The sequence below is a fragment of the Ancylobacter tetraedralis genome, from assembly GCF_014195655.1.
Lineage (GTDB): Bacteria > Pseudomonadota > Alphaproteobacteria > Rhizobiales > Xanthobacteraceae > Ancylobacter > Ancylobacter tetraedralis.
The window spans coordinates 338,541-449,393 of record NZ_JACICD010000003.1; the positions used below are offsets into that span (position 1 = coordinate 338,541).

General features: G+C 67.2%; 116 protein-coding genes, 4 tRNA genes and 2 pseudogenes (2 of these 122 running past the window's edge). 62 read left to right on the forward strand and 60 right to left on the reverse strand.

The features are described 5' to 3' along the window. The 9 genes from putA to FHS55_RS09945 all read left to right on the forward strand — a co-directional run. Positions 1-103, forward strand: partial view of a trifunctional transcriptional regulator/proline dehydrogenase/L-glutamate gamma-semialdehyde dehydrogenase gene (putA, locus tag FHS55_RS09905; protein WP_183189557.1) — the final stretch only. It extends 3,722 nt beyond the left edge of the window; only the last 103 of its 3,825 coding nucleotides appear in the window; its start codon lies off the left edge, out of view; the stop codon is at positions 101-103. Positions 104-764: 661 nt separating this feature from the next. Beyond that, positions 765-1,538, forward strand: coding sequence for a glycosyltransferase family 2 protein (locus FHS55_RS09910; protein WP_246340016.1), 774 nt, complete (start codon positions 765-767; stop codon positions 1,536-1,538). After that, complete coding sequence (locus tag FHS55_RS09915; RefSeq protein ID WP_183189559.1) at positions 1,535-1,816, forward strand: lipid-A-disaccharide synthase N-terminal domain-containing protein; 282 nt, start codon at positions 1,535-1,537, stop codon at positions 1,814-1,816. The genes FHS55_RS09910 and FHS55_RS09915 overlap by 4 nt, the downstream gene beginning before the upstream one ends. Positions 1,817-1,973: 157 nt before the next feature. After that, complete coding sequence (locus FHS55_RS09920; protein WP_183189560.1) at positions 1,974-2,648, forward strand: response regulator; 675 nt, start codon at positions 1,974-1,976, stop codon at positions 2,646-2,648. Next, positions 2,645-4,000, forward strand: a complete 1,356-nt coding sequence (locus tag FHS55_RS23800) for an ATP-binding protein (RefSeq protein ID WP_183189561.1) — start codon at positions 2,645-2,647, stop codon at positions 3,998-4,000. Before FHS55_RS09920 ends, FHS55_RS23800 begins: the two co-directional genes overlap by 4 nt. 266 nt (positions 4,001-4,266) lie before the next feature. After that, positions 4,267-5,376: an ABC transporter substrate-binding protein gene (locus FHS55_RS09930; RefSeq protein WP_183189562.1), complete on the forward strand. Its 1,110-nt coding sequence runs from the start codon at positions 4,267-4,269 to the stop codon at positions 5,374-5,376. Positions 5,377-5,435: 59 nt separating this feature from the next. Beyond that, a complete protein-coding gene (locus FHS55_RS09935; RefSeq protein WP_183189563.1) occupies positions 5,436-6,233 on the forward strand; it encodes an ABC transporter ATP-binding protein in 798 nt (265 codons plus the stop codon). Position 6,234: 1 nt separating this feature from the next. Continuing rightward, entirely contained in the window at positions 6,235-7,011 is a 777-nt protein-coding gene (locus FHS55_RS09940) for an ABC transporter permease (RefSeq protein WP_183189564.1), read from the forward strand. A gap of 126 nt (positions 7,012-7,137) precedes the next feature. Then, positions 7,138-8,361 (forward strand): lipase family protein, encoded by a 1,224-nt coding sequence (locus FHS55_RS09945; RefSeq protein WP_183189565.1) that lies wholly within the window; start codon positions 7,138-7,140, stop codon positions 8,359-8,361. A gap of 22 nt (positions 8,362-8,383) precedes the next feature. On the opposite strand, the gene FHS55_RS09950 is transcribed toward FHS55_RS09945, so the two are convergent. Next, entirely contained in the window at positions 8,384-9,163 is a 780-nt protein-coding gene (locus tag FHS55_RS09950) for an N-formylglutamate amidohydrolase (protein ID WP_343056104.1), read from the reverse strand. Positions 9,164-9,189: 26 nt separating this feature from the next. After that, entirely contained in the window at positions 9,190-10,083 is an 894-nt protein-coding gene (locus tag FHS55_RS09955) for a MurR/RpiR family transcriptional regulator (protein WP_183189566.1), read from the reverse strand. Between the two features lie 121 nt (positions 10,084-10,204). On the opposite strand from FHS55_RS09955, the gene FHS55_RS09960 reads away from it, so the two are divergent. The 6 genes from FHS55_RS09960 to FHS55_RS09985 all read left to right on the forward strand — a co-directional run bounded on the left by FHS55_RS09960 (position 10,205) and on the right by FHS55_RS09985 (position 17,356). Further along, positions 10,205-12,034 (forward strand): branched-chain amino acid ABC transporter ATP-binding protein/permease, encoded by a 1,830-nt coding sequence (locus FHS55_RS09960; RefSeq protein ID WP_246340018.1) that lies wholly within the window; start codon positions 10,205-10,207, stop codon positions 12,032-12,034. Between the two features lie 21 nt (positions 12,035-12,055). Beyond that, entirely contained in the window at positions 12,056-13,228 is a 1,173-nt protein-coding gene (locus FHS55_RS09965; RefSeq protein ID WP_183189567.1) for an ABC transporter substrate-binding protein, read from the forward strand. Position 13,229: 1 nt separating this feature from the next. Further along, positions 13,230-13,934: an ABC transporter ATP-binding protein gene (locus tag FHS55_RS09970; RefSeq protein ID WP_183189568.1), complete on the forward strand. Its 705-nt coding sequence runs from the start codon at positions 13,230-13,232 to the stop codon at positions 13,932-13,934. A 3-nt stretch (positions 13,935-13,937) separates the two neighbouring features. Then, complete coding sequence (locus FHS55_RS09975) at positions 13,938-14,819, forward strand: branched-chain amino acid ABC transporter permease (RefSeq protein ID WP_183189569.1); 882 nt, start codon at positions 13,938-13,940, stop codon at positions 14,817-14,819. 79 nt (positions 14,820-14,898) lie between these two features. Next, a complete protein-coding gene (locus tag FHS55_RS09980; RefSeq protein WP_183189570.1) occupies positions 14,899-16,209 on the forward strand; it encodes a type I glutamate--ammonia ligase in 1,311 nt (436 codons plus the stop codon). A 13-nt stretch (positions 16,210-16,222) separates the two neighbouring features. After that, positions 16,223-17,356: an amidohydrolase family protein gene (locus FHS55_RS09985; RefSeq protein ID WP_183189571.1), complete on the forward strand. Its 1,134-nt coding sequence runs from the start codon at positions 16,223-16,225 to the stop codon at positions 17,354-17,356. Between the two features lie 81 nt (positions 17,357-17,437). Here FHS55_RS09985 and FHS55_RS09990 read toward each other — a convergent pair. From FHS55_RS09990 to FHS55_RS10015, 6 genes are all read right to left on the reverse strand, one after another. Continuing rightward, positions 17,438-17,524, reverse strand: a tRNA-Leu gene (locus FHS55_RS09990). A 99-nt stretch (positions 17,525-17,623) separates the two neighbouring features. Further along, a complete protein-coding gene (locus FHS55_RS09995; protein WP_183189572.1) occupies positions 17,624-19,318 on the reverse strand; it encodes a formate--tetrahydrofolate ligase in 1,695 nt (564 codons plus the stop codon). 25 nt (positions 19,319-19,343) lie between these two features. Next, positions 19,344-19,754 (reverse strand): DoxX family protein, encoded by a 411-nt coding sequence (locus FHS55_RS10000; RefSeq protein WP_183189573.1) that lies wholly within the window; start codon positions 19,752-19,754, stop codon positions 19,344-19,346. An 83-nt stretch (positions 19,755-19,837) separates the two neighbouring features. Next, the gene (locus tag FHS55_RS10005) at positions 19,838-20,230 is read right to left on the reverse strand and encodes a hypothetical protein (RefSeq protein WP_183189574.1); all 393 of its coding nucleotides are present in this window, start codon (positions 20,228-20,230) and stop codon (positions 19,838-19,840) included. Positions 20,231-20,265: 35 nt separating this feature from the next. Beyond that, positions 20,266-20,772 carry a xanthine phosphoribosyltransferase gene (gene gpt / locus FHS55_RS10010; protein WP_183189575.1) on the reverse strand — a complete coding sequence of 169 codons (507 nt, stop codon included), beginning with the start codon at positions 20,770-20,772 and terminating at the stop codon, positions 20,266-20,268. A 235-nt stretch (positions 20,773-21,007) separates the two neighbouring features. Beyond that, entirely contained in the window at positions 21,008-21,751 is a 744-nt protein-coding gene (locus FHS55_RS10015; protein ID WP_183189576.1) for a competence/damage-inducible protein A, read from the reverse strand. Between the two features lie 211 nt (positions 21,752-21,962). Here FHS55_RS10015 and FHS55_RS10020 point away from each other — a divergent pair, with 211 nt between their 5' ends. From FHS55_RS10020 to FHS55_RS10045, 6 genes are all read left to right on the forward strand, one after another. After that, a complete protein-coding gene (locus FHS55_RS10020; RefSeq protein WP_183189577.1) occupies positions 21,963-23,384 on the forward strand; it encodes a circularly permuted type 2 ATP-grasp protein in 1,422 nt (473 codons plus the stop codon). A 48-nt stretch (positions 23,385-23,432) separates the two neighbouring features. Further along, positions 23,433-24,056, forward strand: a complete 624-nt coding sequence (locus tag FHS55_RS10025; RefSeq protein ID WP_183189578.1) for a LysE family translocator — start codon at positions 23,433-23,435, stop codon at positions 24,054-24,056. 16 nt (positions 24,057-24,072) lie between these two features. After that, complete coding sequence (locus tag FHS55_RS10030; protein ID WP_183189579.1) at positions 24,073-25,017, forward strand: alpha-E domain-containing protein; 945 nt, start codon at positions 24,073-24,075, stop codon at positions 25,015-25,017. A 76-nt stretch (positions 25,018-25,093) separates the two neighbouring features. Further along, positions 25,094-25,930 carry a transglutaminase family protein gene (locus FHS55_RS10035; RefSeq protein ID WP_183189580.1) on the forward strand — a complete coding sequence of 279 codons (837 nt, stop codon included), beginning with the start codon at positions 25,094-25,096 and terminating at the stop codon, positions 25,928-25,930. 92 nt (positions 25,931-26,022) lie between these two features. Continuing rightward, positions 26,023-26,769, forward strand: a complete 747-nt coding sequence (locus tag FHS55_RS10040; protein ID WP_183189581.1) for a proteasome-type protease — start codon at positions 26,023-26,025, stop codon at positions 26,767-26,769. A 325-nt stretch (positions 26,770-27,094) separates the two neighbouring features. After that, positions 27,095-27,844, forward strand: a complete 750-nt coding sequence (locus FHS55_RS10045) for an SDR family oxidoreductase (RefSeq protein ID WP_183189582.1) — start codon at positions 27,095-27,097, stop codon at positions 27,842-27,844. A 27-nt stretch (positions 27,845-27,871) separates the two neighbouring features. Here the strand turns inward: FHS55_RS10045 and FHS55_RS10050 are convergent, their stop codons facing one another. Beyond that, complete coding sequence (locus tag FHS55_RS10050; RefSeq protein WP_343056105.1) at positions 27,872-28,474, reverse strand: exopolysaccharide biosynthesis protein; 603 nt, start codon at positions 28,472-28,474, stop codon at positions 27,872-27,874. Between the two features lie 135 nt (positions 28,475-28,609). Continuing rightward, on the reverse strand, positions 28,610-28,921 hold the full coding sequence (locus tag FHS55_RS10055) for an usg protein (RefSeq protein WP_183189583.1): 312 nt from the start codon (positions 28,919-28,921) through the stop codon (positions 28,610-28,612). Between the two features lie 297 nt (positions 28,922-29,218). On the opposite strand from FHS55_RS10055, the gene groES reads away from it, so the two are divergent. The 3 genes from groES to FHS55_RS10070 all read left to right on the forward strand — a co-directional run bounded on the left by groES (position 29,219) and on the right by FHS55_RS10070 (position 31,695). Further along, on the forward strand, positions 29,219-29,533 hold the full coding sequence (gene groES, locus FHS55_RS10060; RefSeq protein ID WP_183189584.1) for a co-chaperone GroES: 315 nt from the start codon (positions 29,219-29,221) through the stop codon (positions 29,531-29,533). A gap of 87 nt (positions 29,534-29,620) precedes the next feature. After that, positions 29,621-31,261 (forward strand): chaperonin GroEL, encoded by a 1,641-nt coding sequence (groL, locus tag FHS55_RS10065; protein WP_183189585.1) that lies wholly within the window; start codon positions 29,621-29,623, stop codon positions 31,259-31,261. Between the two features lie 167 nt (positions 31,262-31,428). Then, positions 31,429-31,695 carry a DUF3892 domain-containing protein gene (locus FHS55_RS10070; protein ID WP_183189586.1) on the forward strand — a complete coding sequence of 89 codons (267 nt, stop codon included), beginning with the start codon at positions 31,429-31,431 and terminating at the stop codon, positions 31,693-31,695. 16 nt (positions 31,696-31,711) lie between these two features. Here the strand turns inward: FHS55_RS10070 and FHS55_RS10075 are convergent, their stop codons facing one another. From FHS55_RS10075 to FHS55_RS10095, 5 genes are all read right to left on the reverse strand, one after another. Continuing rightward, positions 31,712-32,857, reverse strand: a complete 1,146-nt coding sequence (locus FHS55_RS10075; RefSeq protein ID WP_183189587.1) for an ABC transporter permease — start codon at positions 32,855-32,857, stop codon at positions 31,712-31,714. Continuing rightward, positions 32,854-33,819 (reverse strand): ATP-binding cassette domain-containing protein, encoded by a 966-nt coding sequence (locus FHS55_RS10080; RefSeq protein WP_183189588.1) that lies wholly within the window; start codon positions 33,817-33,819, stop codon positions 32,854-32,856. The genes FHS55_RS10075 and FHS55_RS10080 overlap by 4 nt, the downstream gene beginning before the upstream one ends. Next, on the reverse strand, positions 33,816-34,775 hold the full coding sequence (locus FHS55_RS10085; RefSeq protein ID WP_246340019.1) for an HlyD family secretion protein: 960 nt from the start codon (positions 34,773-34,775) through the stop codon (positions 33,816-33,818). Before FHS55_RS10085 ends, FHS55_RS10080 begins: the two co-directional genes overlap by 4 nt. Then, positions 34,772-35,464: a TetR/AcrR family transcriptional regulator gene (locus tag FHS55_RS10090; protein ID WP_343056106.1), complete on the reverse strand. Its 693-nt coding sequence runs from the start codon at positions 35,462-35,464 to the stop codon at positions 34,772-34,774. The genes FHS55_RS10085 and FHS55_RS10090 overlap by 4 nt, the downstream gene beginning before the upstream one ends. A gap of 150 nt (positions 35,465-35,614) precedes the next feature. Further along, the gene (locus tag FHS55_RS10095; protein ID WP_183189590.1) at positions 35,615-37,855 is read right to left on the reverse strand and encodes an esterase-like activity of phytase family protein; all 2,241 of its coding nucleotides are present in this window, start codon (positions 37,853-37,855) and stop codon (positions 35,615-35,617) included. 288 nt (positions 37,856-38,143) lie between these two features. Here FHS55_RS10095 and FHS55_RS10100 point away from each other — a divergent pair, with 288 nt between their 5' ends. The 3 genes from FHS55_RS10100 to FHS55_RS10110 all read left to right on the forward strand — a co-directional run bounded on the left by FHS55_RS10100 (position 38,144) and on the right by FHS55_RS10110 (position 41,745). After that, positions 38,144-39,283: a TRAP transporter substrate-binding protein gene (locus FHS55_RS10100; protein WP_183189591.1), complete on the forward strand. Its 1,140-nt coding sequence runs from the start codon at positions 38,144-38,146 to the stop codon at positions 39,281-39,283. Between the two features lie 495 nt (positions 39,284-39,778). Continuing rightward, positions 39,779-40,417, forward strand: a complete 639-nt coding sequence (locus tag FHS55_RS10105; RefSeq protein ID WP_183189592.1) for a TRAP transporter small permease subunit — start codon at positions 39,779-39,781, stop codon at positions 40,415-40,417. Beyond that, positions 40,417-41,745, forward strand: coding sequence for a TRAP transporter large permease (locus FHS55_RS10110; RefSeq protein WP_183189593.1), 1,329 nt, complete (start codon positions 40,417-40,419; stop codon positions 41,743-41,745). Before FHS55_RS10105 ends, FHS55_RS10110 begins: the two co-directional genes overlap by 1 nt. A 78-nt stretch (positions 41,746-41,823) precedes the next feature. Here FHS55_RS10110 and FHS55_RS10115 read toward each other — a convergent pair whose 3' ends face one another. Beyond that, complete coding sequence (locus FHS55_RS10115) at positions 41,824-43,305, reverse strand: helicase HerA domain-containing protein (protein ID WP_183189594.1); 1,482 nt, start codon at positions 43,303-43,305, stop codon at positions 41,824-41,826. A gap of 239 nt (positions 43,306-43,544) precedes the next feature. Between FHS55_RS10115 and FHS55_RS10120 the strand changes: the two genes are divergently transcribed. Both FHS55_RS10120 and bcsS read left to right on the forward strand, forming a co-directional pair. Continuing rightward, positions 43,545-44,000 carry a DUF488 domain-containing protein gene (locus FHS55_RS10120; RefSeq protein WP_183189595.1) on the forward strand — a complete coding sequence of 152 codons (456 nt, stop codon included), beginning with the start codon at positions 43,545-43,547 and terminating at the stop codon, positions 43,998-44,000. 150 nt (positions 44,001-44,150) lie between these two features. After that, positions 44,151-45,011 carry a cellulose biosynthesis protein BcsS gene (gene bcsS, locus FHS55_RS10125; protein ID WP_183189596.1) on the forward strand — a complete coding sequence of 287 codons (861 nt, stop codon included), beginning with the start codon at positions 44,151-44,153 and terminating at the stop codon, positions 45,009-45,011. Between the two features lie 12 nt (positions 45,012-45,023). Here bcsS and FHS55_RS10130 read toward each other — a convergent pair whose 3' ends face one another. From FHS55_RS10130 to FHS55_RS10140, 3 genes are read right to left on the reverse strand one after another with little or no spacing between them, the layout of a single operon-like run. After that, positions 45,024-46,703 (reverse strand): NTP transferase domain-containing protein, encoded by a 1,680-nt coding sequence (locus FHS55_RS10130; protein ID WP_343056107.1) that lies wholly within the window; start codon positions 46,701-46,703, stop codon positions 45,024-45,026. Further along, positions 46,700-47,401, reverse strand: a complete 702-nt coding sequence (locus FHS55_RS10135; RefSeq protein WP_183189597.1) for an XdhC family protein — start codon at positions 47,399-47,401, stop codon at positions 46,700-46,702. The genes FHS55_RS10130 and FHS55_RS10135 overlap by 4 nt, the downstream gene beginning before the upstream one ends. Next, positions 47,401-47,724, reverse strand: coding sequence for an XdhC family protein (locus FHS55_RS10140; protein WP_183189598.1), 324 nt, complete (start codon positions 47,722-47,724; stop codon positions 47,401-47,403). Before FHS55_RS10140 ends, FHS55_RS10135 begins: the two co-directional genes overlap by 1 nt. 89 nt (positions 47,725-47,813) lie before the next feature. Between FHS55_RS10140 and FHS55_RS10145 the strand changes: the two genes are divergently transcribed. Both FHS55_RS10145 and FHS55_RS10150 read left to right on the forward strand, forming a co-directional pair. Beyond that, positions 47,814-48,932, forward strand: coding sequence for a lysine-2,3-aminomutase-like protein (locus FHS55_RS10145; protein ID WP_183189599.1), 1,119 nt, complete (start codon positions 47,814-47,816; stop codon positions 48,930-48,932). Then, positions 48,929-50,116, forward strand: a complete 1,188-nt coding sequence (locus FHS55_RS10150; protein ID WP_343056109.1) for a BaiN/RdsA family NAD(P)/FAD-dependent oxidoreductase — start codon at positions 48,929-48,931, stop codon at positions 50,114-50,116. The genes FHS55_RS10145 and FHS55_RS10150 overlap by 4 nt, the downstream gene beginning before the upstream one ends. 47 nt (positions 50,117-50,163) lie before the next feature. Here the strand turns inward: FHS55_RS10150 and FHS55_RS10155 are convergent, their stop codons facing one another. Beyond that, positions 50,164-50,712 carry a flavin reductase gene (locus FHS55_RS10155; RefSeq protein ID WP_343056110.1) on the reverse strand — a complete coding sequence of 183 codons (549 nt, stop codon included), beginning with the start codon at positions 50,710-50,712 and terminating at the stop codon, positions 50,164-50,166. A 402-nt stretch (positions 50,713-51,114) separates the two neighbouring features. Here FHS55_RS10155 and FHS55_RS10160 point away from each other — a divergent pair, with 402 nt between their 5' ends. The 6 genes from FHS55_RS10160 to FHS55_RS10185 all read left to right on the forward strand — a co-directional run bounded on the left by FHS55_RS10160 (position 51,115) and on the right by FHS55_RS10185 (position 56,943). Then, a complete protein-coding gene (locus FHS55_RS10160; RefSeq protein ID WP_183189601.1) occupies positions 51,115-52,032 on the forward strand; it encodes an ABC transporter permease subunit in 918 nt (305 codons plus the stop codon). A 12-nt stretch (positions 52,033-52,044) separates the two neighbouring features. Further along, on the forward strand, positions 52,045-53,490 hold the full coding sequence (gene livM, locus FHS55_RS10165; RefSeq protein ID WP_183189602.1) for a high-affinity branched-chain amino acid ABC transporter permease LivM: 1,446 nt from the start codon (positions 52,045-52,047) through the stop codon (positions 53,488-53,490). After that, complete coding sequence (locus tag FHS55_RS10170) at positions 53,490-54,461, forward strand: ABC transporter ATP-binding protein (RefSeq protein WP_183189603.1); 972 nt, start codon at positions 53,490-53,492, stop codon at positions 54,459-54,461. Before livM ends, FHS55_RS10170 begins: the two co-directional genes overlap by 1 nt. Next, positions 54,458-55,234: an ABC transporter ATP-binding protein gene (locus FHS55_RS10175; RefSeq protein ID WP_425485800.1), complete on the forward strand. Its 777-nt coding sequence runs from the start codon at positions 54,458-54,460 to the stop codon at positions 55,232-55,234. Before FHS55_RS10170 ends, FHS55_RS10175 begins: the two co-directional genes overlap by 4 nt. 118 nt (positions 55,235-55,352) lie before the next feature. Next, entirely contained in the window at positions 55,353-55,712 is a 360-nt protein-coding gene (locus FHS55_RS10180) for a DUF6867 family protein (protein ID WP_183189815.1), read from the forward strand. 130 nt (positions 55,713-55,842) lie between these two features. Next, on the forward strand, positions 55,843-56,943 hold the full coding sequence (locus FHS55_RS10185) for a branched-chain amino acid ABC transporter substrate-binding protein (protein WP_183189604.1): 1,101 nt from the start codon (positions 55,843-55,845) through the stop codon (positions 56,941-56,943). 229 nt (positions 56,944-57,172) lie between these two features. On the opposite strand, the gene FHS55_RS10190 is transcribed toward FHS55_RS10185, so the two are convergent. Continuing rightward, a complete protein-coding gene (locus FHS55_RS10190; protein WP_183189605.1) occupies positions 57,173-57,904 on the reverse strand; it encodes a cytochrome c biogenesis CcdA family protein in 732 nt (243 codons plus the stop codon). Positions 57,905-58,025: 121 nt separating this feature from the next. On the opposite strand from FHS55_RS10190, the gene FHS55_RS10195 reads away from it, so the two are divergent. Continuing rightward, entirely contained in the window at positions 58,026-59,030 is a 1,005-nt protein-coding gene (locus FHS55_RS10195; protein ID WP_183189606.1) for a P1 family peptidase, read from the forward strand. 124 nt (positions 59,031-59,154) lie between these two features. Here the strand turns inward: FHS55_RS10195 and FHS55_RS10200 are convergent, their stop codons facing one another. Then, entirely contained in the window at positions 59,155-59,553 is a 399-nt protein-coding gene (locus FHS55_RS10200) for a hypothetical protein (RefSeq protein ID WP_183189607.1), read from the reverse strand. Positions 59,554-59,829: 276 nt separating this feature from the next. Here FHS55_RS10200 and rpe point away from each other — a divergent pair, with 276 nt between their 5' ends. From rpe to purB, 3 genes are all read left to right on the forward strand, one after another. After that, complete coding sequence (rpe, locus tag FHS55_RS10205; RefSeq protein ID WP_183189608.1) at positions 59,830-60,516, forward strand: ribulose-phosphate 3-epimerase; 687 nt, start codon at positions 59,830-59,832, stop codon at positions 60,514-60,516. Positions 60,517-60,560: 44 nt separating this feature from the next. Next, on the forward strand, positions 60,561-60,785 hold the full coding sequence (locus FHS55_RS10210; RefSeq protein ID WP_183189609.1) for a hypothetical protein: 225 nt from the start codon (positions 60,561-60,563) through the stop codon (positions 60,783-60,785). Between the two features lie 75 nt (positions 60,786-60,860). Beyond that, a complete protein-coding gene (gene purB / locus FHS55_RS10215) occupies positions 60,861-62,168 on the forward strand; it encodes an adenylosuccinate lyase (protein ID WP_183189610.1) in 1,308 nt (435 codons plus the stop codon). Between the two features lie 72 nt (positions 62,169-62,240). On the opposite strand, the gene FHS55_RS10220 is transcribed toward purB, so the two are convergent. From FHS55_RS10220 to FHS55_RS10230, 3 genes are all read right to left on the reverse strand, one after another. Next, on the reverse strand, positions 62,241-63,062 hold the full coding sequence (locus FHS55_RS10220) for an SH3 domain-containing protein (protein ID WP_183189611.1): 822 nt from the start codon (positions 63,060-63,062) through the stop codon (positions 62,241-62,243). Between the two features lie 171 nt (positions 63,063-63,233). After that, positions 63,234-65,855 carry an SH3 domain-containing protein gene (locus tag FHS55_RS10225; RefSeq protein ID WP_183189612.1) on the reverse strand — a complete coding sequence of 874 codons (2,622 nt, stop codon included), beginning with the start codon at positions 65,853-65,855 and terminating at the stop codon, positions 63,234-63,236. 245 nt (positions 65,856-66,100) lie between these two features. Then, positions 66,101-66,424 (reverse strand): DUF1476 domain-containing protein, encoded by a 324-nt coding sequence (locus FHS55_RS10230; protein WP_183189613.1) that lies wholly within the window; start codon positions 66,422-66,424, stop codon positions 66,101-66,103. Between the two features lie 361 nt (positions 66,425-66,785). Between FHS55_RS10230 and purC the strand changes: the two genes are divergently transcribed. The 6 genes from purC to grxD all read left to right on the forward strand — a co-directional run bounded on the left by purC (position 66,786) and on the right by grxD (position 71,627). Next, positions 66,786-67,595, forward strand: coding sequence for a phosphoribosylaminoimidazolesuccinocarboxamide synthase (gene purC / locus FHS55_RS10235; protein ID WP_183189614.1), 810 nt, complete (start codon positions 66,786-66,788; stop codon positions 67,593-67,595). A gap of 152 nt (positions 67,596-67,747) precedes the next feature. Further along, positions 67,748-67,990 carry a phosphoribosylformylglycinamidine synthase subunit PurS gene (gene purS, locus FHS55_RS10240; RefSeq protein WP_183189615.1) on the forward strand — a complete coding sequence of 81 codons (243 nt, stop codon included), beginning with the start codon at positions 67,748-67,750 and terminating at the stop codon, positions 67,988-67,990. A 5-nt stretch (positions 67,991-67,995) separates the two neighbouring features. Beyond that, positions 67,996-68,694, forward strand: a complete 699-nt coding sequence (gene purQ, locus FHS55_RS10245; protein ID WP_183189616.1) for a phosphoribosylformylglycinamidine synthase subunit PurQ — start codon at positions 67,996-67,998, stop codon at positions 68,692-68,694. Positions 68,695-68,743: 49 nt separating this feature from the next. After that, a complete protein-coding gene (purL, locus tag FHS55_RS10250) occupies positions 68,744-70,957 on the forward strand; it encodes a phosphoribosylformylglycinamidine synthase subunit PurL (RefSeq protein ID WP_183189617.1) in 2,214 nt (737 codons plus the stop codon). A gap of 13 nt (positions 70,958-70,970) precedes the next feature. Continuing rightward, positions 70,971-71,204 (forward strand): BolA family protein, encoded by a 234-nt coding sequence (locus FHS55_RS10255; protein ID WP_183189618.1) that lies wholly within the window; start codon positions 70,971-70,973, stop codon positions 71,202-71,204. A gap of 84 nt (positions 71,205-71,288) precedes the next feature. Further along, positions 71,289-71,627 (forward strand): Grx4 family monothiol glutaredoxin, encoded by a 339-nt coding sequence (grxD, locus tag FHS55_RS10260; RefSeq protein ID WP_183189619.1) that lies wholly within the window; start codon positions 71,289-71,291, stop codon positions 71,625-71,627. 171 nt (positions 71,628-71,798) lie between these two features. Here the strand turns inward: grxD and rpsD are convergent, their stop codons facing one another. From rpsD to FHS55_RS10280, 4 genes are all read right to left on the reverse strand, one after another. Next, positions 71,799-72,416, reverse strand: a complete 618-nt coding sequence (rpsD, locus tag FHS55_RS10265) for a 30S ribosomal protein S4 (protein ID WP_183189620.1) — start codon at positions 72,414-72,416, stop codon at positions 71,799-71,801. Between the two features lie 214 nt (positions 72,417-72,630). Next, the gene (locus FHS55_RS10270; RefSeq protein ID WP_183189816.1) at positions 72,631-73,824 is read right to left on the reverse strand and encodes a lytic murein transglycosylase; all 1,194 of its coding nucleotides are present in this window, start codon (positions 73,822-73,824) and stop codon (positions 72,631-72,633) included. Between the two features lie 171 nt (positions 73,825-73,995). Further along, positions 73,996-74,877: a glutamate racemase gene (murI, locus tag FHS55_RS10275; protein ID WP_343056111.1), complete on the reverse strand. Its 882-nt coding sequence runs from the start codon at positions 74,875-74,877 to the stop codon at positions 73,996-73,998. 245 nt (positions 74,878-75,122) lie between these two features. Beyond that, entirely contained in the window at positions 75,123-75,992 is an 870-nt protein-coding gene (locus FHS55_RS10280) for an RNA methyltransferase (RefSeq protein WP_183189622.1), read from the reverse strand. Positions 75,993-76,418: 426 nt separating this feature from the next. Here FHS55_RS10280 and FHS55_RS10285 point away from each other — a divergent pair, with 426 nt between their 5' ends. Next, positions 76,419-77,630: an NADP-dependent isocitrate dehydrogenase gene (locus tag FHS55_RS10285; RefSeq protein WP_183189623.1), complete on the forward strand. Its 1,212-nt coding sequence runs from the start codon at positions 76,419-76,421 to the stop codon at positions 77,628-77,630. 346 nt (positions 77,631-77,976) lie between these two features. Here FHS55_RS10285 and FHS55_RS10290 read toward each other — a convergent pair whose 3' ends face one another. The 3 genes from FHS55_RS10290 to recA all read right to left on the reverse strand — a co-directional run bounded on the left by FHS55_RS10290 (position 77,977) and on the right by recA (position 83,236). Next, positions 77,977-79,224, reverse strand: a complete 1,248-nt coding sequence (locus FHS55_RS10290) for a cyclic nucleotide-gated ion channel (RefSeq protein ID WP_183189624.1) — start codon at positions 79,222-79,224, stop codon at positions 77,977-77,979. Between the two features lie 26 nt (positions 79,225-79,250). Further along, positions 79,251-81,902 carry an alanine--tRNA ligase gene (gene alaS, locus FHS55_RS10295; protein WP_183189625.1) on the reverse strand — a complete coding sequence of 884 codons (2,652 nt, stop codon included), beginning with the start codon at positions 81,900-81,902 and terminating at the stop codon, positions 79,251-79,253. 251 nt (positions 81,903-82,153) lie between these two features. After that, positions 82,154-83,236 (reverse strand): recombinase RecA, encoded by a 1,083-nt coding sequence (gene recA, locus FHS55_RS10300; protein ID WP_183189626.1) that lies wholly within the window; start codon positions 83,234-83,236, stop codon positions 82,154-82,156. Between the two features lie 291 nt (positions 83,237-83,527). Between recA and FHS55_RS10305 the strand changes: the two are divergent. Beyond that, positions 83,528-83,835, forward strand: a pseudogene (locus FHS55_RS10305) (transposase); the annotation flags it as partial. Here FHS55_RS10305 and FHS55_RS23910 read toward each other — a convergent pair. The 4 genes from FHS55_RS23910 to FHS55_RS10325 all read right to left on the reverse strand — a co-directional run bounded on the left by FHS55_RS23910 (position 83,769) and on the right by FHS55_RS10325 (position 85,336). Beyond that, positions 83,769-83,927: a GapR family DNA-binding domain-containing protein gene (locus FHS55_RS23910; RefSeq protein ID WP_183189817.1), complete on the reverse strand. Its 159-nt coding sequence runs from the start codon at positions 83,925-83,927 to the stop codon at positions 83,769-83,771. The pseudogene FHS55_RS10305 and the gene FHS55_RS23910 overlap by 67 nt on opposite strands. A gap of 101 nt (positions 83,928-84,028) precedes the next feature. Then, on the reverse strand, positions 84,029-84,280 hold the full coding sequence (locus tag FHS55_RS10315; RefSeq protein WP_183189627.1) for a hypothetical protein: 252 nt from the start codon (positions 84,278-84,280) through the stop codon (positions 84,029-84,031). Between the two features lie 17 nt (positions 84,281-84,297). Further along, positions 84,298-84,690: a hypothetical protein gene (locus FHS55_RS10320; protein ID WP_183189628.1), complete on the reverse strand. Its 393-nt coding sequence runs from the start codon at positions 84,688-84,690 to the stop codon at positions 84,298-84,300. A 310-nt stretch (positions 84,691-85,000) separates the two neighbouring features. Continuing rightward, positions 85,001-85,336 carry a hypothetical protein gene (locus FHS55_RS10325; RefSeq protein WP_183189629.1) on the reverse strand — a complete coding sequence of 112 codons (336 nt, stop codon included), beginning with the start codon at positions 85,334-85,336 and terminating at the stop codon, positions 85,001-85,003. Between the two features lie 170 nt (positions 85,337-85,506). Between FHS55_RS10325 and FHS55_RS10330 the strand changes: the two genes are divergently transcribed. The 6 genes and pseudogenes from FHS55_RS10330 (at position 85,507) to FHS55_RS10355 (ending at position 90,903) form a co-directional block, all read left to right on the forward strand. Further along, positions 85,507-85,827 (forward strand): hypothetical protein, encoded by a 321-nt coding sequence (locus FHS55_RS10330; RefSeq protein ID WP_183189630.1) that lies wholly within the window; start codon positions 85,507-85,509, stop codon positions 85,825-85,827. A gap of 292 nt (positions 85,828-86,119) precedes the next feature. Then, positions 86,120-86,389 (forward strand): hypothetical protein, encoded by a 270-nt coding sequence (locus tag FHS55_RS10335; RefSeq protein ID WP_183189631.1) that lies wholly within the window; start codon positions 86,120-86,122, stop codon positions 86,387-86,389. A gap of 340 nt (positions 86,390-86,729) precedes the next feature. Beyond that, positions 86,730-87,041: a helix-turn-helix domain-containing protein gene (locus FHS55_RS10340; RefSeq protein ID WP_183189632.1), complete on the forward strand. Its 312-nt coding sequence runs from the start codon at positions 86,730-86,732 to the stop codon at positions 87,039-87,041. A 147-nt stretch (positions 87,042-87,188) separates the two neighbouring features. Next, positions 87,189-89,273, forward strand: coding sequence for a glycosyltransferase 87 family protein (locus FHS55_RS10345; RefSeq protein ID WP_183189633.1), 2,085 nt, complete (start codon positions 87,189-87,191; stop codon positions 89,271-89,273). A gap of 283 nt (positions 89,274-89,556) precedes the next feature. Beyond that, positions 89,557-89,754: pseudogene (locus FHS55_RS10350) on the forward strand (transposase); the annotation flags it as partial. Positions 89,755-90,177: 423 nt separating this feature from the next. Then, on the forward strand, positions 90,178-90,903 hold the full coding sequence (locus FHS55_RS10355) for an SOS response-associated peptidase (protein ID WP_183189634.1): 726 nt from the start codon (positions 90,178-90,180) through the stop codon (positions 90,901-90,903). Between the two features lie 180 nt (positions 90,904-91,083). Here FHS55_RS10355 and FHS55_RS10360 read toward each other — a convergent pair. Then, positions 91,084-91,158 (reverse strand) — tRNA-Glu (locus tag FHS55_RS10360). A gap of 478 nt (positions 91,159-91,636) precedes the next feature. Continuing rightward, complete coding sequence (locus FHS55_RS10365) at positions 91,637-92,059, reverse strand: VOC family protein (RefSeq protein WP_183189635.1); 423 nt, start codon at positions 92,057-92,059, stop codon at positions 91,637-91,639. A gap of 74 nt (positions 92,060-92,133) precedes the next feature. On the opposite strand from FHS55_RS10365, the gene FHS55_RS10370 reads away from it, so the two are divergent. The 7 genes from FHS55_RS10370 (at position 92,134) to FHS55_RS10400 (ending at position 96,186) form a co-directional block, all read left to right on the forward strand. Continuing rightward, positions 92,134-92,904 carry an SIR2 family NAD-dependent protein deacylase gene (locus FHS55_RS10370; protein WP_183189636.1) on the forward strand — a complete coding sequence of 257 codons (771 nt, stop codon included), beginning with the start codon at positions 92,134-92,136 and terminating at the stop codon, positions 92,902-92,904. Positions 92,905-93,154: 250 nt separating this feature from the next. After that, the gene (locus FHS55_RS10375) at positions 93,155-93,757 is read left to right on the forward strand and encodes a cold-shock protein (protein WP_183189637.1); all 603 of its coding nucleotides are present in this window, start codon (positions 93,155-93,157) and stop codon (positions 93,755-93,757) included. Positions 93,758-94,025: 268 nt separating this feature from the next. Further along, positions 94,026-94,460 (forward strand): DUF192 domain-containing protein, encoded by a 435-nt coding sequence (locus tag FHS55_RS10380; RefSeq protein WP_343056112.1) that lies wholly within the window; start codon positions 94,026-94,028, stop codon positions 94,458-94,460. A 110-nt stretch (positions 94,461-94,570) separates the two neighbouring features. After that, positions 94,571-94,647 (forward strand) — tRNA-Pro (locus tag FHS55_RS10385). A 306-nt stretch (positions 94,648-94,953) separates the two neighbouring features. Then, positions 94,954-95,259, forward strand: coding sequence for an ETC complex I subunit (locus tag FHS55_RS10390; RefSeq protein ID WP_183189639.1), 306 nt, complete (start codon positions 94,954-94,956; stop codon positions 95,257-95,259). A 61-nt stretch (positions 95,260-95,320) separates the two neighbouring features. Next, positions 95,321-95,397: transfer RNA gene (locus tag FHS55_RS10395), tRNA-Arg, on the forward strand. 135 nt (positions 95,398-95,532) lie between these two features. Next, complete coding sequence (locus FHS55_RS10400; protein WP_183189640.1) at positions 95,533-96,186, forward strand: SOS response-associated peptidase; 654 nt, start codon at positions 95,533-95,535, stop codon at positions 96,184-96,186. On the opposite strand, the gene FHS55_RS10405 is transcribed toward FHS55_RS10400, so the two are convergent. The 22 genes from FHS55_RS10405 to FHS55_RS10505 all read right to left on the reverse strand — a co-directional run. Beyond that, complete coding sequence (locus tag FHS55_RS10405) at positions 96,183-96,476, reverse strand: hypothetical protein (protein ID WP_183189641.1); 294 nt, start codon at positions 96,474-96,476, stop codon at positions 96,183-96,185. The genes FHS55_RS10400 and FHS55_RS10405 overlap by 4 nt on opposite strands. 9 nt (positions 96,477-96,485) lie before the next feature. Then, on the reverse strand, positions 96,486-96,710 hold the full coding sequence (locus FHS55_RS10410; protein ID WP_183189642.1) for a hypothetical protein: 225 nt from the start codon (positions 96,708-96,710) through the stop codon (positions 96,486-96,488). A gap of 387 nt (positions 96,711-97,097) precedes the next feature. Continuing rightward, positions 97,098-98,591, reverse strand: coding sequence for a hypothetical protein (locus tag FHS55_RS10415; RefSeq protein ID WP_183189643.1), 1,494 nt, complete (start codon positions 98,589-98,591; stop codon positions 97,098-97,100). Continuing rightward, positions 98,588-99,892 carry a KGGVGR-motif variant AAA ATPase gene (locus FHS55_RS10420; protein WP_183189644.1) on the reverse strand — a complete coding sequence of 435 codons (1,305 nt, stop codon included), beginning with the start codon at positions 99,890-99,892 and terminating at the stop codon, positions 98,588-98,590. The genes FHS55_RS10415 and FHS55_RS10420 overlap by 4 nt, the downstream gene beginning before the upstream one ends. Beyond that, a complete protein-coding gene (locus FHS55_RS10425) occupies positions 99,889-100,281 on the reverse strand; it encodes a hypothetical protein (protein ID WP_183189645.1) in 393 nt (130 codons plus the stop codon). Before FHS55_RS10425 ends, FHS55_RS10420 begins: the two co-directional genes overlap by 4 nt. A gap of 416 nt (positions 100,282-100,697) precedes the next feature. Then, on the reverse strand, positions 100,698-100,973 hold the full coding sequence (locus FHS55_RS10430; RefSeq protein ID WP_183189646.1) for a hypothetical protein: 276 nt from the start codon (positions 100,971-100,973) through the stop codon (positions 100,698-100,700). Then, positions 100,957-101,262, reverse strand: a complete 306-nt coding sequence (locus FHS55_RS10435) for a hypothetical protein (RefSeq protein WP_183189647.1) — start codon at positions 101,260-101,262, stop codon at positions 100,957-100,959. Before FHS55_RS10435 ends, FHS55_RS10430 begins: the two co-directional genes overlap by 17 nt. Then, positions 101,259-101,387, reverse strand: a complete 129-nt coding sequence (locus FHS55_RS23715; protein ID WP_281379581.1) for a hypothetical protein — start codon at positions 101,385-101,387, stop codon at positions 101,259-101,261. Before FHS55_RS23715 ends, FHS55_RS10435 begins: the two co-directional genes overlap by 4 nt. Next, positions 101,377-101,709 carry a hypothetical protein gene (locus FHS55_RS10440; RefSeq protein WP_183189648.1) on the reverse strand — a complete coding sequence of 111 codons (333 nt, stop codon included), beginning with the start codon at positions 101,707-101,709 and terminating at the stop codon, positions 101,377-101,379. The genes FHS55_RS23715 and FHS55_RS10440 overlap by 11 nt, the downstream gene beginning before the upstream one ends. After that, entirely contained in the window at positions 101,706-102,569 is an 864-nt protein-coding gene (locus FHS55_RS10445) for a glycoside hydrolase family 108 protein (protein ID WP_183189649.1), read from the reverse strand. The genes FHS55_RS10440 and FHS55_RS10445 overlap by 4 nt, the downstream gene beginning before the upstream one ends. A gap of 30 nt (positions 102,570-102,599) precedes the next feature. After that, positions 102,600-102,827 (reverse strand): hypothetical protein, encoded by a 228-nt coding sequence (locus tag FHS55_RS10450; RefSeq protein ID WP_183189650.1) that lies wholly within the window; start codon positions 102,825-102,827, stop codon positions 102,600-102,602. After that, positions 102,824-104,110 (reverse strand): hypothetical protein, encoded by a 1,287-nt coding sequence (locus FHS55_RS10455; RefSeq protein WP_183189651.1) that lies wholly within the window; start codon positions 104,108-104,110, stop codon positions 102,824-102,826. The genes FHS55_RS10450 and FHS55_RS10455 overlap by 4 nt, the downstream gene beginning before the upstream one ends. Continuing rightward, positions 104,110-104,286 (reverse strand): hypothetical protein, encoded by a 177-nt coding sequence (locus FHS55_RS10460; RefSeq protein ID WP_183189652.1) that lies wholly within the window; start codon positions 104,284-104,286, stop codon positions 104,110-104,112. Before FHS55_RS10460 ends, FHS55_RS10455 begins: the two co-directional genes overlap by 1 nt. Positions 104,287-104,293: 7 nt before the next feature. Next, positions 104,294-104,557 (reverse strand): spike base protein, RCAP_Rcc01079 family, encoded by a 264-nt coding sequence (locus tag FHS55_RS10465; protein WP_183189653.1) that lies wholly within the window; start codon positions 104,555-104,557, stop codon positions 104,294-104,296. A 153-nt stretch (positions 104,558-104,710) separates the two neighbouring features. Further along, positions 104,711-105,253: a hypothetical protein gene (locus FHS55_RS10470; RefSeq protein WP_183189654.1), complete on the reverse strand. Its 543-nt coding sequence runs from the start codon at positions 105,251-105,253 to the stop codon at positions 104,711-104,713. 1 nt (position 105,254) lies between these two features. Further along, positions 105,255-106,346 carry a glycine-rich domain-containing protein gene (locus FHS55_RS10475; RefSeq protein ID WP_183189655.1) on the reverse strand — a complete coding sequence of 364 codons (1,092 nt, stop codon included), beginning with the start codon at positions 106,344-106,346 and terminating at the stop codon, positions 105,255-105,257. 33 nt (positions 106,347-106,379) lie between these two features. Further along, complete coding sequence (locus tag FHS55_RS10480; RefSeq protein WP_183189656.1) at positions 106,380-107,204, reverse strand: putative phage tail protein; 825 nt, start codon at positions 107,202-107,204, stop codon at positions 106,380-106,382. A gap of 24 nt (positions 107,205-107,228) precedes the next feature. Further along, positions 107,229-108,308, reverse strand: a complete 1,080-nt coding sequence (locus FHS55_RS10485; RefSeq protein WP_183189658.1) for a baseplate J/gp47 family protein — start codon at positions 108,306-108,308, stop codon at positions 107,229-107,231. Further along, positions 108,298-108,801 (reverse strand): phage GP46 family protein, encoded by a 504-nt coding sequence (locus FHS55_RS10490; RefSeq protein ID WP_246340020.1) that lies wholly within the window; start codon positions 108,799-108,801, stop codon positions 108,298-108,300. Before FHS55_RS10490 ends, FHS55_RS10485 begins: the two co-directional genes overlap by 11 nt. Then, the gene (locus FHS55_RS10495) at positions 108,798-109,280 is read right to left on the reverse strand and encodes a phage baseplate assembly protein domain-containing protein (protein ID WP_183189659.1); all 483 of its coding nucleotides are present in this window, start codon (positions 109,278-109,280) and stop codon (positions 108,798-108,800) included. Before FHS55_RS10495 ends, FHS55_RS10490 begins: the two co-directional genes overlap by 4 nt. 3 nt (positions 109,281-109,283) lie before the next feature. Next, complete coding sequence (locus FHS55_RS10500; protein WP_183189660.1) at positions 109,284-110,336, reverse strand: phage baseplate assembly protein; 1,053 nt, start codon at positions 110,334-110,336, stop codon at positions 109,284-109,286. A gap of 45 nt (positions 110,337-110,381) precedes the next feature. After that, positions 110,382-110,853 carry the 3' portion of a hypothetical protein gene (locus FHS55_RS10505; protein ID WP_183189662.1) on the reverse strand. The gene runs 110 nt beyond the window's last position, so the window shows 472 of its 582 coding nt (coding positions 111-582); the start codon falls outside the window, past its right edge — the gene reads right to left on this strand; its stop codon occupies positions 110,382-110,384.

Genomic DNA, 110,853 nt, shown 5'->3' on the forward strand with positions numbered 1-110,853 from the left:
GCGCGGCGAACTCTATCCGCTCGACCTTTTGATGCTGGAGCGCTCGACCAGCACCAACACCGCGGCGGCGGGCGGCAATGCGAGCCTGATGAGCATCGGCTGACGGGCTGGCGATCGGGGAGGCGCGACACCGGCGGCCATCCGTCACGGGAGGAATCCGCACCTGAGCGGCCACGACGATTCGCGGGGTGCCATCGCGGGGCTCCTCGGCGCTGGCGCGCGCCGCTCTCTCTTCTGCCGGCCACGCGATGCGCGGCGAGGGCGGGCCGGGGCCGCAAGCGCGGACCGCTTCCCCGCCCGGTCTCGCCATGGCGCTCCGGAATGGCGCTCCGGAGACGAGGAGGATGCCCCCACGGGTCGGCCAGGATCCGAGGTTCCATCAAGGCACGCGGATGCCTCCTGCCGGAAGAGCCCCCCTGCGGCAAGAGGCCGGAGGCGGCGGACGGCTCAACGGGCCGCGCCCGCGCATGGCCCCGCGCCGCTTGCGGCTGAGGCTGACGGACGGGCGAAGCTGCACGGCGCAGCGCACACGGCCCCGCCCCTTGGCGGCACGGCTGGGGCAAGGCCGCCCCGGCGCCGGGCGGAAGAGGCCGCGCGCGGTGTCGGGACATCGCCGCCCGGCCGAGCGTTCGAGGGCATTCCCATATGCCGCCTCCCCCCCCCCGAGCCGGATGCTCCGCCCGTCATCGGGCTGTTGTAAGGTTCGCGTAAGCTGGTTGCGGGACAGGTTCAGATCGGCCGATCTGGCCGGGCCGGAGACTGCATTGCGCCACGAAATATTCGACCCGCTGCTCGAACGCACCGACCTGCGCCCGCGTCCGCTGCCCGATCTCTCCGTGGTCATCGCCGCGAAGGACGAGGCCGGCGCAATCGCCGGGCTGATCCGCGAGATCGACACGGCGCTCGCGGGCGAGCGTTTCGAGATCATCATCGTCGATGACGGCTCCGGCGATGCCACCGCCGAGATCGTTCGCGACATCGGGCGCGCCCATCCGCACGTCGTGCTGTTCGGGCACCGCGTCTCCTGCGGCCAGAGCGCGGCCATCCGCACCGGCGTGCAGGCCGCGCTCGGCCCGCTGATCGTGACGCTGGACGGCGACGGCCAGAATGATCCCGCCGATATCCCCGCCCTGCTGGCGCGCTATCGCGATGCCGCCGGGTCGGTCCCGGCGCGCATGATCGCGGGGCAGCGCGCGCGCCGCAATGACAGCCTGGTGAAGCGCCTGTCGTCGCGCATCGCCAACCGCGTGCGGGCGGGCCTGCTCGGCGACGGCATCGCCGATACAGGCTGCGGCCTCAAGCTGTTCGAGCGCGAGGCCTTCCTGCGACTTCCCTATTTCGATCACATGCACCGCTTCCTGCCGGCGCTGATGCAGCGCGAGGGCTATCGCGTCCTCACCCACATGGTGAACCACCGCGCCCGCCGTACCGGCCGCTCGAAATATGGAACATGGGGCCGCCTGCGCGTCGGCATTGTCGATCTGGCGGGCGTCTACTGGCTGCGCTCTCGCTTCACTCGTCCGGAAATCGTCGAATGACCGCTTCCATCTGGATGGCCGTCGGCCTCATGGGTCAGGCCCTGTTTTCAGGCCGGTTCCTGCTGCAATGGTGGAGCAGCGAGAAGCTCGGCCGCAGCGTGATGCCGAACGGCTTCTGGTATCTCAGCATCGCCGGCTCCCTGAGCCTGCTGGCCTATGCCGTCTATGTGCGCGATCCCGTGTTCATCGTCGGCCAGTCGACCGGCTTCCTCATCTATGCCCGCAATCTGCGCCTGATCCGCAACGAACGCCGCACCCCCGGCGAGGTCTCCACCTGAGCAGCCACATGCGCGAGGCGCCTGTCCTCGGCCCGCATCAGCCTCCGTTCATGGTGGGGGATGGGGCGAACAGACGGGCGGCACGCCCCGCATGCCGCGCTATAGTAACCGTCCTTTCGGGATGCAGCCGCCACGCGCGGCCGGGGATGCGAGGGCGATGCGCCTGCTGCTGGTGGAAGATGAACGTGAGCTCGCGGGCCTGCTCAAGGCCGGGCTGAAGGCGGCGGGATTCGCGGTCGATCATGTCGCCACCGCCGCCGATGCCGAGGCCGCCCTCATCTCCGGCAGCTACGACATCGCCGTGCTCGATCTGCGCCTGCCGGACGGCGACGGGCTGGACCTGCTGCGCCGCCGCCGCGCCGCCGGCCTCACCCTGCCCGTGCTCATCCTCACCGCGCGCGACAGCCTGTCGGATCGAGTGAAAGGGCTCGAACAGGGCGGCGACGACTATGTGCTGAAGCCCTTCCACATCGACGAGGTTGTGGCACGGCTGCGCGCGCTGCTGCGCCGGCCGAACCAGGCACTCGGCGTCAACATCGTCATCGGCAATCTGGGCCTCAACACGATGGATCTCCGGGTGATGGTGGCCGACGACCCGCTGACCCTGTCGCGGCGCGAACTCGGGCTGCTGGAGCTGTTCATGCGCCGCGCCGGACGGGTGCTGACCAAGGAAGTGATCGAGCAGGCGCTCTACGGCTTCAACGAGGAGCTGGAATCGAACGCCGTGGAGGTTCTGGTCCACCGCCTGCGGCGCAAACTGGCCGGCGCCGGCGCGACACCGACCATCCATACGCTGCGCGGCATCGGCTATCTCATGGACGACATGCCGTGACCGCCGCCCTCGCCCGCTGGTCGCTGAAGCGCCGTCTCGCCATCCGCCTGCTCATCGTGCTGACGGTGGGCGTGCTCGGCCCTTCCGTGGTGATGGTCGGGGCCGCCCTGTGGGCGATCAATTCGATGGACGATCGCGCGCTGCAGGATCAGGCCGGCGACATCGTGCGCAACCTCGACATCACCGCCTCCCCGCCGGTGCTGCGGCTGCCCGCGGCACTCGCCGACTCCTATGCGACATCGGGCGATTCCTATCTCTATGTCGTGCTGGACGCGGCTGGCGACATCCTCGCCACATCGTCCCCGGCGGCCGAGATACTCGCCCATGTGGCGGATGACATGAGCCCGGGCGTGTTCTTCCTCGTCACCCGGCCGGCGGGCGGATCGCCTTGGTATGCTTATATGACGACGGCCGGCCCCTATTTCGTTGCGGTTGCGCAGGGCGGACTGCATGACGACACGCTGTCGGACAGCGTGATGCGCGATCTCGTCAGCTTCAGCCTCGTCACCGCGCTGCCCCTGCTGGCGGTGACGCTGCTCGTCACCTTCTGGACGCTCAACCGCGCCTTCCGGCAGATCGAGCGGGTGGCCGGCGAGGTACGGGCGATAACGCCCGGCGGCGCCGAGGCCCACCTGTCGAGCGAGGGGCTGCCGAGCGAGATCGCCCCGCTGGTGGCCGCGGTGAACGATGCCCTGTTCCGGCTCGGGCGCGCCTATGAGGTCGAGAAGCGCTTCACCACGGACGCGGCGCATGAGTTGCGCACCCCGGTCGCCGTGCTCACCGCGCGTATCGACACGCTGCCCCCCGGCGCCACGCGCGACAGCCTTTCCGCCGACGCGGCGCGGCTCAGCCGGCTCGTCTCGCAGATGCTCGACGTCGCCCGTCTCGACGCCGCGCCCCTGCCGATGAACGAGCATGTCGATCTCGTCGCCATCGTGCGTGAGGCGGTAGCCGCGCTGGCACCCCTCGCCCTTCGCGACCGCCGGACTATGGAGATGCGCGCGCCCGACGGCCCGGTGATCGTGGAAGGGCATGAGGGCGCGCTGCGGCTCGCCGTCACCAACCTGGTCGAGAACGCCATGCTGCATACCCCGCATGGCACGCCGATCGACGTGGAGGTCACGCCGCAACCGGCCATTCGCGTGCTCGATCGCGGGCCGGGCGTCGCGGAGGCGGAGCGCGCCTCGATCTTCGAGCGCTTCCAGCGCAGCCCTTCCGCGACCAGTTCCGGCACCGGCCTCGGCCTCGCTATCGTCGCCGAGATCGCCGCACGCCACGGCGCGCAGGCCGCCGTCACCGAGCGCCCGGGCGGCGGCGCCGCCTTCGAGATCCGCTGGCCGGATGCGGATTGAAGGCGAACGCAGGCCGTGGGGATCGCGCGGCATCGCCCCGCGCCCCGGTCCTGACCATCCTTTGGGCGCCGCTCGCGCGGAGGCTGGGGCGAAGGGTGGATGACCTGCCGTACCGTCTGGCTTGGCGACGGATTTGCATGCAGCTTCGGCTCCCCTCCCGATGGCGACCATCGGGAGGGGAGCCGCTCCACCCGCCGTCCCCTGCCACATATGACCGCCCGCGCCAATTTCCGCCCTGCGTCCCGACACATCCGGAGGTGCCCGCCATGCTGAAGCTGATCCGTCGTCTCGCCACCCGTTTCGCATCGACAGGCCCGCGCGCACCGGCGGAAGGGGCGGCGGCGAAGGCCGGTACGGCAGGCCTCGCCAAGACGCTGAGCATGACTCTCGCCGCGACGCTCGCCATTGCCGCCAGCACCGGCGCGCAGGCGCAGACCCCGGTGAAATTCACCCTCGACTGGGTGTTCCAGGGGCCGACCTCGCCCTTCCTCGTCGCGCTGGAGAAGGGTTACTACAAGGCCGAGGGGCTCGACGTGACCATGGACCCCGGCCAGGGCTCGGCCGGCGCGGTGCAGCGCGTGGCCACCGGTGCCTATGATATCGGCTTTGCCGACGTGAATTCGCTCATCGAGTACAATGCCAAGAACCCCGGCAAGGAAGTGCTATGCGTGTTCATGGCCTATGATTTCCCGCCCTTCGGCGTGCACACGCTGAAGAAGAACGGCATCGCCACGCCGGCCGACCTCAAGGGCAAGAAGCTCGGCGCGCCGGTCTTCGATGCCTCGTTCCGCCTGTTCCCCGCCTTCGCCAGGAAGGTCGGGCTGGACCCCAAGAGCGTCGAATATGTGAACCTCACGCCACAGTTGCGCGAGCAGTCGCTGGTACAGGGCACGGTCGACTTCATCTCCGGCCACTACTTCTCCTCGGTGCTCGATCTGAAGGCACGCGGGGTGAAGGCGGAGGACATCGTGTCCTTCAACTATTCCGACTACGGCATGGACGTGTATGGCAACGGCATCATCGTTTCCCCCGCCTTCGCCGACAAGCCGGAGGTGGTGAAGGGCTTCCTGCGCGCCACCGCCAAGGCGTGGAAGGAAGTCGCCGCCGATCCCGCCATCGGCGTCGCCGCCGCCATGGCGCGCGACCCGCTGATCGACCCGAAGCTGGAGACCGAGCGCCTCGACCTCTCGCTCAAGATGAACGTGTTGACCCCTTACGTGAAGGAGAACGGCATGGGCGATGTCGATCCCGCCCGCTTCGCCCGATCGGTGCAGGATGTGGCCGATGCCTTCGGCCTGCCGAGCGCGCCCGCGCCGGACAAGGTGTTCACCAACCGGTACCTGCCGCCCAAGGAACAGCGCATGATCGCGCCCTGACGATTCCCTTGCCGCGCCCGAGGACGGGCGCCGCCCCCTTTCGCGTGGTGCCTGCACGAATGCCTCCTGCCGCCTCTCCTCTCGTCGAACTGAAGAATGTCAGCCTTGCCTATGGCGAGGGCCGCGACGCCACGCTGGCGCTCGGCGACGCCACGATGAGCATCGCGCAGGGCGAGTTCGTCGCCGTGGTCGGCCCCTCCGGCTGCGGCAAGTCCACGCTGATGAAGCTCGTGACCGGCCTGATCGCCCCGACCTCCGGCGAGGTCAGGGTGCGCGATGCCCGCGTGACCGGGCCGATCCGGGGCGTCGGCATGGCGTTCCAGAACTCCACGCTGATGCCGTGGCGCACCACCCGCGACAATGTCATGCTTCCGCTGGAAGTGGTGGAGCCGCACAAGCGGCGGCTGCGCACGGATCGTGCCTTCTATTTCGACAAGGCGCAGAAGCTGCTCGCCTCGGTCGGGCTCGGCGAGTTCGGCGACAAATATCCCTGGCAGCTCTCGGGCGGCATGCAGCAGCGCGCCAATGTCTGCCGGGCGCTGATCCACGAGCCGCAGATCCTCATGCTCGACGAGCCGTTCGGCGCGCTGGATGCCTTCACCCGCGAGGAGCTGTGGGGGATCCTGCAGCAATTGTGGCTGGAGCGGCGCTTCACCGCCGTGCTGGTGACGCACGATCTGCGCGAGGCGGTCTTTCTCGCCGATACGGTCTATGTGATGAGCCGCCGGCCGGGGCGGATCGTCAAGATCCGCACGGTCGACCTGCCCCGGCCGCGCAGGCTGGAAACCACCTTCACGCCCGCCTTCGTCGACATCGTGCACGAACTGCGCGAGCGCATCCAGCTGGAGCATGCCTGAGATGACCGCGCGCCAAGAGCGCCTTGCGCGCCTGCTCATGCCCTGGCTGACGCTGGGCGTTCTGCTGCTCGCCTGGGAACTCGCCTGCATCCTGTTCGACGTGCCGGAGATCATCGCCCCGCGCCCCTCCCGCGTGTTCGAGGTGGCGGTGCAGCGCTGGGACCTGCTGCTGCGATTCTGCCTGGAAACCCTGTGGACGACACTGATCGGCTTCGCGCTCGCCATCGGCTTCGGGCTGCTGCTGGGCCTCGCCATCGGCGCCTCGCCCTTCGTCTATGCCGGGCTCTATCCGCTGCTCATCGCCTTCAACGCCATCCCCAAGGTCGCCATCGTGCCGATCCTGATGATCTGGGTCGGCATCGGCGCGCTGCCGGCGGTCATCACCGCCTTCGTCATCTCCTTCGTCCCCATCGTGGTGAACGTCGCCACCGGGCTCGCCACCATCGAGCCGGAAATGCGCGACCTCCTGCGCTCGCTCGGCGCCAGCAATTGGGAGATCCTGACCAAGGTCGGCATTCCCCGGGCGATGCCCTACCTGTTCGCCAGCCTGAAAGTGGCGGCGACGCTGGCCTTTGTCGGCTCGGTCCTGTCGGAAACGGTGGGCGGCAATCGCGGCATCGGCTTCCTCATGCTGTCGGCCAGCGCGCGCAATGATTCGGCCACCACCTTCGCCGGCCTGTTCGCCATCGCCATCATGGGCGTGGGCGTCTACGCCGTCTGCGCGCTGATCGAGCGGCGCATGACGCGCTGGGCGTTTCGCGGCGAGCTGGTGCGGTAGCATCGCACGTTCTTCGGGCGTTTCGGCTGTGACGATGCGGAAGGGAAAGAGCGGCACGGCGTTTTCCGGCATCGCTGTCTGGACGACCGAGCGGGTCGCCATCGCCAGACCGGCAGGACCCACGCCATGCTCAGCCCTGACGCCATCTCCTCTGAACACAAGCCCTCGGCAACCCGTCTCCTCCTCGCCGGTGCAATGCTCCTCTGCGTCGCCACCAACGCGGCCCGCGCCGATGACGGCGACTTCTACAAGATCGCCGCCGACCGGATCGCCGGGCCGCCGGGAACGCTGCTGAAGGCGGAGCCTGTGCCGGCCCCGCCCGGCGCGGCTGCGGCCTACCGCATCGTGTATCGCTCGCGCGGCCTCGCCAACGAGGCCATCGCGGTTTCCGGTGTCGTCGCCCTGCCGGCCGCCGGCATGGGCGCCCGGCCCGTGATCGCCTGGGGCCACGGCACGACCGGCGTCGCCACCGACTGCGCGCCCTCGCTGGCTCCCGCCCGCGACTTCTCCGAGATTGCCGGGCTGCAGGCGCTGCTGGCCAAGGGTTACATCGTCGCCGCCACCGATTATCAGGGACTCGGCGAGGGCGGCCAGCATCCCTATCTCGCGGGGCCGAGCGAGGCGCATTCGATGATCGACGCGGCACGCGCCGCCCGTCGACTGCCCGGTGCCCGCGCGGGAACGCGGTTCGCCGCCTGGGGATTCTCGCAGGGCGGCCATGCCGCGCTGTTCACCGGCGCGCTGGCCCGGCGCTATGCGCCGGAACTGCAACTGGCCGGCGTCGCGGCCGTCTCCGCGCCCACCGACCTCGACCGGCTGCTGCGGGCTGACATTCACTCCACGGCCGGCGAGGTGCTCACCTCCTATGCCGCGTGGTCGTGGAGCCGCTCCTATCGCCTGCCGATCCGCCAGATCATCAAGTCCAAGGCGATAACCGACGTGCAGCGCGTCGCCTCGACCTGCAATCTCGACCTCGCCGACGACCTCACGCTCGGCCTCGACGCCGCCGGCTTCCAGGGCACGGGCCTGCTGAAGCATGGCGCCGACCGGCGGCCGGACTGGAACCACCTCATCACCGGCAACAGCGTGCCCCCGCCCGGCGATGCGCCCGTGTTCATCGCACAGGGGGTAATGGACCAGATCGTGCAGCCGGGCCCGACCCGCGCCTATGTGAACCGGCTGTGCCGGGCGGGTCTCAAGGTCGACTATGTCGAAATTCCCTGGGCCTCGCATGGCGCGGCGGAAACCGCCGGCACCACGGCCGCGGTCGCCTGGCTCTCCGCCCGCCTGTCCGGCCAGCCGTCCACGAGCACCTGCACGGATATCCTCGCCAAGGCCGGCAGCCAATAAGGGCCGCCCCCCCGCCGGGAGATCAGGGGTGATCGGGCAGCGCGGCGGCGAGCCGGCGCGCCCAGGCTTCCACGCCCGCAGGGTCGGAGATCTCGTCGTGGCGGATCTCGATGAGGATCGCCTCATGACCGCGCGCCTCGCCATGGATGGGAATGGCGTAGTCGCCATCGGCCGCGATCTGGTACGGCTCGTTGGCCGCCACCACCAGCCCGGCTTCCCGGCCGAGACGGGCAAGGATGCGCTCGCCATAAGCCTTCGAGCGGTCGAACAGGATGCCGGCATGCCAGGGCCGGGCGACGCCATGATAGACCGGCGTGAAGCTGTGGATCGTGACGAGAAGGGTCGGCCGGTCCGCGCGCTGGTCGAGATGGCGCGCCACCGCGTCATGGAACGGGAGGAACATGCGCTCCACGCGCCGCTGCCGCTCCTCCGGCGACAGGTCGATATTGCCGGGAATGTCGGTCGCCTCGGAGCGCACGGGAATGCTGGAGGGCTCCCCCACCGGACGGTTGAGGTCGATCAGCAGGCGCGAATAGGTGCCGAGAAACAGCGGCGCATCGAGCCGCGCGGCCAGCCCGCGCGCCACCTCGGCGGCGCCGATGTCCCAGCCGATATGCCGGCGCACCTCGCTCTCGGACAGCCCCAGCCGGCCATATTCGGCGGGGATGTGGCAGGACGCGTGCTCGCACAGCAGCACGAAGGGCGAGGCACCGGCTTCGTTGACGATCTCGACAGCCGGGGGCCAGTCGAGGCCGGGCGGCGACGCGCTCGCCGGTGAAGTGCCCATAGCGGATGCGTTCACGATTGCCTCGCTCACCGGCCCGTCCGTCATGAATTGCGGTCCTTCGTCGCCGCGCCGCTCATGGTGGCGCCGCTCATGGTGACGCCATTCGCCTCGCGGGCATTCTCGAATTCCACTACCCGCTTCTCGATCCGCTCCTGCCGTCGCGCGACGATGAGCGTGCACAGCGCCTCCACCTGGGCGAGCGGGGGCAGGAAGGTGTCGTAGGGCGATTCCACCTCCACCGGCGCCACCAGCACATGCAGCGCCCCCGCCGCCACCGGCGAAAGCCAGGGATCGGTGAACAGCACCAGCCGCACGCCGCGCTCGGCCGCCTGCTCGCTGAACCGCACCACGTCCGACTGGTAGCGGCGGTAGTCGAACACGATCAGCACATCGCGCCGGCCCATGTCGACCAGCCGGTCGAAGGTCTCGGAGGAGCACAGACCGAGATCGGCCACCCCTTCGCGGAACTGGCCGAGATAGCCCGCCAGCATGCCGGCCAGGTGCCGGCTGAAGCGCCCGCCGAGCAGATAGACGCGGCCCGGCGCCTCCATCACCAGCTCCTCGACCTGGTCGAAGATGGCGGGCGTCACCTTGTCGGAGAAATCGGCCATGCGCCGGGTCGCCGAGCGGATATAGGCCCGGGCCACATGATCGTCGCCAGCGGGAACGCGGCGCGCCTCCATCATCAGCAGCGGCGAATGCAGCCGCGCCTCCAGCTCCGCCAGCAGCTCGGCCTGGAAATCGGCGAAGCTGGCATAGCCGAGCTTGGCGACGAGACGCGCCACCGTGGGGTCGCTCACCCCTGCCCGCTTGGCGATCTGCGCGGCGGTGCCGAGCCCGCTCAAGGGATAGTCGGCGAGCAGCAGCTGCACGATCTTCGCCTCCGCGGGCGTCGGCGCCGGCAGGCCGTCGGTCAGCTTGTCGCGAACGCGCATCGCGGCTCCTCCTGATGTTATTTTTCTCACATATGCGTCGATTTTGGTCAATTACGAAATGATATTGACATAACCGACCACGCCCTCACTATTACCACCCGGGACCCGCTGGGAGTTCGCAATGCGCGGTTTGTCGTCCGGAATGAAGGTGGCCTTGGTCGACGCGGCGGCGATGGCGCTGGCCGTCGCCGTGGTGGCCGGTCTGATCGCCGCCTTCGGCAGCGCCGGGGCGCAGCGCGTGGCCACCCATGCCGGCCTGCTGCTCGTCTCCGTGGTGTCGCTGCAGCTGTTTTCCGGCAATACCGGCATCGTTTCGTTCGGCCATGCCGGCTTTGCCGGGATCGGCGCCTATGTGGTGGGCGTGCTCACCATGCCGGCGGCGATCCAAGCCACCGCGCTGAAGAACCTGCCGGCGCTGCTCGCCGGCTACCAGCTCTCGCTCGGCACCGCGCTGCTGGTGGCCGCGGGGATCGCCGTGGTGCTGGGCCTCGCCACCGGCGCCGTGCTCATGCGCCTCACCGCCTCCAGCGCGTCCATCGCCACACTGGCGCTTCTGGTGATCATCGTGACCGTGCTGGTCGGCGCGCGCGAGATCACCCGCGGCAGCCAGCCCTTCTATGGCGTGCCGCGCGGCGTCGGGCTGGCCACCGCGACGGCGGCAGCGGCGATCGCGCTCATCCTGGCCCGCCTGTTCCGCGACACGCGGACCGGGCGCATGACCCGCGCCAGCGCCGACGACGCGGTGGGCGCCGCCGCCATCGGCATCGACCGGCGCCACGGCGTGCTGGCCAGCTGGACGCTCAGCGTCGTCGGCGCGATGCTCGCCGGCGGCCTCACCGCGCAGTATATCGGCGCCTTCAAGCCGCAGGATTTCTATTTCGACCTCGCTTTCGAGACACTGGCGATGCTCATCGTGGGCGGGCTTCATTCCAGCCTCGGCGCGCTGGTCGGGGTCGGCGCGACGACGCTGCTGATCGAGGTCGCCCGGAGACTGGAAGAGGGCGGCTCGTTCCTCGGCGTCGACGTGCCGCCGGTGTTCGGCTTCACCGAGGCGGTGCTGGCGCTCGCCATGCTGCTGGTGATCTGGCGCCGCCCGGAAGGGCTGAGCGGCGGGCATGAGATGGAACTGCTGCGCCGGCTCGTCCGCCTGCGCCCGCCCGCCCCCGCGCCCGAGCCGGAGGGCCGTCCCGCCGCCGCGATGCTGAGCACGCGGGGCGTGGGCAAGCGCTATGCCGGCGTCGCCGCCGTCGCGGACGTCACCCTCGCCCTGCCCACCGGCCAGGTCACCGGCATTATCGGCCCCAATGGCGCGGGCAAGACCACGCTCATCAACCTCATCGCGGGACAAGCCGCACCAAGTTCGGGCGGGGTCTATGTGGATGGCGCTCCGCTCGCCGGCCTGCCCGCTTTCCGCGTGGCGCGCACCGGCATCGCCCGCACCTTCCAGAACATCCGCGTCTTCCCGCACATGAGCGTGCTGGAAAACGTGATGACGGCGGCCGAGCGCATCGAGCCGGACGCCCTCGCCGCCGAGCGCGCCGCCCGGCGCGAACTCGCCCGGCTCGGCCTTGCCGAGCGCGCCGACCGGCTGGCCGGCACCCTGCCCTATGGCGAGCGGCGGCGGCTGGAGATCGCCCGCGCGCTGGTGACGCGCCCGTCCTTCCTGCTGCTGGACGAGCCGGCCGCCGGCATGAACCCGGTGGAGACCGACGCGCTGATGGTCATCCTGGCGCAGGTGAAGCGCGAGCGCGGCCTCGGCATCGTGCTGATCGAGCACGATCTCGGCCTCGTCATGCGCCTGTGCGACCGTGTCGCCGTGCTCGACCATGGCCGGCTGATCACCGAAGGCCCGCCGGCGGCGGTCCGCGCCGATCCCAGGGTCGTCGAGGCCTATCTCGGCAGCCGCTCCAGTGCCCGCGCCCTCGCGCGGCTGAGCGAACAAACACAATAATCACCTTCCGGAGAACCGTTCATGCTGCTCTCGCATCCCACCATCGGACGCCTCGTTCTCAGTGCCGCCGTCACCTGCGGGCTCGCCGTGCCGAGCTATGCCGAAGACATCCTCATCGGCGTCGCCACCGCCCAAACCGGCGGCCTCGCGCCCTATGACCAGCCCTCGCTCGCCGGCTTCCGCATGGCGATCGACGAGCTGAACGCCAAGGGCGGGCTGGGCGGAAAATACACCGCCAAGCTCGCCATCAAGGACACCCGCACCGACACCGCCGCGACCATCACCGCCGTGCAGGAACTGGTCGATGCGGGCGCCTCGATCATCCTCACCCCCTGCGATGCCGACGCCACCATCGCGGCCGGGCAGATCACCGTGGCCAAGCGCATCCCGACGCTAACCTTCTGCGGCACCGCGCCGGTGCTGGCCACCGCGGTGGGCGACAACCTGTTCGGCACCTATCCCGGCGACAATCTTCAGGCCACCGTCATCGCCGACCACGCCTATGCCAAGGGCTTCCGCAAGGCCTATCTGCTGGTCTCGCCGGATTCGAGCTACACTGCCCAGCTGCCGGAATATTTCGCCGAAGTGTTCAAGAAGAAGGGGGGCACCATTCTCGGCACCGGCTCCTTCACCATGGGCCAGCCGGACTTTTCCGCCATCGTCACGGCGATCAAGGCGCTGCCCGAGCAGCCCGACCTGATCATGACCGCCGCCTATGAGCCGGATTTTCCCGCCTTCATCCAGCAGCTGCGCGCGGCGGGCGTGACCACCACGGTCTATGGCGCCGACGCCATCGGCACGGGCACGGTGCAGGGGCTCGGCAAGCTGGTCGACGGCACGGTCTACTCCGCCGCCGGCTACCCCACCCCGGGTGGGGCGCTGGAGGCCTTCAACAAGCGCTTCGAGACCACCACCGGCCATGCCGCGGAATCGGCCTATGAAGCCAATGGCTACGAGATCGGCCTCATCCTCGACGCCGCCGTGAAGGCTGCCGGCTCGACCGACCCGGTCAAGCTGCGCGATGCCATTGCCGGGCTCGACAAGCTGCCGATCGTCACCGGCACCATCACCTATGCCGGGACCAACGGCATGCCGGTGCGGGCAGTGTCGCTGATCGAATACAAGGACGGCAAGCCGGTCTTCATCGCCACGCAGACCCCGGCGGCCGCCGACGTGCCGGCTCCGGCGCACTGACATGCTCGACGTCGGCGCGCTCCAGGTCCGGTATGGCGAGGCGGTCGCGGTCGAGCATCTCGACCTCGCGCTGCCCGAGGGCGGCGTGCTCGCGCTCATCGGCGCCAATGGCGCCGGCAAGAGCTCGACGCTCGCCGCCATCAGCGGGGTGGTGACGCCGGCCCGCGGCAGCGTGCGGTTCGGCGGGCGGGACATCACCCGCCTGCCGCCGGAGCAGCGCTCGCGGCTGGGCATCGCGCTGGTGCCGGAAGGCCGGCGCGTCTTCGCGGCCCTCACCGTCGCCGAGAACCTGACGCTGGGCGGCGCGATGCATCTCGACCGGGCCGCGCGCGCGGTCCGCGCCGAGGAAATGCTCGGCCTGTTCCCGGTGCTGCGACAGTTCTACCGCTCGCGCGCCGGCACGCTCTCGGGCGGCCAGCAACAGATGCTGGCCATCGCCCGCGCGCTGATGGCCCGGCCGAAACTGCTGATGATCGACGAGCCCTCGCTCGGCCTCGCGCCCAAGGTGGTGGACGACGTGTTCGACCTGCTCGCCGCGCTGAAAGCCTCGGGGCTCACCATGCTGCTGGTCGAACAGAACGTGGCGCTCGCGCTCGATCTCGCCGACAGCGCCGTGGTGCTCGCCACCGGCCGGGTGGTGCTCTCCGGCCCGGCGCCGGACGTGGCCGCCTCAGAACTCGTGCGCCACGCCTATCTGGGACAGTGAGCCATGCTGCTGCAGCAAGTCATCAACGCCATCAGCCTCGGGGGCATCTATGCCCTGCTGGCGCTCGGCCTCGCCATCGTGTTCTCCATCACCGGGCTGATCAACTTCGCCCATGGCGAGCTGATGACCCTCTCCGGCTATGCCCTGCTCGCGGCGCTCATGATGGGCATGCCGCTGCTGCCGGCCGCCGTCACCGCCGTGGCGGCCGGCGCGCTGGCGGCGGTGGCGATGGAGCGGGTGGCATTCCGCCCCATGCGGGGAGCCAGCGTGACCAGCCTGCTGCTCACCTCGTTCGCCGTGTCGAACCTGCTGAAGGTCGTATTCCAGAACGCCATCTCGGCGCGCGGCAAGCCGATCGCCATGCCGGACTGGATGGCCGGCGTGGTGCCCATCGGCTCCTTCACCATCGGCGTCGGTCCGCTGATGTCCATCGCCGTCTCGGCGCTCGCGCTCCTGGGGCTCGAACTCTTCCTGCGGCGCACCGTGATGGGCGCGGCGATGCGCGCGGCGGCGCAGGATTTCAACACGCTGCGGCTCGTCGGCATTTCCGCCAACCGGGTGATCGCCGTCGCCTTCCTGCTCTCGGGCGTACTCGCCGGCATCGCCTCGCTGCTGTGGATCGCGCAGCGCGCCTCGGTCGATCCGATGATGGGCTTCGTGCCGGTGCTCAAGGCGTTCATCGCCACCGTCATCGGCGGGCTCGGCAGCCTCTCCGGCGCGGTGGCGGGCGGCATGCTGCTTGGCGTCATGGAGGTGGCGCTGCAGGCGCTGCTGCCGCCCTCCCTGGCGCCCTATCGCGATGCGCTGGTGCTCTCGGGCATCATCGTCGTGCTTCTGGTGCGGCCCAATGGCCTAATTCCCGCCGTCGACACCGCGCGGAGCTGAGCGCCGCCCGCCAAACCGATACGGGCCGGCTTCGCCGGCCTTGCCCCACCCTTTCACTCACCGACCAAGGATTGCCGCGATGGCAAGGGAGCCGATCACCTACCTCCTGTGGAGCGACCTCGTGGGCGTCACGCGCACGCGCGGCGTGCCGACCGCGGACCTCGCCGGCAAGGAGGAAACCGGCCTCGGCTGGGCCTGCGCCGGGCAGGCGCTGACCGCCTTCGACTCCATCGTCGACAACCCGTGGGGACCGATGGACGAGGTGCGCCAGATCCCCGACCCCGCCGCCGCCTTCAGCTTCGAGGGTGAAGTGACGGGCGAGAGCTGGAACGCGGCGATCTGCTATTCCAAGCGCTCGGTGACGGAGGACTGGGACTGCTGCACCCGCACCTTCTATGCCCGCGCGCTCGACGCGCTCAAGGCCGAGACCGGCTTGACGCTGGCGGCCAGCTTCGAGCACGAATTCACTCTGGAGGCCGAGACCCCGGTGGAGCGCGGCTTCACCTTCGCCGCCGCCCGGCGCGCCAACCTGTTCCTGCAGGATTGCGGCGCCGCGCTGCGCGCCGCCGGCGTGGTGCCCGAGAGCCTGGAGCCGGAATACGGCGCCTCGCAATATGAGATCAGCTGCGCACCCTCGCTCGGCGTGGCCGCGGCCGATGCCGCGCTGATCGCCCGCGAGATCATCCGCGCGGTCGCCGCCGAGCACGGGGCGCGGGTGAGCTTCACGCCCAAACCGGCACGCCGCGCGGTGGGCAATGGCGCGCATATCCATTTCAGCCTGGTCGATGCCGCCGGCGCCAACGTCACGCATGATCCCGGTGGCACGCTCGGCCTCTCCCCCGTGATGGCGCGGTTCTGCGCCGGAATTCTCGCCCATCTCGACGCGCTCGTGGCGATCAGCGCGCCGACCCCGGTCTCCTATTATCGCCTGACGCCGCATGCCTGGAGCTGCGGCTTCCGCGCCATCGGCCTGCAGAACCGCGAGGCGGCGCTGCGCGTCACGCCCTCCGCCTCGCCCCATCAGGCCAAGCGGCATCGCGCCTATAATGTCGAGTACCGTCCTGCCGATGCCTGCGCCTCGCCCTATCTCACGCTCGGCGCGCTGGTACTGGCCGGGCTCGACGGCATCCGCCGCGAACTGCCGCTGCCGCCGGCCATCGACCGCGACCCCGCCGATCTCACCGTCGAGGAACGCGAGGCGCTCGGCATCGTGACGCTGCCGACCTCGCTGGAAGCCGCGCTGGCCGCGCTGGAGGCGGACGAGATCGCGCGTGGCTGGTTCTCGCCGACGATGTACGGGGTCTATCGCGACCTCAAGCTGTGGGAATGCGCGAGCGCCCGCGAACTCGACGAGGCGGCTTTGTTCGCCCGCTACAAGTCGGCCTACTGAAAGGACCTCCGCCGTGCAGAGCTACATCGACAGCCTTTCCCTCATCGACCACCACTGCCACGGCGTGGTCACCCGGCCGCTCGACCGCCCGGCCTTCGAGGCGCTGATGAGCGAGGGGCACAAGCCGGTGGCCGGCTGCACCCAGTTCGACAAACCGCTCGGCGCCGTGCTGCTGCGCTGGTGCGCACCCGTGCTCGGCCTGCCGCCGCACGCCGAGCCGGAGGATTATGTCGCGACCCGCCTCAAGCTGGCGCCAGACGAAGTGACGCGCCGCCTGGTCGGCTCGACCGGCGTTTCCAACCTGCTCATCGACACGGGCCACCGCTCCGACGCCATCCTCACGCCGGAGGGCATGACCCACGCGACCGGCCTCGATGCGCGCGAGGTGGTGCGCATCGAGGCGATCATGGAAGAGGTGGCGCGCCTCGGCCCCGCGGACGGCGCGGCGCTGCGCAAGGGCTTCGACGCCCGGCTGGAGGAGCGGGCGAAAGGCGCGGTCGGCCTCAAGTCCATCGTGGCCTACCGCACGACCTTCGACATCGATCAGACCCCGCCCGGCGTCGCCGAGGTAGACCGCGCCGGCGATGCGTGGCTCAAGGCGCTCGCCGATGGCAGCAGCCGGCGGCTGGAGGATCCGGTCCTCATCCGCCACGCGCTGTTCCGCGCCGGCGAGCTGTGCCGCACCCACCGCTATCCGCTGCAGCTGCATGTCGGCTTCGGCGATGCCGATATCCTCATGCCGAAATGCGACCCGACCGTCTTCACCCCCTTCATCGCCCAGATGGAAAAGTGGGACGTGCCGATCACCTTGCTGCACTGCTACCCCTTCCTGCGCGAGGCGGCGTTCCTCGCCGAAGTGTTTGCCAACGTCTATGTCGATATCGGCGTGATCCAGAATTTCACCGGCCCCTCCGCCCCGCGCGTGCTGGCGGAGATCATGGAGCTGACGCCGTTCTACAAGCAGCTCTATTCCTCCGACGCCTTCGGCCTCGCCGAGCTGCACTTCCTCGGCGCGCGGGTCTTCCGCAACGCCCTCGCCAGCGTGCTGCATGACTGGATCACGCGCGGCGAAATCACGGTGAAGAAAGCCGAATCCATCGCCCGCGCCATCGCCTCCGAGAACGCCCGGCGAATCTACCCGGTGTGAGGACCGGTGACGAACCCGGGCGCCCGCGATGCGCCCGGGTCCAAGGGGGGAGTCAGCAGCAGAAGTCTGATGAGAAGACAGTGGTGCGGACGACGGGACTCGAACCCGTAAGCCTATGAAGGCGCAAGATTTTAAGTCTCGTGCGTCTACCAGTTTCGCCACGTCCGCCCGGCCCGCGCCAGTCTTGCGCGGGTCGTCTCCTTGTCGTCCACCGATACCCGGCGCGTGGTCTATCCATAGTCTGGAGGCGGATCGACCGATACGGTTCTAGAACACCCCGCCGATGAAGCCGGTCTCGTCGACGAAGATGTTCTCCGCCGCCGGGCGCGAGGGCAGGCCCGGCATGGTCATCACCTCGCCGCACAGCACCACGACGAAGCCCGCGCCGGCGGAGAGCCGCACGTCGCGCACCGGCAGGACGAAGCCTTCCGGCGCGCCGCGGCGACTGGGATCGGCGGAGAAGCTGTACTGCGTCTTGGCCATGCACACCGGCAGATCACCGAAGCCCAGCGCCTCGAACTCGCCCAGCTTCTTCAGCGCGCCGGGCTCGATCGCCACCGAGCCGGCGCGGTAGATCTTCTTCGCCACGGTGTCGATCTTCTCGACCAGCGGCAGGTTGCTCGCATAGAGCGGGCGGAACGCGGACGGAGCGTCGGCGAGCTGGACCACGTCCTGCGCCAGCGACAGCGCACCCGCCGAGCCATCCGCCCAGTGGGTGCACAGGTGAACCCGCGCGCCAACGCCGGCGCAAGCAGCCTCGATGGCGGCGACCTCCGCCGATGTGTCGCTGGTGAAGCGGTTGATCGCCACCACCGCCGGCACGCCGAACTGGCCGATATTCTCGATGTGTCGCACCAGATTGGCCGCGCCCAGCGTCACCGCCGCGACGTTTTCCGGCCCGAGGTCCTTCTGCGCCACGCCGCCATGCATCTTCAGCGCGCGCACCGTGGCCACGATGACGACCACGGAAGGCGCCAGCCCCGCCTGCCGGCACTTGATGTCGAGGAACTTCTCCGCCCCGAGATCGGCGCCGAAGCCGGCCTCGGTCACCACGTAATCGGCGAGGCCGAGCGCGGTGCGCGTGGCCATCACCGAATTGCAGCCATGGGCGATGTTGGCGAAGGGACCGCCATGCACCAGCGCCGGGGTTCCCTCCAGCGTCTGCACGAGATTGGGCTGGAAGGCGTCGCGCAGCAGGGCGGTCATCGCCCCCGTCACCTTCAGCTGCGCGGCGGTCACCGGCTGGCGGGTGCGGGTCTGCGCCACCACCATGCGACCCAGCCGCTCCTCCAGGTCGTCCAGCGAGCGGGCGAGGCAGAAGATCGCCATCACCTCGGAGGCGACGGTGATGTCGAAGCCGTCCTCGCGCGGGAAGCCGTTGCCTGGGCCCCCGAGCCCGACCACGACGCTGCGCAGCGCCCGGTCGTTGAGGTCGACCACGCGCCGCCAGTTGATGCGCCGCGTGTCGATGCCGAGTTCGTTGCCCCAGTAGACGTGATTGTCGATCGCCGCCGCGAGCAGATTGTGCGCCGCGCTGATGGCGTGGAAATCACCGGTGAAATGCAGGTTGATGTCCTGCATGGGAATGATCTGCGCGTGCCCCCCGCCGGTGGCGCCACCCTTGGAGCCGAAGACCGGGCCGAGGCTCGGCTCGCGCAGCGCGATGGCGACGCGCTTGCCGGCATGCGCCAGCGCATCGCCGAGGCCGATCGTGGTGGTGGTCTTGCCCTCGCCCGCCGGGGTCGGGTTGATAGCGGTGACGAGCACCAGCCTGCCATCCGCCTTCGCCTCCGCTGTCCGGGCGAAGGGGAGCGCGATCTTGGCCTTGTCATGCCCATAGCGGAACAGGGCTTCGGCGGGCACGCCGAGCCGGGCGCCGATCTCCTCGATCGGGCGCGGCGCGACGCTGGCGGCGATGGCCGCATCGCTGGTGGGATCGATCGTGCGCACGGCGCTGTTCATTGCGGCATCCGTTTGTTCGGGCCCGTCAGGCGGCGCGCGTGCGCTCCGCCAGGATGGCGACCAGCAGCATGCCGCCGACGACCGAGAAATGCTCGACGGCGACATAGAATTCCAACTGCGCCATCGGGCCCTCCATGTTCCAGAAATGATGGGCGATCGGAATGGTCAGGAGGGTGAAGATCGCCAGTGCCCCGGCGCCGAGCCAGGTCGCCCGGTTGAGCAGGATCAGTAACCCGCCGACGATCTGGGTAAAGATGGTGAGCGCGGCGAAGAGCCAGGGCGGGTTGAGCCCGAAAAAGGCCATCTCCGTCTGCGCGCCGGGAAAGTCGACCAGCTTGCTGATGGCACTGCCGAGAAACATGAAAACCAGCAGCAGGCGCGCCACGAAGGCGGTGGCGGGCGCGCGCAGGATGGCGGAAATGATCGCGGGGGTCATCGGTGATTTCCTCTGGGGAAGAGCCGTTTCTGCCATAGCGCAACCGCCCGGTGAAGGCGAGTGACCCCCGCGATGCAACCGGTTTACTGGCGGGTATCGTCCACCGCTTCGGTGTCCGCCTCGTCGTCGCCCTCGTCGCCCTCGGCTCCTTCTTCCTCGCGCGCGGCCTTCGCCTCGGCGATGAAGTCGGGCGCCTGCTTCTTGGCTTCGCGCACGCTGTCGCCGAGCTCGCGCACGAAGCGGTCGAGGTCGAGCCTCAGGCCGCCAATGGACGGCTTCTCCGTCTCGGCGGCATAGGCCACCATGCGCAGCGACAGGCCGAGATCGGCGACGATGTCGGCGAGGAAGCCGTCGCCCAGCTCGTGCTCGTCGGCATAGGCGACGATCATGTCGTACAGGCCCGAGCGATGCGTCTCATACGCCTCCTCGTAGCCATCCTCGTTCTCGTCGTCGGGAAGGTCGTCCCACTCTGCCATGATGGCGTTTCCTTGCAAGGCGTTATCGGGCGGCGTCAGGCGACGCCGTCGCGTATCGGGGGCTGGAAGCTCAGCCCCATGTCCCACGGGAAATAGATCCACGTATCCTGGCTCACCTCGGTGACAAACGTGTCGATGAGCACCCGGCCGAGCGGCTTGGCATAGACGGTGGCGAAATGCGCCTTGGGCAGCATCTCGCGCACCATGCGCGCGGTCGAACCCGTGTCGACAAGGTCGTCGATGACCAGAAGCCCCTGCCCGTTCGGCCCGGCCGCACCCGTCACCCGCTCGGCGATCGGCTTCAGGACCTCCATGTCACCCTGGGTCTTGTAGTCGTGATAGCTGGCGATGCATACCGTTTCGATGAGGCGCAGGCCGAGTTCGCGCGCCACGATGGCGGCCGGCACCAGCCCGCCGCGGGTGATGCAGACAATGCCCACGAACGGCCCCGCCGCCGCCAGCCGCCAGGCAAGCGCCCGCGCATCCCGGTGGAACTGGTCCCACGAGACGGGGAAAGCCTTGGCTTGGCGGTCGTCGGACATGAAGGAAACCTCGACAGGCGAACGGCACGTGCCAGATCAATAGCCGCAGCCTTCGCGCTTCTCCAGAGGCCGCGAGCGAAATACCCAGCTCGTCCATGTTGAAAAGCCCGCCTCGCCGCCTCGCTCTCGCGCGGGCGAGGCGGCGAGGCGGGCCCACCCGCGGCGCAAGGGCCCGTGCCGCGACGGCGAAGCGAGCGCATTCGTGCGCGCCCCATCGGACGATATCGGGAGATCCTCAGGGTCGGCGCACGGTCTCGACCATGGCGCGCACCGCCGCCACCGCCTCTGCCAGCTTGCCGGCATCGCGCGAGCGCACCACGAGATTGGAATTGGGGCGGCCATCCTCGCCCATGAAGGGATAGGAGCCGATCGTCACGTCGGGATGTGCCTGCGCGATAAGCCGCAGCGGCCCGCCAATGTCGCCCTCGCGCGCATCCGCCCGCACCGTCTCCGAGAGAACCTTGACGCCGGTGCGCAGCTTGGGCGCCACCTCGTCCAGCATGGCCTGCATGATGGTCGGCACGCCGGCCATCACGATGACGTTGCCGATCCAGAAACCCGGCGCCTTCGACACCGGGTTGGCGACCAGCTCGGCGCCGGCGGGAATGCGCGCCATGCGCAGGCGCGCCTCGTTCAGGTCCTCCGGCTTGATGTATTCCAGCAGCATGGCACGGGCGCGCGGATCGACATCGATGCCGACGCCGAACGCCTTGGCCACCGCATCGGCGGTGATGTCGTCATGGGTCGGGCCGATGCCGCCGGTGGTGAACACGTAGGTGAAGCGGGCGCGCAGCGCGTTGAGCGCCGCGACGATCTCCTCCTCCACGTCCGACACGACCCGCACTTCGCGCAGCTCGATGCCGAGGCCGGTGAGATATTCGGCGATGTAGCCGATGTTCTTGTCTTTGGTCCGCCCCGAGAGGATCTCGTCACCGATGACGAGGATGCCTGCGGTCACCGGCTCAGCCGTCCCGACCATGCGAATCTTCTCCTGCCTTCGGCGCCTCGCGGCGCGTTGCCCTGTTTCGCCGCAAATGACCGCAGCGCCCGCCGCAAGCAAGGGCAGGAAGCCTCAGAAATGGGCAATCTGCGAATATTCCGCTGATTATCCCGCTCTGGATTCTTCCACCTCTTCCGCTCGCCCGGCGTTTGTAGCTAACTTGGGAGAGTTGGGGAGTAGATTTGCACCGATGAGCGTCGCCTTCGACGAGATGACAAACGCGGACGGTTCCATCCGTGCCGCTTACACCGCCCTCGCCAAGTGGTTGAACGGCGTTCCACCCGAGGTGCTCGACTTCCGCCGCAAGGAGGCCGAATTCATATTCCGGCGCATCGGCATCACCTTCGCCGTCTATGGCGACAGCGATGCCCAGGAGCGCCTGATTCCCTTCGACATCATCCCGCGCATCCTCACCGGTGGCGAATGGGGGCGGCTGTCCAAGGGGCTGGAGCAGCGCACCAAGGCGCTGAACCTCTACATCAAGGACGTCTATTCCAAGCGCGACATCCTGAAGGCGGGCATCGTGCCGGAGGATCTGGTCTACCAGAACCCGGTGTTCCGCCCGGAGATGAACGGCCAGAAGGTGCCGCACGACCTTTATGTCCATATTGCCGGCATCGACGTGGTGCGGGTGGATTCCGAGACGTTCTACGTGCTCGAGGACAATGCCCGCACGCCCTCCGGCGTCTCCTACATGCTGGAGAACCGCGAGATCATGATGCGGCTGTTTCCCGAGTTGTTCGCCGAGAACCGCGTCGCGCCGGTCGAGAACTACACGGACGAACTGCTGGCCACGCTGAAATCGCTCGCCCCGGTGACCGCGAACAATGATCCGGTCGTGGTCGTGCTCACGCCCGGCATCTTCAATTCGGCCTATTACGAGCACTCCTTCCTCGCCGACAAGCTCGGCGTCGAGCTGGTAGAAGGGCGCGACCTGTTCATCCGCAATGACGTCGTCTACATGCGCACCACCGAGGGGCCCAAGCGCGTCGACGTGATCTATCGCCGTCTCGACGACGATTTCCTCGACCCCCTCGCCTTCCGGCCGGACAGCGCGCTGGGCGTGCCCGGGCTGATGAGCGCCTATAATGCCGGCAACGTCACGCTGACCAACGCGGTCGGCACCGGGGTTGCCGACGACAAGGCGGTCTACAGCTACATGCCCGACATCATCCGCTTCTATCTCGGCGAGGAGCCGCTTCTGAAGAACGTGCCGACCTGGCGCTGCCGCGAGGCGGACCACCTGAAATACGTGCTCGACCACCTGAACGAACTCGTGGTGAAGGAGGTGCACGGCTCGGGCGGCTACGGCATGCTGATCGGCCCGCGCGCGGACAAGGCGCAGATCGAGCTGTTCCGCGCCAAGCTCAAGCAGGATCCGACGAATTTCATCGCCCAGCCGACACTGGCGCTGTCCACCTGCCCGACCTTCGTCGATGAAGGCATCGCGCCGCGCCATGTGGACCTGCGCCCCTTCGTGCTCACCGGCTCCGACCGCGTGCGCATCGTGCCGGGCGGGCTGACCCGCGTGGCGCTGGAGGCCGGCTCGCTGGTTGTCAATTCCAGCCAGGGTGGCGGAACCAAGGACACATGGGTGCTGGAGGAGAGCTGATCGCTATCGGAACGACGACGGGCGTGAACAGGAACGGGGAGCGAAACAATGCCGATTGAAACATGGCTGGCCTTCGTCGCCGCGTCGGCGGTGCTGCTGGTCATTCCCGGGCCGACCATCCTGCTGGTCGTCTCCTATGCGCTCGGTCAGGGACGCCGCGTGGCGCTGCCGGTCGCAGCCGGCGTGGCGCTGGGCGACTTCACCGCCATGACGCTCTCCATGCTCGGCCTCGGCGCGCTGCTCGCCACCTCCGCCCTGCTGTTCACCGGGCTGAAATGGATCGGCGCGGCCTATCTCATCTGGCTCGGCATCAAGCTGTGGCGTGCCGGTGGCACCCCGCTCGTCAGCGAGGCGCGCACCGGCGGCTCGTCGCTCGGCATGCTGCTGCATGCGTGGATCGTCACGGCGCTTAATCCCAAGAGCATCACCTTCTTCGTGGCCTTCCTGCCGCAATTCCTCGATCCCGGCCGGGACTTCCTGACGCAGTTGGTCATCTTCGAGACCACCTTCCTGGTCCTCGCCGCCACCAACGCCTTCGGCTACGCGCTCATTGCCGGCCGGCTGCGCGGGGCGATCGGCAATTCGCACATCGTCGCCGCCATCAACCGGGTCGGCGGCACCCTTCTGATCGGGGCGGGCGTGGCCACGCTCGCCTGGCGTAACGCCAAATAGAACGAACGCGGTCCCCATGCTTTCACGCACTGCAGACAATCTCTACTGGCTGGCCCGCTACATGGAGCGCGCGGATTGCCTCGCGCGTATCCTCGACGTCACCCAGCGCCTCGCGCAGCTTCCAGCCGCCTATGGTGGCTCCACCAACGAGTGGCGCTCGGCGCTGCTCACGGCGGGCTGCGCCGACCTGTTCAAGCAGGTGCACGGCGAGGAGGCGACCGAGCAGAACGTCATCAACTTCCTCGCCTTCGCGCCGGAGAACCCCTCCTCGATCCGCAACTGCTTCGAGATCGCCCGCACCAATGCGCGCTCGGTGCGCACGGCGCTGACCATCGAGATGTGGGAGACCATCAACTCCGCCTGGCTGGAACTGAAGCGCTATTCCACCAAGAACATGACGCGCGAGGAGCTGGCGCGCTTCCTCTCCTTCGTGAAGGAAACCTCGCTGCGCTTCGACGGTGCCGCCTACCGCACCATGCTGCGCAACGATGCCTTCTGGTTCTCGCGCGTGGGCATGTATGTGGAGCGGGCCGACAACACGGCGCGCATCCTGGACGTGAAATACCATGTGCTGCTGCCGGACTCCGAGCACATCGGCGGACCGCTCGACTATTTCCAGTGGGCCTCGATCCTGCGCTCCGTCTCGGCGCTGACCTCGTTCCACTGGGTCTATCGCGAGAGCGTGAAGCCGTGGCTGGTCGCGGACCTCCTGATCCTCAACGCGCAGATGCCGCGTTCGCTGACCAGCTGCTACCAGAACATCACCCGCTATCTCGACGATATCGCCGCCTACTACGGCCGTCAGGGCTCCTCGCAGCGCCTTGCCCGTAACACGCTGACGCGGCTCGGCAACAGCCGCATGGATGATATCTTCCAGACCGGCCTGCATGAATTCATTGACGGCTTCGTCGTCGAGAACAATCGCCTCGGCTCCTTCGTTACCGAACAATACCTGCTCTGAACGGCAGTCCCGAACCGACCCGACCCCGATACGGCCCAACCCAGTTCCTGCCCAAACCAGACCTGGCCTTCGCGTCATGCGCATTCATGTGAACCACGCCACGACCTACACCTACGAGCCGCCGGCCAATGGTGCGATCCAGACCCTGCGCCTGACGCCGCGCAACCATGACGGTCAGTATGTCGTTGCCTGGCGTATCGAGGTGTCGGAGAGCTGCCGCCTGCGCACCCACGAGGATGCGTTCGGCAACCTCACCCACACCTTCGCGCTGGAAGGGCCGCTGTCGCAGCTGCGCGTGCAGGTGGACGGCGAGGTGGAGACGCAGGAGACCGACGGCGTGGTGCGCGGCACCAAGGAGCGCTTCCCGCCCTCGCTATTCATGCGCCAGACCGATCTCACCGGCTGTGACGAGGCGCTGCGCAGCTTCGCGCTGGATAAAACCGTTGGCGAAGGCGACCGCATTGCCCGGCTGCATCTCCTGATGGACGCCATCGCCGCGACCATGACCTTTGACACCGACCCGACCAATGCCGGCACCTCGGCCGCCGAGGCCTTCGCGCTGAAGCGCGGCGTGTGTCAGGACTACGCGCATATCTTCATCGCCGCGGCGCGCCATCTCGGCATTCCCGCCCGCTATGTCAGCGGTTATCTCGTCGGCGATGCCGGCACCTCGGTGCCGACCAGCGGCCAGCAGGCCGGCCATGGCTGGGCCGAGGCGCATATCGAGGGGCTGGGATGGGTCGGCTTCGATCCGACAAACCGCCAGTGTCCGACCGAAGCCTATATCCGCCTCGCCGTCGGGCTCGACTATCTCGGCGCCGCACCGGTTCGCGGCAATCGCTATGGCGGGGGCGAGGAAAGCCTCGCCGTCGCCCTGAACGTCGACCAATCCAGCCGACAAATTCAGGGCTGAATGGTTGCCGGTCGCAAAAGCGCACCGCTATAAGGGCGCAACGGGTGCAGACGTGTTCCAGACGGAGCGCGGACCAGGGGGAAGTGCCTTTCATGACCTATTGTTGCGGAATTCTGGTGCGTGACGGTCTGGTCATGGTCGCGGACACGCGTACCAATGCCGGCCTCGACAATATCTCGACCTTCCGCAAGCTCCACGTCTTCGAAGAGCCCGGCCGTCATGTGATGGGGCTGGCGACGGCGGGTAACCTGTCGATCTCGCAGGCTGTCATCTCCACGCTTCAGGAGGGGCTCGACAATCCCGAGACCGGCGAGAAGGACACGCTGACCGGCTGCACCAGCATGTTCCGCGCGACCCAGCTGGTCGGGCGCGCCGTGCGCCACGTCTATCACCTCTATGGCGAGGGGCTGAAGGAAGCCGACGTGCGGTTCGACGTCTCCTTCCTGTTCGGCGGGCAGGTGAACGGCGGACGGCTGCGGCTGTTCATGATCTATGCCGCCGGCAATTTCATCGAGTGCACCTCGGACACGCCCTTCCTGCAGATCGGCGAGCACAAATACGGCAAGCCGGTGCTGGATCGCTCGATCACCTACAATACCGATCTGTATGACGCGCTGAAATCGGGACTGATCTCGATGGATTCGACCATGCGCTCGAATCTCGGCGTCGGCATGCCGCTGGATGTGCTGATCGCGCGACGCGATGCCTCGGAAGCCGAGCTGAACTACCGCGTGGAGCCGGGCGAACCGTATTTCCACGACCTGCGCGAGCGCTGGTCGGCAGCGCTGCGTGCAGCCCACAACTCGATCCCGCGCCCGCCCTATGGCCCTTCGCGCTAAGCCCACAAGCAAATGAACCGTCCGCGCGTGGCGCGCGGCCGGTTCATGGCCTCTTTCGGGCTTCGGCTTCGGACCGACATCGTCGATCGTCAGGTCAGCAGATAGAGCACGATGATGATCGGAATCGGAATACCGATAAGCCACATAACAATAGCCGGCATGGGTGCTTCCTCCTGTGTCTGTAGCCTCACCTTCGCCTTGATAACGCCAGAACGACTTGGTGGTTCCTTGGCGAGTTAAGAAGCTCTCACCCGGATCTCGGCCGGGCGATGCCTTGCCCGGCCGGCCCGGCTGGTTCATCTTCACCGCCCTCCGGAGGAAGACCATGAACGCCAGCAACCGCATCGCCCTCGTCACCGGCGCCGGCACCGGCATCGGCAAGGCCGCCGCCCTCGCGCTGGGCGAGGCCGGCTTTACCCTTGTGCTCACCGGCCGCCGCCGCGAGCCGCTCGACGCGGTCGCCGCCGAACTCGGCGACAAGGGCCATGTCGTGACCGCCGACGTCGCCGATCCTCCGTCCGTCGCCACGCTGTTCGAGACGGTGGCCGCGCAGTTCGGCCGGCTCGACCTGCTGTTCAACAATGCCGGCGGCTGGTCCCCCGGGGCGCCGATCGAGGACATTCCGCTCAGCGACTGGCATCACGTGGTGAACGTGAACCTCACCGGCGTCTTTCTGTGCACGCAGGCCGCCATCCGGCTGATGAAGGCGCAGGATCCCAAGGGCGGGCGCATCATCAACAATGGCTCGATCTCCGCGCATGCCCCGCGCCCGTTCACCGCGCCCTATACGGCGACCAAGCACGCCATCAGCGGCCTGACCAAGCAGGTGGCGCTCGAGGGCCGGGCGCACAATATCGCCTGCGGGCAGATCGATATCGGCAATGCCGATACCGACATGGCGGCGAAGATGAAGAGCGGGATCATCCAGCCCAATGGCCAGATCATGGTCGAGCCGACCTTCGACCCCGCCCATGCCGGCCGCGCGGTGGCCTATATGGCGGGGCTGCCGCTCGACGCGAATGTGCTGACCATGACGATCATGGCGACCAACGCGCCCTTCGTCGGCCGGGGCTGAGCCCCCGCCACGCCGCGGCGGCGCGGCTCAGATATAGGCGACCGCGCCCTGGTAGAGCATCCAGCTCAGGAAGCCCATCACGCCGAGGCTGATGAGGGTGGCGACGATGCCGGCGGCGATGAACGCGCCGTCGCGCTCCACCAGCCCGAGCCCGAGGATGCAGACGGCAATGCCGGGCGGCAGGTTGCCGAAGATCGGAATCGGCAGCAGCAGCAGCAGGCCGAGCAGCAGCACCATGCCGCCGAGCACGAAGCGCGCGGAGGTGCCGGAGAAATACTGCAGGCGCGGCCGGGAATAGCTCTCGAACTTGCGAATCCACTTCAGCGCGCCGCCGACGATCTTCTCCAAGAGGCTGCGCGAGAAGGTGCGCGCGGCCAGCCAGCGCGGCAGCCACAATTCATCGCGCCCGAGCATCATCTGCCCGCCCACCAGGCACAGCAGCACCCCGCAGATGACCGGGATGCCCGGCGGCATCGGCAGGCAGTTCGGCAGGCCGAGCAGCAGGATGGACAGGCCGAAGGCGCGGTTGCGAAGCGCATGCACGACTTCGCCCACGCTGATGCGCTCCGCCGAATGGGCGGTGACGATCGCGGACAGCAATTCAGAAGTGCGCGGCGAACGATGATCCACGAGCAGCGTTCCAGAGGCCTCATGACGTCGGGACGCCACGACGGCCCCCACTTCGCCGACCTCATAGCACGGTGAAAGCGGCAAGGAGAGGGCCAAGCTGAAAAAGCCACGGCCCCCTGTCGCCGGGCGCGCCGCTCAGTTGAGCTGGAACATGCCGTCGATGCTGCGCAGTTCCGCTGGCCGGATCAACCGCGCATGCGCCACCGTCACCGAGTGCAGCGGGCCCTCCAGTTCGCGCTTCCAGAAGTCGAGGAAGCGGTTCAGCTCGGGAAAATGCGGGCACAGGTCGTAGTGCTGCCAGAGATAGGTCTGCAGCAGCCCGGGATGGTCGGGCATGCGGTAGAAGATCTGGGCGGTGGTGAGACCATAGCCGGCGAGTTGCCGGACGAAGTCGGCGGACGCCTTCTGCGGGACGACGCCCGCCGACGGAGCTGCACGAGATGTCATGCGGAACCTCCTTTCGCGATAATCGGAGTGTGCCGGCGAGTCGCTCCCGCGGCAAGGCAAAAATTTGGTTTTCATGTTCAATATCAATGCACTAGCAGCATATATGACCGAGTGCTGACAGGATTCCCTCCGTGGCGTTGGCACTCACTGTCCGCGACTGCTACTTTTTTCCCCTCCGGCCCTTGCGCCCTATCCGGGCGACGCCTAGATGTCCCCTGGGCGACGCAGCGAAGCGCCCCACCAGCGCGTGCGTCGCCGGGATCAATTGATCAATCACGCTTTCTGGAGAGAGAAACGATGAAGTTCCGTCCCCTGCATGACCGGGTCGTGGTCAAGCGTATCGAAGCGGAAGAAAAGACCGCGGGCGGCATCATCATTCCCGACACCGCCAAGGAAAAGCCGTCCCAGGGTGAAGTCGTCGCTGCCGGTCCCGGCGCGCGCGACGAAGCCGGCAAGCTGGTTCCCCTGGACGTCAAGGCGGGCGACCGCGTGCTGTTCGGCAAGTGGTCCGGCACCGAGGTCAAGCTCGACGGGGTCGACTACCTCATCATGAAGGAGTCCGACATCCTCGGTGTGCTCGACGAGACCGCCTCGGCCAAGAAGGCCGCCTGACGCAGGCCCTCGCCTGACGCAAGCCCCTCGGCCGACGCAAGCCCCTCGCCTGACGTAAGCCGCAACGACTTACCGGAGTTCGAATTCATGTCTGCCAAAGAAGTAAAATTTTCCGTTGAAGCCCGCGACAAGATGCTGCGCGGCGTCGACATTCTCGCCAATGCCGTCAAGGTCACGCTGGGCCCCAAGGGCCGCAATGTCGTGATCGAGAAGAGCTTCGGCGCTCCCCGCATCACCAAGGACGGCGTCACCGTCGCCAAGGAAATCGAGCTCGAGGACAAGTTCGAGAACATGGGCGCCCAGATGGTGCGCGAAGTGGCCTCGAAGTCCAATGACCTCGCCGGCGACGGCACCACCACCGCCACCGTGCTGGCCCAGGCCATCGTCCGTGAAGGCGCCAAGTCGGTTGCCGCCGGCATGAACCCGATGGACCTCAAGCGCGGCATCGACCTCGCGGTCGAAGCCATCGTGGCGGATCTCAAGAAGAACGCCAAGAAGGTCACGTCGAACGACGAGATCGCCCAGGTCGGCACCATTTCCGCCAATGGCGATGCCGAAATCGGCAAGTTCCTCGCCGAGGCCATGCAGAAGGTCGGCAACGAGGGTGTCATCACCGTCGAGGAAGCCAAGACCGCCGAGACCGAGCTCGACGTGGTCGAGGGCATGCAGTTCGACCGCGGCTACCTCTCGCCCTACTTCATTACCAACGCCGAGAAGATGCGCGTGGAATTCGAGGATCCCTATATCCTCATCCACGAGAAGAAGCTCTCGGGCCTGCAGGAGCTGCTCCCGGTTCTCGAAGCCGTCGTGCAGACCTCCAAGCCGCTCCTCATCATCGCCGAGGACATCGAGGGCGAGGCTCTCGCCACGCTCGTCGTCAACAAGCTGCGCGGCGGCCTCAAGGTCGCGGCCGTCAAGGCGCCGGGCTTCGGTGATCGCCGCAAGGCCATGCTGCAGGACATCGCCATCCTGACCGGCGGCACCGCCATCTCCGACGATCTCGGCATCAAGCTCGACACCGTGACGCTCGCCATGCTCGGCCGCGCCAAGAAGGTGGTGATCGAGAAGGAGAACACCACCATTGTCGACGGCAATGGCGGCAAGAAGGACATCGCGGCCCGCATCTCGCAGATCAAGGCGCAGATCGAGGAAACCACCTCGGACTACGACCGTGAGAAGCTGCAGGAGCGCCTGGCCAAGCTCGCGGGCGGCGTCGCGGTGATCCGCGTCGGCGGCGCGACCGAAGTCGAAGTGAAGGAAAAGAAGGACCGCGTCGACGACGCGCTGCACGCGACCCGCGCGGCCGTCGAAGAAGGCGTGCTGCCGGGCGGCGGCGTGGCGTTCCTGCGCTCGATCAAGGCGCTCGAAGGCGTGAAGACCGCCAATCCCGACCAGAAGACCGGCGTCGAGATCGTCCGTCGGGCGATCCAGACCCCGGCCCGCCAGATCGCCAGCAATGCCGGCGAAGACGGCTCGCTGATCGTCGGTCGCATTCTGGAGAAGGACAGCTATTCCTTCGGCTTCAACGCCCAGACCGGCGAATATGTCGACATGTACAAGGCGGGCGTCATCGACCCGGCCAAGGTGCTGCGCTCGGCGATCCAGAACGCGGCCTCGGTGGCCTCGCTGCTGATCACCACCGAAGCGATGATCGCCGACATCCCGAAGAAGGGCGGCGCCGCCTCCCCGGCCATGCCGGGCGGCGGCATGGGCGGCATGGACTTCTGATCCAGCCGTCTATCGGTCTCCACAAATGCGAAAGGGCGCGGCGAAAGCCGCGCCCTTTTCGTTTGGCCTCTCCCGCCGCCTTGTGGAAAACCTGCGGCGATATTGCAACTTTAGAAAAAGTTTGAAACCATGATCAACCTTTAGTTGTACGCCGAGGAGACGCTCAGATGGTTGAAGTACAAGTTACCTGCATCAATAAGACGCCGCGGAACGACCCCTACGAAGGAATCACACATCTTGGCAACTCCACAGGAAAGTGGACGCGCCAGGCGGTTGTCGATTGGATCGAACGGAAGGAGCACACGTTCTTCACTCTCGTGAACGGTAATCGTGGCGACATCGGTGTAGTCAATGGACCGAACGGCAAGTACCTGCGAACATATGCCGACGGGAAATGGAACGACAACCTTCTCGCCCTCCCCGAGTGTCCGTAAGGTTTGATCGTCCCGCTCAATCCAGTGTCTGGCGGAAGCGCTTCACCGCGATCACCATCGCCACCAGCATGATGGCGGAGAGCGCGAGGATGTCCTGCGAGAGGTCCGCGACGGCGGCTCCCTTCAGCAGGATGCCGCGCACCATTCGCAGGTAATGCGTCAGCGGCAGGGTCTCGGATATCCACTGCGCCCAGCGCGGCATGCCGGCGAACGGGAACATGAAGCCGGAGAGCAGGATGTTCGGCAGGAAATACATGAAGGTCATCTGCACCGCCTGCAGCTGGTTCTGCGCCAGCGTCGAGAAGGTGTAGCCGATCGACAGGTTGGTCACGATGAACAGCGCGGTGAGCGCGGTGAGCAGCTCCATCGAGCCCACCACCGGCACCTTGAACAGGAAGATGCCGGCCACCACGATCATCGTCGCCTGCACCGCGCCCACCATCACATAGGGCGCGATCTTGCCGAGCATCACCTCCACCGGACGGATCGGCATGGCGAGCAGCGTCTCCATGGTGCCGCGCTCGATTTCGCGCGTCACCGACAGCGCGGTGAAGATCAGCATGGTCATGGTGAGGATGGTGCCGAGCAGGCCCGGCACGATGTTGAGCTGCGTCACCGCCGCCGGATTGTAGCGGGCATGGGTGATGATCTCGAAGGGCGGCGGCGCCCCCTCCAGCCCCGAGCCCTGCGGCCCCTTGTCCGTGGCGAAGCGCTCGCGGCGCACCGAGGTGTCGACGATATTGCGCAGCGTGGCGATGGCGCTGCCGGAGGCAACGGGGTCCGTCGCATCCGCCGCCACCAGCATGGAGGGGTCTTCCCCGCGTACCACCGCCCGCTCGAAGCCGGCCGGGATCTCCACCACGAACAGCACGTCGCCCGCCCGCATCAGGTGCTCGGCCTCGGCCGCGCTGGTCGGGTGATGGGTGACCGCGAAATATTTGGTGTTCTCGATCGCCGCGAGGATGGAGCGGGTGAGCGGCGTGTTCTCATAGGCCAGCACCGCGGTCGGCAGGTGGCGCGGCGTGGTGTTGATGGCGTAGCCGAACAGCACCAGCTGCAGCAGCGGGATCATGATCATGGTCGCGAAGGAGACGCGGTCGCGCAGCAGCTGGAGGAATTCCTTGCGCACCATGGCGCCGACGCGGCGCAGAAACCCGCTCATCGGAAATTGTCCTTCGAGCGGCTCATCAGGTCGATGAACACGTCTTCCAGCGTCGGCGCATCCTGCCGCCACACGAGTTCCGGCCGGGCGCGGAAGGGCTCGATCGCGCGGGCCAGCGCCGCGTCGTCATGCCCGCCCACATGCACGCTGGTGCCGAACGGCGCCACCATCTCCACGCCCGGCTGCTCGGCCAGCTCGCGCGCCAGTGCCGCGGGATCTCCCCCGGAGACGCTCCAGGTGGTGAGGCCGGAATGGGCGACCACCTGCTCCACCGTGCCCTGTGCCAGCAATTCGCCATAGGCGATATACGCGATCTCGTGACAGCGCTCCGCCTCGTCCATGTAATGCGTGGAGACCAGCACGGTGAGCCCGTCCGCGGCCAGTTCGTGGATCTGCATCCAGAACTCGCGCCGCGCCTTGGGGTCGACGCCGGCGGTCGGCTCGTCCAGCAGGAGAAGCTGCGGCGAGGGCAGGATGCAGGCGCCGAGCGCGAGGCGCTGCTTCCAGCCGCCCGAGAGCGAGCCGGCCAGCTGCCGCTCGCGCCCTCCCAGCCCGAGCCGCTCCACGGCGTCGCGCGCCGCCTTCACCGGGTTCGGCACGCCATAGATGCGGGCGACGAATTCCAGGTTCTCGCGCACCGACAGGTCGGCATAGAGGCTGAAACGCTGCGTCATGTAGCCGACATGGCGGCGGATGGCCCGCGACTGGGTGAGGATGTCATAGCCCAGGCACGTGCCATGCCCGGAATCCGGGGTCAGCAAGCCGCACAGCATGCGGATGGTCGTCGTCTTGCCCGAGCCGTTGGGCCCGAGGAAGCCGTAGATCTGCCCCCGGCGCACGCGCATGGAGAGGTCGCGCACCACCGCCCGGTCGCCGAACGACTTGCTCAGCCCCTCGACCTCGATGACATAATCCGCCGCATCCCCACCGGGAGCGGCAGGGCCCGCCGCGCTTCCCGTCACGGCGCGACCTCGACGGTGATCGGCTGGCCGGGCCGAAGCGCCCCGGGCGTCTCGGCCTTCGCCTCCAGCAGGATGACCAGCTTGGAACGCTCGTCGAGGCTGTAGATGACCGGCGGCGTGTATTCCGCGCTCGGCGCGATGTAGGTCACCCGCGCGGGCGTCGGCGCGCAGCCGTCGCAGCTCACGATGACGCGGGTGCCGAGCTTGAAGCGCGCCAGATCGGGTTCCGGCACGAAGAAACGCAGCTTGATGAGGTCCGGCGGCAGGATGGAGACGACTGGCCGGCCCGCCGGCACCAGTTCGCCCGGCCGGAAATACACCGTCTCGATCGAGCCGGCCACGGTGGCGGCGAGGTTGCGCCGCTCCAGCCGGATGCGGGCGGAGGCGAGGCTCGCCTGCGCCGCGTCGACCTGCCGCTGCGCCTGATCGATCTGCTGGTCTCGCGAGCCCATGCCGGCGACCTTGATCTGCTGGATGATCTCGTCCAGCGCGGCCTGGTTCTGGTCATAGGTATGCTGGGCGGTATCCAGCGCGGCTTTGGAGCCGACCGCCTTGGCATAGAGTTCCTTCTGCCGCTCCAGCTCGATGCGCGAGAGGTCGAGCGCGGCCGAGGCGCGGCGGCGGCTCGCGTCCAGCACCGCGATTTCCTCGGGCCGCTGGCTGCTCGCCTTGAGATCGGCGAGGCGCGCGCGCGCCTGTTCCAGGCTGGCGCTGGCCGCATCCACCTCCGCCTGCTGCAGCACCGGATCGATCTCGAACAGGGGCGTTCCCGGCGTCACCGCCACGCCCTCGTCGACGGCAAGCCGCGCCACGCGGCCCGCCTCGTCCGGACCGACGAAGATGAGATCCCCCTCGGCATAGCCCTGATAGCGCGGCGGGCCCGCCTGGGAACAGGCCGCGAGCGTGAGGGCGAGCGCGCCCGCCACCATCACCCCGACAACATCGCCGATCTTCAAGGCTCTCTCCATCCCAGGCCACGCAGCACCACTTCCGCATGGGCGTCCAGCATGGCGCTGACATCAAGCGGTTCGGTTCGCCGAAAAAGGCCCTCCCATACCGCAGCCACCAATAGCGGGGCGACAAGCAATTGCGGAAAGCGCAGGCCGGCGTCGGACGTGATCTCGCCCCGTTGCAGCGCGCGCGCATTGATGGCGCGCAACAGATCGAGCCCGCGTGCAACCACCTCGCGATAATAGAAATCGGCCAGCGCGGGGAAGCGCTCGCCCTCGCCCAGCATCAGCCGAATGATATGGCGACGCGGCGAGTGCACCGCCTCCTGCGCCAGATGGCGGAACAGCAGGGTGAGGAAATCGCGCGTGCTGCCCGTATAGGCCGCCAGCTCACGCTCCATCGTGCCCAGCACGGGATCCACCGCATCGCGCACCAGCCCCTCGAACAGCGCCGCCTTATCCTCGAAATGGAGATAGAGCGTGCCCTTGGCGATACCGGCGCGGGCCGCCACGTCCTGCATGCGGGCGGCCGCGAAGCCGGATTCGGCGAAGACCGCCAGCGCGGCATCGAGGATGACACGCCGACGCTGCGCCGGCTCCAGCCGCTCGGCGCGGCGCCGGGTGCCGCCGGGCGACACCTCGCCGGAGGCGGCGGCGCGTGATGGCCCGTTCGATGGGATTGCGCGGTCGCGCACGGCTGTCTCTCACTGACTGACTGGTCAGTCATATCAAGTCGAACGCCCCGCCGCGACCCCGTAAACGCAAAACGGGCGCCCCGCTGGAGCGCCCGTCCGCTTGTCCGATGAGGACCGCCCGATCCAGGATCGAGCGGCCCGCACACGCCGTCAGTTCGCCAGCTTGCCGATGGCGAGGAACTGTGTCTCGCCCGACGAGTCCTTCACGCCGTCATTGTCGGTGACGATGAAGGCGTTGCCGTCGGCGTCGATGGCGAAGCTCTCCACCTTGTCCAGCACATAGCCGTGCGGGGCGGCGAGCAGCGGCAGCAGGTCCTTGACCTCGGTCTTGACCAGCACCGGCGCGGCCGCCTCGCTGCCGAGCGCCACCGGGGTGACACCCTTGAGCGAGACGAAGTTGAGCTTCTTCAACTTCGCGGCCGGCCCCACCTGGTTGTCGCGCTCGATGACGATCAGGCCGTCCTTGTAGGCGGTGATTTCCGAGAGCCCGACCCAGCCCTTGGCGGCCGTGTTGAGCGGGTAGCGCACATAAGACCAGCTCTTGGCCGCCGGCTTGTAGGCGAGCAGCTTGACGAAGCCCTTGGGATCGTCCTTCCACTCGCGCTGCACGGCGATCCACACTGTCTCGTCCGCCCCGGTGCCGGTGACGGTGACGCCCTCGAAACCGTAGCGGGTAGCCTGCGCCGCCACCGCTTCCGGCAGGGCGATCTCTTCCGCGATGGCGCCATCCGCGCCCACCCGCAGCAGAAGGTTCTGCGTCGGGTTTTCCTTCTTCTCCGGATTGCCTTCGGAAACCAGCCAGAAGCCGCCCTCGGGACGCACGGCGATGCCTTCGAGGTCGATGCCCTTGGCCGGCTTGCCGTCACGCGTCACAACCGTGGCGGCGGTGATCTTGGCCGGCAGCGCGGAGGCGTCGACGGTGAGAATGCGCGCCTGCGCATAGGCGCTGTCGGTCACCGCGTAGAGCTTGCCCGGCTGCGTGGCATCCGCCGCGAAGCCCGAGAGAGCGCCCCACCAGATCGGCAGCCCGTCCGGGCCGTTCTGCGCCTCGATGGTGGGATAGGCCGGCTTGGCGCCCGGCTGGCGCTCATACACCGTCACGACCGAGCCGATGCCGCCATCTTCCCGCAGGTCGGTCTCGCTGGCGGTGACGAACAGGTTGCGCGAAGGAATGGCGATCAGCCCTTCCGGCCCGATGCCGCCCGGCAGCACCTGCAGGAATTCCGGCGCCTCAGCGCCCCCCTTGTCGCGATAGACGAAGATGAGCGAGCCGCGCTCGGAGCCGAGGAACAGCAGGCGATCGTCGCCGAAGGTCGCGACCTCGGCGCCCTCCATCTCGATGCCCTTCTTGTTGCGGTGCTCGGGATAATGGCCGAGGCCGACCGCGATGTGCTCGGGCGCCGCGCCGGATTCGAACAGCAGCGCGCCTTTCTTGTCGAAGATGCTGAAGCCGCGCGAGCCGCCCTTCCAGTCGCCCTCATTGGCGATCACGAAGCGCTCGTCGTCGATCCATTGCACGGTGTCGGGCTCGCGGGGAACGCCCTTGGCCGAGCCGGAAAGGTCGATCACCGAGTCCTTCTTGGTATCGATGTGATCGAGATCCACCGTGCCGGCGGGGAAATGGTTCGTCACCTTGCCGGAGGCGAGGTCGACGATGACGATGTGGTTGTTTTCCTGCAGCGTGACGACGACCTCGTTGCGCGAATTGATGTCGAGATATTCCGGCTCCGGATCTTCCGGCGCGATCGTGGCGAGGCCGGTGAGATCGACGATCCTTTTAGAGGCGGCGTCGACCACGCCGTTCGTCACCTTGAAATAGGTGAGGTTGCCGGCGGGGGCCTGCGGCAGCGCGCCGTCATTGATCTCCTCGTCGCGCTCATTCTCGATCGCGATGGCGAGATAGCTGCCATCCGGGCTCTTGGTGATCGAATCCGGCTGTCCGCCCAAGTCATGCGTGGCCTCGACCTTGCGGCTGGCAATGTCGACCACCGCGAGATGGCCAGACGGGTTCGACTTCGATGGCGAGGTATTGACGCCGACATAGACCTTGTCGCCGATCACCACGCTGGTTGTGGGCTCGCCCTCCAGCGCCACCACGCCGGCGGGCTTGGGGGCCTTGGGATCGGTGATGTCGATGAAGCCGATGCGCTTGCCCGGGCTGTCGCTATAGATCAGCGTCTTGCCATCGCCGGTGAAGGTGATGATCTCGGCCGAGGTCGCCTTGGCCGCGTCGGCACCTGCCGGCAGGTTGTCGATCACGTTGAACGTGGCGATGCGGTTGAACGGCGCGGGCGCCGAGATGGGCGCCGGGCCGGCTGTCTGGGCCAGCGCGGCCGAGGCGGCGAGGCCGAACACCAGCGCCGAAACGCCGGCGAGAAGATAAGAGCGCATGGAAGGTTCCCCGTCCTGATGCGGGCGGGCGCCGCGGCGCAGCGCAGCGCGTCCCGCTGATGGCGCCTTTCAACGGCTTGCGAATGACAGGGCGATGACGGTTCAACTGCGAAACCGTGGGGAACGTGGCCAGCATTCGACTTTCGTACGGCCCGGTTGACGCTGAGGAAGTGAATTATCGCTTGCACTTGCCTCTTCGTCATCGTCTCCTTGGTTCATCGGGACAAGGCGCTCAAGCGCCGCCCGGCGGGCACGACCCGCGAGGAAACGCCACAGGAGGAACCGCCCATGACCGACATGTCGGGCAGGAACGCTGACGTGCGCCCGGACGCACGCACCAGTCGTCGCCGCTTCATCGCCACCGCCGCCGCCGCGGCCGGTGCCACCGCTCTCGCCGCTCCCGCCGTGCATGCACAGGCGCCGATCCGGCTGAAATTCCAGTCGACCTGGCCCAACAAGGACATTTTCCACGAATTCGCCGGCGATTATGTGAAGCGCGTCAACGCCATGACCGGCGGGCGCGTCGAGCTGGAACTGCTGCCGGCGGGCTCCGTCGTGCCGGCCTTCCAGATGCTCGACGCGGTATCCTCCGGCATCCTCGACGGCGGCCACGGCGTCGCCGCCTATTGGTACGGCAAGAACAAGGCCTTCTCGCTGTTCGGCACTGCGCCCGCCTTCGGCTGGGATGCCGACGAACTGCTGGGCTGGGTCCGCTATGGCGGTGGGCAGGCGCTGTATGACGACCTCGTGCAGAACACGCTCAAGCTGAACGTCGTCGGCATGCTGTCGGGCCCGATGCCGAGCCAGCCGCTGGGCTGGTTCAAGAAGGAAATCACCAGCGCCGCCGACATGAAGGGCATGAAATACCGCACCGTCGGCCTCGGCGCCGACCTGTTCAAGGAATTCGGCGCGGCGGTGACCATCGTTCCCGGCGGAGAGATCGTGCCCGCCATCGATCGCGGCCTGCTGGACGGGGCGGAGTTCAATAACCCCTCCTCCGACCTCGTGCTGGGCTTCCCGGACGTGGCCAAGGTCTACATGCTCGGCAGCTACCATCAGGCGCTCGAGTGCTTCGAGATCCTGTTCAACAAGACCAAGTTCGAGAGCCTGCCCAAGGACGTGCAGGAAATCCTGCGCGGCGCCTCCGATGCGACCTCCGCCACCATGATGTGGAAGGCGCAGGACCGCTATTCCAAGGACCTGGAGGCCATCAAGGCGCGCGGCGTGAAGGTGCTGCCGACACCCAAGCCCGTCCTGGAGGCGCAGCTGAAGGCCTGGGACGTGGTGATCGCCAATCTCTCGGCCGATCCGGTGTTCAAGAAGGTGGTCGACAGCCAGAAGGAATGGGCCAAGCGGATCGTGGGCTTCCGGCTGGAATATGAGCCGGATTCCAAGTTCGCCTACGACCACTTCTTCAAGACGGCCTGAGGTGGCAGCGGCGGGTGCGCCTGGCTGGGGTCCCTTGCATGAACTCCGGTTCTCCGGGAAGGCTCCAGCCGCCTCACTCGACCCGTTTTCGGCCCGCGGACCCGTATCCACGTCGCCTGAAAACGCGTCGGCGCACCCGGCCGGTCGCTCGCATCGCGCCCGACAGGGTGGTCATCGCCCTGCCGCCCCCGCGGCCGGAAACGCGCTGCGCTGAAGGTCGCGCCTCGGCACGCCTTCGGTCATCGGCCTCTCCGGCCGGCTTGCGCCCCGTGCGTGCCGACGCATGCGCGGGGAAGGTCGAGGAGGTTGGCCCGCAACGGACGCGTGCGGCCCACCGCGCGAGGCGACGGCGCCGCGCGGCACGATCCGCCTTCCGAAGGCCGGCTCTGCGACCGACCTAGCGCACCTGCCCAGCGCACCGACCCATCGCACCTGCCCTTGTGCGCCCACCCCTGTGCAACCGCCATCGCCCCGCCCTCCCCCCGAGGCCCTGCCATGCAATCCATCCTCCTCGGCGTCGACCGGCTGAACGCCTTCATCGGCAAGCTGTTTTCCTGGTGCATCGTCATCCTCATGCTGGCGATCTGCTACGAGGTGTTCCGCCGTTACGTGCTGCGCGATCCCACGACCTGGGCCTACGACGTCAGCCTGATGCTCTACGGCACGCTGTTCATGATGGCGGGCGCCTACACGCTCTCGCGCAACGGCCATGTGCGCGGCGATTTCCTCTACCGAAAATGGCGGCCGACGACGCAGGCCCGCACCGATCTGGTGCTCTATTTCCTGTTCTATTTTCCCGGCATCCTGGCGCTGATCTATGCCGGCTGGGGCTATTTTCAGCTGTCCTACATGCTCAACGAGCATTCCTCCTTCAGCCCGGACGGGCCGGTGATCTGGCCGTTCAAGGCCATCATCCCGTTTGTCGGGGTGATGATGCTGCTGCAGGGTGTGGTGGAGGTGGTGCGCTGCCTCATCTGCATCCGCGATGGCGACTGGCCCCAGCGGCTGCACGATGTGGAGGAGATGGAGAAAATCATCCTCGACGAGGCCGCCGCCAAGGCCGAGCAGCAGTCCCGGCAGGAGGCAACCCTCACCGCCATCGAGCGGGATGCCACCACAAGGGGGTCGCTGTGATGTTCATCTCCGATCCCGCCCTCGGCATCGTGATGCTGGTGCTGTTCCTCATCTTCCTGATGCTCGGCTTCCCCATCGCCTTCACGCTCATGGCGCTGGGCGTCGGCTTTGGCTATTTCACGCAAGGCGACAGCATCTTCAACCTGTTCGTCCAGCGCACCTATTCGGTGATGGCGAATGACGTGCTGATCTCGATCCCGCTCTTCCTGTTCATGGGCTACGTGATCGAGCGCGCCAATATTCTCGACCGGCTGTTCCGCGCCATCCAGCTCGCCGCCGGCTGGATCCCCGGCTCGCTCGCGGTGGCGACGCTGATCACCTGCGCGCTGTTCGCCACCGCCACTGGCATTGTCGGCGCCGTGGTGACGCTGATGGGGCTGCTCGCCTTCCCCGCCATGCTGCGCGCCGGCTACGACACCAAGATCGCCTCGGGCGTGGTCTGCGCCGGCGGGTGCCTGGGCATCCTCATCCCGCCGAGCGTGATGCTCATCCTCTACGGCGCCACGGCCGGCGTCTCGGTGGTGAAGCTCTACGCCGCCGCCTTCATTCCCGGCATCGCGCTGGCGGGCATGTACATGCTGTATGTGATCATCCGCGTGATCATCAATCCGGCGCTGGCGCCCAAGCTGCCGGCGGAGGAGCGCAACGTGCCGGCCGGCGAGATCGCGCTGGCGCTGCTCACCTCGTTCCTGCCGCTGGTCGCGCTGATCGTCTCGGTGCTGGGTTGCATCATCTTCGGCCTCGCGACCCCCTCGGAAGCCGCCGCCATCGGCGCGATGGGCGCCATCCTGCTGGCACTCGCCTACCGCACCTTCAGCGTCGAGAAGCTGAAGGATTCCGTGTTCCTCACCGCCCGTGCCTCCGCCATGGTGTGCTGGCTGTTCGTGGGTTCGGCGGTGTTCTCCGCCGTTTTCGCCCTGCTCGGCGGCCAGCGCGTGGTGGAAGAGTTCATCATGTCGCTGGATCTGGGGCCGGTCGGCTTCCTGATCCTCACGCAGATCATCATCTTCGTGCTCGGCTGGCCGCTGGAATGGACGGAGATCATCGTCATCTTCCTGCCGATCTTCCTGCCGCTGCTCGACCATTTCGGCATCGACCCGATCTTCTTCGGCGTGCTGGTGGCGCTGAACCTGCAGACCTCGTTCCTCTCGCCGCCCGTGGCCATGGCGCCGTTCTACCTGAAGGGCGTGGCGCCCAAGCATGTCTCGATCGACGAGATCTTCTCCGGCGTGATGCCCTTCATCCTCATCGTCGTCTTCGCGATGGCGCTGCTCTACATCTTCCCGGGCTTTGCCCTGTGGCTGCCGAACTACCTTTATGGCGGCTGAGCCGGGCCGGCTCATGGGCTACTTAACGAAACGGGTCCTTGCGGACCCGTTTCAGTTTGCCGGCTCTTGATGGTCGCCTCAGGCGGAGGCGGGCAGACCCTTGGGGTCGCCGGGCGCGGTCTTCCAGCCGAGCGTGGGAAAGCGCACCACGCGGCGGCCGCGGAAATCCGCCTCGCACACGAGATGGCCGCGCTCTTCCATATAGGTCAGCAGCCAGCGCCCGCGCGAGGGCGAGCGGCTGCCATAGGCGCGCGCCAGCGCCTCGTCGGCCGGCGAAGGCGCGCCGTCCATGCCGGCGCGGGCCAGCAGCAGGAACACGCCCTGCATCTCCTCGGGCAGGCCGGCCGCCTGCGCCACCGCGCGCTGCCAGTCCTCATCCTCGGCCCGCGCATCCAGTCCGGCGCGGGCGATGGCCAGCCGGCGGGTGAACTCGGCAAGGTCCGGCACCCGGGAGCCGACCCGCCGCACGCGACAATGCACGAGGAAATCGGGGTAGAGCGCCGCCGCCGAGCGGAACGGCGCCTCCGGATCGGCCACGAACTGGCGCACGATCTCGGCGACCAGCGCCTCGCGCTCGGCATCGAACGCGGCCGCCACGGCAGGATCCACCGGCGCGGGCACGGGCGCGGGCGCCACTTCCAGCGTCTCCAGAATCTCCTCGGTGGCGCGCCGCTCCACCGGGCGCGCCGGTTGGGGCGGTGGCTCGGTGGCGAGATCGTCGAAGATCAGGTCCTGGATCTGGGCCGTGCCCAGTTCCGGCGGGGGCATCAGCTCGGGCCGGCCGTTGCGGCTGGCGGTCTCCACATGGCCGATCTTCACCGGCAGCGGGCGACGCGACAAAGCCGGGCCCAGTGCCACGAAGGACCCGGTATTGAGATCGCGGAAGCTCTCCGCCTGCCGCTTGTCCATGCCGAGCAGATCGGCGGCGCGCGCCATGTCGATATCGAGGAAGGTGCGGCCCATCAGGAAGTTGGAGGCTTCCGCCGCCACGTTCTTGGCCAGCTTGGCGAGGCGCTGGGTGGCGATGACGCCGGCCAGCCCGCGCTTGCGGCCGCGGCACATGAGGTTGGTCATGGCCGAGAGCGAGACGCGGCGCGCCTCGTCGGAAATCTCGCTGGCGCCGGACGGGGCGAAAAGCTGCGCCTCGTCGACGATCACCAGCATCGGATACCAGTGCTCGCGGTCGGCATCGAACAGGCCGCTCAGGAACGCCGCCGCCGAGCGCATCTGCGCATCGGCATCCAGCCCTTCGAGATTGAACACGACGGAGGCCCGGTGGCGGCGAATGCGCGCGGCGATGCGCTGGATTTCGCCGACCGTGCGCTCGGCATCGATCACCACATGGCCGAAGCGCTCGCCGAAGCCGACAAAGTCGCCTTCCGGGTCGATGATCGCCTGCTGTACATGGCCGGCGCTCTGCTCCAGCAGGCGGCGCAGCAGATGCGACTTGCCGGAGCCGGAATTGCCCTGCACGAGGAGGCGCGTGGAAAGAAGCTCCTCCAGATCGAGCCGCACCGGCTGGCCGGCCGTGCTGGTCCCGAGCTCGATACCGATCTTCATTCCGTTCCCGCGATCCTTCATTGTGAGCCCCTGCCTAGCACGCGCGCGCGACCCGCTTCAGGGACTTGACGGAGGAACTCCACAGATTCGGCGGGCGGCGGCAAGCGCGCACCGCCATCCCGGGCGAATGCCAAGCCGAAGCGGCGATAGGACGGCGGGATCAATCCCCGATCGACCCTCGGCCGCGCGGGATGACGAGAACCCTCGACGCCCCCCTGCTCCTGTGCCACACCTCCCTCATGTCCGCGCCTCTCTTCACCATCGGCTATGAACAGGTCGCCTCCGGCGCCGTGCTCGACACATTGCGCACGGCCGGCGTCGAATTGCTGGTGGATGTGCGAGCCGTTGCCGCCTCGCGCCGCGCGGGATTCTCCAAGAGCCAGCTGGCCGCCGGCGTCGCGGGGCTCGATATCGGCTACCTGCATTTGCGCGGCCTCGGCACGCCGGCGGAGGGGCGCCAGGCGGCCCGCACCGGCCATTATGGCGAGCTGCGCCGCATCTACGATCTCCACCTCGCCACGCCCACCGCGCGCGAGCAACTGGACGAACTCACCACGCTGGTGAAGGCCGGCCGGCGGGTGTGCCTGTTGTGCTATGAGCGCCATCCCGAGCATTGCCACCGCCAGATGATCGCCGATCTCGTGTGCGAGCGCGTGGGCATGCCGGTCGAGCACCTGTTCGCGCCGCCGGTCTGACGCCGCGCCCTGTCTGCGACAACACGCCGCACAACGACACCTCACTCAAGGGCAGGCCTCAATCTTCGGTTGATTGAGCACAACCGCCGCCAAGTGCTCGGATCGGTTGCACGCAGACACCTTTTCCACCTACCAGATTGCTGAGCGCCGATGCCCGGTTCGCCGACGTCGTGCCGTGCGTGCACCTTTGCGCGCGCCTTCGGGCCGCGCGCCGGCACGTATCTTCCGCTGCCCCGCGCCCGGGACCTTCGGCGCGCCGGTGCTGTCGCGGGCGCGTGGACGACCCGCCTGCTGGCGGCCCTGCTCGCCGCCGGCCTCGTGTTCCCCGCCGAGGCGCAGGAGGGGGCTCAGGAAGCGGCAGAATTCTCGCTGCGCAACCGGCTCTATTTCTTCACGGGCATCGATATCGCCCGCGACAATGCCTATGGCTGGGGCGGCGCGGCATGGGCGCCGTTTGCCGCCATGGACCAGGAGGGGCTGCGCCTGCGCGCGCAGATCGGCGGCGGGCAATATAGCTACCGCACCGATGCCGTGCCCGGCGGCTGGAACCATGTGACCAAGCAGGAGGGCGAGGTGCTGGCCGGCTGGCAGTGGCTGCGCGGGCCGCACGCGCTCGCCCTCTACGTCGGCGCCAACGTGATCGACAACCGGCTCGACCTGCCCGACCCGAGCAACCCCGATCAGGGCGTCGCGGTCGGCGCCAAGTTCACCGCCGAATGGTTCTACCGCCTTGATGAGAACTGGACCTTCTCCGCGGCGCTATCCGGCTCCACCGCCGACGGCACCGGCCATGCCCGCGCCACCGCCGCGCGCCGTATGAACGCGTGGTGCGAACTGGGCATGGAGGCCGGCGCCTCCACCGACTGGCTGTCGCAGGATGCGCGCGGCGGCCTGTTCATCGCCACCAATTCCCTGCCCGGCTGGCAGCTGCGCGCGGCCGGCGGCTGGCGCTGGAGCAGCGACAGCGATGACAGTCCCTACGCCACGCTGTCGCTCTTCATGCCCTATTGACCGCCGCGCGCGTCAGGCATCCTCGGCCTTCATCGCCTCCAGCGCGGCGCTCGCGTCCACATCCGCGCGAGCGGCGATGGCGTGGATTTCCAGCGCCTCCAGTTCCTCGCGCGTATCGATGTCGAGAAAAGCGCCCTCCCCCTCCACCGGCAGCTCGACCACCGCCTCGGCATGGGCGGCGATGAGATGACGCGCGCCGACATCGCCGGTCAGCGCCATCAGCTCGGCAAACAGAGGACGGGCCCAGGCAACCGGGTTGCCCCGCCGCCCCGCCGCCACCGGCACGGCGATCAGCTGGCCGGATGCCGGATCGATGGCACGGATGAGCGCGTCGACCAGCGTGGGACCGACGCTCGGCATGTCGCCGAGCAGCACCGCCGCCGCCTCGGTCTCCTCCGGCAGCGCGGCGAGGCCGGTGCGCAGCGAGGTGGACAGCCCCCCGGCAAAATCGGGATTATGGGCGAAGACGACGTCGAGCCCCTCCAACGCCGCGCGCACCTTCTCCGCCTCATGGCCGGTGACGACGATGACCGGGCGCGCCGCCGAGCCGAGCGCCGCCTGCACCGCGCGGCGCACCAGCGGCTCGCCGTCCAGCGGCGCGGAAAGCTTGTGCGCGTGCGGCATCCGCGTGCCGCGCCCCGCCGCCAGCACGATGGCCGCGCGCGGGCCGTGTGCGGCGCCCGGCATCGGCGCCGGGGCGATCTCACGCGGCTGCGGCCGTGTCGGTATTTCCATCAGCAATCCTCCCACCCCCATCGCGGTGATGTCGGCGCGCGAGACGGCAAGGCCCGCCAGCAGCCGGTGCAGCACCCAGTCGAAGCCGTTCTCCTTCGGACTGCGCGCGCAGCCGGGCGCGCCCAGCACCGGCACGCCACCAACGCGCCCGACCAGCAGAAGGTTGCCCGGATCCACCGGCATGCCGAGATGCTCGATCGCCCCGCCCGCCGCCTCGATGGCGGCAGGAATCACATCGCGGCGATCGGCGATGGCCGAGGCACCGAACACCAGCACGAGTTCGGCGCCGCCGGCCACGGCGTCCGCGAGCGCGGCGGCGAGCGCCGCTTCCGCATGCGGCACCCGCCATTCGCGGGCGATGGTCGCGCCGGTCGGCGCGAGGCGAGCCTGGGTGACGCGCAGCGTCTTGGCGATCACCTTGTCCGCCAGCCCCGGGAGCAGCGTGGAAATGACCGCGACCCGCCTCAGCTTATAGGGCGCCACCTCCACCAGCGGGCGGAACAGCCGGCCAACGGCAGTCATCGCCTCGCCCGGCACGGCGAAGGGAATGATCTTCACCGTCGCCACCATTTCGCCCAAAGCCACCGCCCGGAAGGGCGGCAGCGTCGCCAGGGTCACGGCCTCGCTGATCTCGTTGAGCGCGTCGACGCCGGCCCGGTCGACCAGCAGCACGCCCGCGGCTTGCGCCCGCAGGTTGACCCGGCCGGTGAAGGGAGCATCCGCCTCCGCCTGCGGCCCGGCAATGGCCGCCGCGACGGCGGCCGCGGCCGCGTCCTCGCCCACATCCCCCGGCTCCAGCCGCGCCGCGACGATCTCCGTGATACCCGCCTGCGCCAGCCGGGCGATCAGCGGCGCATCCAGCACCATGCCCTTGCGCAGGTCGACGCCCGGCAGGCGCAGAGAATGCACCGCGACCGCGCCCTCGACCTCCTCAAGCGGAACGGTACCGAACTTCACGCCGCGCGCTCCCGCGCCGGTGCGCGGCGTCGCAGGTCCGCGATCACCTCGCCCAGAATGGAGACGGCGATTTCCGCCGGGCTCACCGCGCCGATATCGAGCCCGATCGGCGCATGGATGCGCGCCAGCGCCTCGCGCGCCAGCCCCTGTGCCGCAAGCCTCTCCAGCCGCGCGGCATGTGTCTTCCGCGAGCCCAGCGCGCCGACATAGAAGCACTCGCGCGCCAGCGCCTCGACCAGTGCCGGATCGTCGATCTTCGAGTCATGGGTCAGCGCGGCAAAGGCGGTGAAGGCATCGAGCCGCAGTTCCGGCAGCACCACGTCTGGCCACTCCGCGCGTAGGTCGATCGCGGGGAAGCGCTCGGGCGTCGCGAAGGCGGTGCGCGGATCGATGATGATCACCGTGAAGCCGGCGCTCGCCGCCATCGGCGCCAGCGCCTGCGAGATATGCACCGCGCCGGTGATGACCAGCCGGGGCGAGGGCACCTGCACGGTGAGGAAGAGGCGCTCGTTGCCCGCTTCCACCAGCCGGCTGCGGCCGGTGCGCAGCGCTTCCGTGAGCGGCTCGGCCAAGGGATCGCCGGCGATCTCGGCTGGGCGGACCACGCGCTGGCGCCCGCTGCCGAGCTCGGTGACGAGAAGCGTGGGCCGGCGGGCGGCGCGCTCGGCGTTGAGCGCTTCAAGAACCGCGAGTTTCATCAGTCCACCTTCTCGACATAGACGGCGATGCGCCCGCCACAGGACAGCCCGACCTGCCAGGCGGTGGCGTCGGCCACGCCGAATTCGAGCAGGCGCGGCGCGCCCTGCGCGATTACCTCGGCGGCTTCCGCGACGACCGCGCCCTCCACGCAGCCCCCCGATACCGAGCCGAGGAAATTGCCCTCCCCGTCAATGGCCAAATGGCTGCCGACCGGGCGCGGCGCCGAACCCCAGGTCTCGACCACGGTGGCGAGCGCCACGGCCCGCCCCTCGCGCCGCCAGCGGGCCGCGGCTTCCAGAACGTCTTCCTCGCGCGCGAACATGCCGTTCTCCCGATAGGTACCGTCATCTTTATCGCAGAGCAGCACGCCCGCGCTTGCCGATAAAGCACGAAGCGATCAAAAAGCCGCGCATGACATTGCCCGCAACCGCTCCCGCCCCCTCTCCGCCGGCCGCGACCCTGCCGCGCACGCTGCGCCGCCTCGACGAACTGACCGAGGCCGGCCTGCTGCCCGCGCCGGCGGATCGCCCGGGTGCGCTCGATGCCGTCGCCGCGCGCTATGCCGTGGCGGTGACGCCGGTTCTCGCCGGCCTCATCGACCCGGCCGACCGCGCCGACCCCATCGCCCACCAGTTCCTGCCCGATGCGCGCGAGCTGGAGACGCGGCCGCAGGAGCTGGCCGACCCGATCGGCGACAGCGCGCACAGCCCGGTGCCCGGCATCGTCCACCGCTATCCCGACCGGGTATTGCTGAAGCTGGTCGGCGTCTGCGCCGTCTATTGCCGCTTCTGCTTCCGCCGCGAGATGGTCGGCCCCGGAGCCGAAAGCAGCCTGTCGGACGCGGCGCTGGACGGCGCGCTGGCCTATGTCGCGGGCCATCCCGAGATCTGGGAAGTGGTCGTCACCGGCGGCGATCCGCTGGTCGCCGCGCCGCGCCGGCTTGCCGAGCTGATGGCGCGGCTCGCGGCCATCCGCCATGTGAAGATCGTGCGCTTCCACACGCGCGTGCCGGTCGCCGCGCCCGAGCGCATTACCCCCGCGCTGGTGGAGGCGCTGCGCGTGGCGGGGCTCACCACCTATGTCGCCGTGCATGCCAATCATGAACGCGAGCTGGGGCCGCAAGCGCGCGCCGCGCTGGCCCGGCTGGCCGATGCGGGGATCGCGCTGGTGGGCCAGAGCGTGCTGCTGGCCGGCATCAATGACGAGGCAGAAACACTCGCCGCGCTGTTCCGCGCGCTGGTGGAGTGCCGGGTGAAGCCCTATTACCTGCATCATCCGGACCTTGCGCCCGGCACCGCGCATTTCCGCCTGCCGCTGTCGCGCGGGCAGGAGCTGATGCAGGCGCTGCGCGGGCGCGTCTCCGGCCTCGCTTTGCCGACCTATGTGCTCGACATTCCCGGCGGCTACGGCAAGGTGCCAGTCGGCCCCGGCTATCTCGAACCAACGCCCGAGGGCTGGCGCGTCACCGATTATTGCGGCGGCGTGCATGCCTATGCCGAGGGCGTGGACGCCCCGGATGTCGGCGCGTGAGGCCGCCAGAGCGCGTGGACGTGGTCGTGCTCGGCGCCGGCGCGGCCGGCATGATGTGCGCCTGGGAGGCCGGCAAGCGCGGGCGTAGCGTGATCGTCATCGATCACGCCCGCGCGCCGGGCGAGAAGATCCGCATTTCCGGTGGCGGGCGGTGCAACTTCACCCATCTCGACTCCGCGCCGCGCACCTATCTCTCCGCCAATCCCGGTTTCGCCATCTCGGCGCTCAAGCGCTACACGCCGCAGGATTTCGTCCGTCGGGTCGACCAGCACGGCATCGCCTGGCACGAGAAGACGCGCGGCCAGTTGTTCTGCGACGGCTCGGCGCGGCAGATCGTCGACATGCTGACACGCGGCCTCGCGGATGCCGGCGCCGAGCTGCGCCTCGCCACCACCGTCACCGACATCGAACGCAGCGCCGACGGCTTCACGCTGGCCACCTCGACGGGCCCGCTCGCCTGCCGCGCGCTGGTCGTGGCGACGGGGGGCAAGTCGATCCCCAAGATGGGGGCCACGGGTCTGGGCTATGAGCTGGCCGCGCGCTTCGGGCTCAACGTGCTACCGACCCGGCCGGGGCTGGTGCCGCTGACGCTGGATCCTTTGCAGCTGGAGCGGCTCGCCCCGCTCGCCGGCGTGGCGGTGGAGGCACGCGTGCGCCACGGCAAGACGCGCTTCGAGGATGGGCTGCTCTTCACCCATCGCGGCCTCAGCGGGCCGGCCATCCTGCAGATATCGTCCTACTGGCGCGAGGGCGAGGAGATCGAGATCGCGCTGGCGCCGGCCACCGACGTTTTCGCCCGGCTGCGCGAGGCGCGCGCCCGCCACGGACGGCAGGCCGCGTCCAGCGTGCTCGCCGAGTTCCTGCCCAAGCGGCTGGCCCAGCGGATCGGCGAGCAGGAAACCGGGGCGAAGAACCTCGCCGACCTCCCGGACACGCTGCTGCGCGCCATCGAGGCGGCGGTGAACGGCTGGCGCCTGAAGCCCACGGCCTCCGAGGGCTACCGCACCGCCGAGGTGACGCTGGGCGGCGTCGACACGGCCGGGCTCGATTCGCGCAGCATGCAGGCGCGACATGTGCCGAGCCTCTATTTCATCGGCGAGGTGGTGGATGTCACCGGCTGGCTCGGCGGCTATAATTTCCAGTGGGCATGGTCCTCCGGCTGGGTAGCCGGGCAGAGCGTCTAGGGCGCTTTCGGACGGCGAACCCGCAGGGGCGCGCGGGGAACCGCCGGCTAGACGGTCAGGAAGCTTCGGCCGAGATAAGCCAGCTTGGCACGGTCCGCGCCCAGCGTGACCGCTTCCACCCGCCCCACCAGCACGTCATGCGTGGCGATGGTGCGCACTTCGACCAGCCGGCACTCGAACGCGGCGATGGCATCGCGCAGGCACGGAACGCCGAGCCGGCCCTCGTGCCAGGTGCCCGTGGCGAACCGCTCCTCGCCGGACATGCCGCCCGCCCCGCCGCCCTTGCCGCCGAACACCTGCGCCACCGCCTGCTGCTCGCCGGCGAGCATGTTGACGGCGAAGACGCCCGCCTGGCGGAAGGCCGGGGCGGAATGGATACGCCGGTTGAGGCAGACCAGCAGGGTCGGCGGGCTGTCCGAGACCGAGGCAACCGCCGTGGCGGTGAAACCGGCGCGCCCGCTCGCGCCGCGCGTGGTGACGACATGGACGGCCGCCACCAGCCGGCTCATCGCCTCGCGATAGAGCCCCGCCTCGACCGCTCCGCCAGCGCCGTGCACTGCCGCATGCTCGGCGTCCTGCCGCGTCGTCTCGTCCACCTCTGCCTCCCTTTGCCGGCCCGGCTCCCTGAGGTTGGCGGGCGGCTTCCTGTGCATAACTCCCCGGCGGCGACTTGGGAAACCGGCGACTTCGGAAACCACGCACCCGCGCCTGCGGCGACCCGGACAATGCGTCAAAAAAGTGAAGGTGGGATGCAGATTCGGTGACGTGGTAGCCATCCAGCAAAATATTGAAGAACAAGGATATTTTGTGTTTTAGTATTATAATACCCATACATCAGCCGTTTCGATCGATTGCATTTCGTCTTTCGATCGAATTGTATCGGAGCGCGACGCGCGCTATGAGAGATGTGCGCCTACGTGACAGGCACGATCACAATATGTGCAATCCAGCCGCACGACGCGACTTCCAAGACCGGTTGAGGGGAACCGTAACCTAAAATGGATGTATTCATTCAGCAGCTCATCAACGGGCTGACGCTCGGTTCGATCTATGGCTTGATCGCGATCGGCTACACCATGGTGTTCGGCATCATCGGCATGGTGAACTTCGCCCATGGCGACGTGTTCATGGTGTCGAGCTTCATCGCGCTGATCTGCTTCCTGCTGGTCACGACGGTGCTGGGCATCACCTCGATCTTCCTCGCGCTGGCCATCGTGCTGGTGGTGGCGATGTTCTTCACCTCGCTCACCAACTGGGCCATCGAGCGGGTCGCCTATCGCCCGCTGCGCGGCTCGTTCCGCCTCGCGCCGATGATCTCGGCGATCGGCATGTCGATCTTCCTCGCCAATTTCGTCCAGGTCTCGCAGGGCCCGCGCAACAAGCCGGTTCCCCCGATGGTGACGGACGTGATCGTGCTGATGGACAATAACGGCTATCAGGTCACGCTGGCCTGGAAGCAGGTCATCATCATGGCGGTCACGGCCGTGCTGCTGATGGGCTTCTGGTATCTGGTGCAGAAGACCTCGCTCGGCCGGGCCCAGCGCGCCGTCGAACAGGACCGCAAGATGGCGGCGCTGCTCGGCATCAATGTCGACCACACCATCTCGCTTACCTTCGTCATCGGCGCCGCTCTCGCCGCCGTCGCTGGCGTCATGTACCTGATGTATTATGGCGTGGCCCATTTCGCCGACGGTTTCGTGCCCGGCGTGAAGGCCTTTACGGCGGCTGTTCTTGGCGGCATCGGCTCGCTGCCGGGCGCCGTTCTCGGCGGGCTGCTGATCGGCCTGATCGAGGTGTTCTGGTCGGCCTATTTCTCCATCGAGTACAAGGACGTCGCGGCCTTCTCGATCCTCGCCATCACCCTGATCTTCATGCCGCAGGGCCTGCTCGGCCGGCCGGAAGTCGAGAAGGTCTGAGGTCAAGCCACCATGGCAGTTCAGCTTGCTGAAACCGCGCCGCCCACGGCGAAGGCGTCCCCGTCCAGTTCGGTGATGGCCCACGCGTTCAAGGACGCGGTGATCACCGGCCTCATCGCCCTCGGCCTGTTCGCCCCGCTGATCGGATTCGAGACCGTCATCATCGATGGCGCGCTCGGGCTCGACTACCGTCCAGGGACGCTGGCGGTGATGGTCGGCATCATCTTCGTCGGCCGCCTCCTCCTCAACCTCACGGTGTGGTCGCCCAACCGCAAGCCGAGCGTGCGCAGCGGCCCCACCATCTTTGACCGTGCCGGGACCACGATCGGCCCGGCGATGAAGCCGTTGCTGCTCGCCTTTGCGGTCGGCTTCCCGTTCATTGCCGCCTTTGCGATGGGGGGGATGAACGAGAGCCGCTACCTGATCGACCTCGGTATCCTGATCCTCACCTATGTGATGCTTGGTTGGGGCCTCAACATCGTGGTGGGTCTCGCGGGCCTGCTCGACCTCGGCTATGTCGCATTCTATGCGGTGGGCGCCTATACCTACGCGCTGCTCGCCACCTCGGCGCCGATCAACGACTTCTTTGCCGGCTTTCTCGGCGAAACCTTCTGGGCCAACTGGGCCTTCTGGATCTGCCTGCCCATGGCGGGCGTGTTCGCGGGACTGTGGGGCATGATGCTCGGCTTCCCGGTGCTGCGCCTGCGTGGCGACTATCTCGCCATCGTGACGCTGGCCTTCGGCGAAATCATCCGCCTGGTGCTGATCAACTGGGTGGACTTCACCGGCGGTGGCGCGGGCATCGCCTCGATCCCGCGGGCGACCTTCTTCGGTGTTCCGTTCACCGCGGGCGAAAATGGATTTGCGGCGCTGTTCGGGCTTCAATTCAACCCGATGCACCGCATCATCTTCCTCTATTTCGTGATCCTTGCGCTGGCCCTGATCACCGCCTTCGCCACCGTCCGCTTGCGTCGCCTGCCGGTCGGGCGGGCCTGGGAAGCGCTGCGCGAGGATGAGATCGCGTGCCGCTCGCTCGGCATCAACACCACCAACGTGAAGCTCTCGGCCTTCGCCACCGGCGCCATGTTCGGCGGATTCGCGGGCTGTTTCTTCGCGGTGCGTGCCGGCTTCGTCAGCCCGGAGAGCTTCACCTTCGACATTTCGGCGATGATTCTCGCCATTGTCGTTCTGGGTGGCATGGGCTCGCAGATCGGTGTCGCGGTGGCGGCGGCGGTGATGATCGGCGGCATGGAAATGCTGCGCAATCTCGGCTTCCTCAACCAGATCTTCGGCGGCGATTTCGACCCGAGCCTGTACCGCATGCTGATCTTCGGCTTTGCCATGGTCGCCATCATGGTCTGGAAGCCGCGCGGGCTGGTCTCCACCCGTGACCCCACCATCTTCCTGAAGGAGCGAAAGGCTGTGTCGGGCGACCACGTCAAGGAGGGGCACGGCTGATGGCACCCTCTCCCGCTGCCGCCGGCCTTCCCAATTGGGAAGCCGACCCGATCCTCGCCGTCGAACACCTGTTCATGCGCTTCGGCGGCCTGATCGCGGTGAACGACCTGTCCTTCAAGGTCGGGCGCGGTGACATCACCGCGCTCATCGGGCCCAACGGGGCCGGCAAGACCACGGTGTTCAACTGCATTACCGGCTTCTACAAGCCGAGCGAAGGCCGCCTTGTGCTGGCGCATGGCCATGCGCCCACGGCCGAGGAGCTTGCCCGCGTCACGCTCATCGGCGAGCGCGCGCTGGTCGGGCGCAATTCGAGCGTCTACCTGCTCGAACGCATGCCGGACTATCGCGTCTCCGGTGAGGCCAAGGTGGCCCGCACCTTCCAGAACATCCGCCTGTTCACCGGCATGACCGTGCTGGAGAACCTCATGGTGGCGCAGCACAACACGCTGATGGTGGCCTCCGGCTTCTCGCTCAAGGGTCTGTTCGGGCTGCCGGGCTGGAACGCGGCCCAGCGCGCCGCCACCGAGAAGGCGAAGTACTGGCTGGAGAAGGTCAACCTCACCGATCGCGCCGACGACCCGGCCGGCGACCTGCCCTACGGCGCCCAGCGCCGCCTGGAGATTGCCCGCGCCATGTGCTCGGAGCCGATCCTGCTGTGTCTCGACGAGCCTGCGGCCGGCCTCAATCCGCGCGAGAGCCTGGAGCTGAACACGCTGCTGCGCACCATCCGCGCCGAGCACGGCACCTCGATCCTGCTGATCGAGCACGACATGAGCGTCGTGATGGAGATTTCCGACCATGTCGTCGTGCTCGACTATGGCACCAAGATTTCCGACGGCACGCCCGAGGCGGTGAAGAACGACCCGCGCGTGATCGCCGCCTATCTCGGGGTCGACGAGGACGCGGTCGAAGAGGTCGAGGCCGAGATCGACGCGGAGATCGCGGCCCATTCGACGGGAGCGCATTCGTGAGCGACACAAGGACTGCCGCCCCAGCGCCCACCGCCGCCCCGGCCGGCGGCGCCGAGCCGATGCTGGCCGTGCGCGGCGTGAAGACCTTCTACGGGAACATCATGGCGCTGAAGGGCGTCGACGTGGATGTCCATCGCGGCGAGATCGTCACGCTGATCGGCTCAAACGGCGCCGGCAAATCGACGCTGATGATGACCATCTTCGGCCAGCCGCGCGCGCGCGAAGGGCAGATCGTTTATGACGGGCGCGACATCACCAAGATGCCGACCCACGAAATCGCGCATCTCAAGATCGCGCAGTCGCCCGAGGGCCGGCGTATCTTCCCGCGCATGACGGTGTTCGAGAACCTGCAGATGGGGGCCTCGGTCGATGGCTTCGGCCATTTCGACGAGGACCTGCTGAAGGTGTTCGACCTGTTCCCCCGCCTCAAGGAGCGCATCAACCAGCGCGGCGGCACGCTCTCGGGCGGCGAGCAGCAGATGCTGGCCATCGGCCGCGCGCTGATGAGCCGGCCGCGCCTGCTGATGCTGGACGAGCCTTCGCTCGGCCTCGCCCCGCTGATCGTGAAGCAGATCTTCGACGCGATCCGCGAGCTCAACCGGGCGGAGGGGCTCACCGTGTTCCTGGTCGAGCAGAACGCGTTCCACGCGCTCAAGCTTGCCCATCGCGGCTATGTGCTGGTGAACGGCCTCGTCACCATGACCGGCGCGGGGCGCGAACTTCTCGAGCGCCCGGAAGTCCGGGCGGCCTATCTCGAAGGCGGGAAGCACTGACATGGCTCATTCCAGCGGATCCCTCATCTCTCAGGGCGCGCCGAGCAGTCTCGCCGTCGTGGTGCCGGCCCTGGTCATCGTCGCCGTTATCGCCAGCGCGGTGGTTGCGCCCTGGTTTGTGGTCGAGGTCTCGCGCGGCGACTTTACCCTCGTCACCCTGTTCCTGGGCGGCGGCGCGGCGTGGCTTACCGGCCGCTCCGTGGCCGGCACCTGGCGCAGCTACCGGCAGGCGCTCATCTACGCGCTGCTGCTGGGCTGCGTGGTGCGCTTCTTCCACTTCGCGCTTTTCCTCGGCACGCTGCTGTCGTGGCACTATTTCCTGACCGACACGGCCTTCCTCATCGCGGTCGCCACGCTCGGCTTCCGTTCGGAACGTGCACGCCAGATGGCGACACGCTATGGTTGGATCTATCGTCAGTCGGGACCGTTCGGCTGGGTCGAGGGTGGCCCTGCCGAATCACTCGGGACGCGCGCGTGAGCGTCCTCACCATCGGTTTCGCTTGCTCGTCGACAAGAGCACGAAAAAGGGCATGATAACGGCCGGAGCACTTGCTGCCGCGCCGCTCAGGCTGCGAAAAATCAAACTTCCAGGACTAGGAGAGAAGTTCATGAAGAAGCTTCTGTTGGCCGGCCTCGCGCTCGGCGCCATGGCGGCCCTGGCCGTTCCGGCCTCGGCGCAGGTCAAAGTCGGCGTCGGCGGCCCGATCACCGGCGCGAACGCCACCTTCGGCGCCCAGCTGAAGAACGGTGCCGAGCAGTGGGCCACCGATGTGAACGCGGCCGGCGGCCTGCTCGGCCAGAAGGTCGAGATCGTCGTCGGTGACGACGCCTCCAAGCCCGAGCAGGGCGTCTCGGTGGCGAACAAGTTCATCGCCGACGGCGTGAAGTTCGTGATCGGCCACTTCAACTCGGGCGTGTCCATCCCCGCCTCCGAGCAGTATGCCGAAGCCGGCGTGCTGGCCATCTCCCCCGCTTCGACCAACCCGAAGCTGACCGAGCGCGGCCTCGCCAACGTGTTCCGCACCTGCGGCCGTGACGACCAGCAGGGCCTCGTGGCGGCCGAGTACATCGAGAAGAACCTGAAGGGCAAGAAGATTGCCATCGTCCACGACAAGACCCCCTACGGCAAGGGTCTGGCGGACGAGACCCAGAAGTCGATGAACAAGGCGGGCATCAAGGAAGTCATCTACGAGGGTATCAACCCCGGCGAGAAGGACTATTCGGCTCTCGTCTCCAAGCTCAAGGGCGCGAATGTCGACGTGCTCTATTATGGTGGCCTGCACACCGAAGCCGGCCTGCTCGTGCGCCAGATGCGCGATCAGGGCCTGAAGACGGTCCTGTTCTCGGGTGATGGCATCACCGACAAGGAATTCTGGACCATCGCCGGCCCCGGCGCGGAAGGCACCCTGATGACCTTCGGCCCGGATCCGCGCAAGAACCCCGCCGCGACCAAGGTCGTCGACGAGTTCAAGAAGAAGGGCATCGATCCGGAAGGTTACGTGCTCTATTCCTACGCCGCTGGCCAGGTGATCCAGCAGGCTGTCGAGGCGACCAAGTCGCTCGACACCGCCAAGGTCGCCGAGTACATCCACTCCGGCAAGGCGTTCGACACCGTTCTCGGCAAGCTGACCTTCGACAAGAAGGGCGACCGCACCAACCTCGACTACGTCGTCTACGTCTGGAAGGACGGCGGCTACACCGAGCTCTGAGGCGGCGTATCTCGCGAAGCGCCCCGCTGGCGCTTCGCGGTAGCCCTGAATTGACGAAACCCGCCGGTTCACTCCGGCGGGTTTTGTTTTGGTGGTGGGGCGGGCAAACCGTCATTCTGTGCCGAGACGTGGACGCGTGCAGGCCCGGCGACGGCCTTGTCCGCCCCTTCATGAAGCGGCGCGCGATCCGCCACCATCTGGCGGGAGCAGGCGGCGCCGCGCGAGGATGTCAGCCGAAGCTGCCCAGCGCCGGGAAGGTCTCCAGCATCCAGTAGCTGAACGTCGCCATCCAGCCCGAAAGGAAGCCGATGCCGGTGAGCACCAAAAGCGCGCCCATGGCTTTCTCCACCACCGGCAGATAGCGCCGCGCATGCACCAGCAGGCCCAGCGCGGGGCGGGCCATCGCCGCCACCAGCATGAAGGGCACGCCAAGCCCGGCCGAATAGACCGCCAGCAGCCCCGCCCCGCGCGTCAGCGTCTGTTCGCTCGCGGCGACCGCGAGAATGGCGGCGAGCACCGGCCCGATGCACGGCGTCCAGCCGAAGGCGAAGGCAAGGCCCATCACATAGGCGCCCGCCAGCGTGGACGGCGCATCCACATGCACGCGCCGGGTCCGGGTCATCCAGCTGAACTTGAGAATGCCGAGGAAGTGCAGCCCCATCAACAGGATGGCGACGCCCGCGACGATCGACAGTTCCTGCGAGTAAAGCCTGAGATACCCGCCGACCACCGAGGCGCCCGCGCCCAGCGCGACAAAGACCGTGGAAAATCCCGCGACGAACAGCACCGCCGCCCCCAGCGTGCGCCGGGCCGCGGCGTCGGTCGGCGCCTTGTGCGTGATCTGGTCGAGGCTGGTTCCGGCGAGGTAGCACAGATAGGGCGGCACCAGCGGCAGCACGCAGGGCGAGGCAAAGCTGGCAATGCCGGCGACAAAAGCGGCCGGTAGGGTGACGTCGGCCATGAAATGGGCAACCTTGGTGGGTGCGGGGATGATCCCAATGCACGGCCGGCGGCGCTTAGGCAATGCGGCCGGTTGGTCTCTCCCCGTGATGTGAAGCCGCCCGACGAGGTTCCCCTGCCCGATGCGAAACCTGATCACCGATGTTGCCGGCCTGAAGGTCGGCCATGCCACCGACCTCGCCCTCGCCTCCGGCGTCACCGCCATCCTGTTTGACGCCCCGACCGTCGCCTCGGTCGATGTTCGTGGCGGCGGGCCCGGCACCCGCGAGACCGACCTGCTCGCCCCCGACGAAACGGTCGGCGCCATCCACGCCATCACCCTGTCCGGCGGCTCTGCCTTCGGCCTCGACGCGGCGGGGGGCGTGATGGCCGCGCTGGCCGAGCGCGGCATCGGCTATCCCGTGGGCCCGGCGATCGTGCCCATCGTGCCGGGCGCGGTGCTGTTCGATCTTGTCAATGGCGGCGACAAGAACTGGGGACGCTTCTCTCCCTATCGCGATCTCGGCTATGCGGCGGCGATGGCGGCCGGGCTGGAGGTGCCGCTCGGCACCGTCGGCGCCGGCACCGGGGCAACGACGGTAAACCTGAAGGGCGGGCTCGGCTCCGCCTCCATGGTCGCCGCGTCCGGCCACACGGTCGGCGCCATCGTTGCGGTCAATGCCTGCGGCGCCACCAATCTCGGCGAGGAGGGGCATTTCTGGGCGGCGCCGTTCGAGACGGGCGGAGAATTCGGTGGCCTCGGTCTGCCCTCGCCGCTGCCGCCACTGCCCGAGCGGCCGGCGCTCAAGGGGCTGCCGCCCGGCGCCAACACGACCATCGCGCTGGTCGCGACCGATGCCGTGCTGACCAAGGCGCAATGCAAGCGCCTCGCGGTGATGGCCCATGACGGCTACGCGCACGCCATCTGGCCAGTGCACACCCCGCTGGATGGCGACACCATCTTCGCCGCCGCCACGGGGCTGCGTCCGCTGGCCGACCCCATCTTCGATCTCGCGCTGATCGGCGACGCCATTGTGCGCACGCTCGCACGCGCCTGCGCCCGCGCGGTCTATGAGGCGACCGCGCTGCCGCAGCCGGGCACGCTGCCGGCGTGGCGGGACCAGTGGCCAGGCCAGAGGCGAGCCTGACGCGGGAGGACAGGACGGCCGGAACCACTTCCGGCCGTCCATTGTGCTACGCCCTCAGATCACGACCCGGGCAGCGCGCCTTTGAGGAGCGTCCGCCGAGACGTGCCCCCTGAGGCGTGCAGGCTCACGGGCAGGCTTCCCAGAAACCCGTGGTCTGCTGCGGATTGGTGTAGAACCAGCAGTAGTTCGGATGCGGCGGCGGACCGGCCAGGGAGACCGCCGCGGCGCCCGCGAGGAAGCCGACAGCCGCACCCGCCGCCACGGCACCGCCGGTCGGCCAATAGCGGTAGGGATTTGTCACCACCACCGCTCCGCGCGGACCGTAATAGGCGCCATGCGGCGCCGCATAACCGCGGTTCGGGTAGAACCCCGGACCACGGGGATAATAGCCCGGGCCGCCGGCCGCGGCACAGCCGCGCGGGCCACAGGCCGCCGCGCGCCACGCGCTCGCTTCCGGGATGGCCATGAACAGCCCACCCGCCGCGACGGCAGCCAGCACCACCAGATGTCGCAACTTGCTCATTGTAAAACGTCCCCCTCAAACCGTGCCGGGCGGCGCGCCAATACGCGCCGATGCACCGCGACTCGGGAGATTAATGCATGGTGGTTCCATCCGCATCCAGCGCTACGCAACCGCGCCGTTAATTGCCGCTCCGTGATCACCATGCTAGAGGATTTCAGATGGGTACCGGTTCGTTCGGAAAGCTCTAGGTCTTTGTTTCTCCGCGTTTTCTTTATGTGAACCGAAACCCGCCTCGCTCCAAGATGCCTCAGGGCCGGCCCTGCCGGAGACGCCATCATGACCCACCGCCCCCTCATCCTCGCCCCTTCCATCCTCGCCAGCGACTTCGCCCGCTTCGGCGAGGAAGTGCAGGCCGTCGACGCGGCGGGCGCGGACTGGATCCACATCGACGTGATGGACGGGCACTTCGTGCCCAACATCTCCTTCGGCCCGGACGTGGTGAAGGCCATCCGCCCGCTCTCCGCCAAGCCGTTCGACGTGCACCTGATGATCGCGCCGGTCGATCCCTATCTCGAAGCCTTCGCCAAGGCCGGCGCCGACCACATCAGCGTCCACGCCGAAGCCGGACCGCATCTGCACCGCTCGCTGCAGGCCATCCGCGCGCTCGGCAAGAAGGCCGGCGTCGCGCTCAACCCCGCCACCCCGGCCAGTGCGATCGAGCATGTGCTCGATGTGATCGACCTCGTCATCGTGATGACGGTGAACCCCGGCTTCGGCGGCCAGGCCTTCATCGCGCCGGTCATGGACAAGGTGCGCCAGATTTCCGCGATGATCGGCGACCGGCCGATCGACATCGAGATCGACGGCGGCGTGACGAAGGACACGGCGAGCGTCTGCATCGCGGCGGGCGCCAACGCGCTGGTGGCGGGCTCGGCGGTGTTCAAGGGAGGCGCCGGCAGCTATGCCGGCAACATCAAGGCGATCCGCGAGGCGGCGGCGCGCACGCGCGGCGAACTGGTATAGCCGTCGGCATCGTCGATCATGCACCTGTCTGGGAGCGGGAATCCGTGAACACGAACCCGAATGGCGACGAACTCAGGAAGATCCTGTGCCGCCTCGAAATGGGCATGGTGCTCACCGTGCCGGACCGGTGGCTCGAGCGAAACATCGTCGGCACCCGCGTGAGCCGCGCCCTGCTGGTGGAGGAAATCGCCCACCAGTTCCATTGCATCTGCCATCTGGAAATCGACGGCATCCGGTTCGAGCGGCAGGGCTTCCCGTTCACCGGCTGAGCGGGCGCCGCATTTGTCCCACCCCGTGGGATCTGCTAATGCGCGAGGGTCCATCGTCAGCCGAAAGAGCCGCCCGTGATCCCGCGCTATACCCGCCCCGAGATGGCCGCCATCTGGGAGCCGCAGACCCGCTTCCGCATCTGGTTCGAGATCGAGGCGCACGCCACCGATGCGCTGGCCGAGATCGGCGTGGTGCCGAAGGAGGCCGCGGCGAAGATCTGGGAGATGGCGAAGGACGCCACATTCGATGTCGATCGCATCGACGAGATCGAGGCGGTGACCAAGCATGACGTCATCGCCTTCCTCACGCATCTCTCCGAGATCGTCGGGCCGGAGGCGCGTTTCGTCCATCAGGGCATGACCTCATCGGACGTGCTGGACACCTGCCTCAACGTGCAGTTGGTGCGCGCCGCCGATATCCTGATCAAGGATGTCGACCGCCTGCTGGCGGCCCTTGAGACCCGCGCCTTCGAGCACAAGCTCACCCCGACCATCGGCCGCTCGCATGGCATTCATGCCGAACCGACCACGTTCGGCCTCAAGCTGGCGCAGGCCTATGCCGAGTTCACCCGCAACCGTGCCCGGCTGGTCGCGGCGCGCGAGGAAGTGGCCACCTGCGCCATCTCCGGCGCGGTCGGCACCTTCGCGCAGATCGACCCGCGGGTTGAGGAATATGTGGCGGAGAAGATGGGGCTGAAGGTCGAGCCGGTCTCGACCCAGGTCATCCCGCGCGACCGCCACGCCGCCTATTTCGCCGCGCTCGGCGTGGTCGCCTCCTCGATGGAGCGCGTCGCCATCGAGATCCGCCATCTGCAGCGCACCGAGGTTCTGGAGGCCGAGGAATTCTTCTCCGCCGGCCAGAAGGGCTCGTCGGCCATGCCGCACAAGCGCAACCCGGTGCTGACCGAGAACATTACCGGCCTCGCCCGCCTCGTGCGCGGCATGGTCACGCCGGCGCTGGAGAATGTGGCGCTGTGGCACGAGCGGGACATCTCGCACTCCTCGGTGGAGCGCATGATCGGCCCCGACGCCACGGTGACGCTCGATTTCGCGCTGAACCGGCTTGCCGGCGTGGTCGAAAAGCTGCTGGTCTACCCCGAGACCATGCAGAGGAATCTCGACCGCCTCGGCGGGCTGGTGCACTCCCAGCGGGTGCTGCTGGCGCTCACCCAGAAGGGGGCGAGCCGCGAGGACGCGTATCGGCTGGTGCAGCGCAACGCCATGCCGGTCTGGCGCGGCGAAGGCGAGTTCCAGACGCTGCTGACCCATGACGCGGATGTGCGCCACTATCTGTCGGCCGAGGAGATCGCCGAGAAATTCGATCTCGGCTACCACCTCAAGCATGTCGACACGATCTTCCGCCGCGTGTTCGGGCGGGTCTGATAAAAAAGACGATGCCTGACGAAAAAAGGGCGGCTCCGAGCCGCCCTTTCCCAACATGGCGCTCAACCCGGATCACCGACCGGGGAAGCCGCGTCCGCCAATGCCGCCGCCGCGATAGCCGCCGCCCCCGCCAAAGCCACCCATCGGCCGGTACATGACCGGGCGCGGACCGGCGAACCCGCCGCGATAGCCGGGAGCACCCCGATACATCGCGCCGCCGCGATAGACCGGACCACCGCGATAGCCGGGTCCGCCGCGATAGACCGGGCCGCCGCGATAACCGGGACCGGCCCAGGCGCCCCAGTTGGGCGGACGCGGACCCGCTCCGGCCCAGCCCGGCGCGCCACCGCGCCAGCCCGGGGTGCGCCAATTCGCCGGCACGCCGCCGCCGCGACCATAGACAGGGCCACCGCGCCAGTTGCCGGGAGGAGGTCCGCCACGCCAGGTGCCGGGAGGCGGGCCCCAGTAATTGCCGCGCCCTCCCCAGTAACCGGGGCCGCCCCAGTAGCCGGGACCACCGCCCCAATAGCCGGGACCGCCCCAGCCCCAGCTGGAACCCGCAACGGCGCCCAGCGCGAACGCGCCGACGCCAAGGCCGATATTGCTGTCATACCCGTCATCGTAATAGCCGGGCTGGACCACGACATTGGTGCCGCCGCGGAACGACAGATAGTTCGCATTCACATAGCCACCGGCCGCGCGGCACCAGTTGGACGTGCAGTTACCGGCATCGACCCGCGTGCCCGCCCGCAACGCGCCGATGACGGCGTAGCGTGTGCCGGGACCGCTGCGCACGTTCAGATCGGTGGTGACGACGGCAGGGCGGGCGATGGCCGCTGCGCTGCCGGCGATCAGCAGACCCACCGCGAGCATCAGGCTCTTGGGCAAACGCATGGCACTTCTCCCTCGAACTTAACTGCGGGCGCGCGCGAGAAGATTCCCGGGTCTTCGCCCTCGCAGGCCTTCGCAGGCCGACACCTCAATGTGGTGTAGCAACCGTTTTCAGCGGAATTGGTTGCAATACCTACCCCGCCCGCGCCATCACGGCCGCGTCATCGCGCGCGCCTATGGACGCCAGACCACCGGACGCCCGTCATACCAGGGGCCGGCGGCATAGGGCCCCTGCCAGTGCGGGCCGAGGCCGGAATAGAAGCTCGCCCGCTGCGGCAGCGCGCCCTCCCCGCGGCGCGACCCGTAGGTATTGCCGGCGCGGTCACCGAAGCGGGGCGCGTCGCCATAGCCGGGATGCATGTTCCAATAGGTCGGCCGCCCGCCCCAGTAGCTCGGGCGCGCACCCCAGTAGCTCGGGCGGTTGGCGCCATCCAGACCCGGCCCCCAATAGCCCGGCCCCCAGCTGGCCCGCCAGGTCGAGTCCCAGCCATAGCCGTAGCGTGGCACGGGCGCGACATAGCCGCCGCCCACATAGAGCGCCGGTCGCGCGGTGGGGCGGTCCCAGCCGCCGGTCCAGCCATCCACGACCGTGCCCACCGCCGCCGCCACCCCGACCACGGGCGCCGCCAGCGTGGCCAGCACCGCGCCGCCCAGCGTCGGTACGCCGGCAGCGGGATAGATGGGATAGGTGCCGCCCGGAACGGTCTCGCCGGGATAGCTGACATAGGTCGGGGTCTGCGTGGCGGTGGGATAGGATGCCGAGGGATCGACATAGGACGCGTTGGCATAGCCCGCCGAGGCAAGGCTCGCGGGACGCACCACGACGCGCGTGGTGCCCGCGGGCGCACCCGCCATGTCCATGGCCGGCCCGGCCGCGAGCCGGCGGGCGTTCACATAGCCATAGGGCGTTTCACACCACGCCCCGTCGCAACCGGCCAGATCGACCTTCGTGCCCGCCGCCAGCGTGCCGGTGACGGCATAGCCAGTGCCGGGGCCGCTGCGGATATTCGCCGCCGCGGTGGTGACGGTTGCCGCCGTGGTGGCCGCAGTGGTGGCGACGGGGGCAAGGCCTGCCTCGATCGCCGAATTCGCGGAAATCGATCCGGCGGCAGCCCGCGAGATCGGCACGCTTGTGGCCGGCGGCGCGGAGGCCATGCCGATTCCCGGCGCATAGGCGCGGCCAGCCGGCGCGGCGGCCGTGGCGCGGTCGGTAGCGACGATCGGCGCCCCGGTCGCGGCCTGCGCCATCGGCGCCGTGCCGATTGCCGGCACCGGCTGGTCGCGTGTCGCGGACGGGGCGACGGGGCGGACGCTGACACGGCCGATGCTGACATGGCGGACGCTGACATAGCCATATTGCGTCCGGCACCACGCACCGGCGCAGGATTCGATGTTCACCGGCATGCCGGCCGGAAGCGTGCCCAGCACGCCGTACCGTACGCCCGGCCCGGAGCGCGCCTTGACGCTGGCCGTCGTCGCCGCGTTGGCGGCGGATACGCCCGGAGCGACACCGAGCGACATATTCGGCTGGGTCTGAGGCGACAAGGTTTGCGGCGACAAGGTTTGCGGCGGCTGGGCCTGCGGCGGCAGCACCTGTGCCACCGCGCCGCGCGAGAGCACATAGAGGCTGATATAGCCCTCGTTGGTCTGGCACCAGCCATTGGCACAGCCCGTCACCTCCACCTTCGTGGCGTCCGGCAGGGTCCCGGTGATGTCGTAGTCGGTGCCCGGCCCGGAACGCACATTGGCGGTGCCGATGGTGGTGCGCGGGCCGGCCATGCTGGCATTGTCGCTGGCACCACCCGCCCCCAGCGTCACCGGCGCAGCTGCGGCCGCGCCGGCCCCATAGCCCAGCGCCGCCGCACCGCTCGCTGCCGGCATCGCAGAAGTCGGGGCGAGCGCGACAGCGGCGCGCGCGGCTACCGGTGGAGCCGCGATTGGTGGAGCGAGGGAAGGGGCAGCTGTCGCGGCCCCGCCGGGACCGGGCGCAGCCCGCGCGATCTGGCGAGCGCTGACATAGCCGTATTGTGTCTGGCACCAGCTGCCCGCACAGGAGACGACGCTCACCGGGAAGCCCGATGGCAGCGTGCCGAGCACGCCATAGCGTCCACCCGGCCCGGAGCGCACTGTCGCGTTCCGGGTCACGATCGCATTGGCGGGTGTCGCCGGAGCACCATCGGCGGAAGTTGACGGCTGAGCCTGCGGCGGCAGCACCTGCGCCACCGCGCCGCGTGAGAGCACATAGAGGCTGATATAGCCCTCGTTGGTCTGGCACCAGCCATTGGCGCAGCCCGTCACCTCCACCTTCGTGGCGTCCGGCAGCGTCCTGGTGATGTCGTAATCGGTGCCCGGCCCGGAACGCACATTGGCGGTGCCGATGGTGGTGCGCGGGCCGGCCATGCTGGCATTGTCGCTGGCGCCGCCGGTTCCGGCGGCAAGCACGGGCGCAGCGGCCGTCCCGGGCGCATAGCCCAGCGCCGCGGCACCGCTCACTCCCGGCACCGCCATGGGTTGCGGCAGCGCCGGCGCGCCCTGCAGCACCGCGCCGGCACTGACATAGCCATATTGCGTGCGGCACCAGGCGCCGGCGCAGGAAACCACGTCCACGGGTGTGCCCGCCACCAACGTGCCGAGCATCGCGTAATTCGCGCCCGGCCCCCCGCGCAGTTCCGCCGTGCGACCCATCGTGGCAGGCGCGGCGAAAGCGGCCAGCGTTCCGGCTGCGATCGTTCCGGCTGTCAGCGTCCCCGCGACCGCAACGCCGCTGGCCCGCGCGAAGGATGTCGTGAACCGCATCGGCGCCTCCCCAACCGCCGCCCGCCCGCCTGGGCAGCAACGGCCATCCTCACGCTTGACCGGAATCCGGCGGTGGCGCAACGAAATGGGGAAAAGATGGTTGCCAACGTGCAACCCGCAGCATCGCCGCCCTGCGATTCGCCGGCGGCACGCGGAAATTCACGCAAAAAATCCCTCCCGGAGATGGCCCGGGAGGGATGTTCCGCCGCTCTCACGGCGAGACGTGCCTCAGACGGAAGCCCGCCTCAGGTGCCGGATTTCAGCTGCGCCAAGGCCTGCTCAAGCAGTTCGTCCATGGTGCGGCGGATGCGGTGCTCGGAGACGTCGAGGCTCTTGGCCTCGAAATCGGCCTTCAGCTTGCGGAAGACGTCATCATCGCCGGCTTCCTCGAGGTCGGCCTCGATGAGCGTGCGAGCATAGGCATCGGCTTCCTCGCCCGTCAGACCCAGCTTGCCGGCGGCCCACAGGCCAAGCGCGCGGTTGCGGCGCGCGTGGGCCTTGAACTTCAAGGTCTCGTCATGGGCGTACTTGGCTTCGAACCCATCTTGGCGCTTATCGAATGTGCTCATGGCTTCGCCCTGTCTCTAGGTCAGTCGCGGGCTTGATTATCGCGCCCGGCCCCCCAAATCAACGCCATCGACGCCCCCACGCGGTGATGTAGGTCAATGTGACGCTTGGCCAAGGGGGTATCGGCGGCGCATGCGGAAGAGATCGCGCATTTGAAACCGACCCTGCGAAACCTACCATGTGAAACCAACAGGGCACGTGCACGAAACTTGCACGCTGTCACGTTTGTATCCGCTCCCCCGATCGGCTAGTGTCCGCCGGTGGGCGCCACCTACCGGCGATACGAATCGTCACGGCGCTCCATACCGCAGAAAATGCTCGGCGCCCCAGCCGCTAACTCGGAACCGGAGCCCCGGCACCCTAATGGACTTCCTCAACCGACGGTACCCACCCATGAGCCGCCGCCGCCGCATTTATGAAGGTAAGGCGAAAGTCCTCTATGAGGGCCCTGAGCCTGGCACGCTGATCCAGCACTTCAAGGATGACGCCACTGCCTTCAACAACAAGAAGCACGACGTCATCGACGGCAAAGGCGTGCTGAACAACCGAATCTCGGAATATGTCTTCCTGAAGCTGAACGAGATCGGCGTTCCCACGCATTTCATCAAGCGGTTGAACATGCGCGAGCAGCTCATCCGCGAGGTCGAGATCATCCCGCTCGAAGTGGTCGTGCGCAACGTCGCCGCCGGCTCGCTGTCGACGCGGCTCGGTATCGAGGAAGGCACGCAGCTGCCCCGCTCGATCATCGAGTTCTATTACAAGAACGACGAGCTCAACGACCCGATGGTGTCGGAAGAGCACATCACGGCGTTCGGCTGGGCCACCACCCAGGAAATCGACGACATCATCGCTCTCGCCATCCGCGTGAACGACTTCCTCTCCGGCCTGTTCCTCGGCGTCGGCATTCGCCTCGTCGATTTCAAGATGGAATGCGGCCGGCTGTGGGAAAACGATCTCATGCGGATCGTCGTGGCCGATGAGATCAGCCCCGATTCCTGCCGGCTGTGGGACATCAAGTCGAACGACAAGCTCGACAAGGACCGCTTCCGCCGCGACATGGGCGGCCTCGTCGAGGCCTATTCCGAAGTCGCGCGCCGTCTCGGCATCATTTCCGAGAACGAGCGGCTGCAGGGTGGCCCCGTGCTGGTGAAGTCCGAACAGCCCGAAAAGTGAGATGAACGCCCCCGGCCTCGCCATATTCGTGGGGCAGCCATCCACAATCGACCGTTGAGCCGTTCGCGGCCAAGTGATAGGCGGGGGCCCGCAAAGCCCCCGTTTCTGTTTTCTCCCGTTCTCTTATCAAGAACGTCCTCGAGAGTGATCCCATGAAGGCGCGCGTTCTCGTCACCCTGAAATCCGCCGTGCTCGACCCGCAGGGCAAGGCCATCGAGGGCGCCCTGCGCTCGCTGGGCGTGCCCGGCATTTCCAGCGTCCGCCAGGGCAAGGTGTTCGACGTCGAATTCGACGGATCCGACCCGGCCAAGGCCGAGGCGACGCTGAAGGACGCCTGCGAGAAGCTTCTCGCCAATACGGTGATCGAAACCTACCGCATCGAGTTCGTGGGCTGAGCGCGATGAAAGCGGCCGTCATCCTCTTTCCCGGCTCGAACCGCGAGGGCGATGTCGCCAGCGCGCTCAAGCATGTCACCGGCGTTACGCCCAGCATCGTCTGGCACGCAGACACCGAGCTGCCCGCCGGCACCGATCTCGTCGTGCTGCCCGGCGGCTTCTCCTATGGCGATTACCTGCGCTGCGGCGCCATTGCGGCGCGCGCCGCCATCATGGATGCCGTGCGCGCCCACGCGGCGCGCGGCGGGCTGGTGCTCGGCATCTGCAACGGCTTCCAGATCCTGTGCGAGAGCGGGCTGCTGCCCGGCGTGCTGGTGCGCAACGCGCGCCTGCGCTTCGTCTGCCGCGAGGCGCTGCTGAAGGTCGAGCGCAGCGACACGCCCTTCACCCGCCGCTACGCCAAGGGCGCGATCGTGCGTTATCCCGTGGCGCATGGCGAGGGCAACTACACCGCCGACACCGAGATGCTGAAGCGGCTTGAGGGCGAGGGCCGCGTGGTCTTCCGCTATGTCATGGCTGACGGCAAGCGGGACGATACGCAGGTGCTCAACGGCGCCGCCAATTCCATTGCCGGCATCGTCTCCGAAAAGCTCAACGTGCTCGGGCTGATGCCGCACCCCGAGAACCATGTCGACCCGCTGCTCGGGCCGACCGATGGACGCGCCTTGTTCGAAAGCATAGCGGGCGTGCTGGAGCGGGCCTGAGCCTTGCGCTCGCCCCCTCCCCGCCGCGCAACGGAATGACGGCCCTCGCATGACCTCCACCGAGCCGAAAATCACCCCCGAGCTGATCGCCGAACATGGCCTCAAGCCCGACGAGTACCAGCGCATCCTGACGCTGATCGGCCGTGAGCCGAGCTTCACCGAGCTTGGCATCTTCTCGGCCATGTGGAACGAGCACTGTTCCTACAAGTCCTCGCGCCTGCATCTGCGCGGCCTGCCGACCAAGGCGCCCTGGGTCATCCAGGGCCCGGGCGAGAATGCCGGCGTCATCGATATCGGCGATGGCCAGGCCGCCGTGTTCAAGATGGAGAGCCACAACCACCCCTCCTATATCGAGCCCTATCAGGGCGCGGGCACCGGGGTCGGCGGCATCCTGCGCGATGTGTTCACCATGGGCGCGCGGCCCATCGCGGCGCTGAACGCGCTGCGCTTCGGCGACCCCAAGCACCCGCGCACCCGCCATCTGGTGGCGGGCGTGGTTGCCGGAATCGGCGGCTATGGCAATTCCTTCGGCGTGCCCACCGTGGGCGGGCTGGTGGGCTTCCACACCCGCTATGACGGCAACAACCTGGTCAACGCCATGGCGGTCGGCCTCGCCGATGCCGACAAGATCTTCTACGCCAAGGCGACCGGCGTCGGCCTGCCGGTGGTCTATCTCGGCTCCAAGACGGGTCGCGACGGCATCCACGGCGCCACCATGGCCTCGGCCGAATTCGGCGAGGGCGCGGAGGAGAAGCGCCCGACCGTGCAGGTGGGCGACCCCTTCGCGGAGAAGCTGCTGCTGGAAGCCTGCCTCGAGATCATGGAAGCGGGCTGCGTCGTCGCGATCCAGGACATGGGCGCGGCCGGCCTCACCTGCTCGGCGGTGGAGATGGGCGCCAAGGGCGACCTCGGCATCGAGCTCGACCTCGACAAGCTGCCCTGCCGCGAAGCGGGCATGAGCGCCTATGAGATGATGCTCTCCGAGAGCCAGGAGCGCATGCTCATGGTGATCGCGCCGGGCAAGGAAGAACAGGCCGAGGCCATTTTCCTGAAATGGGGCCTCGACTTCGCGATTGTCGGCTACACCACCGACAATCTGCGTTTCGTGGTGAAGCACAAAGGCGAGATCAAGGCCGACCTGCCGATCAAGGAACTGGGCGACGAAGCCCCGCTTTATGATCGTCCCTGGGTGGAGACGCCCAAGCAGCAGCGCATCGACCCCGCCTCGCTCGAAATCAGCGCCACCATCCCGGGCGCGCTGGAGCGGCTGATCGGCTCACCGGACTTCGCCTCCAAGCGCTGGATCTGGGAACAGTACGACCACCTCATCCTCAACAACACCGTGCAGCGCCCCGGCGGCGATTCGGCCGTGGTGCGGGTTGGCGAGGGGCCGAAGGGCCTCGCGCTCACCTGCGACGTCACCCCCCGCTATTGCGAGGCCGATCCGTTCGAGGGCGGCAAGCAGGCGGTGGCGGAAGCCTGGCGCAATATCACGGCCGTCGGCGGCAAGCCGCTGGCGCTGACCGACAATCTCAATTTCGGCAACCCCGAGAAGCCGGAGATCATGGGCCAGCTGGTCGGCTGCCTGCGCGGCATCGGCGCGGCGGCGCTGGCGCTGGATTTCCCCGTCGTGTCCGGCAATGTCAGCCTCTATAACGAGACCAATGGCCGCGGCATCCTGCCGACCCCGACCATTGGCGGCGTCGGCGTGGTCGACGACATCGAGAAGACGGCGACGCTGGCCTTCAAGGCGGGCGGCGAGGCGATCTACGTCATCGGCGAGACCACGGGCTGGCTTGGCCAGTCGGCCTTCCTCTCCGAGATCCTCGACCGCGAGGAAGGCGCCCCGCCCCCGGTCGACCTGGAGCTGGAACGCAAGAACGGCGATTTCGTCCGCTCGCTGATCGAGGCCGAGCTGGTCACCGCCGTGCATGACGTCTCCGACGGCGGCCTGCTGGTCGCCATCACCGAGATGGCGATGGCATCGGGCATCGGCGCCAGCCTGCTCGCCCCCGAAGATGGCATCAACCCGTTCGCTTACTGGTTCGGCGAGGATCAGGCGCGCTATGTCGTGACGGTGGCCAGCGGCGAGAAGGCGCAGGTCCTGCGCCAGGCCGAGGCGGCGGGCGTCACCATCGCCAAGATCGGCGGCACGGGCGGCGACCGGTTGAACATTCCGGGCGAGCGCCCACTTGTGATCGACACGCTGCGCGAGCGGAACGAAGCCTGGCTGCCCATCTATATGGGCGCGGGCCTTATGTGAGGGAGCATCCGCGATGGCCATGGAAGCCACCGAAATCGAACGGCTGATCCGGGAGGGTCTGCCGGATGCGGCGGTCGAGATCCGCGACCTCGCCGGCGACGGCAATCATTATGCGGCGACCGTCGTGTCCGCGAGCTTTCGCGGCAAGAGCCGCGTGCAGCAGCACCAGATGGTCTATGCCACGCTGAAGGGCCAGATGGGCGGCATATTGCACGCGCTGGCGCTTCAGACCAATGTACCGGACTGAAGCTGGCGGCCGAGACTGCCAGGCCTCCCGTGAGGGAGGTCGCCACCCCCACTCGCGACGCCCGCACGGGCAGAGGGCAATGCCATGAGCATTCACGATTTCATCGACAGCCAGGTGAAGAGCAACGACGTCGTCGTCTTCATGAAGGGCACGCCGCAATTCCCGATGTGCGGCTTCTCCGGCCAGGTCGCGCAGATCTTCACGCTGCTCGGCGTGGACTACAAGGGCGTCAACGTTCTGGATTCCGACGAGATGCGCCAGGGCATCAAGGAATTCACCAACTGGCCGACCATTCCGCAGATCTTCGTCAAGGGCGAGTTCATCGGCGGTTGCGACATCGTGCGCGAAATGTACCAGTCCGGCGAGCTGCAGGGCCTGCTGGAAGAGAAGGGCGTACCGGTGATGGGCCGCGCCACGGCGTGAGCCTGTCCACCCGCGGAACGAAAAAGGCCGTCCTTCGGGGCGGCCTTTTTTATGTCGGGATGCCGCGCCATGCCGGATTGCGCCGATGGCGGCCTTGCCGGGTCGCCCAACAAAAAAGCCGCCCCGAAGGGCGGCTTTTCCGTTTGGTCGCAGCTGGGTCGCAAGACCCGATCAGCGCGAGTAATACTCGACGACCAGATTGGGCTCCATCACGACCGGATAGGGCACCTCGTTGAGCTCGGGCACGCGGACGAACTTGGCCGTCACCTTGTTGCCGTCGACTTCGAGATAATCCGGCACGTCACGCTCGCCCGAGGCGGCCGCTTCCATGACCAGCGCGAGCTGCTTGGAGGCTTCCTTCACCTCGATCACGTCGCCGACCTTCACCTGGTAGCTCGGCACGTTGACGCGACGGCCGTTCACCTTGATGTGGCCGTGGCTCACGAACTGGCGGGCGGCGAACACGGTCGGGACGAACTTGGCGCGGTAGATCACGGCGTCGAGACGGCGCTCGAGGAGGCCGATCAGGTTGGCGCCGGTATCGCCCTTGAGGCGGGAGGCTTCGACATAGACGGCGTAGAACTGCTTCTCGCCGATCGAGCCGTAATAGCCCTTGAGCTTCTGCTTGGCGCGCAGCTGCACGCCGAAGTCGGAAACCTTGCCCTTGCGGCGCTGGCCGTGCTGGCCGGGGCCATATTCACGCTTGTTGATGGGGCTCTTCGGGCGACCCCAGATGTTTTCGCCCATACGGCGGTCAAGCTTGTGCTTGGCTGCTACGCGCTTGCTCATGCGCTGGTCCTCTCGCAAGTTGCGGGTTGGATCGCGCCCCCTCCTCTCCTCCCTGATGGAAGGCGACAGGTCATCCCCGAACGCGCCGGAGACATCCATGGGTGCGTGAAACGTAACACGGGGCCGTTGCCGACCCCGTGCGTGAGCGGGTGCATAGGCGGGAAAGGCCGGCAGGTCAAGGGCTGCGGCGGCGTCCCCGCCTTTGCGCCCGCAATCAGCGCCCCTTGCGCAGCGCCGCCAGCACGTCGAGCCCGGCATAGCCGTTCGGCTCCTGGCCGATCTTGCGCTGGAAATCGGCCACCGCCTTCATCGTCATGTTGCCGACTCGCCCGTCCGTGCCGCCGGTATCGAAGCCCGCGCGGGTGAGCCGCTTCTGGACCTCCTGCACCTCCGCCAGCGTCAGCGTCCGCTCGCCGCCGGGGAAGGGTGTGATGAAGGGCGCACCGCCCAGCACACGGTCGCCGAGATGGCAGACCGCCAGCGCATAGTTCATGGACGGGTTGTAGCTGCGCACCGCATAGAAATTCTGCGTCAGCAGGAAGCACGGCCCCTCCGGCCCGGCCGGCGCCCAGAGCCGTGCCCGCGCCTTGGGCAACGCGAAACGCCCGCCGCCCGCCGGCTTCACGCCGAGCCTGCCCCACTCCTCCACCGTGCGCCAGGTCTTGGCGTCGGCGGCCGATTCGGGCACGCCATCCATGCGCACCTCGATTCCCCAGGGCAGGCCGCGCTGGTAATTGCCGCGCTTGAGCAGATAGCGCGAGGAACCGGCCAGCGCATCGGCCACCGAATAGGGCGAGGGCGTGCCATCGCCGTCATAGTCGATGCCGAGATTGAGCCAGACTTCCGGCATCCACTGCGTATGGCCCATTGCCCCCGCCCAGGAGCCGAGCATCTCGTCCGGGCTCGCCCATCCACGCTGCACGACGGCGAGCGCGTTGATGAATTCGGTCTCCCAGTAGCTTCGCCGGCGCGGCTCGCCCCAGGCCAGCGCCCCAAGCGAGGGGAAAACCGGCTTCATATGATCCGGGTCGTCTACCAGTTCGCCAAAGGCGCTCTCCATGCCCCAGAGGCCGAGCAGCACATCCGGCTCGACGCCGAAATCGCCGTGCAGGCGACGGAGCAGCGCGGCGTTCTTCTTCGCCGCCGCCTGGCCGGTCATCAGCCGCCATTCGGAAATGCGGCGGTTGAGATATTGCCAGAGTTCCTCGCGAAACTCGGGCTGGGCGCTGTCCTTGGCATAGACCGAGAGGTCCGGCTCCAGTCCCCGCGTCACCCGGTCATAGACGGCATCGGAAATGCCCTTGGCACGCGCGCGGGCGCGAAAACTCACCACCCACGCATCGAACGGCTGGGCCGCCGTCTGCGCGCTCGCCGCGCCACCGGCCAACGCCAGCGCGCCCGCTCCCATCAGGAAGGCGCGGCGTGTCGGCGCCAGCGTCGACGTCTGGCCGGCGGGGCGAGCGAAGGCGTCAAGCGTCACGGACGAATCTCCCGCGGCGCGGAATGCCGCTGGGGCATGGTGGGTGCGGATGATGTCGTCCGCAAGGCGTCGGGATGAGACGAGACGTGCCTCGGCTCGCTAGCCGCCACGCCCTCGCCCGCTGGCTGCGGGCGATCCGACGGCCGGCAGTGACATTGGCACAAGTTCGCCGGCGCGGCTGGCGCGGCCGACGATGCGCTCCACCAGCCGCGAATCGAGCGGATGGCCGGTGGAGAACAGGCGCAGCGGCGCCGGGCTCGCCGCGAAGGCGACCGGACCGATCAGCGAACTCAGCCGGCGGGCGATGGCGGGAGCCGGGTCGATCCAGCGCACCGGCCAGGGCGCCACCGCGCGCAGCCGTTCCAGCACCAGCGGATAATGCGTGCAGGCCAGCACGACCGTGTCGGTGCGCCTGCCCGCCTCGTGCACGAAGGCCGGGGCGATCTCGGCGGCGAACGCCTCGTCCTCCACCGTCTCGCCCGCCATGACGGCCTCGGCGAGCGGTGCCAGCCGGGTCGAGCCGACCAGCGTGACACGGCAATCGCCCGCGAAGTCGCGGATCAAAGCCTGCGTGTAGTCGCGCTTCACGGTGCCCGGCGTGGCGAGCACGCTGACCTGCTTGGTGAGCGAGCTTTCGCAGGCTGGCTTGATGGCCGGGACCGTGCCGACGAAGGGAATGGAATATTGCGCGCGCAGCGCCGGCAGAACCAGCGTCGAGGCGGTGTTGCAGGCGATAACGACCGCATCCGGCGCCAGGCGGGCGATCAGCGCATCCATCACCGCCGTTACCCGGCCGATCAGGTCCGGCTCGCTGCGGGGGCCATAGGGAAAGCCGGCATCGTCCGCCGCGTAGACAAAGCGCGCATCGGGCCGGGCTCGCGCCAGTTCGCGGAAAACCGAGAGCCCGCCAAGCCCCGAATCGAACACCAGGATCGTGGGCGCGCGCAGCGTGGGCGCGGAAGCGATATCGGATAGCGGCACGGCGGATGGCCCCGTTGAACGAGGGTGCGGGACGCCGTGAACGCTGCCAGGAACGCGGCCCTCGGCGCCCTGAAGGAGCGCCGGAGAACCAGAAGCAGAAACGGGCGAAGCCTCGATACGCATCTGATGTCCTCCATCCCGGGCAGCATTGTGGCGCATCAAGGTGAACGGATCGTTGCCGCCGTCAGCCATCCCTCGCAGCCCATCCCTGGGAAGCCGTCCCTGGGAAGCCGTCGGTCCGGCGCTCAGCCTTCGGCGTCGCCCTCCCCACCCCCGGCCGGCTCGGCGGGCTTGCTGGTCGCCTTCCTGGCAGGCTTCATGCCCAGCCGGGCCGCGGTGCGCGCCTCGCGCGTCTGCCGCCCTTCCACCAGCGCGGTGATTATCCCGTGCAGCGTGGCGACATCCTGCCGGGTCAGCCCGACCCGGTGGAAGATGTTGCGGATATTGCGAATGGTGACCGGCTTCTTCTGCTCGGAGCGGAAGAACAGCGCCTCGTCGAGTTCGTGTTCAAGATGGTCGAAAAAGGCCAGCAGGTCCTGCTTGTCGGCGAGCGGGTAGCGATCCGGCTGTTGGAAGGGCAGAGCCCCGCCAGAGGTGAGCTTGAACCACTCATAGCCGACCACCGCCACCGCCATGCCCAGGTTGAGCGAGGCAAAGGCCGGGTTGACCGGCAGGGTGAGAATCACGTCGGCGAGCGAAACCTCTTCGGTATAGAGGCCCGTGCGCTCGCGCCCGAACAGCAACCCCACGGTCTCGCCGGCGGCGGTGCGCGAGACAGCCTCGACCGCCACCGCATCCGCCCCGAGCACGGATTTCTGCATGCCGCGCTCGCGCGCCGTCGCGGCGACGATGAAGTTGAGGTCCGCCACCGCCGAGCGCAGATCCGGGAACACCTGCGCGCCCTCCAGAATGCGATCGGCACCGGAGGCGAAGGTCACGGCCTTCGGGTTCGGCCAGCCCTCGCGCGGATTGACGAGGCGCAGCCGCGACAGGCCGAAATTGCCCATGGCGCGCACGGCCGAGCCGATATTCTCGCCAAGCTGCGGCTCGACGAGAATGACGACGGGTCCGCCTTCCGGCCAGGGCCGGGTCGAATCGGTGCCGGCGCCGGACATCAGGTCGAGCTCCGGCGCATGAGAACGAGAGGGATAAGCGCGCACATGCAGCCGTCCTAACCGAAGTCCCGGCAAAACTGAACGGGCTTCGCGCAGGAACCTGCCGCGCAGGAACGCCGCGTCGCCGCGACGAATGGCTCCCCCGCCGCTGCGCGCCCTTCCGGCGGCGCGCCCCGCGCCGGTCGAGCGCGGCTCCATGCGCGGGTCATTCCATCCGCCGTCCACTACCCGCCGCGGCCCATCAATCGCGCCGTTTGCGCGCCGTTTCCGCGCCCTTCCCGCCCCGTTTGCGACAATCGGCAAAAGTCGACGCGGGAACGGCTTTCGCTTGCCGTTGCGGCGCGGTATCACGCCTTTACCGGCGCCCGCCGCGCGGACGGACGTCGAGGCCCCATTACGATCTGCATCCGCGCGAGGTGGAACCCCATGGCGAAAATCAAGGTCGCGAATCCCGTCGTCGAACTCGACGGCGACGAGATGACGCGCATCATCTGGCAGTACATCAAGGACAAGCTGATCCATCCCTATCTCGATGTGGATCTCGAATATTACGATCTCAGCATCGAGAACCGCGACGCGACCGACGACCAGGTCACGATCGACGCCGCCGAAGCGATCAAGCGGGTCGGCGTCGGCGTGAAATGCGCCACCATCACCGCCGACGAGGCGCGCGTGAAGGAATTCGGCCTCAAGAAGATGTGGCGCTCGCCCAATGGCACGATCCGCAACATCCTCGGCGGTGTGATCTTCCGCGAGCCGATCATCGCCAAGAACGTGCCGCGCCTCGTGCCCGGCTGGACGCAGCCCATCATCGTCGGCCGCCACGCCTTCGGCGACCAGTACCGCGCCACCGACTTCAAGGTGCCCGGCAAGGGCAAGCTGACCATCAAGTTCGTCGGCGAGGACGGCACCACGATCGAGCACGACGTCTACGACTTCCCGGGTTCGGGTGTCGCCATGGCGATGTACAATATCGATGAATCCATCATCGAATTCGCCCGCGCCTCGCTCAACTATGGCTTGATGCGGAATTATCCAGTCTATCTCTCCACCAAGAACACGATCCTCAAGCAGTATGATGGCCGGTTCAAGGAGATCTTCCAGAACATCTACGAAACCGAATTCAAGGCCGAATTCGAGAAGCGGAAGATCTGGTACGAGCACCGCCTGATCGACGACATGGTCGCTTCCGCGCTGAAATGGTCCGGTGGCTATGTATGGGCCTGCAAGAACTATGACGGCGACGTGCAGTCCGACATCGTGGCGCAGGGCTTCGGCTCGCTCGGCCTCATGACTTCCGTGCTGATGACCCCGGACGGCAAGACCGTCGAAGCTGAAGCGGCGCACGGCACCGTCACCCGCCATTACCGCGAGCACCAGAAGGGCAAGGAGACCTCGACCAACTCCATCGCCTCGATCTTCGCCTGGACGCGCGGTCTCGCCCATCGCGCCAAGCTCGACGACAATGCCGCCCTCGCCACTTTCGCGCTCACGCTGGAAAAGGTGTGCGTGGACACGGTCGAGAGTGGCTACATGACCAAGGACCTCGCCCTGCTGGTCGGCGCCGACCAGAAGTGGCTTTCCACCACCGGGTTCCTCGACAAGATCTCCGAGAACCTGCAGGAGGCGCTGGCCTGAAGGCCGGCAGGACCGGGGCGCGGCATACCCGCGCTCCGGTTTTTTGCACGGGGTCGCGGCGCCGTTCGCCCAGGCTCGCGCGATTGCCCACTCCCCGCGCGCCAGGATTATCCAGACGACGCGGGCGCACCGGCAGGCACCCGTTGCCCCGCTCGCTGCGCGTATTGGCGCTTGCCAGCCTCAGGGCATCGCCGGCGGTTGCGCGCATCGACGTCTCAGGAAAGCAACGCCTCACGGGCTCCGGCCGCGTGCGCCCTGCCCGGCCGGACCTACCCGCGCCGGTCTTCGATGCCTGCGGCCGTCGCAGATCCGACCAGCCCTTCGCGCCCGCAAAACGCGCGCCCGCTCAACTGCCCTGTTCGTCCCTGGGCAGCATTTCCTCGGCGACGATGTCGGACCGGCGGCGGATCGGCTGTGCCGTTTCAGCATCCCGGGCCATGGCGAGAATGCGCTCGCCGACTTCCGGATGACGGCGGATCACGTCCGCGACGTCATCGGCATCCAGCATGAGCAGCATGGAGCGGCTGCGCGCCCGCGCCGTGGCCGCCCGTCGCGCCGTATGAAGCAGCGCCCGCTCGCCGAAGAACTGCCCTTCTGTCAACACGATGGTACTGTCGGGAAATTCCAGCGCCACTTCGCCGGAGGCGATGAAATACATCGAGCGCGCCTCCTCGCCGCGGCGCACGATGATCTCGCCAGGCTGGGCCGTATGGGCTGACAGGATCTTGTGAATCTCCCCGATGCCCTTGGCGTCGAGGTCCGCGAACAGCGGCACGCGCGCCACCATGCCCCAGGTGATGATGAAGTCGCGGCGCTTGATCACATCCGCGAAAGCCGTGGCGATAATGCCGACTGGCAGGGCGATCATGATGATGCCGGTGATCATGGTCAGACCCGCGACCATCCTTCCCGCCACGGTCTTCGGGAAGACATCGCCATAGCCGACCGTCGTCACCGTCGTCATCGCCCACCACATGGCGGCGGGAATCGACCCCAGACTGTCGGGCTGAACCTGACCTTCCACCAGATACATGGCGGTCGCCGAAATCAGCACCGCCGCCGCCAGAAGCCAGAAACAGGCCAGCAGCGCCTGCCGCTCACCGTGCAGCACCTCCAGCAGCGACTGCATCCCCGGCGAATAGCGCGCCAGCTTCACGAAGCGCAGCAGGCGAAGCACGGCCAGCGTGCGCAGGTTGAATCCCAACGAGGCCGACAGCAGGAAGGGCAGCCACGCCACAAGATCGACGAGCGCGGCCGGCGTTCGCATGTGGCGCAGCCGGGCGCTTGTCGCCGACATGCCGCGATAGCGCGGATCCTCGGGAGCCACCCACACTCGCAGTCCGTATTCGAGAGAGAATATGGCGAGCGAGAAGATCTCGAAGGCCCGAAACAGCACCTGGTCGCGCAAGGCCAGGCTCGGCACCGTCTCCAGCACGGCCGCAACGACGTTCACGACAATGAGCACGATCAGCGCCCGATTGACCCGCTCCGCGAGCCTGTCACGGAGCGAATCGCGCTCGAGTACCTCATAGCAGCGTCGACGCTGCGCCCGCCGCCAGGAAGCGGAAAGCCAGCCTTCGTTCTTCGCCGCCATGCCGGCCTCCCCCGCCACCGGCACGCTCAGCCGGCGAGGGCGCTCTCGATCGCCGCCAGCGCCTCGGCGGCGCGCTCGCCGTCCGGGCCGCCAGCCTGCGCCATGTCGGCACGCCCGCCGCCGCCCTTGCCGCCGAGTGCCTCCGCCCCGCGCCGCACCAGCGCGACGGCATCATAGGTGCCGGTGAGATCCTCGGTCACGCCCACCACGATGCCCGCGCGCCCCTCCTCGGTCACGCCGACAATCGCGACAATGCCCGAGCCGAGACGCTTCTTGCCTTCGTCCACCAGGCTCTTGAGGTCCTTCAGATCGATGCCGGTGACCTGACGCGCCAGCAGCTTGACCGAACCGACCATGCGCAACGGCTCCTCGCCCGCCGTGCCGCCGCCCATGGCCAGCTTGCGTCGCGCCTCACCCAGTTCGCGCTCAAGCTTGCGCCGCTCCTCGACCAATTGCCCGACACGGGCCTCCACCTCCGGCACGGATGCCTTGAGCAACCCCGCCGCGGCCCGCAGCGCACGCGTCTGCTCGTTGAGGTGATGGCGGGCGACGTCGGCTGTCATCGCCTCGATGCGGCGCACGCCAGCCGCCACCGCGCTCTCGCCGAGCACCGAAACAAGGCCGATATCGCCGGTGCGCGACACATGGGTGCCGCCGCACAGTTCCACCGAATAGGGCGCCCCGTTGCCCGGATCCGTCCCCATGGAAACGACGCGCACCTCCTCGCCATATTTCTCGCCGAACAGCGCGCGCGCGCCCGAGGTAATGGCGTCGTCCACCGCCATAAGCCGCGTCACTACCGGCTCGTTGCGCAGCACCATTCGGTTGGCGATGTCCTCGACCGCACGCAGCTCGGCCTCCTCCAGCGGGCGCGGATGGCTGAAATCAAACCGCAGCCGGTCCGGCGCCACCAGGGATCCCTTCTGCGCGACATGGTCGCCGAGCACCCGGCGCAGGGCTTCGTGCAGCAGATGGGTGGCCGAATGATTGGCGCGAATCGCCTGGCGGCGCTCGCCATCCACCACCAGAGCCAGCGCCGCGCCGACGGCGAGCGTGCCGCTCTCGACCTCGACCTCGTGCACGAAGATCTCGCCGAGTTTCTTCTGGGTGCCGAGCACGCGCGCCGTGAGGCCGCCTTCGCCGGTAAACCTGCCGGTATCACCGACCTGACCGCCGGATTCGCCGTAGAACGGCGTCTGGTTCAGCACGACGAGCCCGCGCGTGCCGGCACCGATCTCATTGACGCGCCGTCCGTCGGCGATCAGTGCGGTGACCGCCCCTTCGGCCGTCTGCGTCTCGTAGCCGAGGAACTCGCTGGCCCCGACATCATCGCGCACTCCGAACCACACGGTATCGGTCGCCGCCTCGCCAGACCCAGCCCAGGAGGCGCGCGCCTCGGCCCGCTGACGCTCCATCGCCGCGCTGAAGGCAGGGACATCGACCGAGATGCCGCGGGCACGCAGGGCATCCTCCGTCAGGTCGAGCGGGAAGCCGAACGTGTCATACAGCTTGAACGCCGTCTCTCCCGAGAACTTCGCGCCGGAACCGAGACCCTCGCTCTCGCCCTCGAGAATCGACAGGCCACGCTCCAGCGTCTTGCGGAAGCGGGTCTCTTCGAGCCGCAGCGTTTCCGTCACCAGCGCTTCGGCGCGCACGATCTCCGGATAGGCACGCCCCATCTCGCGCACCAGCACCGGCACCAGGCGGTGCATCAGCGGATCGCGGGCGCCGAGCAACTGCGCGTGGCGCATCGCGCGGCGCATGATGCGGCGTAGAACATAGCCACGCCCTTCATTGGAGGGCAGGACGCCATCCGAGACCAGGAAAGTCGCGGCGCGCAGATGATCGGCGATGACACGATGGCTGGCCTTCTGCGGCCCGGTCGCCGGCACGTCCGTGAGTTCCTCGACCGCGCCGGTCAGCGCCCGCATGAGGTCGATCTCGTAATTGTCATGCGTGCCCTGCAGCACGGCGGAAATGCGCTCGAGACCCATACCGGTGTCGATCGACGGCCGCGGCAGACTGACCCGCTCGCCACCCGGCAGTTGCTCGAACTGCATGAAGACGAGATTCCAGATCTCGATGAAACGGTCGCCATCGGCATCGGGCGAACCGGGCGGGCCGCCGGGTATATGCGCGCCGTGATCGTAGAAGATCTCCGAGCAGGGGCCACAGGGGCCCGTGTCGCCCATCTGCCAGAAATTGTCGGACGTCGGAATGCGGATGATCTTGGATTCGGGCAGCCCGGCAATGCGCTTCCACAAGCCGAACGCCTCATCGTCCTCCGAATAGACGGTGACGAGCAGCTTATCGACCGGCAGCTCGAACTCGCGAGTGATGAGGTTCCACGCGAACTCGATGGCGTTCTCCTTGAAATAATCGCCAAAGGAGAAATTGCCGAGCATTTCGAAGAAGGTATGGTGCCTGGCCGTATACCCGACATTATCGAGGTCGTTATGCTTGCCGCCCGCGCGCACGCATTTCTGCGAGGTGGCCGCACGCGAATAGGGACGCTTCTCGACACCGGTGAAGACGTTCTTGAACTGCACCATCCCGGCATTGGTGAACATCAATGTCGGGTCGTTGCGCGGCACGAGCGGCGAGGACTCCACCACCTGGTGACCGTTCTTCGCGAAATAGTCGAGGAAGGTCGATCGTATCTCGTTAACGCCGCTCATCGAAACAGGTCCGTCGAATTCACCAGGTAACCGGCGCGGTGCAGCCGCCGGCCCACGCCTCGCGGCGCGCGAGCACGGTTCTAACGACGCTCCAAGGGCTTGTCCAGAAACGCACGGGCCACCCGAAGCGACCTGTCGAAAACAGGGCCGGCGCCCCTTCGGCCGCGTCCCGGGCGGACAGATCGCCCACCCCTTCACTCAAACAGGCGGCACAGCCGCACCAGGCTCCGGCCGGCCGCGCAAAGGCCTTCTCAGCCCTCCGCCTCGCCGCCGCCCTCTTCATCTCCCGGACCAGCCAGGATCTGCTCGGCGATGAGACCCGCATTCTGGCGGATCGCCGCCTCGATCCGTGCCGCTAGGTCCGGATTCTGGCGCAGGAAGGTCTTGGAGTTCTCACGCCCCTGACCGAGCCGCTGGCTGTCATGGGAGAACCAAGCACCTGACTTGTCCACCACCCCGGCCTTGACGCCGAGATCGAGCAATTCGCCCATCTTCGACACGCCCTCGCCATACATGATGTCGAACTCGACCTGCTTGAAGGGCGGCGCCAGCTTGTTCTTGACCACCTTCACGCGGGTCTGGTTGCCCACCACTTCCTCGCGCTCCTTGATCGAGCCGATACGGCGGATGTCGAGGCGGACCGAGGCGTAGAATTTCAACGCATTGCCGCCCGTGGTAGTCTCCGGGCTGCCATACATCACCCCGATCTTCATGCGGATCTGGTTGATGAAGATGACCATGGTGTGCGAGCGATTGATGGAGGCGGTCAGCTTGCGCAGAGCCTGGCTCATCAGCCGCGCCTGCATGCCGGGCTGGTTGTCGCCCATCTCGCCGTCGAGTTCGGCGCGCGGGGTCAGCGCCGCCACCGAATCGACCACCAGAACGTCCACCGCGCCCGAGCGCACCAGCGTGTCAGCAATCTCCAGCGCCTGTTCGCCGGCATCCGGCTGGGAGATCAGCAGATTGTCGAGATCGACCCCCAGCTTGCGGGCATAGATCGGGTCGAGCGCATGCTCGGCGTCGATGAAGGCGCAAACGCCGCCCTTTTTCTGGGCTTCCGCGATCGTATGCAGCGCCAGCGTGGTCTTGCCCGAGGATTCTGGCCCGAAAATTTCAACGACGCGGCCACGCGGCAGGCCGCCAATGCCGAGCGCGATGTCAAGACCGAGCGATCCGGTGGAGACCGTCTCGATCTCCATGATCTTGTCGTTCTTGCCAAGGCGCATGATCGAGCCCTTGCCAAAATGGCGCTCGATCTGGGTGAGAGCGGCGTCCAGCGCCTTGGTCTTGTCCATGGAAGATCCTTCGACGAGTCGCAACGTCGCCTGAGTCATTGCCGCGCTCCCGGTTGCATGCAAGTGGTTAATGAATCTTCGCCTGATCCTGCCAGCAACGTACTCGTTTTGTTCGACGTTCGCAATATGTTCTTCCGGAGCTTACGGTAGGCCAAGTTTGGGGCTGGGGGCGCTATCGCTTTTTGTCGTTCTGGCGGTTGGCGCCCGCTAACATTATTTGTCCCGCTTCCGGCCGAAATCCATTGGGAGTGCTGGATTTTAAGGCCCGGACCCATAAGGGGGGCGGCATCGCGGGCTCGGTGTGATTCACGGCTTCCGGAGGAAGTGCGGATGAATCGGGATCGTTTCTGGCTGACGGATGCATTTTCGCTCATATCGCGCCGCATCTGCCGACGGATACGCGCGGCAAGCCGCGGGTTGATGACCGACGCGTGATCAGCGGCATCATCCATGTCGTGAAATCCGGCGGACGGTGGATCGATGCGCCGCCGGACTACGGGCCACGCAAGACACTCTACAATCGTCATGTCCGCTGGGTCGCCAAAGGCGTCTGGCTTGATCTCTTTCATGCTCAGGCAAGCGCTGGCGGTCCCTCGGTCCAGGTGCTCATCGGCTTCATCGCCCGAATTCGGATGCACGCGTTGATCGCCTTGGGCGAATAGCCCTCCGCCTTCGCCTCGGCGTTCAGCGCGGCTTCGTCCTTCGAAAACTGCTTCTTCGCCTCGCGGATTGCCTCCTTCGCTCAATATAGGCGCGCAGCTTCTCGGCACTTGCGGTAATGGTCCCACGGCTCATCTCATCGCCCTCCAAGGCGTCGGGAGGATCTCTCGGTCAGTGGGAAAACAGGTCGGCCACCGGCAGTGCCGGCCGGTCGGCGGGAGACGTCGTCTTCAACTCGGTGGCCAGAAACGCGGTGGTGATTTCCACCAGCTCTCTCGCCACCTTGGCGCGGCGGCCGGAGTGCCGGGCCCGCTCGCGCTCATATTCGGCGGTCTTCTCCGCCCGCACCCGGCGCAGCTTGTGCGCCGCCATCTGTGTCGGCGTGGGCCTGGGGTTGGCGGTCTTCACATAGATCCGCGCCATCGTCGCCTCCGGGGTGATCACACCTCGCCCAGCGCCGCGCGCGCCGCCTGAAGGCTCGCATCCACCGCGCGAACCTCGCTCTCAGGAGCGCGGCCAGCTTTCGCCGCAAGGAAGGCGCGCTCGGTTTCCAGCTTGCGGATTTCGGATGCGAGTTCGCGATCCACGGTGGCCAGGAGCCATTCGTAGACATGCTTTTTGATCGCCTTGATGCGCCCTCGCCGAAGGTTTTCCATCGTGCCGGGGGACAGGCCAACGCGCCTTGCAACAAGGGGGCGCACCGCAGTGATGTTCAAGCCGGTCCCCTCCGCCTCTTTCTTCTCGAGGCGCTTGACCAGATGCGACGCCAGATCTTCGTCGCTGAAGGCATTCGCGCGGATCATTCGTCCATCACCGGTGGATGACATGTCCATCTAATCCGTGCTCTTGTAGGGGCACCGAATAGATGGACATCGGAGATTGATCGAGATCCCGCAGACCCGGGCTGGCTTCGCACCCACCACGGCGCGCCCGCTCGACACCACACGCCAAGCCGCCGTTCTGGTCGGGCCTCTCCCCGGCAAGGGAGAGCGCGACGAGACGCCGGGAATGAACAAAGTCCCCGCCGCCTGAAAAGGGCTCAGCCAGCTTCACCACATCGCAGAAGAGGCGCGACGCCGGTTCGACGGGTCGCCCGAAGAAGGTCGCGGCAACGAACTCCTCGGAGCTCGGGTTCAGCAGGCTTCACAGCGCCTCGATCGAGGTCGGGCGCGCCTTGCGACAAGCGTGCACATGATAGAATTTCTGTCCCGGGAACTCATGAAGACGCAGGCCAATCATTCCGCACGACGAGTGGCAGACATCGGCCACCACATAAACCTTCCCCTGCTCGGGAGCGGCGCATGGCTCCGCTGAGAATACCGTACCGTCATCACCCACGATAAAATCGTTGGCGCCAAACGGATCGATGCACACAACGACATCGCCCGGCACGATGCTCGTGCTGTCGTCGAAGCGCAGGCGCGGCGCACGGGCCGGGCCGCCCAGAGGGAAATCAATGATCCTGCGGCGGAGGCCCATCACTCCACCCCGGAGTTCGCGAGATCGTGGTGATAGAGCGCTGCATAGGGAGGCTCCTCGCCCGCAGCCATCGCGCGCAAGCAGAGGATGGAGACGTCATTGCATCTATTCGGAAAGCTGAAGCGGTGGATAAACTCCTCCGCTATCGCAACGTGCGCAGGATCCGAGCCATGCTTCCGCTTGTCTCGTCCACCGAAGCGTTCGGCTATTACCTCGTCGGAAGCCGTCTTTGGTACGCCTACCGCGCTCTTGCCGACATCGCTCTCGCGCGCGGCGCGATCGACGAGGCCGGCTTGGCCACCATCGCGGCCGACGTGCTGGCCTGCCTCGACGGAGGAGAGGATGAGGTCATCGGAAAGGCGGACACCGCCAAGGCCCGGGCGTTCGCTGCGGAAGAGGCGCGCAAGATATTCGCCGAGGCGCGCACACTTCGAGAGAAGCAGGCCAAGGCCGTAGGACCAGGCGCCGAACCCGACGCCAAGGAGGAATGACGTCGCGCTCATTGTGCGGGCTCCGGATGGGGTGCGGGCTCGGTCGCGAGATGAGGCGATGGCGCGCTGCATAGGCCGTGAACCGATCGAGCGCGCCAATCAATGCCCCACCTCGCGTAGAGAGATGAGTGGACTCAATCAGTAATTGATTTGAATTTTCAACAGCTTGCGGCGACACACCAACACGTGGGCGTGATGGCCGGTAACTTTTTCCGCGATTGCGACGGTCAGTCGGCAATGCATACAATGACCCTGTGGGAGCCCAAGAAAAGCGCTCTCAGGGGGAGCCATCATGCATCGTGGTGTGGGCGACTGGCCGGTCGCAGAACCGGTGCCAGTGCAGGATGAGTTTGTCACCCAGGTCGCAGAAATCGAACTTCTTGGAGACAATGCTCGCATTGTCCTTTGCACCCCAAGACACATCCCCGGAACCGATCAATACGAGAGGGATTTAGTGTCCAAACTCGTTGCTCCCGTCAGAGACGCGCTTGCCATGCTCGACTTCTGCCGTGCAGCGCTTCAACCGCAAGGGAACGTCGTGCCCTTCATCCCGCATCACTGAGCGGCCTCCGCACCCCCGCGCATGCCAAAAATGGCGGTGCCGCGATTTTTTGTGCTTGGCAAGTTCTGCCTGGACGATCGGATAATGCGTCGCTGGGACACGACGGCGGGCGCGCCAATTTGCTACAGACGAAACCGAAGAATGACCGATCAATCACACCGCGGACGTGTTGCCGCCCAGGGCGGCGATCACCTCGTCAACCGTTGTGATGACGGCAGGTGCCTCGGCATCCGCAGTGATGATAGCGTTCATAGCATCGAAATTATCACGTTATGTGATAATTTTAAGCACCACAAAACGGATATTTTAATCACATTCTGTGAATGAGATGATTGCGCCCATGACTGAGGCGGACAGGCCATTCATAGAGATCGGCGAGCGGATCGCACGTCTCCGATTTTTTCTCGGGTACAAGACCCAGGCCGATTTCGCGCGCTTCCTAGGGGTGGCCGCAAATCTTCTCAGCATGATGGAAACTGGCTTGCGCCGCCCGACGAGCGACTTTGCCCTTCTGCTGCAGTCGCGCACAGGAGCCGACATGCATTGGCTCTATACGGGGTCAACGGCGAACATGCCGCTTCGCTTCCAGCCCATGCTCGATACGGCGGCGCCGGAACGCGCCCGTCGCGGGCGCCCGAGCAAGTCGCAGTGAACTAAACCTTTTCGCGCATTAACCATCACTGCGTCAGTTGGCGCAGCTGTGCCGGGCGTCAGCCCATTGCGGCACAGAATACCTTAAAGTAGTGTCAACCTACCATGGCGCCGCCGTTACCCCCAGAGCGCCAGGAGAGGTGCGCTCGTGCCCAAGAACCATGGACCCTTAGACTTGGCTTTATTGGCTATTTCTCTCGTGCTTGGGCTGGCTGTCTACTCGGTTAATCGGGGGTTCGACGTTTCATTTGATCAATTGAACTACCATTATTACACTGCCTTTGCATATCTCAATGATCGCATCGACATCGACGCGGCACCGGCGCAGATCATACACAGTTACTTCAACCCTCTGGTCTATCTTCCTTTCTATGTCCTGCTGGAGAATGCCGGTCCTTTAGGCACGAGCATCAGCTTGGCCATCATCCACTCTGCCAACTACGTATTGGTCGGCTTGATAACGTCGTTTTTGGTTTCTCGGCATAGCGCCATCTACCGATGGTCATGTGTTGCCGCAGCGACCGTGATCGCTCTCGCCAGCCCCATGGCCCTTTCCGAAGTCGGGACTTCATTCGCCGATATCCTCTCCGCAATTCCAGTTCTGATCTCGGTCGCCATCCTAGTTTCATCTTCTGGGACAGCCGCCCGCGGGCTCCTGCTGAGCGGGCTCCTTATCGGCGCGGCTACCGCGCTCAAGCTGACCAATGGCACATTCGCGATCTCGCTGGGAGCGACCTGCCTTATCTGCGCGCCCGGCATGTACGGCCGGTTGCGAGCGGCGTCATTGGCGAGCATAGGCCTTGTCGCCGGTTTCATCACTGTCGGCGGAACTTGGTCCCTGACGCTCTGGACCAGATTCGGAAACCCGATTTTTCCCTATTACAACTCGATCTTCCGCTCCCCTGACTTCCCACCGACATCGGACATCGACCGAAGATACATCCCGGAAAGCATCCTCGATGGCGTGGCATATCCCTTCCGATGGGCAATCGGAATCGTGCCAGCCCCGGAGATTGGCTTTCAGGATGCGCGCTTCGCCGCGCTGATCGTGTTGCTGGCGCTTTGCGGGGCCATGGCATTGATCGGCCGGCGCTCAACAACGTCATCTATTCGATCGTGGGCGACCCCGGGCGTCAGGCTCGCCGCGTTCTGGATGGTCTCATTTATCGTGTGGCTCACGGTCTTTGCGATCCAGCGCTACATCGTGGTCTTGGAGCTTCTCTGCGGCCCGTTGGCCGTCTTGACGGTGCAATGGCTGTTCGGCGGCAGATATCGGATCGTCCAGATCGCCGCTTGCGGAGCATTGGCGGTTGCCGCAGTGCTGACCGTAAAGGTCCCGGACTGGGGACACATCGCTTTCACCTCTGAACCCTATGGACTGGAAGTTCCCGCCGAGATCCGTGGCGACCACATATTCCTGATGGCAGGAGAGCCGGTTTCACACGTCATCCCCGCACTGTCGCCGAACGCCAGATTCTACGGCGTCTGGGAGTATGAGCAGACGATGGCAGCCGCGGGTACTACATTCACCCGTCGCCTCCAGCAGGCCATTCGAGAAGCCGGCACGACGCGAATCTTCGTCATCGCCAACTACCCGATGACTATGGCGACACGGCTCCACGTCGGGAGTTACGGCTTGCAGTCCAAAATGGATTGCATCCCGATAACCGGCTTCGCCTATGGCGAGCGTACGAACTTCGCTTGTGAACTCCAGCAAGTGGAGGGCACCGGCGCTCTGGCGGCTGTTCTGCCCCCGGACGAGCCCGTCATCTTTGGCTCGGGCGGTGATGGATTTGCCATCCTCGCTTCTGAGACCAACTCCGATTGGCGGGGGGCCGGCCCTACTGCCGTACTTCAGGATGGCCACGGGCCCAGTTTGCTATTTCGTCGGCCGGACGGGCACATTCCTAGCCGAAGTCTGCGAGTAGATATTGCCTATGAAGTCGCTCCTGGAGATGACAGCGGCATCGAGATCATACCGAAGATAAATGGCCGAACGCCAGATCAGAGCTTGACCGAGGCGGATCCAATCCATTCGATCAAGATAGTCAAGACTTGCATCGCGGAGACGGCTTTGGCGAGATCCGAAGAAGGGCCGCATGTCGTTCGGCTGACGCTTCGCCTGGACCGATCTAGCAAAGAACCGAGACCCGTTCTGGTGCGTTCGGTGCGGTGGCGTTCTGACGAGGCCGCCTGCATTGCTTCCAAGCCCGCAGCGCTCTCTGTCGACTAGCGGCTAAGAGGGCGATCCTCTCATCATAAAAATCATCACAAATAGTGATGATTTTTTGCTTATAATTATCACAACACGTGACATTAACGCGCGCATCAGCCCCGCGGCTGATGCGCGCCCGGCGGCGGCTTCCCCGCCGTCCAAGCCCCGCCGATCGCTGGGCGTGCTCCCTTTTTTTGCTGATGGGAACGAGACGATAACAAGCGAGCACCGGTTCTGGATGTGAACCGCCCCTAGATTCCTGGACGCCTTCTTCCCTAAATTTTGAGGCAAGGAGGCCCCGATGGGCAAAGCGAACTTCACCGAGGACTTCAAGCGCGACGCGGTCCTTCAGATCACCGAGCGGGGCTATCCGATTGCGGAGGTGGCGGCGCGGCTGGGGATCAGCAAGTACTCGCTCTACGAGTGGAGGAAACGGTACGGCAAGCCTGCCGCCGTGGCCCACGATGACGATCAGGCTGCCGAGGTCCGCCAGCTTAGGTTACCATGAGCATTGATTGACATTCCAGCACCGGCGGGTGTGGCGTCTACCCCACTTCTCCATGGCGATTGATCCACCGCGACGGACGCCCCCTCGGATAGCCCCAAGACGCGCCTCTACGGGCCTCGTCCACCCGCCGCCGCAACACAGCCTGCCCAAGCAGAAGGGCGCGTATGGTCGCCCTAGCGTCCCCTGCGCACGTCTCCAGCGCCTCGTCTATGGCCTCCTCGGGGACGGTGAAGGCGTCGCCCTCGGTGGATGATTCGGGTGCCTCAGGCGGGGCGGAAGGCTGGACGTGGGCGTTCACAGGCATGGGCGGCTCTCCTCGTCCATCATCGAAACATGAGAACGAAGAGGGAACAAGCGAGAACCCCGAGCCTTCCCCTGCTACGCTGCCGAGGACGCAGCGAGGGACCGGGAGCCATGTGCGGACGCTACAGTCAGCAATATACGTGGGCAGAGGTGCACGCCTTCAGCCAGCCGCTCACGCTCACGGGTCCCGCCTCGAACCTCCAGCCGCATTACAACATCGCCCCTACCGAAATGGCCGGGGTGCTGGTTCCCCAAGCGGACGGCTCCCTGCGCTATGAGCGGATGCGCTGGCAACTCGTGCCGCGCTGGTGGAAGAAAAGCCTCAAGGAGGTTCCCGCCACGTTCAACGCGCGAGCCGAGGAGGTAGCGGACAAGCCGATGTTCCGCGATGCCTTCCGCTCCCGCCGCTGCATCATCCCGGCGTCAGGTTTCTTTGAATGGAGCGGGCCGAAAGGGGATAGACAGCCTTGGTACATCACCGCCGCATCGGGCGAGTTGCTCGGCTTCGCGGGCCTCTATGACCGGTGGAGGAACCCCGAGACGGGCGAGGAGGTGCCGAGTTGCACCATCATCGTCACCACGGCGAACAGCTTCATGGGGCAGATACACGACCGTATGCCGGTCATCCTCGACAGGGCGGACTGGCAGGCGTGGATTGAGGAGCCGCGCGAGGATTTGCTGAGGCCAGCCCCGGAGGGACCGTTGCGGCGCTGGAGGGTGACGCAGGCGATGAACAGCAGCCGCTACAAGGAGGCGGATGCGATTGAGCCGGTGGAGCCGGAAGGTGGATCGGCCAGTGCCAAGCGGGGGACCATAGCAACTTGCCAGGGTGATTAGCAGCCCATTCGCTAGCGCCACACTGAGCTTCTTCAGGATCGGAGCCGCGCGGCTGAGTCGTCCTGCCACACCCCCCGCATCCATTTGGGGTTCAATGCGGGGGTCCATTTGGGGTCCACCCCCAAAATTACGTCAGAGATTATTGAGTGATTTCAAAAACTTGCACATCGGCAAGCAGACTGGCGCGCCCTAGGGGAGTCGAACCCCTCTCTCCACCGTGAAAGGGTGGCGTCCTAACCGATAGACGAAGGGCGCGCAGGCCGGGTTCTTATAGGCAAGCCGGCGGCGGTGCACAAGCGGTCCCTGCGCCCGTCATCCACAGGCTTGCGACGTCGCGTCCCTCATCCCGGCACCTATCCGCTTGCGGCGGAATGCGAGTGTCATCCCGGCAAGATGTAGCAACGGGTGCGGCGACCCACGCTGGCCGGCCGCGAGACAAGCCCGGCCGCACTCGTGATCTCCTGCTGCGGCGATGCGTGTTCGCGCGGGCAAGCGTCCCTCTTCGCAGTCCGGCATCCATACCGTGGCGAGACGACGCCGCGGTGAAGGGGTCCGGCAGGATCGAACACGGAAATGGCGCCCGACATAAACGGGCGCCTCGCGAGCCGTCCACCTGCCCGCCTGCCCGCCTGCCCGCCTGCCGCACCAGCCCGCGCTGGTGCGGCCCGACACTGTCCCCTTGCCCGGCGGGCACCCTGCCCGGCCCCGATCCGGGGCTATCGCTCCGGCGACCTCACCATTTGCCGGTGTTCGGCATGGAGGACCAAGGCTCCTGCGGGGGGCGGGCGCCGCCCTTCTGGAGCAGTTCGATCGAGATATTGTCCGGCGAGCGGACGAAGGCCATGTAGCCGTCGCGCGGCGGGCGGTTGATGGTCACGCCGCCGTCCTGCAGCTTCTGGCAGGTGGCATAGATATCGTCGACCTCATAGGCGAGATGGCCGAAATTGCGGCCTTCGCCATAGGGTTCCGGATCCCAGTTATAGGTGAGCTCCAGCTCGGCGACGCCCTTCTGGCCCGGCGCGGCGAGGAAGACCAGCGTGTAGCGCCCCTGCGGCACCTCCTTGCGCCGCACCTCCTCGAGGCCCAGCTTGTTGACGTAGAAATCCAGCGAAGCATCGATGTCGGTGACGCGAACCATGGTGTGAAGGTACTTCATGGGTCCTCTTGGAGCGGTCTTCTTGGGGGCTTGTCGCGGCGCCGACGGCGCCGGTGACGATAGTGGCTGAAGATATGACGATGGACGATGACATCAAGGCAGCATGCACCGAACTCGGCGCAATCCTCGCCGGCATGCGGCGCGGCGTCGCCTTCACCGGAGCCGGCCTGTCGACCGAAAGCGGCATTCCCGATTTCCGCTCGCCGGGCGGGCTGTGGACGCGCAACAAGCCCATCGACTATGGCGCCTTCCTGTCGGACCGGGCGATGCGCCGCGAGGCCTGGCGTCGCCGCTTCGCCATGGAGGAGGCTTTCGCCGGCGCGGCGCCCGGGCGCGGCCACCGCCGGCTGGCACAATGGCTGGCGGGTGGTCAGCTGGCCGGCATCGTCACGCAGAACATAGACGGCCTGCACCAGGCCTCGGGTGTGCCGGACGAGCGTCTGGTGGAACTGCACGGCAACACGACCTATGCCACCTGCCTCGACTGCGGCGAACGCTATGAGCTCGACTGGGTGCGCCAGCGCTTCGAGGCGCACGCGCTCGCGGTGCCCGACTGCCTCGACTGCGGCGGCCCCATAAAGACCGCCACCATCTCCTTCGGCCAGCCCATGCCGAGGACGGCCATGGTGCGCGCGCACGAGCTGACGCGCGCCTGCGACGTGTTCCTCGCCATCGGCTCCTCGCTGGTGGTCTGGCCCGCCGCGGGCTTTCCCGTCGAGGCCAAGCGGCACGGCGCCACGCTGGTGATCATCAACCGCGAGCCGACCGAGTTCGACGAAATCGCCGATCTCGTGATCCACGCCGATATCGGCGACGTGCTCGACGCGGCCGCCGAAACGAAATGAGCGCGCGTGCGGATGACGCGCCATGCAGGGCACCGCGAGGCCGCCGTGCCCGCCCGCTTTCCCCACCTGATGCCGGGAAGCCACTTGACGCAACTGCCGTGCGCGAACCGAATCAATTTGGGTGTTTTCGTGGCGTCTTCGGGTGCTATGCTTTGCGAGAGTAGAATCATGAAACGCTGGCAGGACGGGCGCTGGCAGCATGGGCGCCGGCTGGATAGCGGTGCCCGGCGTTCGCGGGGGTGAGTGGCCGATGGTGTCGGACGGTACGGTGCCACGACATGGCGCAGGCGAGCGTCGTTCGCTTGAAGACGAGGCGGATGCCACCGGCACAGGCGAGGGTCCGCTCGTCCAGATCGCCGGCACCATCAAATGGTTCGACCTTTCCAAGGGCTATGGTTTCGTCGTGCCGGATAATGGCGGCGGCGACGTTCTGCTGCATGTCACCTGCCTGCGGCGTGGCGGCTTTACCACGGCGCAGGAGGGCGCGCGGGTGGTGTGCGAGGTGGTCGCCCGTGACCGCGGCTTCCAGGCGCTGCGCGTGATTTCGATGGACGCCTCCACTGCCCTGCATCACAGCCAGCTGCCGCAGGCGCGCACCCATGTCACGGTGCAGCCGGTCGGCGGCTTTGAACGGGCCTGGGTCAAGTGGTTCAACCGCCTGCGCGGCTTCGGCTTCCTGTCGCGCGGCGAGGGCACCGAGGACATTTTCGTCCATATGGAGACGCTCCGGCGCCACGGCCTCACTGAGCTGCGCCCCGGCCAGATGGTACTGGTGCGCTTCGGGCCCGGACCCAAGGGGCTGATGGCGGCCGAGGTGCGGCCCGACGGGGCCTCGACGCCCTCCTCGCACTAGCGCATAATTCGGTCGGCTCAAGCGTGCCGGCCATCGCCACCGGGCTTGAGCCCTCGCGGCCAGTGCTTTGTCCAGCCGGGTGAGCCCGCGCGAGGCAAGGCGGCATTGGGCTCCATAGCATCAAGGGAAGGCGCCCGGCGCCCGGTTCCATATGAGTTTTTCTGCTTCTCCGGCCGCGCCTTACCCGGCGGCCCTTGCCTCGCCCCTGCCCGCCTCAATCCATGTGCCACCTGCTGCCCGGCCATCATCGCCGGCGTGGTTCATGGGCATGCTGGCACTCATTTTCGCGCTGATTCTCCTCGTCCATCCGGCCATGAGCGCGGTGTTCGAGCCGCTGACGATCCAGACCAAAAAGGGCCCGGTGGCCTTCACCGTCGAGATGGCGACCACCCCGGCGGAGCGCGCCAAGGGGCTGATGTACCGCACGGAACTGGCGCCGAATGCCGGCATGCTGTTCGATTTCGGCGTCGAGCAGCCGATCTACATGTGGATGAAGAACACCTATATCCCGCTCGACATGGTGTTCATCCGCGCCGATGGGCGGATCGCCAGCATTGCCGAGAACACCACGCCGCTCTCGACGCAGACCATCGAATCCGGCGGTTCGGTCAAGGCGGTGCTGGAACTGGCCGGCGGCACGGCCAAGGCGCGGGGCCTCGCGGTCGGCGACCAGGTCGTCCACCCCCTCTTCGCGCCGAAGTAACGTGGCCCTGTAACCGCAGTCTGTTGACCGCCGCGCGTCAGCCGCGGCTTGACGCGGCACGCGGCGGATGCGATGCCGCAGGACACGTGCTTTGGCACATGTTCGGGTTTCGGGGCATAGCGCAGTCCGGTAGCGCGGGAGTTTTGGGAACTTCAGGTCGCAGGTTCGAATCCTGCTGCCCCGACCACCCACCTTGATGGCCGAGCCGACGAGTTGCGCGCCCCCAGCCCGGCCCGGCCGACCGCCGGAAGCCCCTCTTTGGCAAGCCGGATCCCCTGTGAGCATTGGACGAGCCGCCGCGTTGCGCGCGCCCGACGCCCGATGGGCGCGATGCCCGCTTGCCAGAACGCGACCCTCGTCTTAAGCAATCTTCAGGTAGCCGTCTGGGGCGCCGCCGGATCGCGTGTAAGGGTTTTCAGAGGCTCGCGGCGCGCCGAGCCTCGGCCATCCGCAAGGCGAGGCAGCCCGTGCGCCGGGCAAGGGAGCGAGTTGAATGGTTGCACGCATCTACAAGCCGACCCGCAACGCCATGCAGTCCGGCACGGCCAAGACCAAGCTCTGGGTGCTCGACTACGAGCCCGAGGCGCCGCGTCAGGTCGAGCCTCTGATGGGCTATACCAGTTCGTCGGACATGAAGAGCCAGCTTCGCCTGCGCTTCGAGACCAAGGAAGAAGCGATCGCCTATGCCGAGCGGCATGGGATTGCCTACCAGGTGCAGGAGCCGAAGGAGCCGGTGCGCCGCCGCATCGCCTATTCCGACAATTTCAGCTTCCGCCGCCAGGGGCAATGGACCCACTGAGCCACCCCGAGGGCGCCTGCTCCCTCGCAACGACGTGCCGCCTGCCGCGCGGCGCGTTTCAGGCCGCGTAGCTCAGCTGGATAGAGCAGCCGCCTTCTAAGCGGCAGGTCGCTGGTTCGAGCCCAGCCGCGGTCGCCAGTTTTATCGCGTGGCATCAGTCACTTAAGATGATGCCCTGATGCTATCTATTGAGAACAGAAGAAGCACATTTTGGCCGCTGTGGCGGCGTTCGTGACAATAAGTCCCGAGATAGTCCCGAGCAGGACGCGCCGCATGTGCAACCTCTACAGCCACCATTCGAACATCCAGGCGATCACCGATTTGGTCGGCACGCTGCGCAACGGCGCCGGCAACCTCGCCCCGCAATCGGGCATCTATCCCGACTATCCCGCCCCCATTGTGCGGACGGGAACGGATGGCGAGCGGGAGATCGTCATGGCGCGCTGGGGCATGCCGTCGCCGGCCTTCGCGCTTGAGGGCAAGAAGACCGACAAGGGCGTCACCAATATCCGCAACACCTCCTCGCCGCACTGGCGGCGCTGGCTCGGCATCGAGCACCGGTGTCTTGTGCCCTTCACGAGCTTTTCCGAGCCGCCGGCGGGGGCAAAAGGGCCGGAGACGTGGAAGTGGTTTGCGCTCTCGGCCGAAGAGCCCCTCGCCTTCTTCGCTGGGCTCTGGACGGCCTGGACCAGCGTCCGGAAGCTCAAGGAAGGCCCGGTGACGGCGGATCTCTACGGCTTCCTAACCACCGAGCCAAACGCCGTCGTCGGCGCCGTGCATGGAAAGGCCATGCCGGTGATTCTCACCACGGCCGAGGAGCGCGAGGCCTGGCTGCGGGCGCCGTGGAGCGAGGCCAAGGCGCTGCAGCGGCCTCTGTCCGATGATGCCGTGGCGGTAGTCGAAAGGCCGATCGACGCGACAGGTTAACTTGCCTTGCCGCCCTTGACGACGACAAAGGCGCGCATGGGCTCATCGGGCGGACGGCGTGGCGGCCAGTCCAGCAGGCGCGCGCGGCAGCCCCGCCGATAGGGGTGCGTTTCCCGCCGGTGGTAGCAATCGGATGATAGCTGCTTGATCAGCTCATCGAGGTCGATCTCGGGACCGTAGCACGCCGCCAGCCGCGCGAGCTTGTATACGCCATATCGTTCGCAGCGCTCGCAATGCACGCGCACGGTGACATAAGGAAAATCCGACAGCCTCGAGCCTGCGTCGGACACCGCCCGCCCCTATGCCGCCCGTGGTGCCGGCCGGGCGCGGATGAATCCACGCGACGCCGCGCGAATAGCGGTCGAGCGCAGCCGGGCCATCTCGTCCTGCAGCTTGACGTTGGACATGATCAGCACCCGAATTGCCTCGCGCGCGTCGTCACCACACAGCTCCAGCATGATGTCGATATCCGCGTCACTGGCGACAAACGGTACAGGTTCAGCAGATGGCTGCGCACTCGTCATGGGCATCTCCTCGCGTGGCTGGCCGGATTGATTCCATGAGAACAAACTGAGAACAAGCGGAATGTGCAGATTGCTCCGAGCTGCCGGTGTCCGGCCTACGGCGGGGACATCAGACTCGGCCAAAGAATGTGGACGGCGAGCAGACGAACCGCTTTGCCCCGTCGCGGAACCTCGACGGCCTTTCAGCGACGTCCGCTTTGCGCCGCCATCTCGGCCATTGATCTGGTAACCGCCGCTGCGCAAAAGGGACATTAGCAAGGTGGGGCACGTCAGCACCTTTGCGCCACAACCAGAAGTTCGCCGTGACGACAATGACTGGCCGGTTCGGAGCTGGCAATTTTGCACCGAACGGCTTTTCTAAATTAGGAGCCTCACAGCGCCTCAGGCTTATGGCGCCACCCCGCCTTTTTTCAGTAGCGCTGCCCCGATGCGGAAGAGGTCGGGCATGTCGTAGCGCCCATCTGATCGGCTTGTAAGAACGCCCATCTTGGTCAGGCGGTTGGCTAGGTCTGGCTCTCGATCCAGAAGGCCGGGATTCTGAGATGAACCGGTTAATACTGGAGGGAGGGCATTCTCTTTGCGCGCAATTTTCACGGCAGCTTCTACGGTGGCGTTCTCCGTCCAGGCGTCAAAGAAGACCTGTGGCGCTGCCGGCACTCGTAGACCCGCGAGGGGCTGTAGAACCCGCTTGATCCAGGGGTATTCGGTGTTGAGCTGCTCGATGCGGACTTTAGACGCTTCCCGGAGTCCTTCCCGGATCGTTTGAGGCAGGAGGACAAGGGCGCCCGCATCTCGGGATTGGGACCGCTCCGCTGCGTTCTGCATCAGGATGAGAAAGCTGCGTGGCGTTACATCTCCGAGGCCATCTGCCAGATGGTTATACGGCCAGTCGAAGGTTTTTCCCTTTCGCGGTCCTGCACCCATGAAGTTGCCTGCCATGGCCTCGAAAAGCCGTTCTTGCTGGGTCTCATTATTCGACAGCCTCCATGTCCGAAGCTCCTCTTGTTTTCCCGGCGGCTTGCCCAAGCCAAGGGATACGAGGAAATGATCGAAGGCCTCTCCCGCCTCTTCGTCAAAAGCCAATCTTGCAAACATCAGCCCATAGAGATCCGTCTGCGTCCACCTTAGCTTGGCCGCTCCACTGCGCAGCTTCGGCAGTTCCACAAATCGTAGCCTGAGCTCGCTCAACTGGTCCGGTCGCATGAAGAGCTTGGCCCGGATCGCATCAAATCCCCGCAACTCCCAAACCGAGCGCATCAGCGCGTCAATGAGGCCGTTAAGCCGTCCCCAATCCTCCGAGATTGCATCGAGTGCGTCAAAGACGATCAGGAGAGACTCGCCCCGGTTGCTCAGGTCGTCATCGACCTCCGTCATGGCATCGACCCAATCCTGGGGATCCGCGAAACGTTTAAGCATGTCTGTGGGGGCGTGTCTTTGATCAGGCTCGGTCACTTTGAGGGCCGCGCCTGCGATGACGGCGTGCCAGAAGCGGTCTGCAGTGGCCCTCTCCTGCCCATGGGGTACCAGTTCGTCGATGACAGCCTTTGACGCGCCTGCGCGGCCCACGCCGCCAAATCCGATCTGGACCCGGAGCTTGTCGAGCCCCAGGCGCGGGTAGAGATCGGCGGCGAGCTTCCGGGTGTCCTCGTTATAGAGCACGCTCGCCCAGAAGCTCTTGCCGGCCCCGCGCGCGCCGAGAACAAGCGTGGTCGCAGGGTCGAGCGCGTTGCTATGGGCTGTGGGCGCAAAAATGTCCCGCAGTTTGGCCTTGTCGGCTCCGACAATTGTCGTCGACGCGCTGGGGTCAAACCGAGCGATGGCCTCGCGGACCGCCGAGATGTCCTCCAGTGTGCAGGACAGGGATTTCTGGCTAACGCTCATTTGGCTAAATCCATCTGCTCGTCGAGCCAATCCAATAGCTCTCCGAAGGTCGACCGCACGAGCCGCTCATCGAGCTGCACGCGGTTCGCAACTGGATTAAAGCTGCGGTAGCGGTCATCATTGAGGATGCGCAGCACGGGCACCGGTTCCTTGGGCAGGGGGGCTGGAGCATCATTGTCCGCCCAGACCAACTCGAGATCGTCCGGCCCCAGCCTTTCGGGCTTTGTAAGCGGACCTTCCTTAATGTTCCAAAGTGCGTTGAAACGCTCCTTGGCGACCTCCGCGTCCCCGGGATCTGCTTTGGCTTGCACGAACCAGGCTTTCTCCTCCCAATCTGCACCGTCAGGGATGCGATCTCGGATGTGAGCCAATAGGAAGGCATAGCCCTGGAAGGTCTGCGGCTCATTGATGCCAAAAAGGAGCACTTTCGCGCCAAGCCCAAGGACCGGGGTCGCCGTCGTTTCGTGCAGGCCCGCGCGCCCGTCGATCAACACAACGTCGTAGTCACCAGTAGCCTCAAAGTTCTCAATCATTTCTAGCAGTTGAACGCGAACTGGTATTTTAACACCATCGCGCATATCTTCGAGGCTTGCCCGGGCAATTTTGGCGAGCGCATCGGCGGGATGTGCCAGGGTTTGGCTACCAAAGGCGGGCACGACCGAAATTCCATCCAGAAGGGAAGACCTGCCAATGCAATCGGCGCGGAACGTGCCATCGGTTCCGGAAAGCCCGTTTTCGACGAGCCAATCCACGACGCCATAGGTGGGTAGTTCCTCTGGCTTCAAGAGTGTCGCGCCGAGCCCCGGAGCCTCTAGATCGAGATCCACAGTGAGAACCCGCAAACCGGCCTGAGCCAGATGCGTTGCCGCGATAGAAAGCGCTGTGGAGCGGCCCACACCGCCCTTGATGCTGACAAACGCAATTCGAGGGATCGCGCCTGGCTCGATCACTGGAGGCGCCATCCAATCCACACCGACAATCCGGCGGTCGAGTAGCCGGAGGTTCACGCCGTCAATTTTCAGAACAGGTGCGGTTTGAGCTTCCTCGACGATCCGTGAGGCGCCGGCCGCGTCGCGTCCGCGAATGGCGGCTTCGGGGCGGGCATATGGGCCAAGGCTTTCAGCGACCGCACTATTCAAATGGTCGAGATCTGCTGTGGGGATTTCCAGAATGACCCCAAGGCGGCCTTCAAAGTCCCGGATCACGATGGGATCTGCGGCAGCCAAATCTCCAGAATATGCAGCTTTGAGACTGGCGATTAGCTGCGGGATGCTGTCGTCGAAACGAATGGGGCGCCTCATGGCAAGGCCGCCCGGGCTTCGTCCGCATGGCCGCGCCATCTTTCCAGAGTTGCCGCATCGGGACGTGTGCCGTCGCTATAGCGGACGGTGATAGCCCAGCCCTCCATGTAATGCTGATCGGTAAACCGAACGAGCGGCGCGGCCCCGCGCCCAGCAATCTCGTCGCGAAGTTTCGACTTGAGGCCTGGGAAGTGGGCGTAGACGGGTCCGTCTTTACTGTCGGTGGTCCAGGAAAGTTCGCGGAACAAGGCCTTGATAGCGCACTCGGCCGCAATTCCATAAAGATAACCTGCGGTCGTTCGGTCGGGCGGCACTGTGTTCATGAGGCGTTCGGCAGCGGCCCAATTTCGATGGGCGGCCTTGGTCATGTTTGGAGTGAATTGGCTCATGGATCGTTGCTAGTCCCTGGCGCGCCACTTGCCAAGCTTCGGGCTGCGGGCGCGTTAGTTTAGACCTCCCAGCGTTGGATGCCAGCCGCAGTGAACAACCCTTACCGCCTATCTACGGAGCTATACCCAAGCGCGGCGAGCGGCCGACTTAGGGTTGCAGGATTGGGTCGCACATGGCCGAAATGAGGGCGCAAGCGGTCGTTGCTGAAAGGGCAGTTGAGGGACAGCTATGGGTCAGTTCCGGCCTTGGGCATTCACCGGCGATATGTCCGCTTCTCGTTTGAAGTCCCCAATAGCGGACAGTCTGCCACCGGCCCCAAACTGGCCATTCGTCGTCGCTGCGGCGAACTTCCGCCGATGGCGTGAGCACATCCGTCCCGGCCGGCTCACATTTCCGTCCGGCACGGACAGCACCGCTATCCGCGCGATCCGCGCTCATTCCTCTTAATCCGCCGCGCCTCCCAGCACGCCGCGATGAGCGTCGCGGCCCATCGCTCCACATCCTCGATCTGGCCGTGCACGCGATGATGGCGCTCGGTCACGATCAACATGCCGAGCTTGGCGTCATAGACGGCGCGTGCGCTTGGATCACTGGGCAACAGATAGCTCCCCGGGAACCGATCAGGCCGCGCCGCGGCGAGCGGCGGAAATGCCGCCGGCTCGCCGCCAGCCTTGTCATGGTCGCAGGACATGCACGCGCACCCCTGCCCATGCGACGATCAACATCGCCCCCACCAGCACGGTGATGACTGTGTAGCCGATCTTGGAGGCGATGCCGTCCATGGCCAGTCGCCAGCGCCGCAGAGCACGGAAATCCTCGCGCGCCTGATCGACCTCATCGGCGCTGGCAGCGCGAAGGCCGATCGCGTGTAGCTCTTCGCGGAACACATCCCGCACCACGATGCGGAAATCATCCTTCAGTTCTTCGATCACGTCGCGGCGGATCGATTCGATGATCGCAGCGGGCACCTCGTCCGTCACGGGCGCCACCCGCAGATCGCGCGGCCGACCGCGTTATTGGCCTTCGCCTGACGGATCGTCTCGTCAGTGTCGGCATCCGACCACAGCACCGGCCGGAAGCTGTCGCACACCGCCTTACCCGTCACGCCGCTTCCATCCGTCGTCGTCGCGCAGCCGGCCAGACACAGCGTCACGATCAGAATGGGCGCGCGCATCAGTGCCCCTTTTGCGGATGTCGTCGGCATGGGCTTGCTCCTGTTCCCGGGCGCGCTGGAGGGCGCCGGCCGAACCCGTGTTGCGGCCGGCGAGATAGGCAAGGCCGCCCGTCGCGAGGACGGCGAGGCCGGTGCGGATTGGCTTGGGCAGGGCGAACCACCAGGGCAGCCAGATCTGCCACGTCGCGGCGAGCAGGCCGGCGCCCGCGAGCGCCCACAGCCACCAGGGGATGAGATCGAGGAGCCAGTTCATGCCGCCTCCGCCAGGCCGCTGATGTCGGCGACGGCGTCACCGCTCAGGATGGCGCTCGCCGCTTTGTTGCGGCGAGAGGCCCAGATGCCATAGGCGACGCCGCCGACAGCCACGACAATGCCGGTTGCCACCAGCCCGGCGAAGATCGTGTCGACCACGCCGCCGCCGCCGACCATCGGCTGCAGCGTATCCTTGGCCTGATCGATGACGACGGCCACGCCGCCGCCGCCCGCCACAGCGCCGGCCGAGCCACCGATCGGCGCCGGGGGAGTCGCGATATCCGCGATGCGTGCCGGCGCCGCGCCGGCTGCCGTATAGGTCGGCTTGGGGCCGACGCTGCCGCGCGCCAGCGCCTGCCCATGCGCCAGCACGTCCTTCAGCCGGCTCGACCAGCCCTTGCCGAAGGTGGACCAGGTCTTGAGGCCCCGCAGCATGGCCAACCGGCGGGCGATGATGTCGGCGATCAGCGCGTCGTGGTCGGGATGCGCTTCGAGCGCGCCCAGCGTGGCAGCCCCGATGGAGCCATCCGCCGCGACGCCCAGCGCGCGCTGCAGCCATTTGACCGACTGCACCGGCCCGCTATGCACCCCGCCGTCGAAAACGACATAGTCGATGCCGGCGGGCAGATCGTCGCCGCGGACCTTGTCCCAGTACTGCATGTCATAGATCGCCGCGACCTCGGCCGGGGTGATCTCGCGCACGCTCCGCGCGGGCTGACCCTTGCGGGTGCGCCAGCCGTCATACACGCGCTGGGTGACGCCGCGATTGGTGGCCCCGCCCGGATCGGCGGGGTGATTGGCATATCCGCCCTCATGCACGAGCACGCGCTTGAGCGCCCCGTCATAGCTCGACGCGGTCATGATGGTCTCCAGATTGTGGGAGGTGTCAGGTCAGGCGGGCACGAGCGCGCGGCCGCGCTCGGTCACGCGCCACAGCGCGCTCCAGCCTCGGCCGGATGTGGATGTCGCGACGCGCTCGATCGCGCCAGCGGCGGCAAGGCGGCGGACAGGCGCCGACACGGACACCGCCGATGTCCGGATCATGCCGTCATCGGCGATCGACCATCGCAGGAGATCGATATCCTCAAGCATCAGGTCTGGCACCGCGGCCTCCATCATGCCGCCATCCCCCAGGCCATGCCGCGCATCGCGCTGTCGACCAGCGCCGCGAAGCCGGTCATGGCCGGTGCGGCGAGGTGGACGCCGTCGACCATGAGCGCCGAGGGCGGCACGTTGCCGTTGGCGACGGCGGTCACATCCGTGGTGCCGTTGGACAGCGAGAGCAGATAGGGCATGCACGGCAGCACCTTGCCGGGATAGGCCGCGAGGAGCGCGGCCGTGAGCGCGGTGACGGCCGTCTGCGCCGACGCCGACTGCCCTTCGCGCTTGGCGGTGGGGATGATCAGGTAGTTCGTGTGGCCCAGCGCCGCGATGATCGCCTGATGGCGGGCGACATCATTGGCGGTCGTCGCGTCGAAGCTGTTATTGTCGCCGTCCCACCACAGCGTCGGCAAGGCCTTCGCGAAGGCCGGCGCCGCCAGCATGCGCGTCTTGATCTGCTCCAGCGTAGAGCCGCCGACCGCCGTCACATAGGGCGTCCAGCCGAGCAGCGCGAGCGAGCGCCCGAAGCCGATTTCGGGGTTGCCCGCGCCGCCGCCAAAGCTGTCGCCGTCCACCCAGCAATCCCAGGCCGGGAGGCTATCCGCCTTGATGCGAGCCGTATCGGTAACGGCATCGGCGTAGATGGTGAACCGGCGGAACGGCGAGGCGAAATTCGCGCCGGTCCGATCGCCGCCGATGACGAGATTGGTGACCGCCGGCGCCCCGGGCCAGTTGGTGGAAAGCTGGGCGTCCTGCCCATTATAGGCGCCTCGCATGGTGGCGCCATAGGAGGCCGCGACCCGCAGGATCGGCCCGCCGATCGGGCCGAAACCCGCCGGCAGGTACGATGTCGTGCCCGCGGTGACCCCCGCCACGCCCAGCAGCCCGGACGTATTGCGCGTGGCGGTGAACCGGTTGTTATCGTTGGAATAAAACTCATAGGGACAGCGGGAACCGCTGGCCCAGGCATCCCCCGACTGGATAAACTCGGCGACCACGTAGACCGAATTATCCGTCCACGGGATGCGGATGACCCGGCTCGCGCCGGTGCCGGAAAGCACCGTGCCGCCGACAAAGCTAATGAAATCGGCGATCGTGGCGAACTTGATGCCAAACCAGCTCGCCCGGTCATTGATGAAATCGATGTCGAGCACCGCCCCGGCGGGCGTGTCCCACGCGGCATGGCTCACGCCGTAGCGGATGGCCTTGGCCAGGGGCTGGCGGCCGAAATAGCCCTGCGCGTCATGGCCGATGACATGGCCGAGCAGGCGCTTCGTCGCGGTTTCGATTTCGCCGGCCATCAGGAGACCTTTCCGTTGAGGCGCAGGATTGGGCCCGGCTCGACCCGGCCGAGCGGCGTGACGCGCCGGCCATCGGCGAGGAGCGCGGTGAGAAACAGGTGCCCCACCGGCGGCCAGACCAGCGTGCCGCCGGCGGGGGTGAGGGCCGGGCCGGCGCCAATGCCGATCGCGCTCATGGCCGCCTCACCACAGCACGACGATGCCGGCCGCCGTCGTGCCGGTCGCCCAGATGCGAGTGACGCGCAACGACAGGCGGCCGACGGCATTGGGGATGGTGATTGTCTGCCCGCCCCGCGTGGTCACCTTGAGATCGCCCTGCGTGCCCACCCAGATCTCGCGCGGGACGTAGGCAAGATCGGTCGCGTCATTCGGCACGACAGCCGCCGCGTTGTCGGCCGGGCCGGTGTAATCGATATTGGCAAGCGGGAATGGATCGACGATCGGCATTGGGTGCCCCCCAAATGAAAAAACCGCCCGGAGGCGGCGCGGATGGCGCAAGGAATGGCGTGGTGGATCGGCTTTACGGCGCCTTTTGCGGTGACGGCGATCGGTGTCGCGCTGGTGCTGGCGCACGCGCGGCGGCAGGCCAGATCGTCGGCGTCAGCCGATTGCGGGCCAGATGACGGCGGCGGCAGCTTGCGCGGCCTCGGGCGTGGCGGCGGCGTCGACGGCCTTTTTGCCACCCAGCCGCACGGCTTCGATGGCCGCGCCGATGGCGAGCCATTGCTGATAGGCGGCCAGCACGACGGCGCCGACATCGGCGAGGGTGCCGGCGGTGATACCGATCTCGGCCGAAAGCAGCGGGTAATCCGATGGCGCGGGTGAGGCATCATCCGCCAGCCGGCGCGCCTCCTCGGCCTTGGCCTGATAGGTCATGGCCTGCCCGGCCCCGGCGGTGATGTACTTCACCCGCTCGGCTTCGGCCTCCGCATCAATGTAGGATTTGAGGCTGCTTTTCAGCGCGATGAGGTCGACCTCGGGGGGGGCGGGCGGCGGCGACCACACGCCATCGGCATAGCTCCACCCGACATCGGCCTCGCTCGCCGGCGCCCATATGAGAGACGGATGGAACATCGTCTCGATATCGCCGTCGGACTCGAAGGTCTCAACGGCGAGCCCGGCCTTAATGCGAAGGTATTTCATATCACCACTCCAAAGCGAGGCAGCCGTCTGCGCCGGCGAAACCATTTTCAGCGGTGCTCTGCGATGATCCGCCCGCGCTGCCGCCACCACCGGGGCCGGACGGCGCCCACGCCTGCTGGCGGGCATATTGCGTCGACGGCGCCCACCCTATGCAGGCGCCGCCCGTCCCGCCCACGAAGCGTATGAGGGAGCCGGTGTATTCAGTCAGCGCTGCCGAACCGAGGCCGCCCGTGAAATTGATCCGCCCGCCGGTACAGGAGCCGGGCGTGCCGAGATATGTCGAGTAGCCGGACGCGATACCGCCGCCGCCACCGCCGCCTGTCGCCGAAATGAACGACCCGAACGACGTGGTACCGCCATTGCCGCCATTACCGGCCGATGTTCCGCCTACGCCGCCCGCGCCGATCACGACCGGATAACTGGTGCCGGGCACCACGGTATAGACGCCCTCGCCCGATCCACCGCCACAGCCGCCCGAGGCACCGCCCGAGGAGCCGCAGGCCCCGCCGCCGCCGCCAGCGCCGGCCGGACGCGCCTTCACGCGCGTCACGCCGAGCGGGGGGACCCAACTGTATATGCCGGCCACCGTCCACACGGCCGAGTTGGCCAACACACCGGCCGATGCCGGCATGGCGACCAGCTGCCAAGCGGTGCCGGTATCGATCAGATCGAGTATCTGCCCCGCCGACCAGTCGCCCGACTGGATCGCCCCGCCGCCGGGCCGCTGGATCGCCCCGGCCACTCCATCCACCGTCAGCGTGGTCGCGCCCGTCGCCGCGGTGGAAACTAGCAGCCGCAAACCCATGCCGGCCGAATGCGCCAGCAGCGGCACGCTGAGAGACGCGGTCAGCGCCGTCGCGGTGCCTCCGGCAGCGGCGTAATTGAGCCGGCCCGAGCGGACGGCCCGCGTCACCTGCGACAGGTCATCGGCCGTCGGCGTAATCCCCGCCGCGCGAATCAGGTTGTCCTGCTCGCGCTGCGGGTGCTCGATCGCCTTGGCCGGCGGCACCGAGCCGCGCGTGGCGCCCGGCGTGTTGCGGTCGACATAGGGCGCATCCGGGTCCAGCGACCCGAAAGGTGCCTGATATTTCATGGCGATGTCCTGAAGGTGGGGACGCGGAGCGCGTCAGAGGATGCCGGACAGGCGCGCGGAAGAGCCGCCGTCGAGGAGCGCGCGGGGGAAGAAGCGCTCGCCGCCGCTGTCGAGGCCGGTCAGCCAGTCATGGGCGAAGGGCGGGAGCTCCTCGTCGATCTCGTAAACCGGCTGCGTCCAGCCGGGGTACAGGCCGCGAAACAGGCATTGCAGCCGATCGAGGCCGGAGGTGGCGAAAAGCGGATCGAAACCGCACTCGCTCTCGCCGACCACGAAATAATCGACCGCGATGTTGCTCACATGCACGATCCAGTAGGCTTCCTCGCGCGCATCGCCGAGCGTGTGCTCGCCGCCGCACTCCGAAAAACCGCACTCGAACAGCGCGGGCTCCTCGATCGCGATCTCGAACCCGCGATCATGGGCGAGGCGCACGAAATCCAGCGGGGTGATGACGCCCGTGCCGCGCACGCGCGCCTGCACCGCCTGCCGCCGCCCGGCCGTCGACTGGTCCACCGAGGTGCAGGCATCCGGCAAGCCGTGGTCAGCCTCCCATTCTGGCAGGCTGTCGCCCATGGTGCCGGCGGTGCTTTCCACCACCAGCCGCCAGGCGCGGGCATAAAGATCGACGAAGGGTGCCAGCACCGCGCGCGTGAAGCGGGCAAGCCCGGTGTCGTCACCCGCCGCCATGCCGTCCGGCGTGCCCCAGGCCGCGCCGACCGGCCAGCAGGCGAGGCCGGCGGAAAGCAGGCCCTCGACCGAGGGATCGGAGAGCGCGTCGCCCGGCATGGGCGGGGGTACATCGCCCCCGGCGGTGACCGGCGCGTAATAAGTCCAGGTGTTGAGACCGGGATCACGCATGGACTACCTCACGCATGGCGCACCTCACGCATAGGTCACAGTCCCGCGCACGGGGTAGCTGGCGGTAAAGGTGAGGTCGCCGGCCGGCGCCGCCAGCGTGTGACTGTCCTCGCCGGCGACCGCCGAAATCGTCTCGCCGATCCAGGAGCGCGAGAGCGTGAAGGGCTTGGCCACCACGCCCGGCCTGCAGCGCGCGAGGAACATGGCATCCAGCGCCGTCTCGATCGCGGCGCGGATTTCCGGGGTGTCGACGGTGAGATTGTCGATGGTGATGTCGACCGGATCCGGCGTGGGCGCCGACGCCACATCATCATCCACGCGGATGAGCCGCTTGGCGTCGATATAGGCCTGCACCACCGCGACATCCGCCTCGGTGGGGATGAGGTTCGGGCGACCCCTGAAGAGGAAAAACACCACGATCGAGCCGACCCCGCCGGAAAAGGCGAAGGCCCAGGCCTTGACCACGCCCGGCACCTCGAGCGCGAAGCGCTCGTAATCGGCGAGCGATCCGCCCTGCGGCGGCTGGCCCTTTCGCGCGAGGATGCGGGCGCGAAAATCTTCGATACCTTCGATATCCGCCCCGCCCCCGAGCCCGTCGGAAGAGACATCGACCGTGTCGGACAGCGTAGGGTAAAGCGCGGCATCGGCCAGCGCGAGCGCCGCGCCGCCATCGCGATTGGTTGCCGCGCCGGTCGTCTCCGCCTTCACAGCGGCGGCAAAGCTGCCATCGCCCGAAGCGGTGAAGGCCGCCGTGGTGAGATAGGTGGTGCCGCCCGAGAGGTAGCGCACGCCGGCGGGATAGGTTGCGCCGGGCTGGCCGATGCCGGCAATCGACCCCGTCGCCGCCGCCGCACCCTTGAGATAGACCCGCACATCCGCGCCATGCAGCCGCAGGATGGAGATTTCCGTGCAGGTGCGCACGAACAGCTGGTCGAACAGGTATTTGAGCCGCAGCTCATAGGCCCGGCCGAACTGCGCCAGCACCCGCGCGGTGACGGCCACGAAATTCTGTTTGATCCAGGCATCCGCGCCGGTGAGGTACTGGCGGAAAAAGCCGCGCGCGCGGGCGCCGAGTTCGTCGGGCGAGCGGACATCAAGCGGCATTGATCTGGTCCCACAACACGGCGAAGCGCCGGTGATAGATGTGCTGCCCGTCGCGCCCGTACAGCGCGACATCCAGCTCCAGCCGGTTGTTTTCCGGCAGGCGGGTCGCGGTCACGTCGGCCCGCACCGCCACCTGCTGGTTGAGCAGCGTCTGCAGCGCGGCGCGGGCATGGTCCTGCGCCTCGATCTCGATTCCCTCGGTCAGCGCCCGGCGCCGCAGCAGCCAGAGCTTGGAGCCGAGCGGCACGTCGCCGGGCTGCTGGTCGATGGCATCGCCCGGCCAGCCCCGGTTGCTCTCGCCCTCCGGCAGCTCGTAATCCTCGACCCGGCAATCGGTCATCAGGCACATGAGCACGGCGGTCTCGATCGCCGCGCCGGACACCAGGTCGCCCGTGGCGGGATCGACCGCGATGTCGCCGGTCGTGCCGTTCCACAGGAGATCGGGCAGGATCACCGGCTCGGATCCGGTGTCGAGCGGGACGATGCGCATCATTCCATCCAGACTTTGGTGGCCGGGTTGGTCACATCGGCAAAGCCGCCGGTGTCGACGGTGCCCTGCGCCGAGGCCGGGCGGCTGGCGCCCGGGCCGCCGAGCTTGATCTCGCCCTCGAGGATGATCTCCGGGGCGACGAGGTGGATCCTGCTCGCGTGGACGATCCGCAATTCCGTCATCACCAGCGAGACGATGTTGCCGAGATGGTCGTAGATCGCCGTCCCGCCCTGCGGCAGCACCGGGACGAGGCCGGGATTGGCCCCGCCCAGCGCATAAAGGCTGTCGCGATTGCCGCGCGCGCCGATCACCGTGGCAATGCCGCCCGCCACCGGGTGCGACGTGAAGCCATGCGGCTCCACCCGGTGCACCCGAGGAAACGCCTCGCCGGCATAGCCCTTGCCAGCGAGAAACTGTTGCCCCGCGCGATGCTGCACGGCGCCATCGAGTCGCATGCGCGTGACATTGGCATCCGATGTCATCGGTCAATCCTCGCGGAAACTCGGGTCGTCCTCGCCGGGCGCTTCCCAGCCCTTGGCGCTGTCGCCGCGCGGGTTCTCGCCGCCCAGCGCGCGCGGGTCCTTGAGGGTCAGCGTCGCTTCGGTACCGCTGCCGTCGCCCTGTTGCGCGAAGCTCACCTGCGCGATCACCATGTCCTGCCTCAGCGCGCCGCGCGGCACATCGACCGGCACGAGCCAGTTAGGCGTCCACAGCGTGCCGGCCGCGTCGCTCAGCCCGGGCACGGTGATCGACGCCGCCTTGGCCCGGCCCGCCGCGCGCTTGGCCTCCCACTGCGCGCGCTTCTTGGCCCGCGCGGAGGTGAGTTCGCCCTCGTGGTAGATGATCAGCGTGCGCTTGCGCTGCGCCGTGCCCTTGGCCTGCGCTTCCGGCCGCAGCGCCGCGCCATTGGTGCCAAAGCTCGATTGCCCGCGCACCTTGACCTCGGAATAATTGAACTGCCCGGAGAGCGTGCCGGAGGCGCGAGTGATGTTGACGCCCTCTGCCAGGATGCCGGCATGGCGCCCCTCCGGCCCGGCGACGATTTTCAGTCGGCCCTGCGGCGTGTCATGGATCAACGCGCCCGCCGCGCGCGCCTCGCGTTCCAGCGTGGCGAACAGTGTTTCGCCCGGCACGATCTGGTGTAGCGGCTTTTTCTCGGTGTCGATCTCCACATCGACGCCCACGCCCCCCGTGTCGAAACTGGCGGCGATATCCCGGAGGTCGCAATCCTCGATCGACCCCGTGGGATGGTCGATCGCGCCTTCGGTCGCATCCACCGTGCGCGAGACGACCGACACGGTGACGATGCGCGAATCGGGATCGGCCGACCAATTGATGTCGCGGACATAGCCGGTGAGCCATGGCGCACCGTCGATCGTCACGAGGCACTCGTCATCCTCGCCGCAGGGCAGGCCATCGTCCACCCACACCACGTCGAAACTGCCGGAGCGCACCGCCTCCTCGGCGCTCGCGGTCAACTCGCAGCTATCAAAGGCCAGCGGCCGGCCGGCGACGCTCAGCCCGATCACGTTGAGCATCGCGCGTCATCCTCGTTCATCACGATCGAAGTCAGGGCGCGCCGGTCAGGGGGCAATCGCCTCCAGCACCACCGGCATCACCATGGCGGTGCCCGTGCGATTGCGCGTCACCAGCTCGGCGTCGCGGGCGGGGTCGCCATAGAGCCGCCAGGCCAGCACGGTGGCCGGCAGCGACACGCCGGTCTCCACCCGCACCAGCGGCGCGCGGGTCGTGGCGATCTCGGAAAGCTGCAAAGCCGCCTGCCCCGCTAGCGCGGTCAGCCAGTCCTGCAGCACATAGCCATATTTCGTGCCCGCCGCCTCGATCACCGGGTCCGCCCGCGCGGCAAGCGCGGCGCGCGCCCGCTGCGCATCCGGCCGCGCGGCGTAATCCTGTTTCACGCTCGCGAAACAGGCGATCACCAGCAGGCCGACAGAGTCGAGCGTCGAAGGATCCTCGACATCGTCCAGCGCGGCGATCAGCCCGGCACTGTCGCTCGCCGCCTCGCCGAGCAGCCGGCAGGCCTCGAGATAGGCG

Coding starts and splice junctions, on each gene's coding strand:
- FHS55_RS09915 (WP_183189559.1), top strand. CDS start 1,535: ATGACCGCTTCCATCTGGATGGCCGTCGGCCTCATGGGTCAGGCCCTG.
- FHS55_RS09920 (WP_183189560.1), top strand. CDS start 1,974: ATGCGCCTGCTGCTGGTGGAAGATGAACGTGAGCTCGCGGGCCTGCTC.
- FHS55_RS09930 (WP_183189562.1), top strand. CDS start 4,267: ATGCTGAAGCTGATCCGTCGTCTCGCCACCCGTTTCGCATCGACAGGC.
- FHS55_RS09935 (WP_183189563.1), top strand. CDS start 5,436: ATGCCTCCTGCCGCCTCTCCTCTCGTCGAACTGAAGAATGTCAGCCTT.
- FHS55_RS09940 (WP_183189564.1), top strand. CDS start 6,235: ATGACCGCGCGCCAAGAGCGCCTTGCGCGCCTGCTCATGCCCTGGCTG.
- FHS55_RS09945 (WP_183189565.1), top strand. CDS start 7,138: ATGCTCAGCCCTGACGCCATCTCCTCTGAACACAAGCCCTCGGCAACC.
- FHS55_RS09955 (WP_183189566.1), bottom strand. CDS start 10,083: ATGCGCGTTCGCGACAAGCTGACCGACGGCCTGCCGGCGCCGACGCCC.
- FHS55_RS09960 (WP_246340018.1), top strand. CDS start 10,205: ATGCGCGGTTTGTCGTCCGGAATGAAGGTGGCCTTGGTCGACGCGGCG.
- FHS55_RS09965 (WP_183189567.1), top strand. CDS start 12,056: ATGCTGCTCTCGCATCCCACCATCGGACGCCTCGTTCTCAGTGCCGCC.
- FHS55_RS09970 (WP_183189568.1), top strand. CDS start 13,230: ATGCTCGACGTCGGCGCGCTCCAGGTCCGGTATGGCGAGGCGGTCGCG.
- FHS55_RS09975 (WP_183189569.1), top strand. CDS start 13,938: ATGCTGCTGCAGCAAGTCATCAACGCCATCAGCCTCGGGGGCATCTAT.
- FHS55_RS09980 (WP_183189570.1), top strand. CDS start 14,899: ATGGCAAGGGAGCCGATCACCTACCTCCTGTGGAGCGACCTCGTGGGC.
- FHS55_RS09995 (WP_183189572.1), bottom strand. CDS start 19,318: ATGAACAGCGCCGTGCGCACGATCGATCCCACCAGCGATGCGGCCATC.
- FHS55_RS10000 (WP_183189573.1), bottom strand. CDS start 19,754: ATGACCCCCGCGATCATTTCCGCCATCCTGCGCGCGCCCGCCACCGCC.
- FHS55_RS10005 (WP_183189574.1), bottom strand. CDS start 20,230: ATGGCAGAGTGGGACGACCTTCCCGACGACGAGAACGAGGATGGCTAC.
- gpt (WP_183189575.1), bottom strand. CDS start 20,772: ATGTCCGACGACCGCCAAGCCAAGGCTTTCCCCGTCTCGTGGGACCAG.
- FHS55_RS10015 (WP_183189576.1), bottom strand. CDS start 21,751: ATGGTCGGGACGGCTGAGCCGGTGACCGCAGGCATCCTCGTCATCGGT.
- FHS55_RS10020 (WP_183189577.1), top strand. CDS start 21,963: ATGAGCGTCGCCTTCGACGAGATGACAAACGCGGACGGTTCCATCCGT.
- FHS55_RS10025 (WP_183189578.1), top strand. CDS start 23,433: ATGCCGATTGAAACATGGCTGGCCTTCGTCGCCGCGTCGGCGGTGCTG.
- FHS55_RS10030 (WP_183189579.1), top strand. CDS start 24,073: ATGCTTTCACGCACTGCAGACAATCTCTACTGGCTGGCCCGCTACATG.
- FHS55_RS10035 (WP_183189580.1), top strand. CDS start 25,094: ATGCGCATTCATGTGAACCACGCCACGACCTACACCTACGAGCCGCCG.
- FHS55_RS10040 (WP_183189581.1), top strand. CDS start 26,023: ATGACCTATTGTTGCGGAATTCTGGTGCGTGACGGTCTGGTCATGGTC.
- FHS55_RS10045 (WP_183189582.1), top strand. CDS start 27,095: ATGAACGCCAGCAACCGCATCGCCCTCGTCACCGGCGCCGGCACCGGC.
- FHS55_RS10055 (WP_183189583.1), bottom strand. CDS start 28,921: ATGACATCTCGTGCAGCTCCGTCGGCGGGCGTCGTCCCGCAGAAGGCG.
- groES (WP_183189584.1), top strand. CDS start 29,219: ATGAAGTTCCGTCCCCTGCATGACCGGGTCGTGGTCAAGCGTATCGAA.
- groL (WP_183189585.1), top strand. CDS start 29,621: ATGTCTGCCAAAGAAGTAAAATTTTCCGTTGAAGCCCGCGACAAGATG.
- FHS55_RS10070 (WP_183189586.1), top strand. CDS start 31,429: ATGGTTGAAGTACAAGTTACCTGCATCAATAAGACGCCGCGGAACGAC.
- FHS55_RS10075 (WP_183189587.1), bottom strand. CDS start 32,857: ATGAGCGGGTTTCTGCGCCGCGTCGGCGCCATGGTGCGCAAGGAATTC.
- FHS55_RS10095 (WP_183189590.1), bottom strand. CDS start 37,855: ATGCGCTCTTATCTTCTCGCCGGCGTTTCGGCGCTGGTGTTCGGCCTC.
- FHS55_RS10100 (WP_183189591.1), top strand. CDS start 38,144: ATGACCGACATGTCGGGCAGGAACGCTGACGTGCGCCCGGACGCACGC.
- FHS55_RS10105 (WP_183189592.1), top strand. CDS start 39,779: ATGCAATCCATCCTCCTCGGCGTCGACCGGCTGAACGCCTTCATCGGC.
- FHS55_RS10110 (WP_183189593.1), top strand. CDS start 40,417: ATGTTCATCTCCGATCCCGCCCTCGGCATCGTGATGCTGGTGCTGTTC.
- FHS55_RS10115 (WP_183189594.1), bottom strand. CDS start 43,305: ATGAAGATCGGTATCGAGCTCGGGACCAGCACGGCCGGCCAGCCGGTG.
- FHS55_RS10120 (WP_183189595.1), top strand. CDS start 43,545: ATGTCCGCGCCTCTCTTCACCATCGGCTATGAACAGGTCGCCTCCGGC.
- bcsS (WP_183189596.1), top strand. CDS start 44,151: ATGCCCGGTTCGCCGACGTCGTGCCGTGCGTGCACCTTTGCGCGCGCC.
- FHS55_RS10135 (WP_183189597.1), bottom strand. CDS start 47,401: ATGAAACTCGCGGTTCTTGAAGCGCTCAACGCCGAGCGCGCCGCCCGC.
- FHS55_RS10140 (WP_183189598.1), bottom strand. CDS start 47,724: ATGTTCGCGCGCGAGGAAGACGTTCTGGAAGCCGCGGCCCGCTGGCGG.
- FHS55_RS10145 (WP_183189599.1), top strand. CDS start 47,814: ATGACATTGCCCGCAACCGCTCCCGCCCCCTCTCCGCCGGCCGCGACC.
- FHS55_RS10160 (WP_183189601.1), top strand. CDS start 51,115: ATGGATGTATTCATTCAGCAGCTCATCAACGGGCTGACGCTCGGTTCG.
- livM (WP_183189602.1), top strand. CDS start 52,045: ATGGCAGTTCAGCTTGCTGAAACCGCGCCGCCCACGGCGAAGGCGTCC.
- FHS55_RS10170 (WP_183189603.1), top strand. CDS start 53,490: ATGGCACCCTCTCCCGCTGCCGCCGGCCTTCCCAATTGGGAAGCCGAC.
- FHS55_RS10185 (WP_183189604.1), top strand. CDS start 55,843: ATGAAGAAGCTTCTGTTGGCCGGCCTCGCGCTCGGCGCCATGGCGGCC.
- FHS55_RS10190 (WP_183189605.1), bottom strand. CDS start 57,904: ATGGCCGACGTCACCCTACCGGCCGCTTTTGTCGCCGGCATTGCCAGC.
- FHS55_RS10195 (WP_183189606.1), top strand. CDS start 58,026: ATGCGAAACCTGATCACCGATGTTGCCGGCCTGAAGGTCGGCCATGCC.
- FHS55_RS10200 (WP_183189607.1), bottom strand. CDS start 59,553: ATGAGCAAGTTGCGACATCTGGTGGTGCTGGCTGCCGTCGCGGCGGGT.
- rpe (WP_183189608.1), top strand. CDS start 59,830: ATGACCCACCGCCCCCTCATCCTCGCCCCTTCCATCCTCGCCAGCGAC.
- FHS55_RS10220 (WP_183189611.1), bottom strand. CDS start 63,062: ATGCGTTTGCCCAAGAGCCTGATGCTCGCGGTGGGTCTGCTGATCGCC.
- FHS55_RS10225 (WP_183189612.1), bottom strand. CDS start 65,855: ATGCGGTTCACGACATCCTTCGCGCGGGCCAGCGGCGTTGCGGTCGCG.
- FHS55_RS10230 (WP_183189613.1), bottom strand. CDS start 66,424: ATGAGCACATTCGATAAGCGCCAAGATGGGTTCGAAGCCAAGTACGCC.
- purC (WP_183189614.1), top strand. CDS start 66,786: ATGGACTTCCTCAACCGACGGTACCCACCCATGAGCCGCCGCCGCCGC.
- purS (WP_183189615.1), top strand. CDS start 67,748: ATGAAGGCGCGCGTTCTCGTCACCCTGAAATCCGCCGTGCTCGACCCG.
- purQ (WP_183189616.1), top strand. CDS start 67,996: ATGAAAGCGGCCGTCATCCTCTTTCCCGGCTCGAACCGCGAGGGCGAT.
- purL (WP_183189617.1), top strand. CDS start 68,744: ATGACCTCCACCGAGCCGAAAATCACCCCCGAGCTGATCGCCGAACAT.
- FHS55_RS10255 (WP_183189618.1), top strand. CDS start 70,971: ATGGCCATGGAAGCCACCGAAATCGAACGGCTGATCCGGGAGGGTCTG.
- grxD (WP_183189619.1), top strand. CDS start 71,289: ATGAGCATTCACGATTTCATCGACAGCCAGGTGAAGAGCAACGACGTC.
- rpsD (WP_183189620.1), bottom strand. CDS start 72,416: ATGAGCAAGCGCGTAGCAGCCAAGCACAAGCTTGACCGCCGTATGGGC.
- FHS55_RS10270 (WP_183189816.1), bottom strand. CDS start 73,824: ATGGGAGCGGGCGCGCTGGCGTTGGCCGGTGGCGCGGCGAGCGCGCAG.
- FHS55_RS10280 (WP_183189622.1), bottom strand. CDS start 75,992: ATGTCCGGCGCCGGCACCGATTCGACCCGGCCCTGGCCGGAAGGCGGA.
- FHS55_RS10285 (WP_183189623.1), top strand. CDS start 76,419: ATGGCGAAAATCAAGGTCGCGAATCCCGTCGTCGAACTCGACGGCGAC.
- FHS55_RS10290 (WP_183189624.1), bottom strand. CDS start 79,224: ATGGCGGCGAAGAACGAAGGCTGGCTTTCCGCTTCCTGGCGGCGGGCG.
- alaS (WP_183189625.1), bottom strand. CDS start 81,902: ATGAGCGGCGTTAACGAGATACGATCGACCTTCCTCGACTATTTCGCG.
- recA (WP_183189626.1), bottom strand. CDS start 83,236: ATGACTCAGGCGACGTTGCGACTCGTCGAAGGATCTTCCATGGACAAG.
- FHS55_RS10315 (WP_183189627.1), bottom strand. CDS start 84,280: ATGGCGCGGATCTATGTGAAGACCGCCAACCCCAGGCCCACGCCGACA.
- FHS55_RS10320 (WP_183189628.1), bottom strand. CDS start 84,690: ATGGACATGTCATCCACCGGTGATGGACGAATGATCCGCGCGAATGCC.
- FHS55_RS10325 (WP_183189629.1), bottom strand. CDS start 85,336: ATGGGCCTCCGCCGCAGGATCATTGATTTCCCTCTGGGCGGCCCGGCC.
- FHS55_RS10330 (WP_183189630.1), top strand. CDS start 85,507: ATGCTTCCGCTTGTCTCGTCCACCGAAGCGTTCGGCTATTACCTCGTC.
- FHS55_RS10335 (WP_183189631.1), top strand. CDS start 86,120: ATGCATCGTGGTGTGGGCGACTGGCCGGTCGCAGAACCGGTGCCAGTG.
- FHS55_RS10340 (WP_183189632.1), top strand. CDS start 86,730: ATGACTGAGGCGGACAGGCCATTCATAGAGATCGGCGAGCGGATCGCA.
- FHS55_RS10355 (WP_183189634.1), top strand. CDS start 90,178: ATGTGCGGACGCTACAGTCAGCAATATACGTGGGCAGAGGTGCACGCC.
- FHS55_RS10365 (WP_183189635.1), bottom strand. CDS start 92,059: ATGAAGTACCTTCACACCATGGTTCGCGTCACCGACATCGATGCTTCG.
- FHS55_RS10370 (WP_183189636.1), top strand. CDS start 92,134: ATGACGATGGACGATGACATCAAGGCAGCATGCACCGAACTCGGCGCA.
- FHS55_RS10375 (WP_183189637.1), top strand. CDS start 93,155: ATGGTGTCGGACGGTACGGTGCCACGACATGGCGCAGGCGAGCGTCGT.
- FHS55_RS10380 (WP_343056112.1), top strand. CDS start 94,026: ATGCTGGCACTCATTTTCGCGCTGATTCTCCTCGTCCATCCGGCCATG.
- FHS55_RS10390 (WP_183189639.1), top strand. CDS start 94,954: ATGGTTGCACGCATCTACAAGCCGACCCGCAACGCCATGCAGTCCGGC.
- FHS55_RS10400 (WP_183189640.1), top strand. CDS start 95,533: ATGTGCAACCTCTACAGCCACCATTCGAACATCCAGGCGATCACCGAT.
- FHS55_RS10410 (WP_183189642.1), bottom strand. CDS start 96,710: ATGACGAGTGCGCAGCCATCTGCTGAACCTGTACCGTTTGTCGCCAGT.
- FHS55_RS10415 (WP_183189643.1), bottom strand. CDS start 98,591: ATGAGCGTTAGCCAGAAATCCCTGTCCTGCACACTGGAGGACATCTCG.
- FHS55_RS10420 (WP_183189644.1), bottom strand. CDS start 99,892: ATGAGGCGCCCCATTCGTTTCGACGACAGCATCCCGCAGCTAATCGCC.
- FHS55_RS10425 (WP_183189645.1), bottom strand. CDS start 100,281: ATGAGCCAATTCACTCCAAACATGACCAAGGCCGCCCATCGAAATTGG.
- FHS55_RS10430 (WP_183189646.1), bottom strand. CDS start 100,973: ATGTCCTGCGACCATGACAAGGCTGGCGGCGAGCCGGCGGCATTTCCG.
- FHS55_RS10440 (WP_183189648.1), bottom strand. CDS start 101,709: ATGAACTGGCTCCTCGATCTCATCCCCTGGTGGCTGTGGGCGCTCGCG.
- FHS55_RS10445 (WP_183189649.1), bottom strand. CDS start 102,569: ATGACCGCGTCGAGCTATGACGGGGCGCTCAAGCGCGTGCTCGTGCAT.
- FHS55_RS10450 (WP_183189650.1), bottom strand. CDS start 102,827: ATGATGGAGGCCGCGGTGCCAGACCTGATGCTTGAGGATATCGATCTC.
- FHS55_RS10455 (WP_183189651.1), bottom strand. CDS start 104,110: ATGGCCGGCGAAATCGAAACCGCGACGAAGCGCCTGCTCGGCCATGTC.
- FHS55_RS10460 (WP_183189652.1), bottom strand. CDS start 104,286: ATGAGCGCGATCGGCATTGGCGCCGGCCCGGCCCTCACCCCCGCCGGC.
- FHS55_RS10465 (WP_183189653.1), bottom strand. CDS start 104,557: ATGCCGATCGTCGATCCATTCCCGCTTGCCAATATCGATTACACCGGC.
- FHS55_RS10470 (WP_183189654.1), bottom strand. CDS start 105,253: ATGAAATACCTTCGCATTAAGGCCGGGCTCGCCGTTGAGACCTTCGAG.
- FHS55_RS10475 (WP_183189655.1), bottom strand. CDS start 106,346: ATGAAATATCAGGCACCTTTCGGGTCGCTGGACCCGGATGCGCCCTAT.
- FHS55_RS10480 (WP_183189656.1), bottom strand. CDS start 107,204: ATGCGTGATCCCGGTCTCAACACCTGGACTTATTACGCGCCGGTCACC.
- FHS55_RS10485 (WP_183189658.1), bottom strand. CDS start 108,308: ATGCCGCTTGATGTCCGCTCGCCCGACGAACTCGGCGCCCGCGCGCGC.
- FHS55_RS10490 (WP_246340020.1), bottom strand. CDS start 108,801: ATGATGCGCATCGTCCCGCTCGACACCGGATCCGAGCCGGTGATCCTG.
- FHS55_RS10495 (WP_183189659.1), bottom strand. CDS start 109,280: ATGACATCGGATGCCAATGTCACGCGCATGCGACTCGATGGCGCCGTG.
- FHS55_RS10500 (WP_183189660.1), bottom strand. CDS start 110,336: ATGCTCAACGTGATCGGGCTGAGCGTCGCCGGCCGGCCGCTGGCCTTT.